Genomic DNA, 115,343 nt, shown 5'->3' on the forward strand with positions numbered 1-115,343 from the left:
CCGCACCGCGTACAGAGACATCTAAATTGGCAAGCTCATCACTGGCAAGCTCACTCGCCGAATAAACAGAGGCGCCTGATTCATTCACGATAACCGCTTTGGCTTTTAGCTCAGAATTGGCCGCCAAAATCTCTTTAATCATCGCATCTGTTTCGCGGCTCGCCGTACCGTTACCGATAGCTACTAAATCAACGTTGTAAGTGCTTAACAGCTCATCGATGACTTTTTTAGCTGCATCCATCTTATTATCGGGTGCAAATGGATAGACCGTTGCGACGACAGGCTTGTCTTCGTTATCCAACATGACATGACCTTGGGCATCAACGATGGACATTTTTACGCCATGACGAATACCAGGATCAACGCCTAAGATAACCTTACGACCAGCAGGTGCTGACATCAATAGGTGCTGTAAATTATTGGCAAACACATCAATCGCATCTGCTTCAGCGGTCAAACGTTTTTCAGTCAATAAACGATGCTCGATATGCGGACGCCATTTTTCTTTCCACAAGCTACTCGCCGCTTCTGCTAAAAACTCACGACGGGCAGCAGGTGCCTTGGCATCGATATCAAAATGAGCAATAATCTTTTCGATAAAAGGGGTGTCTTCGCCTTCAATTTTGAGACCCAAAACGTTTTCTTGGCGACCACGTAGCATCGCTAATAGGCGATGGTTCGGTAGACGAGCAAGACTTTCACTGTGCTCAAAATAGTCTTTAAACTTCTCGCCGACTTCTCGCTTATCATCACTGGCAACTGCCGAGACGATACTGGCCGTTTTGGCAAAACCACTGCGCAAGTTATCCAGCAGATCTAACGCCTGCGTCCATTCATCAACGATGATGGCCTGTACGCCAGCCAGCTGCTTGTCGATATCGCTAAAGTCGACCTCAATCTCATTACCGCTATCGTCAGAGATACTAGATGGCGCTTGATAGTCAGCCAATGCCTCTGTTGGGGTAATCTCTTGTGTTAAGACTGCTTGAGCAGCCACATCGAGACCGGCAGCGCGTGCTTTGGCCGCTGGTGAACGGCGACGCGGACGGTAAGGCAAGTAGATGTCTTCAAGCTCAAGTTTAGACGTCGCATTATCAATACGCGTCTGTAGCTCGTCGGTCAAATTGCCTTGCGTACTAAGCAGCTCAGTAATTTTAAGGCGACGCGTTGCCATGTCGCGCTCATAATTGAGCGACTTCTCTAAAGCTCGCAGCTGCGCATCGTCAAGATTCTGCGTTTTTTCTTTACGGTAACGCGCAATAAACGGAACGGTCGCGCCTTCATCATAAAGTTTGACAAACGCATTGACTTGAGCAGTCTTAATGCCAAGCGCGCGAGCAAGCTTGTCGTGAATATTCGCGTGTGTGGTTGCATCCAAAACCTGTGCATTTGTCGAGGTTTGAGATGGCGTTAAGGTATCAGTGCTACTCATAGACGTATCAATCGTTGATAAATGGTGTTTGGCATTATAGCAAAAGCTGCATGAATAAAAATCCTTTTTATCTTTTCCTTATTTATCTGTGATTTTATAGCTTAATTCGGTTGCTATCCTAAGTTCTGTAGCCTTGTTAAACAAACGCATACAGCATTTATGCCTACAGGTGATGCAATTGGCGGTGCAATCTTATACACTAAAGTACCAATAGCGCAAATATTGATACGCACTGACGAATTGAACAAAAGTTTTTTATTTATATGCAATTTCTATAATAAATGGCTCAACCATAAAATAACGACAGTGTTTTTGCTGATAATTTCTACTAATAATAATTTTTATAAGAGGATGCCTGTATGCCTGATAATAACAGCCCCGATACTTTGACTCAGCGTATCTTAGTGGTCGATGATGATGCCCGTCTGCGTTCTTTATTACAACGCTTCCTAGAAGATGATGGCTTCGTCGTTCGTACTGCCCATGATGGCAGTCAAATGGACAAGTTGATGCAACGTGAGCTTTTTTCTTTGGTGGTATTGGACTTGATGCTACCGGGTGAAGATGGCATTAGTATTTGTAAGCGTCTGCGTGAAGACAATGGCGATATTCCAATCATCATGCTAACTGCAAAAGGCGGTGATGCTGATCGTATCGCTGGTCTTGAAGCGGGTGCAGATGATTATCTACCTAAGCCCTTTAACCCAAAAGAGCTGCTTGCTCGTATCAAAGCGGTACTGCGTCGTCAAAATCGCGAGCTGCCGGGTGCGCCAAGTCATCAGCTTGAAGTGGTTGAGTTTGGACCTTGGACACTTGATTTATCGACTCGTACGCTCAAACGTGATGGCAATGTCGTTACCTTAACGACTGGTGAATTTTCAGTACTAAAAGCTTTGGTTCAGCATCCCCGTGAGCCGTTAACTCGCGATAAGCTGATGAATCTAGCCCGTGGTCGTGAATGGGGTGCGATGGAGCGTTCTATCGATGTACAAGTCTCACGTCTGCGCCGCCTCATTGAGGACAATCCTTCGCAAGCCCGCTATATTCAAACCGTTTGGGGCGTAGGCTACGTGTTCGTTCCTGACGAAGCCGAAGTTGAAACGGCAAAAAGTGAATAGTATTTACTTTATAATTGCTGCTTTATAACCACTTACGACGATGGTTTAGACAACAATGGCTTTGACCACATCTACTATGATTCAAAACATACCCTGCACTTTGGTGACAGGGTTTTTGGGCGCGGGTAAAACCACCGTCATCAACCAGCTACTCTCTAGCAAGCCTACCGATGAGCGCTGGGCGCTATTGATTAACGAGTTTGGGCGTATTGGCATTGATGGTGCGCTGCTAGCAAGTGCGCAAGACGAAAATGCTGATGCAGGTAACATTGCCATTCGTGAAGTCAGTGGTGGCTGTATTTGTTGTACCAGTCAACTGCCCCTACAAATTGCGATTACTCGCCTGCTTAGTGACCATCGTCCGCAGCGTCTTATTATCGAACCCACTGGATTGGCACATCCGCGCGAGTTGATACAACAATTGAGCGCGCCACATTGGCAGACAGCGCTCAATATGCAGGCCGTGATTACGGTGCTAAGCGGCGTGCAATGGCAACAACAAAAGTATCGCTCGCACGATGGTTTTCAAGCGCATGTCCGTGATGCTGATGTCTTAGTGATCAATCGCTATACGCAACTGGATGCAGATGAACTCAAGGCTTTACAAGAGTGGATAGCAATGCTCAATGCTGAGGTGGCTGTCATCTGGACAGAGTCTCTCTCTCGAACCGAAGATAATAGCTCAAATAATACAACTACTTTGAATACCCCCTCATCAACGCTGATAGCACAGCTGACCAAACCAAGCCATACCATCTCTCAGCAACGCGCTACCGATAAAACCAAGCCTAATCAGATTCGTACTTCTTTAAAGCCATTTACTAGCTTGATGTCTAACCGAGCTACAGAGAACGACCAAAGTCTTGAAGACATAGAGGCAGATACCGATCTACCCTACCGCTATCATGAGCAACAACAAGATGTGCTGCTAGGTGGCTGGTGCTTGCCTGCACATTATGTGTTTAATGCTGATGGTCTACAAGAATGGCTGTTAAGACTGCCTAACTGGCAACGTATTAAAGGCTTGGTTAACACCTCTGATGGTTGGTTAAAGATTAATTTTACGCCTGACAGTTTGACTATCACCACGGCGAGCGCCCAAATTGATAGCCGACTAGAGGTGATTTTGCAGTCAGTTATAGATAACGGTGTAGTGTCTAACAAAGCAGAAGTAGAGAATACACTACCGTCATTATCTTCACTAGATTGGCAGGCTTGCGACAATGAGCTGATGGCGCTGGTGATTGAAGACACGCCCTAGTTACCTATAAAAAGACTCCCTTTTAAAAATACTACGCTCAAAAAAAAGACCAACGCTACTAAGTAAAATAGTAGTGTTGGTCTTTTTTTAATTAACTTGTACTAATTAACGCAATTGACTGTCTTTACTGCCGCGACGATTAAACAGTTCAGCCGCTCTCGCCTCTTGCTCAAGCTCGGTTTGACAGCCGACGCAGTGCTGCACACCCGGCACGGCGATACGACGCACTTCTGGAATCGGGTTGCCACACTCATCACAAAATTCCGCACTCTTACCCGTTGGTTGCGCACGCCTCGCGCGCTCAAGCGCATCATTGACCGTCGCATCCATTTGTTCGTGCTCGGCACCATCTTTTGACCAGCCACCTGCCATAATCTTATCCTTTTTGTCTATTATTATTAATATCTTATAAGATAAAAGTCTTTAAGAACAGATAGATGGGGCTTTCTAATCCTAATTACAACCCGCCAGCGACTGTAAAAAACATATATGATGCTATGGTTTTTACAGTAATCTTTCTCTGCTAATCTTTTGGTTGTAAATCTACCACTTGTCCACGTATTCCAATACTGGCGTCACTCATCAAACAAACATAGCCCGCCATAATGTCGTCAGGTGTCTTAAGAGACATTGGGTTTTCACCCGGATAAGCGTGAGCGCGCATATTGGTACGAGTGCCACTAGGATTGATACAGTTAAAACGCAGATTCGTCGTATTTTGCGTCTCTTGAGTAAAGATATCACTCATCCCTTCGACGGCTTGCTTGGAGAGCGCATAAGCACCCCAAAATGCGCGAGGATGCGTACCGACCGTGCTAGAAGTAAAGACAATGGAGCCATGATTCGCATCTTTTAGCAGCGGTAACAACGCTTGGGTGAGCATAAAAGTCGCCGTAAAATTGACCTTCATTACTTGATCAAAAGTATCAATGTCATACATCTCAAGCGGCGTCAATTGTCCGAGCATACCAGCGTTGTGTAATATACCATCAAGCTGACCCACTTCTTTGTCGATAAGCCTTTCTAACTTCTGCATATCTGCATAGGTTGCACCTTCTAAATTCATCGGTAGCATGGCTGGCTGCTTGCCACCCAAGCTCTCAATTTCATCATAGACATATTCAAGTTTGCTACTCGTGCGACCCAATAGCAGCACCGTGGCACCATAACGGGCATAGGTTAGAGCCGCGACGCGTCCAATGCCATCGCCTGCACCTGTTACCAAGACAGTCTTACCATCTAAACAGTCAACAGATGGCACAAACTGACGGATATCGTCGTGCGTTAAAGGTTGCATAGCATTTCCCGTGGCTGCTTGATGGTTCTGCTCGGTCGCCGACTGCTTAATATTGTCGCTCATGGTATGACTCACTGCTTGTTATTTATTATTGAAGGTATTTAATTTCAAAATCATTTATTTTTAGAAGGACTTACTTAAAGGCAACTATTGCAGATGACATATTCATGAGTCATTTACTTATAGTTGATGTTCCTATCACGGCTCTACTGATGATTGGTTTGTTTATAGATATTCAAATTTACCTGAAGTAAGCAATAGCTTCTTCAACTGCTCAGGAGTGTCAGTAATATAGTCTGCGCCCCACTTCTTTAGGCTTTTTTGATCTTCAAGTGGAATATAGCCATAAGCGGCTAAAATCGTCGACATACCAGCGGCATTGCCAGCGTCAATATCACGTATATGATCGCCGACATAGAGAACACAGCCAGCAGCGCCGCGCGGTATACCGAGTTTCTCTAATGCCATATACATCGGCTCTGGATCAGGCTTGGAACGTGACACATCCTCAGGACAGACCAAGGCCGCACAGCGTTCATCTAACTGCATTTTTTGTAACAGTAGCTCTGCTAGATAGCGCGGCTTATTGGTGACAATACCCCAAGGTACGCCTTTTTTCTCAAGGGTGGTCAGCACTTCTTCTAATTCGCTAAACACACAGCTATCAATACAAATATCTGCGGCATAATCATCCAAAAACTGCTGACGAAAACCAAGTAAATCATCTTCGCTGACGCTGTCTTGTCCATTTTGATGCAGCATGAGCTTGACCATGGCTGACGCACCGGCAGAAACTTGCTCTCGAATAAGCGCTTCAGGCGGGGCTTGCCAATCGTTTTCGCGGCTCATTTTACCGATAATCCGTACGAAGTCAGCGGCAGTATCGATTAGCGTCCCATCAAGGTCAAATAAAACGGCTTTGACGAATTGGCTCATAAGGCATACTCTTTTAATTAGTGAGGTGTTTGGTGCGTTAACGATGGGACGATAAGCAATGACTTAAGCTATCAAGCCTTTGGCTTTTGTACGGCTATCATATAATTGACATCGACGTTTTGTGCCAGCCAGTAACGCTTGGTTATTGGGTTGTAATGTAGGCCAATGATATCTTGACGCGTAAACCCAGCCGTAACCGCCATCTTGTCCAGCTCAGCAGGCGTGATAAATTTGGCATAATCATGGGTGCCACGATCAAGCAAGCGCAATACATACTCGGCGCCAACGATAGCAAATAGATACGATTTGGGATTACGGTTGATCGTCGATAACACACACACACCGCCAGGCGCTAACAGCTCAAAACAAGCCTGCACAATCGAGCTTGGATCAGGCACATGCTCAAGCATTTCCATGCATGTCACCACATCGAACTGACCCGCATGGGTTTTTGCTAGCTGTTCTACTGGGATATGCTGATAGCGCAACGTCTTTTCTAAATTGCTTTGCTCGGCATGAAGCGTGGCCGCTTTTAGGTTTTCAGTCCCTAAGTCTATACCGGTCACATCAGCACCGCGACGTGCCATCGACTCAGACAATATACCGCCACCACAACCAACATCGAGCACTTTTTTGCCCGTCAGACCCATCTCAGCAGTCTTACTAGCGTTTGTACTATCATCGCTGTTTTGATAGCCGCGCTTAATATTTTCTTCTATCCAGTTCAGGCGGAGTGGATTGATTTCATGCAAAGTTGCAAACGCGCCAGTATTACTCCACCATTCGCTCGCCAGTTTATTGAATTTGTCGACTTCGCTAGGATCCACATTTATCGTGGTAGCCGTTGTACTATCAGCCACAGTATCATCTGTAACCGTATTATTAGTATCAGCATCATCGAAACGGCTGGTCGCTTGATCATTTACAGAAGGCGAAGATAAAGCTGCGCTCATAGCATTTTCCTTTAGAGTTATTATCGTATACAGTGCACGATTATATACTTAATATTAGCATGCGAGCGGCGGTTTTGTCGTGAGTACATCGTCACGGATTGTGAATGAGATTAGCAAATACTTGAACGTCATCATCACCGTGTGCTGTTTAATTTATAGTAACTGTTGCGTCAATGGCAGTTTCTATCTTTACCTAATTAAAGGTTTCACTTTTGAAACTCAGATAGTGATAAGTAAGATACCTTAAATAATAGCTCACAGGTTTACAACCGTTAGTTAAGAATCGGGTTCACAACCACACCTATTTTACGTTATTATAGTCGGTACTCTACTGTAGGTTGATTATACTCGACACTTTGTCATTTATACCTTCAAACCCATAGAAACTCCTAAAACTCTCAGTCTCTACCTCTCAAGGAAAAAGTATGAAACGTGTCATTACATTGACTGGTCTGGCTTTCGCCATTGGAATCGCCAGTATGGGCGCACAAGCAGCCGATTATGTCGCCGGAAAAGATTATCGCGTGCTAGACAATCCAGAAAAAATCACCGGTGATGCTATTATTGTGCGTGAATTCTTTTGGTATGGTTGCCCGCATTGTAACGCGCTTAATCCACATATGGAAAAATGGGCAAAAAACAAAGACAAAGATGTGGCATTCTTCAAAACGCCAGCAGCGCTTAACCCTGTTTGGGAAGCCAGTGCCCGTGGTTTTTATTCTGCTCAACTCCTAGGCTATGAAAGCAAAACCCATGATGCGTTATTTGATGCCATTCATAAAGATGGCAAAAAGCTGTTTGACCAAGCTTCATTAAGCAAATGGTATGCATCTCAAGGTGTTGATCAAAAGAAATTCAACAGCCTTTATAACTCATTTGCCGTTGGTACAAAAATTGGTCGCTCACAAGCAGGCGCCAAGCGTTATCAGCTATCGGGCGTACCAGCTGTTGTGGTACAAGGCAAGTACGTGGTAACGGGTGAAGACGCCAAAGTAGTTAAGGTTGTCGATTACTTAGTTGACAAAGTACGTGCTGAGAAAAAATAAACACAGGCATGTCTATGTTTATGACGTTAATTGTCTTTAATTAAACTGTATTAACGCCGCTAAAAAAGCCAATCACTCATGATTGGCTTTTTTATGTTTAGACTTCGATAAACTTTCTTTTTCGTCTATCTATTGGTATTTGTGCAGATAACCGTTGTAGCGCTATTAGTTGTTGTAGGACAACTATCCTTTTAAATCCGATAAAATTGTCACTTCGCGAATATAGCTGGCCAAATCTTCTTTAGACTCCATCATCAGCTCATCATCGTGCGTGTGCTTGGCGTATTCGATCCAAAGCAATAACTGATACAGACTGTTGCGCTCTGAAATTTTATACTGTTTGACAAACTGCTTTAGTGTGCCTTCATCATTGATATTTAGACGTTCGGACCAGCTTTCTATTTTAGAGACTTGTTCTTTTGGGAAAAAGGCATCGAATAAGGCTTTTACCAATTCATGGCGATTTTCTTCGCTGATCAATTTGCCTACTCGCTTGGTCTGTCTAATACGCGCAGTGGCACTGGTGATATCCGCAAGAGCCATCAACTCTGCCATAAAATAATCACTGGCTGGCAGGTTTTTCAGCTGTTTTTTCGACAAGCTGGCAAGTGGTATCGATAACTGTTGTAAGCGCTCATGGGATTTTTTGAGTTCTGTGCGCGAGACGCGCATATCATGTTCTGACCAGTCAATCATAAAAGCGTTCCAAAATAATGAATAATAAAAGTGCTAGGGCGTGTCCTCATTCTAAAAACGGCGATAAAAATAAGACAAATTGCAGTCAAACAAGAAAAATAGCGTAGATAATATCGAGATACTAACCAACTATTTGACGCTGTTTGGCAAAATTTAGCCATTTTTAGCCCATCAATTAAATTGAGGACATATTCTAATGTTTACCAATAACTACCAACGGTTTTTTTCACGATGTTTCGCCAACACTTTTATAGTGCTTGGCATCGCATCGGCAAGACGACGTTGTAAACTATTGGTGATAAATACTGAGCGGTGCTTGCCACCAGTGCAGCCAATTGCCACTGTCACGGTATGACGGTTATTGTGTAAAAAGTCAGGCAACCAACGGCTTAAAAACCTTTCGAGATCGTCGGTCATTTCAACCACTTCTGGATAATCTGCAAAAAATTTGCCGACCTCAGAGTCAAGACCAGTCAAGGCGCGCAGCTCAGATTTCCAGTGTGGGTTTGGCAAAATTCTAACATCAAATATAAAATCAGCATCAATTGGGCTGCCGTACTTAAAACCAAAAGACAGCAAATTAATGACAATTTGATTGTCAATACCGACATAGGCACGCAACGTGTCTTTGAGCTGATGGATATTAAGCATACTAGTATCAATTGTGATATCAGCGTGGCTGGCAATGGGCTCTAACAGCTCGACTTCTTTTTTGATCGCTGCTGGTAGATTGAAAGCGATATGCCTAGCATTATCACTGTCAACATCTTGTGACATCAATGGATGAACACGTCGCGTTGCATTAAAGCGTGCAACCAAGGTGCTTTCTTGCGCGGTCACATACACTACTTCAACAGCCTGCTTACCATAAGTCTGTTTTAGAATGTCATGGGTCGCAGCGAAATTAGATAAGTCAGCGCGCGGGGTACGAATATCGACACCAAGCGCGATGCGTTTGATACCACTATCGCTGACCAGCTTCTTAGCAGCGTCAGGCACCAATGACAACGGTAAATTATCGATAGAATAATAGCCTAAATCTTCTAGTATATTCAATACTGACGTTTTACCTGAGCCGGAACGCCCTGACACGACTAAAATACTCAGCCGCTCATCGTTCGTTACAGCCACCACTTCCCGTTCTGTTTGCTTACTGTTGTTTGCATCCATGATCCGTCATCCTAGTCCATTGCATCCAGCAAATTACTACGTCACAACGGCTAATGTACCGTCACTAATTGGTTGTCTAACAATCGTGCCCGCCCTAGCCAAGCAGCGACTAGAATCATTAAATGGCTACTTTTACCATTACCGTTTGCTTCACTACTATCAATAGTATCAATAGTCCCTAGCTGGTCAGTTTTTATTTCTAGATAGTCGATATTAAAGCCAGCATCGCTAATACGCTGATGCGTTTCTGCTAGTAATACGTCAAACCCTTGCATGCCCTGCTTATTACACGTTAACTGCTGTGCTAGTTTCTGTGCTAGGCGTTGCAGCTCCATATGAAGTACGGGAGCTGTTTTGCGCTCAGCGGCGCTCAAGTATTGATTGCGTGAAGACAGCGCCAAGCCGTCGGCAGCACGAACAATAGGTGCACCCACAATCTCAATGGGATAGCTCAAATCACGTACTAATTGTTTGATAATCGCTAATTGCTGGTAGTCTTTTTGTCCAAATACCGCCACATCAGGCTGCACGATATTGAATAATTTAGAGACGACGATACCAACACCATCAAAGTGACCAAGACGTGATTGACCACATAGTTGATTGGTAATGGCACCAGCAAGAACTGAAGTCGATGGTGGCAATACCGGGTACATCTCATCGACATTGGGTGCAAAAACATAATCTGCACCAACCGTTGCTAGCTTAGCGACATCTTCATCCAAGGTGCGTGGATAACTATCAAAGTCCTCTCCTTCTCCAAACTGGGTAGGATTGACAAAGATACTCACCACCACAATATCGGCATACTGCTTAGCAATGCTTACCAGCTCAAGATGACCTTCATGCAAATTGCCCATCGTTGGTACTAAAGCAATACGCTGAGCGTTATCTGGTTTATCATTTCTTTGACCACGATAAGGCTGTAGAGCGGCGCGCAACTCTGAAATCTGCTGATAAATGATTGGCATCGTTAAATATTCTTCTACTGATAATCGTAAAAACCAAAAGACTCGTTAAGACTGGCTAAAAAATTAGCTAAATTGGTGCTGCTCGGTTGGAAAACTGCCGTCGCGCACTGACTGCTGATAAAGGGCAAAGGCGCCTTCGATACTGTGCGTACTATTGCGCTCATCAGTTAGAAAGTCATGAACGAAGCGCGGTACTCGGCCATGAGCCATGCCCAGCATGTCATGCATGACCAAGACTTGACCATCCGTATCTGCGCCAGCGCCAATGCCGATCACTGGTACTGTAACCGCTTCCGTAACCGCTTTTGCAAGCTCAGCAGGTACGCATTCTAATACTAAAAGTGCGGCACCTGCGGCAACTACCGCTTTGGCATCAGCAAGCAACTTATCAGCTGCTGCGTCACCGCGACCTTGGATTTTATAACCGCCAAACACATTGACTGATTGCGGGGTCAAGCCAAGATGGACACAAGTGGGCGTACCTGCTTGCGCCAATGTAGTCACCAGTTCACAAAGCTCACTACCGCCTTCGATTTTAATCACATGCGCGCCAGCTTGCATCAATCGACGGCTGTTAGCGACCGCTTCTGGCAAGGTCACATAACTCATAAACGGCAAGTCGGACAATATCAGTGCGTATTTATTACTACGGGCAATATTGGCTGTATGATAAGCCATATCATCGACTGTTACGGGCAAGGTGGAATCATGGCCTTGTACCACCATACCCAAACTATCACCGATCAAAATGGTATCAATCTGCGCCTTGTCCATCATGCGTGCAAACATCGAGTCATAGCACGTTAAGCAAGTAAACTTGGTGCCGTCTTTTTTGAATTTATTTAAAGTAGATAACGTCGTCATATGACCCTCGATTAATCTTCAATGCCTTTAGTTATAAATACCTTTAACTATTATCGTGCCTATGATCCAAACTTTATCAGTCGCTTGATAATAATTTTAACCCTGTCCAATCTTTACTAGATGGATAATCATCTATCGATATACCATCAATGATGAGCGCTGAGGCTAACTCTCGCAGCGGTAACAAGACAAAATTACGCTCAAGCAGTCCAGCATGCGGTATGGTTAGCTGCGGCTCGGTAATTCGCGTGTCACCATATAACAAGATATCGACGTCCAGACTACGCTCACCCCAACGTCGTAAGCGTGCCCGCTTAGCCTGCTCTTCTAGCTGATGACAAAATGCGAGCAACTCAAAGGGGGGCAATATCGTCTTAAAACCAGCCACTGCATTAACGAAGTCAGGCTGATCTTGTGGCCCCATAGGCGCTGACGCATAAAATGAGGAAGCTCGAACCTCGCGTATTTGCTTATGCTCTCGCAACCCTGCAAGTGCTTGCTGCAAATGCTCTGTAGGTGAACCCAATTCATTGGTTAGATTGCTACCCAAGCCCACATAGCAGGTTACCCAATTAACATTATCCGCATCGTCAGCAATACTAGACATTATCAGTACTGGGCTGGCGACGGCGACGTTTCGATGGTACTGGGCCTTTATTGTCGCCCATTTTGTTGTCGCTCACTTGACTGGCAAACGATTTGCTATCAGCATTTTGACTGTTCTTAGTAGACCTAGCCTCTGCTGCTTTGGTTGGTTTTTTAGCTTTCGCAGATACAGTCGCTTTATTAGCTTCTGTCTTATTCCCTGCCGTCTTCGATGCTGCAGGTTCTACAGTTTTTTTAGCTTTACCGGTAGACTGAGCTGCTGGCTTAGGTGCTTTTTTGGTGTACTTCGATTCAGTTTTATCGGCGTTATTAGCAGCTACTTGCTTCTCGGTGCTGTCAGCAAGATTAGTATTGTCTACACTTGGCTGACGGCGACGGCGTTTATGCGGTATCGGCTCATTGTTCATAGTGACGAGCGCAGGCGTTCTTGCTACCGAACGGGTAGGATAGGCATTAGCAGCAGGTGACGTAACCTCTGGCTGTTTATCCTTAGGCTGCTGGGCGCTATTTGAGCGATCAGCGTTACTATCAGCCTTGCTATCAGCTTTTGCATTCTGATTGTGTCCATTTTTATCAGCCGATGCATTCTCAGTAGCTGACTTTTTCTGCACAGGCTCTGGACGTTGCTTAGGCTTATCAGCAGGTGATAGCTGCTTTTGTAATGGCGGCACGACGTTTGCGTGCTCGATGACAAACAATGGCGCAGGTTTAGAGTGATGGCGTTTATTTGCAGTTTGGCTGCTGGTATTATTAGCAAGAGACAACTGCTGTAGCTGAGCAAGCTCATTACTGTCTTGTTTTACCTGCTGCGAGTCATGATTTTTATCTTTATTACCACTAAACTGCTTGGCTGGAGTAGATTGGCTAGCAGCGCGGCGACGGCGTGAGGGGATATTTGACAAATCATTTACCACGGCTTTTTCATGACCATTTTTCTCAGTACTGTGATTTTCAGTGCTGCCATTGGCTTTGCTACGCTTAGTGTTGTTTTGATTAGACATCGATTCATCCACTATATTTGACTCTGGCTTTTGGCGATTACGTCCGCGCCCTCGCTGCCCTTTCTTATAGGCACCGCGACGAATATTTTCATCGAAATCATCAATCGCTTGCTCTTGCTCTTGTTCAGGCAAGGTTTGATACGTCTGCCACCAGTCGCCCATATCGTTGGTCGATTCGGATAGCGGATGCTCAGCATCACCGCACTGTTCGCGCAATAGTAAAAAGTCAAAGCCCGCACGGAAGCGTGGGTGCTCAGAGAGCTGGACGATTTGTTTACTACGCGGAGCCGCTAGTTTTGGCTGCAATATCCAAATATCACGGATAAACTGCTCTGCAAATTTAGGAATAGCGGTCTTGATGCGTTGACGATCGATGACTTTACCAGCCGCATGCATCTGCGCTTCAGCAAATGGCATGTTGCGCTTTTTGGCTTTTTCTAACTGATGCAGGTAATTTTCCCATAGTATGGCTGCGTAGAAAAATGCTGGGTTGATACTTTTGCCTGCCGCAATACGTTTATCCGTATTGATAGCCACTTGTTTTACTAAAGGACTAGGCTCAGATGGCGGATAAATAATTAAGCTATCAATCGCACCCGATTCAAACAATAACGGTAGCAATGGCACCAGATAGCCACCCGTAAACATTTTCTGCGTTTCATCATAGAGACGATGCGGTGATATTTGCTCAAGCAGCGCCCAATTACCATCATGAAATTGCTCAGACAATGCCTCATCAAACTCAAAACCGAGCTTGGCTTTAAAACGTAACGCCCGTAATAAGCGTACTGGATCTTCTTCAATACGAACCGGCGCATGACCTAACAGACGAATGATTCTATTATCAATGTCTTCAAGCGCACCGCAAAAATCATGAACCACACCTTTAAGTGGCTGATAATAAAGCGCATTGATCGAAAAATCACGACGAGAGAAATCTTGCTGGATATCGCCCCAAACATTATCACGCAGGATCATACCATCTTGATTGGTGGTGCCACTGCTGGTGGGCGGACCACGAAAGGTAGCGACCTCAATCAGCTCACGGCCTGAATATACGTGCGCCAACTGAAAGCGGCGACCGATAATACGGCAGCGCTTGCCAAAGACGTCTTTAATCTCATGCGGCTTGGCGTCAGTGACAGCATCAAAGTCTTTTGGACGCAGACCCAATAAGGTATCGCGCACGCCGCCACCGACGATATAGGCGTCAAACCCAGCTCGGGTCAAGGTGGCAATTACTTCAGTAATGGAATTGGGTAATTCAGATTTATTCAGTTCTAACTGCTTGGCGGCACGCTCGGCCATGCATCTACTCCTCGCCGGTATTCTTTAACCACCCCTGACGAACACAGCGTTTATCAGGCGGATGTACTCACTAGTTTAACAAATTTTGCGCGCGCTGGGTGCGTTATGACATGTACTTACGTGCTATTTTGTCAATATTAGGGTTAATTAATGCAAAACACGGCCATTAATCCTGCACACTTAAACGTCTTCGATTTTTCTCAACCGTTTTTGCACCGATACCTTTGACCTTTACTAACTCATCTACTGTCTTGAAACCACCGAACATTTCACGATATAAAATAATCGCTTGGGCTTTGCTACTACCAATACCATTTAGTGAAACCAGCTCGCCTTCGCTGGCACGATTGATATTCACGGTATATTGCTCACGCGCTTGAGTGTTGGCATTTTCTTGCGATAAGAGATAATCATAAGCCCTTTGAGGATTATCAAAACAGGGTGCAGCATTAGCATTATTAAGCATCAGAATAGCCAAAACATAACCTAAAATAGCAGTCTTGACTAAACTGGTAAACGAGACTTTAGAATGAGCGTTCATGACGATCGTTCATATCGTTTCGCCGCTTCCCATAATGCATCCATTTCTGTTATGTCGCTGTCTTCTAAACGCTTGCCAGCTGCCGCCAGTTGCGCTTCAATATAGCCAAAACGTGACTTAAATTTATGCACACAAGTAAGGGTCGCTGCTTCTGCATCAAGGTTTAATTTACGCGCGACATTGACTAAGGCAAACATACAATCGCCCAGCTCCTTTTCAACCTCTCTGATATTTGTTTTGACCTCAGTTTTAGACTTATCCGTCAGCTCATTTTTTAGCTCGGCAATCTCTTCATCCAGCTTATCCACTGCCCCTGCAATACCTTCCCAATCAAACCCTAGCTTTGATGCTTGCTTTTGTACATCTTGTGCTTGCATCAGCGCACTACCCGCTTTGGTATTGTCTAGACGACGTTTGGGTTTACCGCGTGCCTCACGCGCTTGCTGCTCTTCCATTTTAATCTCATCCCAACGAGCTTTTACCGCTGCGTCATCTTTGAGTGTTTCAGCTTCAAACACATGTGGGTGACGACGAATGAGCTTTTCTTGTAAAGTAGCGATAACATCGCTCATATCAAAGCGATCTTGCTCGGCATACATCTGACAATGGAAAACAACTTGCAGCAGCACATCACCAAGCTCGCCTTTGATATCCTCATCGTCATTACTTTGTACCGCTTCGCCTAGCTCATAAGCTTCTTCGATGGCATACGGAATCAAGCTATGATTGGTTTGCTTTTTGTCCCACGGACAGTCAACACGTAGCCGTACCATCAAAGCCAATAAATCGTCTAATTCACCACTGACAGTTGGCGTTCCTTGTACTGGTGCAGGCGCTGCTATTTTTTTGTCTTGATTGCTCATGAGGGATACTCTTACACTTTCGTTTGTTATTAGATATAGTCAGGTCAATATAAAAAAGAGACAGCGTGACTGGTATAAATTTTTCGTAGCCCCTGTCTGCGTAGGCACAGCAAGCAAGAAAAGTTTGTGCCAGTCACGCATCATAATGTCGTGTACCCATTTTATTTAGTATCGACTATAGAATTACGTTAAGTTCATAACGATTTTCTCGTTAGTGTAGCATTGAACGCTTATTAGCTTATAATTGTGTTGTCCATTTCATTACTTTATCACTGCTTTAGCATAAGGAATTTTATCATTATGTCTACGTCTGCGACCACTAGCTACCAGCCAGCGACTGAATTCAACCCTATTATTATTGATTCATTTAAGGCTTACGATATTCGCGGCGTGCTGGGGGTAAATCTAAATGAAGACATCGCTTACCGTATTGGTCGTGCCTTTGCACAGATTTTATCTCAGCGTTATCATGCTTCGGTTAAGGCTCATGACAATGATATGGCAACTCTAAAACCTGCCATCGTTATTGGTAGTGACATTCGCCATTCAAGCGAGCAATTAAAACAAGCGACCATCGCTGGTATTATAGATGCGGGTATCGACGTGATTGACTTGGGCATGAGCGGTACAGAAGAGGTGTATTTTGCCACCAGTCATTATCAGGCGTTGGGTGGTATCGAAGTCACTGCCAGTCATAACCCTATTAATTATAACGGCTTAAAATTAGTTAAAGAACACTCAAAACCGATTAGTGCTGATGATGGTCTGGCAGAGATTCAAGCATTGGCAGAGTCTGGGCAATTTACTACTAAAAACCGATCAGGAACGTTGCAGTTATTAATTGATAAAAGCGCCTATATCGATCATGTCATGACTTTTATTGATACCGATAAGCTCAAACCTCTTAAATTAGTGATTAACTCAGGCAATGGCAGTGCGGGACCCGTGGTTGATTTATTGATTGAAAAGCTTGCACAAGCTGGCGCGCCAATTGAAATAATCAAACTACACCATACACCGGATGGCAGCTTCCCTAATGGCATCCCCAATCCTATGATTGAAGCCAATAGAGTGGCAACCCAACACGCGGTTTTGGAAAATAAAGCTGACCTTGGTATTGCTTTTGATGGCGATTTTGACCGCTGTTTTATGTTCGATGAACATGGTGAATTTATCGATGGTAGCTATGTGGTAGGCATGCTTGCCCAAGCGTTTTTGAACAAATATCCAAATGAGTCAATCGTCTACGATCCACGTGTCATTTACAATACTGAAGCAGTGATTAAGGAACATGACGGTAAGGCTGTCATCAGTAAATCTGGACATTCATTTATTAAGCAAGTCATGCGTGATTCTGGCGCTGTTTATGGCGGCGAGATGTCTGCCCATCACTACTTCCGTGACTTTTTCTATTGCGACAGCGGTATGATTCCTTGGCTGCTCACCATTGAGCTATTATCTATCACCAGTAAGACGCTATCTGAGTTGGTCAGCGGCTACATCAAAGCATATCCAAGTTCAGGCGAGCTTAATTTTCGTCTCACTACTCATGATGCGCCAATAATTATTAGCGCTATTGAGGACAAATTTAGCAGCGAAAATCCAACCAAATCAATGCTTGATGGCTTAAGCCTTAACTTTGGCGAGTGGCGCTTTAATCTGCGTGCCTCCAATACTGAACCGCTTATCAGATTAAACATTGAAAGTCGTGGTGATAAAGAACTGCTAGCGATTAAAACTCAAGAAGTTCAACAGTGGCTAGCGGCACAAGGTGCTGTCCCAGCATAAATTAATACGATTTAGGGCGTGTCATCAATTAGCACATTAATACATTTAGTGGTCTTAAAATGGCTAAATTTAGCCAAACATCGTCAGCAATCTTGTCAATATGTTCATATTTGCGGCAATTTCTTCCTTGTTTGGCTGCAATTTTTCTCATTTTAAGCCTCACAATCTAAATGATGACACGCCCTAATACGCCCTACTTAAAATCAAAAAAAGCTCGCTAATAATAATTAGCGAGCTTTTTTAGCAATAGACAAACTTGAATAGAACTATTTAGAGCGACCAATACCCAAATAGTCGCCCACTAAACTATCTATCTGCGAGCGTGTCATTACATTTTGTGCATCAAATACTGGCATCGCCTGTTGATTAAGCTTGGCAATATCTAGTTGATCTTGTGGCGACCAACTAACGATAAAAACAGCCTGTGCGGCATTTAGCTGCTGATAAGGAGTATTAATCAATTGCAGTAATGGTTGCTGCTGATAAAGCGCGGCAAGTTCATCTTGTGCTTTATCGCTATACACCAAAGTACGAATATTATAAGACCATAGCAATGCTAGCAATGGATGTATGGCTGAGCCTGCAGTACGTCCAGAGCCTGATTTATAACTACCGCCCCAAATCATCACCGTTTTATTATCAATAAAGCCATCAAAATATTGCCAGAATTTACGGAATATCAGCTCTTTTTGGTCTTCGTTGATGTGCATGACTGACTGCAACAGCGGCATATCTAAACTATGACTCACGCTCGACTGCTGTAATTTAGCCAACTCGGTCGGCAATGTATTGCCTCCAAAGCCCCAGCCTGCTTGCAGATAGCTGCTGCCTACCCGCTCATCCAGCCCCATGATACGACTGACTTGCTTGATATCAACCTGCTGACTGTCAGCCAAGCGTGACATCTCATTCATAAAACTCACTCGCGTCGCGAGCATTGCCATGATACTGCTACGGGCAAACTCTATCGTCGCAATATCAGCGTAATGAGCGGCATGCGCATGCTGCATTAACGGCTTCAATACCTCTAAATGCTGGCTACTGTTGGCTGTTTTTTCACCGAGTAACCACAATGCAGGGTTCAACATCGAGCTATAAGCATCACCGTCTTGCAAGAATACAAACGGCACATAATATACCCACGCGCGCTGCAAATTCTGAGCGAGTACGGAGACAATACCTAGTTTCTCAATACTACTCATAATTACAGGCAGTGCTTGCTGATGACTGTGGTTGAATGCGGTAATCCAGCTGGCTTCTGCCCATACTGGCTTGATACTGTCTAAAAACAACCAATAAAGTGCCACAATGCTCTGAGTATCCGCTTCGTCATGACCTACTGATTCATAGCCTTTTATTAATGTATCAGCACTATCTGGCAACGCTTTACTGAGAATGATTTGCTGCTGCTCATACATTTGCCACAGCGCTTGCAAGTGATGCTCAAAGCTATATTGCTGCAACTGCTGCTCTAGCATCGCTACGTCTGCATATAAATGAACAGTCTGACCCAAGCTTGCCAGCACCACGGCACTGGTAATGGCCTCAATACTATGACCAACGAGCACGCAGACGGACGGTTTTTTACATTTATGACTCAGTTCATCTGACATAGAACGACCTTTCGATATGTTTATATTAATATCAGCATGCGAGTAACGTTAAGACCAACGCTTGATATGCTTTAACAGTTGATCAGTAGAGGTATCAAATTGACCGCTTACTTCTTGTTGCATGGCTTGATGTACAGATTCTGCCATCTGCTTGCCCATCTCAACGCCCCATTGATCAAACGGGTTAATATCCCAGATACTGGCCATCACATAGACCTTGTGTTCATAAAGCGCAACCAGCGCACCTAAACTATGCGGCGTTAGCTCGTCGATCAGTAGCGTGGTTGAAGGCTGATTGCCACGGTAGTATTTATATTTTGCCGCAGCAGACGCTACTTGCACCTCAGACTCTTGGAGCGCAGCATTACCAAAGGCCAGCACCCGACTTTGCGCCAAGCAATTGGCCAAGGACAGCTCATGCTGCTGCTGTAATGGCGCATTTTTCATCTGACCACTATAACGACGCACACAAGCAATAAAGTCACAAGACACCTGCTGCGTCCCTTGATGTAGCAGCTGATAAAAAGCATGCTGAGCATTGGAGCCAATTTCACCCCATAGAATCGGGCAAGTATCATAGTCAATATGATCGCCATGTTGGGTGACGGACTTGCCGTTACTCTCCATCTCAAGCTGGGTTAGATAACTCGGCAAATAGCTAAGCCGACCATCATACGGCAGTACGGTATGGGCATTCACCTGTAAAAAGGTACTGTTCCAAACGGCAAGCAGCCCTAATAATACTGGCAGGTTCTCTGAAAAATCAGCTTGCGCAAAGTGCTCATCCATACTATGCGCACCAGCTAATAATGCTTTAAAACCAGACATACCAATACGAATGGCAATGGCCAGTCCAATCGCTGACCATAAAGAGAATCGACCGCCGACCCATTCCCAAAGCTGTAGCTGATGCTCTGGATGAATACCCCACGCACTCATTTTTTCACTATTGGCCGATATGCCAATAAAGTGACGACGTAACACACTGTCTTCCGTACCAGCGCGCAGCTTGGCAGTGGTAAGCAGCCATGATAATGCCGTCTTAGCATTGGATAACGTATCAACCGTGCCAAAGGATTTGGACGAAATAATAAACAAGGTGGTCTCAGGATTAAGATGCTTGAGCAGATTATCAAGCTGAGTACCGTCCATGTTGGAGACGAAATGTACTTCAATCTCGGTATCGGCCCACTCATCCAGCGCGGTAGTCGCCATCAGCGGTCCAAGATCAGAGCCACCGACGCCAATATTAACGACATCAGTGATGGCTTGACCCGAAAATCCACGCCATGTACCGTTGCGGACACGTTCAGATAAGCGCGCTACTTGTGAAAGACTATGATGGACGTCAGCAACGACATTTTGATCACCAATTTTCAGCTCTGCCGTCTCGGGCAAACGTAGCGCCGTATGCAAGGCTGCTCGCTCTTCACTGGTATTCACCATCGCGCCTTGCATGAGTGCATCAATCCGTGTGGACAATTCACAACTATCTGCTAGCTGTAATAAACTTACCAGCACCTGCTCATCGATACATTGCTTGCTATAGTCCATATATAGCGCACCAGCTTGCATACTAAAGCGCTCAGCACGACTATCATCTTGCGCAAACAGCTGTGCAAGCGACCACGGCTGCTTAGCAAGCATCTGTAGTTGTTGCCAATATTCAGAACAGCGAGCACTGTGATAGGATATATTGTCTTTGATATCAACCATCAGCTATTCATCTTCTGCTAATTGCTGCTCGGAAAAGTAGATAAACGCCTGCATATACGAGCGCATATCGCCTGCATCATAGCTGTCACCTCGCATGGTCGTGACATTGACGCCATATTCGCTAATCAATGCATCAATGGCATCCGTCAGCTGAATCTCACCACCGACTGAGGCTTTAGTGTTAGCCAAATAGTCAAAAATCTTATTACTAAAGACATAACGACCTACGACTGCTAATTTAGAAGGTGCGTCGGCTAAGTTAGGCTTTTCTACAAACCCTGCGACTTTAAAGCTAGTATTAGTATCTGATTGCTCATCAATCTCAATAGCGTCGCTCAGCTTAGCAATACCATATTTATGCACATCTTCATCGGCAACATTATCGACCAATATCTGTGAGTGTGCATCGTTGGCAAAAGCATCAATCATAAAAGCTAAATTATCATTAGTCATATCGCCCGTAAACGGATCAAGCACAACGTCGGGCAATAATACGGCAAAATCATGCTCACCGATGATTGGTCGAGCTGCCAGTACTGCATGACCCAAACCTAATGCCTTGCCTTGGCGTATCATAGAGACTGTCACATCTTCTGGTAACCAGTTTAAGCTATCCGCCAGCGCGTCTTTACCTTTCGCTCTAAGCTGACTGTCCAGCTCAGCATTGGTATCGAAGTAATTCTCGATCGCACTTTTTTGTGCATGACCAACCAAGACAATATGCTTAATACCAGCAGCAATCGCCTCTTCGACGACATAATGAATAGCGGGACGATTGCCTAGTGGCAACAGCTCTTTTGGCACAGATTTAGACAATGGCAACATACGGGTACCAAAGCCTGCAACCGGAATAACAGCGTGGGTAATTTTTTTCATAATTTTTAAACTGTATTAAAAGAGGATTAAAAGAAAAGATGTTTTATAAAGTCTAAGTGATATTATATCCATTCGGATTCATGCTCTGCCAGCACCGCCAGTGACTAATATCTTGTTTTTCATAATATCGACCCATTATTTTTTAAGGCTATTATTTTTCGAACTAGGTATTCGTTTTTACTTGTAAATGCAACTATACTGGGAACGACAAGGCATTGCCAACGTAAATGCCCCAATCATGCCTATCTGCTCTTCCACTATCAATCTAAGCCAACCATCATATTATGAAATTTAATGCTTACATCCGACCGCTATTATCAGGCTATTATAAACATAATCGTCAGCCAAAACAGCGTTTAGCGTTAGTCATTGGTATGCTGCCATGGCAAGATTTGGTCGGTGACTGGGTATTGGAATCGTCGCATATTCAAATACAACGGCATTTTGATAAGCGCTACTTCGCTATGTGGTTAAAGCCCTTTATCAAGTACGTTAACCCTGTCATCTATATCTGGGGTTATAAAGCGCCTGATTATTTTATTGACTATATACGCGAGCAAGAGTTAGACATTTTCTTCTTAGAAGATGGTTTTATTCGTTCTGGCCCTGAGGATGCAAGTGACACGCCACCGCTGTCTATTGTAATGGATAGTCAAGCGCCCTACTTCGATACCACTCGCCCAAACGATCTGACAGATTTAATCGCTAATTTTGATTTTGATCAAGACGGTTATGATGAGACATTGGCACAGGAAATGCTGGATTACTATGTCTCACATCGCGTGAGTAAATACAATCATCAGCCTTATGTCGATATAGCACCAATATATGGCGTTAAGAATAAAAAACGCATTTTGGTATTAGGCCAAGTGCCACATGATGATTCATTGAAGTACGGTGGCGGTATTGGTATTACGCTACTCGACGTGGTTAATCGAGCTATTGCAGAAAATCCTAATGCCCAAGTTATCGTAAAACCACATCCAATGACACTAGATGATCCGTCTACCGTTAGTGCCCTCACTGAGTTAAATTGCCTTATCCTTACCCAGTCTATTCATTTAGTTGATGCCTTAGAGACAGTCGATCACGTATATACGATTACGTCACTGGGTGGATTTGAGGCATTACTTAGAGGCAAAAAGGTCACCGTATTAGGGCGACCTTTTTATAAAGAATTATGCACTGATGATATAAAATCAAACACACCGTTACTTTCTCAGCTATTTTATATCTGCTATTATGCCTACAATCTTAATTACCACTAAAATAGCCAAACACTCTTATCTAATTAATTCATACCAAAAGGTCATTCAATGAATTCCAAAAAAATTGCCATCATAGGGTTAGGTTACGTAGGTCTCCCACTAGCTTGTGCATTTGCAAAACAATATGATGTTATAGGCTTTGATATAAATAAAAAACGTATTAACGAGTTATCCAATAATATTGATAAAACTAGAGAAGTGACCAGCGAATACCTCAAAAACACTTCTCGTCTTACTTTTACTTCTGATACAAATGAATTAGCAGCAGCAAATGTCTTCATTATTACTGTTCCTACACCGATTGATGATAACAACTTACCTGACTTAACACCATTAATTAACGCTTCAGAAATGTTAAGTAAAATCATTAAGTCAGATGATATTATTATTTATGAATCAACGGTCTATCCAGGCGCTACAGAAGAGGTTTGTATTCCTGAATTAGAGAAATCTGGTTTACTGTTGAATGACGACTTTGGCGTAGGTTATTCTCCAGAGCGTATCAATCCCGGTGATAAACTGCGCACAGTAGAGAATATATTGAAGGTCACTTCAGGTTCAAACTCTTACTATACAGATATAGTAGATGAGCTATATAGCTCAGTCATTACTGCTGGTACATTCAAAGCTTCGTCTATCAAGGTCGCTGAAGCATCCAAGGTTATTGAAAACACTCAACGTGATGTCAACATTGCTTTGATAAATGAGTTGGCTCTTATCTTCAACGAGGTTGGCATTGATACTCATGAAGTCATAGAAGCAGCTGCAACTAAATGGAACTTTATCAAACTTATGCCTGGCTTAGTAGGTGGGCATTGTATTGGTGTAGATCCTTACTATTTAGCGCACAAAGCATCATCTTTAGGATTAAATCCTAACTTAATTTTGACTTCTCGTGCAATCAATAATTCTATGAGTAAGTTTGTTGCTGAACAAACCATCAAGAAGCTTATCTCGTATGGCAAAAACATCAAAGATGCCCGTATTTTACTTTTAGGGGTTACTTTTAAAGAAAACTGCCCTGACGTAAGAAATACTAAGGTAACGGATATTGGCATTGAACTTGAGAAATATGGGGTAAGAATGACTTATTCCGATCCTTGGGTTACTGAAGAAGACTGGAGTAGCCTAGATGTTGATTATGTCGATTATAACGACATTCAAGAGAATAGTTTTGACGCTGTTATTGTAGCAGTTAATCATTCAGAGTTTATCGGTGAAGACGACAAGATAAATAGTTTTTGTACCAAACCGAAAGTAATCATCGATGTTAAAGGTGCATTAGTGAACCCAGATTGGCGTTTATAGTTTATGAGTACACTTCTAAAAGAATTTGATCACCATGTTCAGGCTCAGCAATATGCCAGCGCGGACTCTCTAGTTGAGAGCCTTCTACAGACTGACTATATTGCTAGCTTGGAAAGAAAAGATGCACTTCAATTTCTATATAGAATAGGTTATGTCTACCCTGAATTAACTCTAGAACTAAGTAAGCAAAGAGATGATGTCCCTAGACCATTTAAAGATACTTTAAGAATAGCTTTAGGAGATATTCCTTCTCTACGCTCTTATAACCAAGCTGATACACTAGTCGCCATAAAAATCGCTCTCATGCGACATAAAGCGTTATGGGCAAAACTACTCGTTTACAGGTTTTACCGTCAGTATGCGCTACAGCCTATAAATTTAGTTAAAAGCAATAAACTTACTATTGGTAATAATCGCAAAAAAGTAAAAAAAAATAATAATGCTCAGAAAGTCAGTATTATAGTCACTACCTATAATTCTGCAGCTTTTATAGAAAACTGTATAGACTCTTTATTGAATCAGTCAATTAATAACATTGAAATTATTGTAGTAGATGACGCTAGTACTGATAATACTGTAGATATCCTCAAAAAGTATTTGACGATCAAAGTTATTAAACTTTCAGAAAACAATGGCACATACCATGCTAGAAATATTGGCATAGAGCAATCAACTGGATATTTTGTAACATTTCAAGACTCAGATGATTGGTCACATCCTGAGCGTTTAGAGTTACAACTTAAAGAGCTCCTAAATACATCTACTGCTATTGCTAGTTTCTCACACTTTTTTAGAGTTGATCAATCATCTGGCTTACCAATCTGTAGACAAAACTATCCATTGTTACGTCTTAATCTTTCCTCAATGATGGTGTCACGCTCTGTTCTAGACAAACTAGGAAGATTCGATTCATCAAAAAGGATTGAATCAGATAAAAAGCTATTTGAGCTTATAAAGTCGATTTACAGTAGCGATTCTATTATTTATATTAGGAAACCTCTTGCTGTTGGATTATATAGGGTAAATTCTTTGACTACAGCCCAAAAATCTGGATTTAATAAATATGGATTCTCTGATGTAAGACATTTAATATAATTGTATAGTCATATTAAATGTCTAAATTCGCATCAAGAAATATCGCAGTAACTTAAGCTATCATATGTAGTTCTAATTATACTGATTTTAGAAAGTATATTAAGCTGTCTTTTTGCCAAGGACTATGACCTCGGAGATTAAGATCATCATTTCGATATTTAATAATATTTAAATTACGAATCATATTTCCTTCTAAAGTATATATAATATTTATTTTTTCTAAAAAATAATATAACTGCGATGTAATATGAGATGTATCTTTTTCATTCATTAAAAAAAATACGTTCTGAGGTGGTTCTTTTCTAGACCAATAATAGAAAATATCTCTAAAATTTTCTATCCCAGCCTTTTTTAGTATAGGAACATTATGTTTATAAGGTGATGAAGGCAAGTCGACTTGAGCAATATCTGCGACTATTTTACTCTCTTTCATAAGTCCAGCAAGAGCCAGTACAAAATATCCTCCAGCTGACGCACCTTAACAAACTATATTTCTTTCTTCCACATATATTTTTTTCGATAAGTTATGTACAAATCTTTTGGCAAGTTCAATACTACCACTTAATTGCCACCAGCCTCCCAGTAAACTTCTATCTAAGTACAAAGTAGGATCATTAAATGTTATGAATGAACCATCGTCTAAATCTGTAAACCATTTAGATCTGTAGAAATAAGGAAGCTCGTTTCGCCCTTCTAATAGAGCATCTTGCCCCAAAACATATAACTTGCTAGATTTTCTTAAATATAGAAAAATATCTAAGCAAATATCATCTTGTTCAACTCTAAACCAGAGAGGTTTATCGAAATAAATAGGTATATCTTCTATATTGACTATTTCTCTGATATCTTTACCAAAATTTTGGTTAGTCGAAAACTTCCCTTCACTAAAACTACTCATAACTAAATCCAACATAGCAAAAGTTTATTTAAAATATTGTCCAGTTAACAATATAGATGCAACAACAATTGAAGATAACAATTCATTTCTACTGAAATAGATTGTTAGGCAATAAAATACAAATTACTACTATGTTTTCATTCATTTATTATATCGATGGTTTCAGATATCCAAAGATTTAAAGATCAAAAATATTTAATTCTCTAAATTCTCCAGCATTTTTAATAAACATAGTTTGCTTTGAATGATCATTTTTAAATTCATCGTATAAATTACTTGTATCCTCGATTTCAATATCTAGAGGTTTTAACCATCCAGCAGGGTGTGCAATACAAATCAATGGGATTTCTAACTGCTTAGCCTCTATAGCAAAAAATACATCGGCCATGCCCGTTTCCATATACTTACTCAAGGTCGGAGTTAATGTATCAGTATGGAAGGCTAGCGCTCCAGTACCTAATTGATGAACAATAACGTCTGTTAAGTTTTCATTTTTAAAATGATACACTTTACGGTTCTTGAAGTAGCTTTGAAAAGGTTTAGTAAAAATTACTCCATGAACACCCACGACTACCTTTCGATTGTATTTTTCAATTTTCCTTATATACTCATTAAAGTAAGAAGCAGGATAGATAATATCATCATCTATTAAAAAGCAATAACCCTTTATATCTTGAACAGAAAATGGATATATTTTGCCATTATCTCGAAGATCTCCTTCGGCATTTTCACCGAGTATTACCTCTAAATTATTATACTTGTTTAGTTCTACTGGTATTTCTTTATAATTGTTTAAATACAAGTAAAGCTTGTCAACGCTTTCAATGACCGAATCAATCGTAAGAAGCATCTTCTCTTTTCTCGCGGGAAAAGATGACATGCATACAGTTATCTTACTATCAGAGTTCCTTTGTATTTCTAAGTTATCATTTCTCTTAGTCTGATCATAATGTATTAACGATCTAATCAATTTTAAATTTGAGTTATTTTTTCCGTGTTCAAAAGTAGAAGATAGAGAGTTATGTGAGCCTAAAGAATAGTATAATATTTTAGAATCTACTTCTAAAGAGCTTGGACCTAACAGTCTTACACATCTATTTTTAAATTCAACATCCCCTCTTGATCGAAACTCTTTGAATAAACCAACCTTACTTATCAAAGCTTTGGAGAAAAGCATCGTAACAGGGCCATTAGAAAGTATTGAGTCGTGATTATCAATTTGAACATGCCCATCAATATCTATACGCAAATTAGTAACCATAGATATCTCTATATCATTATCTCTTAAATGGTTCAACTGGTATTCAAGACGTTGTGGGTGTGATACATCATCATCATCTTGAAAAGCAACGAAATCACTTTTAATACTGCCTATAGCTAAATTACGACATTTATATACTCCTCCATTTTCAGGCATTCTTAAATAGTTAATTCGTTTATCATTTTTCTCATCAATAAGCTGCTTTATATCGTTACCATTATCTGAACAATCATCCACTATAGTTAGCAATAATGTACTATGTGATTGTTGCAATATAGAATCTATTGATAAACTTAATAAAGAGATATCGGGATTAAAAGTGCTAGTAATGACATTAATTAAACCCATGGGTAAACTAAGGCTTACATTTTTATCTATATCTACCTTTAAAATACTATTATATATATTTTCAATAGAATTATTTCCTATATGGCTAATAGGTGATATCTCACTTCGTTCAAAACTATCGTTAACTATATCTGTCAACTTATTGTTATTGCCAGTCTGTGATAAGAAATAAGCCAATTGATACTGGTCTAATGATATTTTTTTATTTAATTCATATACCTTACTGACAAAATTTTCTATAGTTATAATGTTAGAGTGACATGATATTAATAGAGACACATACACTAAATCTTCGTAACAGTCTATTTTCTCTATTAGATCACAAATTATTTGGTCGTTTCCAATGGAACGTTTAATTATATAAGTATACCTTTGCATTACATCCAAAAATCTTTTCTTATATCTTATTTTATTAATATTAAAAAATCCTAATAAAACACTTTCTTCTAGTAATTTATTCTTAATAATTGTATAAATAAATTTAACTAAAACAAGCTCATAGGTTTCATCTTGACTTACTGCCCAATTGTAGAAATCATCATCTAAGAAAATAACGATAGCTTGTGGCTTTGAAATAACAGCTTCTAGAAAAGATTGAGTTTTATATATATCAGAAAAATTCACTTTGTTTGTTTCTATGATTCCTTTAAAATCTTTCCAGCCTAGAGTAGAAGAAAATTCTACAAAAAACTTTGAAACCTTACTTAGTTTGTCATTTATGAGATAGTATTCCAGAAAATCGCGAACTAATTTTTTCTCGACCTTTATACTTGAAGCATCTTCATAATAGAAGAGAATTTGCAGTACTTCTTTCAAAATAGGCTCGAAAACTAAAAAACTATCTAGATTATCTTTTATAATATTATAAGTTATATCATAAAGTCCTTTAAGATCAGAACTAATGAAATAACTCATCCTAATATTTTCATAATTATCTACAAAATCTTTTAATGAATCATCTTTTAATTCAGACCCTATTTTTTTTTCTATATTAAATTTTGACTTTACATGATCTATAATTATATTTGATTTTCTTATATCTTCTAACTTTTTAATATTTCTAAATTTTACTAGCTTTGAAGTTATTTTTTTGCTTATACGTAATGCTTTAGGCTGGACACTTTTACCATTATAAAATTCATTAATCTCAGATAGCATATCAATTGGTAAATTTCTTAATTTTTCTTTACTTTTTACGGAAGAAACTAGTACGCTGCCTACTCTATAAGATAGTTGTTGCCTTATACTATTATTTTTTTGTGTTAACAAATTATTTTCTTTTGATTTTTCTTTATTTTCTTCTATAGCAGTCTTTATTTCATCTTTCAATATGATATTTTCTTTTTCATAAGCTTCTTTTTTATCAGAAAAAATTTCTTTTTCTAAGAAAAGTAAATAGTAATCATTTAAAAGATCACTATTTACTGGTAAATATGTGTTATTTAAACGATCGAAGTAATCGTTAATAAAATTATAATTTTTCCGGTTTTTTTTGTTAAGAAGATAATTCATGTTAGTATGTAAGGAATGAAATTTTCTATATTCATTCTTTACATACTTACTTTCCTTTTCTATATTACATAATAGTATTAAATCATATCTCCTATACTCGGTAAGTGAGCTCGTAGAATTAGTCAATAAGACTTTATAACCATCCATACTTTTTTTATTTCTATCTTCTAAGTATTTTTTCAATATTAGTATATTTAAACTACTCGCTCCTTGGATTTCAAAATCAGTGTTAATACCATTTACTTTTCTTAATATATATGCAATTTCCGATAAGACTTGATATGAATATATTTCTAATTCTGATGCTAGTTCAGTCTTATTGTTTTCATTAATATAAGATATAAATTTTTCCATGTTAAACTCTCTAATATAACTATATAAAAAACACCCCATTGTAGGGGTGTCTTCTTAACATTTCAATATGGTTTTAGTAGTCACATTACAGAATTAATTCTGAATTACCAACCAGTAACTTCTTTTAGCTTTTCGCCAAGCTTAGATGGGTCACGTGTATACGCGATACCAGCATCTTCAAACGCTTTGAATTTTTCTTCAGCAGTACCTTGACCACCAGAGATAATAGCGCCAGCATGACCCATACGCTTGCCTTCTGGAGCGGTAACACCAGCGATATAGCCAACAACTGGCTTAGTCACATGATCTTTGATATAAGCAGCTGCTTCTTCTTCAGCAGTACCACCGATCTCACCGATTAGGATGATAGCTTCAGTTTGTGGATCAGCTTCGAACAATTTCAATGCGTCAATCTGGTTCATACCAGGGATAGGATCACCACCGATACCGATACAAGTTGACTGACCAAAACCAAGCTTAGTTGTCTGAGCTACGGCTTCATACGTTAGCGTACCAGAGCGTGAGATGATGCCCACTTTACCTGGCTGATGGATATGGCCTGGCATGATACCGATTTTGCACTGACCTGGAGTGATAACACCTGGGCAGTTAGGACCAACTAAACGTACGTCGCCCGCTTCTTCAAGATAGCGTTTGGCTTTTAGCATATCGATAGTCGGTACGCCTTCAGTGATCACAACGATCAATTTAACGCCAGCATCGATTGCTTCAACGATAGAATCTAGTACGAATGGTGCAGGTACATAGATAACAGAAGCGTCAGCTTGAGTCGCTTCCATGGCTTCTGCCATTGTATTAAATACTGGTAGGCCTAGATGCGTTTGACCGCCTTTACCCGGCGTTACGCCGCCGACGACTTTAGTACCGTATTCGATCGCTTGCTCAGAGTGGAACGTACCATTTTTACCAGTGAAACCTTGTACCAATACTTTGGTATCTTTATCGATTAATACACTCATTATTTATTCCTTGTATTCGGTTGTCTTGTAATAGCGACTCTTAGTACCATTTTATTCAATGTTAATGGTCAATTTTTATCTAAAAGCCACTATCACGCGTTGACTACTATGCTGTAGTATTTATTTCTAAACACCAATCATTAAAGACTTAAGCTTTAACAGCATCGACAATTTTTTGAGCGGCATCTGCTAGGCCTTGAGCTGTAGTCAATTTAAGACCAGACTCTTCTAGAATTTGTAAGCCTTTTTCAGCATTATTACCTTCTAGACGTACAACCACAGGTACTTGTACATCGACTTCTTTGACAGCAGCGATAATGGCTTCTGCAATCATGTCACAACGTACGATACCACCGAAGATGTTGATTAGAACACCTTCAACGCTGCTGTCTTCAAGAATGATCTTGAACGCTTCAACAACGCGATCTTTAGTTGCGCCGCCGCCAACGTCCAAGAAGTTAGCAGGCTTGCCGCCATACAATTTGATGATATCCATGGTCGCCATTGCAAGACCAGCACCGTTAACCATACAACCGATATTACCTTCTAGAGCAACATAGTTTAGGTCAAACTCAGCAGCTTTAAGCTCACGCTCGTTTTCTTGAGTTTTGTCTTGTAGTGCTGCAATTTTAGGCAGACGATATAGTGCATTTGAATCGATACCGATTTTGCCATCAACACAAACGATTTCGCCATTTTCACGAACCGCTAATGGGTTAATTTCCATGAGCGCAAAGTCGTTTTCAACAAATGCTTTATAAGCACCAGTCATCAATTTAACGAACTGGTTGATTTGCTTGCCTTCTAGACCCAGTTTGAACGCAACATCGCGCGCTTGGAAAGGCATTAGACCAACTAAAGGATCAACATGTACTTTAAAGATTTTTTCTGGCGTCTCGTTTGCTACTTCTTCGATATCAACACCACCTTCGGTTGATGCCATGAAAGTCACACGACGAGTCGCACGATCAACCACTGCGCCAAGATATAGCTCAGTTTGTACTGGATACATATCTTCTGCAACCAATACGAAGTTAACTGGTTGACCATCAGCGTCAGTTTGGAAAGTAACCAAATTGGTACCGATAAGCTCTTCAGTTACTTGCTTAGCTTCTTCACGAGTTTTAACCAGCTTTACGCCGCCCGCTTTACCGCGACCACCAGCATGTACTTGCGCTTTGATAACCGCAATGTCAGTTGGCGTTTTATCAAAAGCAGCAGCAGCTTCGTCGCCACTATAGGCGATGATGCCTTCTTGAATCGGCAAACCGTAGCTTTTTAATAGCTCTTTTGCTTGATACTCATGTAAATTCATTGATTGTATCCTTTATTTTTTACAATTAATAAAAAGTGAAATCAAGTGCGCCCATGCATATATTAATCATACGTCTGACGCACTCATGATCGTGGCTATCGCCAAAATAGCGATACCACAATCAGGTTGTAAATCGATAATAATTAAACGAGCAACTGCTTATTTCTTGCGTTTTTTGCGCTGGATAGCGTGGATAGCACGGCCATCTGCAGATAGTGCCGCTTCGTGCACCGCTTCTGACATCGTTGGATGCGCAAACGTCATCAGCTGCAAGTCTTCGATACTAGAGACAAATTCCATCGCAATCATACCTTGATGGACGATATCACCAGCACCAGCAGCGATAGCATGCATACCTAACAAGCGATCTGTCTTAGCATCAGCCACTACTTTGATAGAGCCTTCTGCTTCGCTTTGAGCCAATGCACGGCCGTTAGCTGCTAGATTGAACGAGCCTGTTTTAACTTCGTAGCCAGCTGCTTCAGCTTCTTGCTCAGTTAAGCCTACCCATGCAATTTCTGGGTGAGTATAAATGACATTGATGATGGTGTCATAGTTAACTTGAGCTTTTTCGCCATGAATACGTTCCACAGCCATCATGCCCTCTTCCATCGCTTTGTGCGCAAGCATAGGACCACGGACTAAATCGCCAATGGCATAAACGCCATCAAGATTGGTTTTGCACTGATCATTGACATCGATAAGACCACGTTCGGTCAATTGAATGCCACTGTCATCGCCAAGTAGTTTTTCAGAATAAGCACGGCGACCAACACAAACGATTAGTTTGTCAAAGCTTTCTTCAGATGACTCACCTTTGTTTTCGCTGGTGACAACCACTTGATCATCTTTAACTTCAGCATTGGTTACTTTGGTATCGACACGGATATCAAGGCCTTGCTTCTTCAGCATTTTGCCAGCTTCTTTCGAGATGTCTTTGTCAGCAGCTGCTAAGAAACTAGGAAGCGCTTCATAAACCACAACCTCGCTACCTAGACGACGCCATACTGAACCAAGCTCAAGACCAATAACACCAGCACCAATAACGCCTAAACGTTTAGGGACTGAGGTGAAATCCAGCGCGCCAGTAGAATCAACGATACGATCGCCGTCAGTTTTGGCAACTGGGATGTCGATAGGCACTGAACCTGCCGCCAGAATCACGTTCTTAGCGGTAATAGTGCTTTCCGCTTCGTCTTCTAAAGCGACAAATTTAACTTGTTTGTCAGCGCCTTTGCCATCAACTAACGTGCCCCAGCCTTGTAGCCAGTCAACGCCATTACCTTTCAATAATGCCGCAACACCGCCAGTTAATTGCTTAACGATGCCTTCTTTGCGTTCTATCATTTTTTCGATATCAATAGCGACATCGCCGGTGCTGATACCATGCTCATCAAGATCATGCTTGGTCGCTTCATAACGATGCGAGCTATCAAGCAGTGCTTTTGATGGGATACAACCAACGTTTAAGCAAGTACCGCCAAGTGCTGGCTCACCTTTATAAACACGTTTTTCGATACAAGCAACGCTCATACCAAGCTGTCCTGCACGGATAGCTGCTTCGTAACCACCAGGACCGCCGCCGATAACGACTAAATCATAACTGTCTTTCATAGTACGTTCCTATTTCTATTTTATTTATCATTTATGCTATTGTTTATTTTATTAAGAGATAAACGATGTTTCTCGCTGCTAGTTAATACACTATATCAACGCCACACATTTATTTACCAAAAAACGCTAATAAAATATAGCTGCTGACGTTGCTACTCGAAACGGTAGCATCATTAAAAAACTATTTATACCACGCTACCAAAGTTAAAAAGCTTGTATCAGCGGTTGCCAATACAAGCTTAGAAGCTTATAGGTCTAAGAGGAGCATGGTTGGATCTTCGACCAACTCTTTGAGAGTAACTAAGAACTGTACCGCTTCTTTACCATCGATCATACGATGGTCGTAAGATAGTGCAAGATACATCATTGGCAAGATTTTAACTTCACCATTAACTGCCATAGGGCGGTCATTGATGGCATGCATACCCAAGATAGCGGTTTGTGGCGGGTTCAAAATAGGCGTTGACATGAGTGAACCGAATACGCCACCGTTTGAGATAGTGAAAGTACCACCAGTCATGTCATCTAGACCAAGCTTGCCTTTTTGAGCCAAGCCACCAAGTTCACGGATACGGCTTTCGACATCTGCCATGCTCATGCGATCGGTATCACGTAATACAGGAACAACTAGACCACGGTCTGATGATACAGCTACACCGATATCATAAAAACCATGATAAACAATGTCGTCGCCATCCAGTGATGCATTCACTGCTGGGAAACGTTTTAGCGCTTCAGTCGCTGCTTTGACGAATAACGACATAAAGCCTAGACGAACGCCATGACGCTTTTCAAACTGATCTTTATATTTGGTACGCATGTCCATTAACGGTTTCATGTTAACTTCGTTGAACGTCGTTAGCATCGCAGTTTCTTGCGTCGCTGATAATAAACGCTCAGCAACACGCTTACGAAGGCGTGTCATTGGCACACGTTTTTCGGTGCGCTCACCAGCTGATTCAGCCACTGGGCGACCGCTATCAGACTTGATAGAGCTGTCTGCTTTTAATGTCGGGCTTGCCATATCAGTCTTGGTTACACGACCACCACGACCACTACCTTCGACGTCTTTAGGATCAACGCCGCTCTCTTTTGCCGCTTTACGGACTGCTGGGCTTTGATCTTTATGATCAGCTTCTTCTTTCTTATCTGTTACTTGTACTGGCTCGCCGCCATCTGCCGCTTGCTTCGCTTGTACTGGAGCAGCTGGCTGATCTGGATTTACGGAAGGAGCATCGCTATCGTTACTGTCGTCTGCACCAGCGCCACTTGCGCCCGCTTCAAACTCTGCAATTAACTCATCAGACAATACGGTATCATCAACTTGCTTAACGATTTTGGTTACCACACCATCATCAGGTGCCACAACTTCTAATACAACTTTGTCAGTTTCAATTTCGGCCAATAGGTCATCACGGTTTACTTGTTGGCCTTCAGTGACATGCCATTCAACGATTGTGCCATCGGCAACCGATTCTGGAAAAACGGGGGCTTTGATCTCAGCCATCGATATACTCCTTAGATTTGGATATTGCTATTTATTATTAAGTCGTGATAGGCAGTCAGTACCGATTTAAACTATTTACACCATACTGACTGTCATCGCCTGATTCATTTGTCTTATCTAGTCTGTTACTTTGACAACCTGCTACTTAGACAATTCGTCCACACTAATACCAAGACCGCCAGCGATTAATGCTTGTTGCTGTTGTACGTGTAATTTCGCAGAACCTGTCGCAGGGGCAGCACTAGGAGGACGTGCTACTGGCTCCATGACTTTTGCCTTGGTTGGATGCGGTACCACAATACGGAACATACTCGGTGCCAAGTAATACCAAGCGCCCTGATTAAGCGGTTCTTCTTGCGTCCAAACGATTTCTTTTAGGTTGCTGTATTTTTCAATTTCAGCAATCAACCGTTCTTCTGGCAATGGATAAAGTTGTTCGATACGGATGATGGCGACATGGTCAAGACCGAGCGCGCGGCGTTGTTCTAGCAAGTCATAATAAACCTTACCACCACATAGCACCATCCGAGTCACGTTGTCTGCGTTGTGCTCATCCATCTCTGGCAATACAGTCTCAAATTTACCATTGGCCAGCTCTTCGAGATTTGACGTAGCCAACTTATGACGCAATAGGCTTTTTGGTGACATGACGATCAATGGCTTACGAATCGGACGCACTGCTTGACGACGTAGGGCATGATAAATTTGCGCAGGCGTCGTTGGCGTAATGACCTGCATATTGTCTTCAGCACATAACTGTAAGAAGCGCTCAAGACGCGCCGATGAATGCTCAGGGCCTTGACCTTCGAAACCATGTGGTAACAACATAGTCAGACCGCATACACGCTGCCATTTGGTTTCGCCACTCGAGATGAACTGATCGATGACGACTTGCGCACCGTTGACGAAGTCACCAAACTGCGCTTCCCAAACGATCAATGCGTTTGGTACGGTCGTTGCATAACCATACTCAAAGGCCAATACTGCTTCTTCTGACAACAATGAGTTATAGGTGGCAAAACGCGCTTGTGTTTCACTCATATGAGCCAGTGGCACATACATACTGCCATCATCGATATTGTAAATTTCACTGTGACGGTGAGCGAAAGTACCGCGACCCACATCTTCACCAGTAATACGAACCAATACTTTATCGTTATCAACTAAAGATGCGTATGCCAATGTCTCAGCAGCACCCCAGTTAAGAGGCTCTTCGCCAGTTTGCATAGCCAAACGCTGATCAACGACTTTTTGAACTTGGCGCTGAAGCTTATAGCCTTCTGGCATTTCAGCCATACGACGTCCGTAACCTTTTAGGATGTCGATATCGACACTGGTATCCCAGTCATCAACCAAATCATGTCCTAGGTAAGGTTTCCAGTCTACAAATAGCTGCTCGTTAGGTTCTTGAACCAGTGAATTGGCAACATAGTCACCACGGTCTAAAGACTCACGGTACTCATCTTCGTATTGCTTTTCTTGTTCAGCATTCAAGATACCATCTGCGATAAGCTTCTGTGCATAAATAGTACGAGTCGTCGGCAGTTTCTTAATAACGGCATACATCAAAGGCTGAGTGGCAGAAGGTTCATCTGCTTCGTTGTGACCGTTACGACGATAGCAGAAAAGATCAATGATGATATCTTTATCAAATTGATGACGATAGTCTAATGCCAATTGTGCAGCAAACACGACCGATTCAGGATCATCACCATTCACGTGTAAAATAGGTGCATGTACCATTTTTGCCACGTCAGTACAGTATTCAGTTGAACGAACATCTTCTTGACGACTGGTCGTAAAACCAACTTGGTTATTGATCACAATATGTACCGTACCACCAGTGGTATAAGCACGAGTTTGTGACATTTGGAACGTTTCTTGAACCACGCCTTGACCAGCAAAAGCAGCATCACCATGGATGACGATTGGCAAGACTGAGTTACCGCCTTTATTGTCTAAAAGAGGTTGGTCATTACGACGAACCTGACGGGCACGTACTGACCCTTGCAATACTGGCGCAACGATTTCAAGGTGCGACGGGTTAAAAGCCAAAGCCAAATGCGCTTCGCCACCTGGCGTCATCACATTAGATGAAAAACCATTGTGATACTTAACGTCGCCTGAGCCTTTTTCTGGCTGAACTTTACCATCGAACTCGTCGAACAAATCAGCAGGTTTTTTACCTAAGATATTCACCAATAAGTTCAAGCGCCCACGATGCGCCATACCGATAACCATCTCTTTGGTGCCATAACCGCCAGCACGTTGGATGATTTCATTGATAGCAGGGATAAAGCTCTCGCCACCCTCTAGACCGAAACGCTTGACACCCGTATATTTACGCGCCAAATATTTCTCTAAGCCTTCGGCAGCGGTTAAGCGCTCAAGGATAGAGAGTCGTTTGTCTTTATCAAACTCAATGTAACCCAGATTGCTTTCGAGATATTTTTCCATCCAGCGCTTTTCTGTACTGGTGGTAACATGCATATATTCGATACCGATATAACGGCTATAAACACGTTCCATGATTTCAATAATTTCACGTAACGGTGCTTCATCCTTACCAATATTCAAATCATTGGTGGGATATATGGTGTCTAGATCGGCTTCTGAAAGATTGTGATACTCAAGCGTCAAATCTTCCACTTCAGCGCGTGGGTGCAGATCTAATGGATCGAGTTTTGCGCGGCGGTGACCACGGCGACGATAAGCAGAAATCAGCTGCTGTACGCCCATTTGCTTAGGGTCGGCACAGTCAGCTGCATTGCTGGTCGTTGTGGTTGCAGGAGTGCCCTTGTTCGCCGTTTGATTGCGAGCAAGTAACAAAAACTGGTCTTTAATAGCATTATGCTGAGCATCGTTTGGCGATTTGTATTGTTCGAAATACGCTTGCCAATCCGTATCAACACTAGTAGGGTCAGTCAGGTATTGCTCATAAAGCACTTCGATATAGTTGGCATTATCAGCGGCCAGTTCAGTATGTTCTACGTCTGCGGCTTCTTTAGTTATACTATTCATAATAATCGTCTATTTGATAGATAAATGAATGGAATCGTGCTTATTATTGTGTCGTTCGTTGTACATTTGATATTTTGACTTTTGAGCTTAAACAGTAATAAGATTTGCTATTGCTGATGATTAATAATTTCTGATGACTAATATTCTGACAACTAATATAAGGCATCGTTGTTCTTACTGTAATAAGTAGCGTTCATCATTATAGATAAAAAATATGTCAAGTAATAATGATGGCGCTACTACAATACTCAGCTCAAACAATAGCCATCTGATAAAATTATTTGTGAACGTCCAGTTTTCTTGTCTGACTCGTTTCACAACATTAATTTATATATACTGCTATCAGCTATAACCAATTTATTAATGATAATACCTTTTGCAAATACCCTATCGTTCAGCTAGCCTATAAATTGGCTGTTTTCGCTGAAATGTCTTCTTATGAAGGATATTTATTGTCATTTTTGGCAAACATACATTGCTGTATAGCTTAGCATGCATGCCTTGCACGACATAGTTTGTTTGCTCAATAGTAGGTATTTACATAATGAATATCTATTATAAACCTCTTACTCCGTGCATTTCTACTGCTAATTATATAGACAGTTCGTTTACATAACAGGACTTCTTACATACCACCAACGTATTGTTAATACTGGCTTACTTTTGACCAGCGATTTAACGCGTTTTAGCCAAATGCGCCTCTCCAAATAGTAAACAGAAATACCTCTTCTATCTCCTACCCATATGCAAATCTAGCTAATAAAAAACACCGCCTAATACTGAGACGGTGTTTCATTATGATATGTACATAAACTAGGCAGCGATTAACTCGTTTAACCTGCTTGGTCTATCAGCATGTTACGTAGATGACCGATTGCTTTGGTAGGGTTCAAACCTTTTGGACACACTGAAACGCAGTTCATGATACCGCGACAACGGAACAGGCTGAACGGATCATCCAAACGTGCCAAACGTGCTTGTGTATCACCATCACGGCTATCAGCGACGAAGCGATAAGCATGTAATAGTGCAGATGGACCTAAGAATTTATCAGGGTTCCACCAGAACGATGGGCAGCTGGTTGAGCAGCACGCACATAGAATACATTCGTACAGACCGTTTAGCTTTTCGCGTTGCTCAGGTGACTGCAAACGCTCTGTTGGCGGTGCTGGCTGATCGTTGATTAAATACGGGTGTACTTTTTCGTACTGCTCGTAGAATTGGTTCATATCGACGACCAAATCACGAACAACAGGTAAACCCGGCAACGGACGAACAGTAATTTTTTCGGGTAGCGTGTTCATGTTGATAAGACAGGCTAGACCATTTTTGCCATTGATGTTCATGCCATCAGAGCCACAAATGCCTTCACGGCAAGAGCGACGGAAGGTGATGGTTTCATCTTCCTTTTTCAGGCGTAATAACACGTCAAGCAACATACGATCTGAGTCTAACAACTCAACTGTATAGGTTTGCATACGTGGCGCTGCGTCCAGATCAGGATCGTAGCGGTAGATTTCGATGGTGCGAGTACCTCGGCTCATAATGCTAAACTCCACACGTAGGTGATGGCGGGCGTACAAAGGTTGCAACATATCAGCGCTAGATAGAGTATCTTTATCACAGCGCTGGCATGAGCATGTAGCTGGCGGTCACCTTTTTAATAAATTAATAAGGGATAAAACGGTAACGCTGTTCATATAGACCAGCGGCGCAGTCAAAAATTAATAGACGCGAACTTTTGGCTCGATATAATCAACGGTCAATGGCACTTTGCGTACTGGCTTATAAACGATTTTATTGCCTTCAGAATACCACAAGGTATGCTTCATCCAGTCATGATCGTTACGACCGTTTGGTGCATAGTCATCATCTTCTGGACGATCGTAGTCAGACACACTGTGTGCACCGCGACTTTCATGACGCATCGCTGCTGATATCATTGTTGCTTTAGCCACTTCATATAGATTAGCCACTTCGAAAGCTTCGATACGGGCCGTGTTAAAGACTTGTGATTTATCAGCCAAATGAATCTGGTCGATTTTGTCGCCTAGCGCTAAAATTTTCTCAACGCCTTCGTCCATCATCGCTTGCGTACGGAATACACTGGCATGTGTCTGCATGGTCGAACGAATTTCGTCCGCAACGTCTTGAGCGTTATAGCCTTCGGTCGATTGTTGCAGTTTGTCTAAACGCTTCACTGTAAAATCAAGGACGCGTGGATCAAGTGGTTTATAGTTGTGATCGGCATGATGGAATTCATCAACGATATGCTTACCAGCAGCACGGCCAAATACCAATAGATCAAGTAGTGAGTTTGTACCTAGACGGTTGGCACCGTGAACACTGACACAAGCACATTCACCGATAGCGTAAAGACCTTTAACGACAGTGCCTTTCGTGTATAGACCTTCTTCATCCGTACCCGCTTCTAGATCAGGCGTGATGACTTGACCATGAATCGTGGTTGGAATACCGCCCATCATATAATGAATGGTTGGGATAACTGGAATCGGCTCTTTGGTGATATCAACGTTGGCAAAGTTTTTACCAATCTCAAATACCGATGGCAAACGCTTCATGATGGTTTCAACACCTAGATGCGTCATATCCATAACGATATGATCCGCATTAGGGCCACAACCACGGCCTTCTTTGATTTCTTGATCCATAGAACGTGATACTAGATCACGTGGTGCCAAGTCTTTCACAGTTGGCGCATAACGCTCCATGAATGCTTCGCCATCTTTATTACGTAAGATAGCGCCTTCACCACGACAACCTTCGGTCAATAGCACGCCTGCACCATGAACGCCTGTTGGGTGGAACTGCCAGAATTCCATGTCTTGTAATGGAATACCTGCACGGACTGCCATGCCAATACCGTCACCAGTATTGATATAAGCGTTGGTAGATGCGGCAAAGATACGGCCTGCACCACCTGTCGCTAGGACAGTAATCGGTGACTGGAATACAGCTACAGTACCAGTCTCTTGCTCAAGCGCGATGACGCCGTTGATGTTACCGGCTTCGTCTTTGATCAAGTCAAGAGCGATCCACTCGATAAAGAACTCAGTACCTTGCTCTAGGTTTTTTTGATATAGCGTGTGCAATAGTGCGTGACCTGTACGGTCAGCAGCGGCGCAAGCACGTTGTACCGCTTTTTCGCCATAGTTTGACGTATGACCACCAAACGGACGCTGATAAATCGTGCCATCTTCGTTACGGTCAAACGGCATGCCCATGTGCTCAAGCTCATAGACGACTTTTGGCGCTTCACGGCACATGTACTCGATAGCGTCTTGATCACCTAACCAATCTGACCCTTTAACGGTGTCATAAAAGTGAAAGTGCCAGTTATCATTGCTCATGTTACCCAAACTTGCACCGATACCGCCTTGAGCAGCAACCGTGTGCGAACGCGTTGGGAATACTTTGGTCAGGACTGCAACCTTCATGCCCGCTTCTGCCAAGTGTAGTGAAGCACGCATACCTGAGCCACCACCACCAACGATAACTGCATCGTAGTTGAGGGTCTTAATATTACTAATGGTATTATCTTGTCTAGTTGCCATTACGGTTTTCCTAATGCCTGTTAATGCTTAGAAGTAAATAAAAAGGCTGTCTCAAAATCATCCTATTGCTGGACAAAACACTGTATTGTCTCGCCCCTACTTGAAATTATCAAAGTGGATGACGCAAACAACCTTTAGCCACCTAATTTGCATATCTATCTTTATATTGGGTTCGCTCACTGACTAAACCATAGCGCACCTATTATATAAGTGACTGACTAAGTCAGTAATATCCAACGCTATGATTGGCTATAGTTAAACGGCAACAACACCGAAACCAGTACCCCAAAAAATCATGATGCCCCAAAATAAAAACACTAAAATAGCAATAATCATCAATGACTGTAGCACTAAGCGTAGACCTGCTGCGCTTGAGCCTAGTTTGCCAGTGGTAATATAATCAGTGAACACGGTCCACATACCAACCCAAGCATGGCCAGCTAGTGCAAGTACCGCCACTAAGCTAAATAAACGCATAGGCAGACTGGTCATGAATGATGACCATTCAAGATAAGTAACGTCGCCGTGCGTCAAAAAGAAGCCCAGCAATACCACACTATAAACAGCTAAAACGACAGCGCTAATACGCTGGATAATCCAATCGCGTGAGCCTGAACCGGTCAGACCAGTCGCACTTTTGATTCCTGAATCATTTTTAATCATTAGAACATCACCCATACAAATGACGCGACAATTAGAATCGCTGCAATCACAAAACTAACCATAGACGCAGTGCGGCCAGATTTTAGTTCTTCATTCATGCCCATATCAGCAAATAAGTGCTTGATACCCATCACAAAGTGATAAGCAATCGCCGCAACGAATATCCATGCTAAAAAGCGCACAAGTACGTTGTCAAATACGGTCTCAAAACTCTCAGGCGACGCCAATGAGTTCTGTAGTAACCACAGCATGACAGGAATCAATAAAAATAGAATAATGCCAGAGATACGATGCAAGATTGAGGCGATCGCAATCGGTGAGCGATTAACGCTAATCACTTGGCTTAAAGGCAGATCAATAGGTCGGTTGCTTTTCACAGCGGGCATCCTTTTTGCGGTTATACTCCTGTATCTGCTAACAACCACTGCTTGATATAAATAGTATCAAGTTAGGTATTGAGCAACACACGAGACGAATAAAGTAAGGAAGAGCTAGCTGACTTCGTTTAGTTTGCGCTAAATATGAAGAAATGGTCGGATGGTAAATGGTGTAGCAGGACTCGTTAAATTGATAAGCTTTTTAATAGCGGCTTATCGACTAACCAACAAGTAAGCGCACTATTCGTTAGAGCGATTAACTATTCTATTTTTACTGATACTTTTCACATAGAAAAAGATCACTGTCTTCTCTACATCAATATGAACCATAAGCGGATTAATTAAAATAGGCTCATTACTTAAAAATAGGACAGTTAACAAGATCTATCAGACCATCACGTAAAGCTCTGGTCTAAACAGTCACCGTCTAGTCGTCACTAAATATAGATAGAGTCAGCTTTAAACGACACTATATCATGACCACTTATCAATTCGCACAAAGCGAGTGCCAGTTAAGTAACGCTAATTATAAAATGACTGGGCGACAATTACAAATTTATCCCTAAACTAATGAAATAAGAAGGCTTATTTAACAAACAAGCGAATTTGTGCAATACTAAATCCCCCCTGACGACTCAGCTCAGAGGATTAGATGACCCATTCCGTTCGCCTACTACTCATACGCAGTCTGTTTTTAGCATAGATAGCCAAAATACGCTTTGCTCTATTTTAGTAAATCGATGCAGATATTATGCGCATAATAGAGTTTGCCTTAACGCTCTAAAAGGGCAGTTTTTAAGCAAAATAACCAAGCAGACATATTTTGATACAAAATTTACAGTAGATAGACACTATGAAACCACACCAGTTGGTGCCTTTGCTGCTAAAAGTTTTTTCAAATCATAGAGAATTGCTGCTAATATAGCCTGCATATTAAATACGTTAAAAACATTTTGACCGTTTTACTAGTAATGGCGCGAGGCTGTGCGTCGGTATATTTTTATTCTAACAAGTTAAAACAATGGAGATTAAATTATGGCTGACAATCAAGCCACATTGACCGTAGATGGTAAGGACTACCAACTTCCTATTACTGAAGGTACTTTAGGACCGTCAGTAATCGAAGTTGCTGCTTTCCAACAAGCTGGCTACTGGACCTATGATCCAGGTTTCATGGCAACCGCTCCTGTCGAATCAAAAATCACCTTCATTGATGGCGGCAAAGGCGAGTTATTGCATCGCGGCTACCCTATCGATCAATTAGCAAACAACGCTGAATATTTAGAAGTGGCTTATGCGCTTGTTCATGGCGAATTGCCTAATGCCGAGCAAAAAGCAGATTTCTTTGAAAAGATCCGTAAGCACTCAGGCGTCCATGACCAATTGCGTAAGTTCTTTGAAGGCTTCCGTCGTGACGCGCATCCAATGGCTATTATGGTTGGTGTCGTTGGTGCTTTATCAGCCTTCTATCATGACAACCTAGACGTCAGTAACGAAGAGCATCGTGAAATCACGGCTATTCGTCTGATTGCTAAAATGCCAACGCTTGCTGCGATGAGTTACAAATACTCTCAGGGCGAACCGTTCATGTACCCGCGTAATGACTTTAACTACGCTGAAAACTTCTTATACATGATGTTTGCAACGCCTGCTGATGTAGATTATCAGAAAAACGATGTCATCACTCGTGCAATGGACAAAATCTTTACCTTGCATGCTGACCATGAGCAAAACGCTTCTACGTCAACGGTACGTTTAGCAGGCTCTACGGGTGCTAACCCTTATGCGTGTATCGCTGCTGGTATCGCAGCCCTTTGGGGACCATCACATGGCGGCGCGAACGAAGCCGTTCTTGAGATGCTAGATGAAATCGGTACTGTTGAAAACGTGCCTGAATTCATGGAAAAAGTAAAAAGCCGTGAAGTGAAGCTAATGGGCTTTGGTCACCGTGTCTACAAAAACTTCGATCCACGTGCGCAAGTAATGAAAGAGACTTGTGATGAGGTATTAGAAGCACTTGGTATCAATGATCCTAAGCTTGAATTGGCAATGGCGCTAGAAAAAATTGCACTAGAAGACCCGTTCTTCATCGAGCGCAACCTATATCCAAACGTTGATTTTTACTCTGGTATCATCTTGAAAGCTATCGGTATCCCAACGTCAATGTTTACCGTAATCTTTGCATTGGCTCGTACTTCTGGTTGGATCAGCCATTGGTTAGAGATGCACAGTGCACCATTCAAAATCGGTCGCCCACGTCAGTTATATACTGGTGAAACGCGCCGTGATTTTGTAAAGGTCGAAGATCGCAAGTAAGCTAAATAGTATTTGAGCAATAAAAAATCCCGCCATCGTGCGGGATTTTTATGCTTTTAGTTTTAGATAAATATATTAGCTCTATTATATATAATTGCTGATTCAAACGTGCGCAATATCGTCAGTTATTGGAATTCTTTTAGTGTCTGCTCATATTTAGCAATCTGTTCATCATACCCTTCGATGGTGTCATTAAACTTAGTCATCAATGTCTCAAACTCTTGTTGCTGATCAACCTTCATTTGTTGCATATCGATGACTTGCTGCGCTTCTATTTGCTCCCAGACTTGGTGTTGAATAATCAAGCGAGCCAGCGCTGGGCTTTTTGCACTGACCCTGCCAGCGATTTCTGCATGTTCGAATAACTGCGGTGTCAAAGTGGCTATATTAATCAGCGTATCAGAATCCTCTGCACTAAGCGGGGTAGTCACAGGCTGATATAACGCGTCCATCGCTTGCTGATAACTTTCTATCATTTGTGCTTCAGTCATCATCACAGGTTTACGCGGCTCAAGACTGATACGCTTAAGTACAGTCAAATCGCGCTCACCAACCTCAGTACTGGTGTTAATGTCAGCATCCGTGATATCGCCCTCGGTAGCGGCTGGTACTGATGCTTGTTCAGACGCATTACTGTTGCTCGCCTCTGTAGCTGGCAAACCGCTATTATCGGGTGTATTACTAGCAGTCACTTGATTACCAAGATTGCCATCATCATTAGCCGTAGTGTCAGTCGCTCCTTCGAGCAATAATGCATCGCCATCGGACGCATCAGCAGCTTGTAATGACTCATACTCTGCTTGTAGCCGACGCTGCAACCCTTGTGCTTGATCGACGTACAACGGCTGAAACTGTTTGATACGCGCAGCAGCTGAATCACTTTGCGGCATTGGTTGACTGTCTTCAGCACTCGTCTGTTCAGTGCTTTGACTGTCCTTTGGCTCAGGTTGCGTGTCTGCTTGCTGGCAACCACTCAATAGTAATATGCCGCTTAGCATTACTACAAGTGCCGTTGAGGGATAACGTAGAGAGCTGGTGCTTTTGTCTGAGAAGCTTTTATTCATGTCGCTATCATGAGCCTCATTATCCAGCGTTTCTGGCAAAAATTTAAACATCAGAGTACATATCCTTTGTTAATGCAAAATAATAAAAGTTAGAATTATCACAGCAATCCATTGCTGGTTTATGTCGTTTTTTTAGTCGTACTTTTTACCTGTCGCATTATTCACAGCATGTACGCTCAGAAATGGAATACAAGCTTCTAAATCTTGACAGTCTTTGCCAAGTTGCCGACGTACGAAATAGTCTTGCACCATGCGTGCCTGTTGTTCGATACCATATCTAAAAAAGGATTTACCTGTTTCTAGCACATAATCATAACGGCGATTGATAACCGCACCGCATACGACCTTTAATCCTTGTTGTAGCTGCCAAACGTGGGTTAGCTCGTGTATGAGCCAACTTTGCTTACCAATGGACGCATGGCTAAAATCTGCTATCCAATCTGCCGGATGGAAGTAAATATTACCATTAGGGCTGACCGCATAATTTTTGAGTACCCAGCGCGCGGTTTTAAGGTGAACGTCATCGAGCGTGATACTGTCACCAAATACTGAATGCGCCAATGCTATCTCACCAGCAGTCAGCCTTCGTGATTGTTTTTTTGAAAATCTTGCTTGTAAAAACTGCTTGAGAGTCTGCTGATACATGGTTAATGAGTTACCTTACGCTAGTGAATCATGCTAAACCATTAAATAGGGGTGCAAACATTGAAACCCAAGCATTGAAAAACAAGCATTGAAAAACAAGCATTGAAAAACAAGCATTGAAAAACAAGCATTGAAAAACAAATATCTAAGACATAAGCTGTACACTTAGCCGATTTTTCTTAACGTCAATCTACGTTAGCCTAGCCGCTCAACTATAATAGTTATGAAGAGCAATGATTAAGGGCTGTTTGTATAAATTAGCTTATTTTTACCACTGATGTCTAATACTGATTATCAAATAGCTTTGTTTTTCTACAAAAAAGAGCGACTGCCGAATATTTATTCTGTACAAAACAGCTTCACCAAGTCACTCTGTCATTGTAGTAAAGTCATAATTATCCGACCCTATAATAGAGAGTCCTATGCCGCCTAACTTTCATGCCGATACCCCACTCGCCCAGCGTATGCGCCCCACGACTCTTGATGCTATTATTGGTCAAGAACATTTATTAGCAGAGGGTGCGCCATTAAGACGCTTAGTGGAGCAAGGACATCTGCCGTCCATTATCTTGCATGGTGAAGCTGGCATTGGCAAAACCACCATTGCCATGCTGCTCGCTGATGCAGTTGGCAGGCCTTTTCATGCGCTATCTGCCTTGAATACTGGCGTTAAGCAATTGCGTGAAGTGCTAGATACCAAAGATTCTTTAAACTTTGAATCACCAGTGGTGTTCATCGACGAGATTCATCGTTTTAACAAAGCTCAGCAAGATGCACTATTGGGCGCTGTAGAGTCTGGTGATATTACCTTGATTGGTGCGACTACGGAAAATCCTTCCTTTAGTGTCAATAATGCCCTCTTATCTCGTTGCCAAGTATATCGCCTAGAGCCGCTGACACCAGAGCAAATCAGTGCGGTATTACAGCGAGCGCTGTCGGAAGACAACGTGCTAAAAGAACTGACTGTCGATTTACAAGCAAAAGACACTATCAGTCAATTGGCGCATGGTGATGCCAGAAAGGCGCTGAATGTATTAGAGCTTGCCATTCAAACGGCTGATGCTAAACAGTCGCCGGTTATCATTGATGACGAACTGGTTAGCCGAGTGGCGCAAACCGCTTTGGTGCGTTACGACAAAGATGGCGAGCAGCATTACGATATCGTATCAGCAATGATAAAATCTGTCCGTGGCTCCGATCCTGATGCGGCTTTGTATTGGATGGCGCGGATGCTGGTGGGCGGCGAGCCTGCTGACTTTATTGCGCGCCGTTTGGTCATCTTAGCCAGCGAAGATATCGGTAATGCCAACCCGAATGCCTTACTCCTTGCTGATGCAGCGTTGCGTAGTGTGCAGTCGATTGGTATGCCTGAGGCACGTCTAATTTTAGGGCAAGTGGTGGTTTATCTGGCGACCAGTGCCAAAAGTAACAGCACGTATAAAGCGATTAATGCTGCGATGGCATTGGCAGAAAATGATGCATCCCCTGTGCCGCTACATCTGCGCAATGGCGTTACTAAGCTGATGCGACATCAAGGTTATGGTCAGGACTATGTCTATCCTCATGACTACCCCAACCATTATTATCCGCAGTCATATTTGCCAGACAATTTAATTGGCACACGCTTTTATGAGTTTGCAGACAATCAACGAGAGCAGCACAGCAAGCAATTTATGGATTGGCTAAAAACCCAAGCAGCAAGTAACGACTAACCATGTATAACACGGCTCGGATCATTATGTAACGTGCACTTTAATGCATAAATGGTAGCGCTCATTGATAATACTTATGACGATTTTTGACATACTGAACGATATAGTGGGAAGATGACACAGCACGTTGCGATGAAAAGCGTTAAAATGACCTCATAATGAACTATACAAGCCATTAAGTGCGTCACTTTTTATTGAATGACATTACTGATAGCGCGCTTTGCTTGACCGTAACAGCGCTTTGTATCATCTGCTGCTACAATAGGTAGATAATGCTCTATATCCCAAATCACACCTATCTATAAATAATAAGACATTGAGATTTACTATGAGTTTAAATACGATTCCTGAGATTATCGAAGACATTCGTGCTGGTAAAATGGTCGTCTTGATGGATGATGAAGACCGCGAAAACGAAGGTGATATCATCATGGCAGCGACCCATGTGCGCCCTGAAGATATCAACTTTATGATTACCCATGCTCGCGGCTTAGTCTGCTTGACCATCTCACAAGCGCGTGCGCATCAGCTGTCTTTACCATTGATGTCTGAACGTAACGAAGCCAAATTTAGCACCAACTTTACCGTATCAATCGAAGCTGCTGAAGGCGTTACGACTGGTATCTCTGCTGCCGATCGCGCCCGTACGATTCAAGCAGCGGTTTCTGCTACTGCTAAAGCTGAAGATATTGTACAGCCTGGCCATATCTTTCCTATCATCGCGCAAGATGGTGGCGTATTGCATCGCGCAGGCCATACCGAAGCCGGTTGTGACTTATCACGCTTAGCCGGTCTTGAGCCAGCATCTGTGCTCGTCGAAATCATCAATGCTGATGGTACGATGGCACGTCGTGATGATCTTGAAATATTTGCCAAAGAGCATGATCTTAAAATTGGTACGATTGCTGATCTCATCAACTATCGTATCGCCAATGAACAAACAGTAGAAGAAGTAGAATCACATCCTTTTGAAACTGAACATGGTACGTTCACTTTGCATCGCTTCCGTGAATTTGGTGCTGATGAGACTCATTTAGCGTTAGTTAAAGGTGATGTCAGCGAAGGCGTCAGTACGGTACGTGTTCATGGCTTCCATCCATTACGTGATTTGTTTGCGGCTAAAAATGACATGACTGGCCGTAGTGGCTGGAGCGTACAAGCGGCATTAAAAGAAATTAGCGCCTCAGATCGCGGTGTATTGGTTTGGATTGGTAGTAACCAACCCGTTGATTTAGGGGATGCGTTAGATAAAGCTGCAGACAATGAATCGCAATCCACGCTCACGCAGCAGCCGTATCGTAGCGTTGGTGTGGGTGCGCAGATATTACGTCATTTAGGCGTTCGTGATATGCGCCTATTGTCATCACCGATGAAGTTTTATGCCCTTTCAGGCTTTGATCTGAACGTGGTTGATTTTGTGCATGCGCCGCAGCAAGACTAAAACCTGTTTGCGTTATTGAGTCGAAAAATCAAGCTTAAAAAAGGCACGCTAGCGTAATGTTAGCGTGCCTTTTTATATTTATTAGGTATTAATTTTTAAAATTTAGGCGTGTGTCCAACGTCTGTTTCTAATGCGAGCAGTCGTTCACGCTCCTCGATTGTCCAAGGTAACTTAGTTTTGCCATCACTCTCTAAGCGCACCACGACTGCTTCAGCCGTCGCAACGATAGCCAATTGCGCCGTACTATAGTAACGATACTCTATGGTTATACTCGTATTGCCCAAACGTTGACAACGAACGCCTAATAATAAAGTATCCGGATAGGTCACGGGACGCAAATACTGGCAACTGGATTGTGCTAATACGGTGACCATGCTGCCATCAAACATCCCTAACGTCTGCAAATACGCAATACGCGCTGACTCAGCATAACGGTAATAGACGACGTTGTTTAAGTGGTTAAACGCATCCATCTCGCCCCAGTGAATCGGCTGATGATGAATAACAGGATAATGCGCCAATTCGTCAGGACGACTATCGTTTAGTACCTCAGTGGCAAGACCGACTGTTCTATTTGGCTGATCCATGTTTTAACCTTATCTTTCAATATTGATATAGACGATTGTCTTAAATAATATTCATTTATTGACGTCATCTTTCATTAACGTTGCGGTTTGTCTAAAATTTGCGTGGTCAACAGTGGCGTTGGTTTTGGTGCATTGGCAATCAGTCTATCTAACCAATCGAGTACTTCTGGAATATCGCTTGGCGCTTTCATGGTTTCTAAGTTCTTGGCCAGATCGTTTGTACTTTCAGCAGCGCTCGTCGCACTTTTTTCTGCTTGCGCAGGTTGTTTGCTAGCAGTCATAGAAGACTGTGGCACTAAGGTTTTTAGTTGTTTACGAGCTTGCGTCAGATAGCTGACAAGCTGATCTTGTTCACGCATATTGCTAGCTTGGTTCGCTAAATTCAATGTCATGATAACTTCGTGAATGGTTAATTGGCGGCGTGTCAAAGCAAGGTTATTATTGCTTACTGCTCTACTTTGCTGAGTGCTTTCATTGCCATTATTATTGCTAGTGCCATTACTATTGCTGTTCGCGGCACGCTCATGACTGTGCAAAAAATCTTGAATATTTTGAATCGCTAGATTTTGGATTTGCCACGGGCTTGGTTGTGCACTTTGTGCTTGCAAGCGTTCGATATCTTTGAGCAAGCTTTGCTTAATGACCACGGTCAACGCTGGGGCAATCTCATTGCTGCTTTGTGCCAATTGCCAATGCAGACCACGTAGTAAGTCTATCGCTGCGCTATCGTTATTGTCGGCCAATAATCTATTGGCTGCCTGTATTTGAATACGCAATAAATCCAGCTGATTTTGAGCTTGGTTATTGGTCGCTACGCTCGGCTCTGGTAAGGTCTGCTGACTCATGGCAAATATGCGATCATCCATCTCATTTAGACGGCTGACCACCTGCTCGTTGCTTTGCAGACGCTCATTGACGCTATGTTGAAAACGTTGATGGCTAATATATAAGAATAATAATGCCGCGATAAGTAGCAAAATCACCAACCATTGTAGACGCAACAACAAGGTGTTTGCTTGCCGACGCTGCTGGATAGCAGAAGGTTCCTTAGATAATGATTCAGAATTTATTGACATAAGACAGTACCGTTATGGGTAGGGTTAAACCTATTTAAAGCGAACAAAAAAAGCGTATCACGCTTTAAGTGTTGTCTGGTTATTAAGAAATCGTTTTTTCTATAGGACTTTAGCGCTAATGGCTGCCAGAATGGTTTCCGGCGCCAAATCTTCCACACGCCAATAGCTCAATTGCTGTTCTGCGACCATGTTTGCCAAGCGTTCGCCCAATACGATATAAGTAAAGTCTGATAATTTAAGCGCTACGTTGTCGATCTTGCTTTGATTTGCAATTGCTTCTAAATTCGTCGCTTCTGAAGCCTTTATTACTGTTGCTTCAACAATACTTGCCCAATACTCAAAGGCAGTACCACTACTGATCACGACGACGGGCTTTATTCTGTCTGCTGATGCTATGGTTTTTGATGCGTTTTGTGCCTGAAAATCTTGTAGCCATTGCTCATATTGACTCTGCGCCTCGTCAGGCATGATGCGCTCATACCAAGCAATACTATCGATATGTACACCGCGCGCCTGCAAGGTATCGACCAGCAGACGACGTCCGCCAAGCCCGCGCCATATCAATAGTTTATCGCCCGCTTGTAGACTTTCAATCTCAGGCATCGCCAGCATACCTTCGTTATTGGCAATGGTAGGCTGAAGCACCTGATAACTTGCCACCGGTCGCTTAGCATCATTGAGGACAGCAGCAGTCGCCTCACCAACCGCAATCAAATGACTTGGCGTCTCTAACGCTGCCAATGCAGACTCTGCCAGCTCAGTAGTGTTGTTTTGTTTGTAACGCTCAACCTCAAGCGCTTGCCACATGGCTAACCCTGAGGCCGCAGCGGTCGGACTGACAATAACCAGTGCTTGATAGTCACCAGCCAGCCATTGCCGCATCATTTTTCTGTCTTCATCGGTCGCTGCACGTGCTTGCAATGCCAACATCGGCATCTCAATGACCGACAGCCCTGCCGTTTGTAGACACTGCGTCAGTGGCGCTGCTCGCTCTATCGGGCGCGTGTTGATGACTAGTTGCGGCAGCGCTGATGATTGCTCAGTTGAGTGAGGCGAATCCGTGAACTGTGATGTTGAACAAGGCATAAACCGACCATAAAACAATGCTTATGAAATTAAAGTGAGCGTAATCAGAGTCAGTATAAGTAATTACCACTCTATGATTGAGCTACTCACCATACAGAAATATTATTTTTAAATACTATCTACCCAGATATTATTTATTCGAACATTATTCAGGATGATAAATCGCTGATAAGATAGCACCAGCACCATCGGCAAGTAGGAGCTTGGCAACATCAATACCAAGTTGATTGGCCTGTATTTCTTGCTCTTCTTGCGTACCGACTAATGTGACACGCTTGTCCGCTTTTAGTAGTTCACTACCATCGGCCTGACCCACACGACCACGCAACCACAACACATTGCCATTATCATTGTTGCCATTATTACCATTGTCATCGTTGTTGGCAGCTGTTTCATCAGCCATTTGTAGAACGGCATAAGCCGCAATCGGCACTTGGCAACCACCTTCTAAATGACGGTTTAGCGCGCGCTCAGCGATAAGGCGAATACGAGCCTTATCATCATTGAGCGGTGCAAGCAATTTTATCACCTCGTCATCACCTTCACGGCATTCAATTGCCAGAGCGCCTTGTCCGACCGCAGGCAAGCAAGCATCAATATCAAGCTCGCCACGGATGCGATCGGTAAGTTCAATACGCTGTAAACCACTGGTCGCTAGAATAATCGCATCGTACTCGCCAGCATCCAGCTTACCCAAACGGGTACCAACGTTACCGCGCAAGGTTTTGATTTGTAGATCGGGGCGATAGGCTTTGATTTGACACTGACGACGCAAGCTTGACGTGCCGACCACCGCACCTTGTGGCAACTCATCAATACTATTATAAGTATTGGAAACAAAAGCATCCGTCGGTGAAGCGCGTTTGCAATAAACACCCAGCATCAAGCCTTCCGGCAACTGCATGGGCACGTCTTTTAATGAATGCACGGCGATATCTGCTTGGTTCTCATATAAGGCTTGCTCGAGCTCTTTGACAAACAAACCTTTACCGCCGATTTTGGCCAATGGCGTGTCCAAAATTTTGTCACCTTTAGTGACAATTTTTAGCAGATTAATGGTCAAGTCAGGATACATCTCTAGCAGGCGATCACGAATATGTTCAGCTTGCCATAGCGCCAACGGACTCTGGCGTGTGGCGATATTTAAAGTGGTCAAAGCAGGTTGCTGCGGATTGCTCATAAAGGGCCTCAATAAGTTCGATACGACAGTGCAATGTTCATGCGATGTCAATGCGAAACAGTCATGCAAATTTACCTTATAAAATGGCGATAAAGACCATTTACCATGACTGCCGACGCAAAAAAATACCCCTATTTAAGCATAAATAAGGGTTTGATGATATGGGATGATTATTTCGCTATGACAATGGTGTGTTACATACTCTGAATTTTTTCACGTAACGCTGGCAGGTGACGGCGGCTAACCGCTAGCGTCTCATCAATACCTTTAAACCGTATCTGATACTGTCCCGCATCTAAGGTCTCTAAAAAGTCCAAAAAGCTGAGATTAATAATAGCGTTACGGTGTACCCGAAAGAGGCGGTCTTCAAACTCCTGCTCTAACTCTTTTAGGGTCTCGTCAATGAGGACAATACCGTCTTTATGGCGAACTTTGACGTACTTTTGATCAGCCGTAAAGTAGTAAATGTCTTTGAGCTTAATCAGCTCAACACCGCGGTGGGTACGTGCCGCGATATGTTCACGGACGGGACGTGCCATTGGATCTTCGAGCTTACGAATCTCATTTAACTGCGCTGCGTTTAGATTTTTCGCTTTAGCAAGTGCCTCTAACAGTTCATCTTTATTGGCTGGTTTTAATAAATAACCGATCGCATTGGCTTTTAACGCAGCAATCGCATAATGATCGTAAGCAGTGACAAAAATAATCGCTGGCGGATGCTCAAGCTTAGCAAGCTCTTGCGCACAGCGAACCCCATCCATCTCAGGCATGCGAATATCTAATAAAATGATGTCCGGTTGTTGAGTTTTCACTGCCACGATGGCTTCTGCGCCTGTCGTTGCTTGCGCAACCACTTGATGACCTGACTCCTGCACAATCCTAACCAAACGCTCACGTGCTAACGGCTCATCATCACAAACTACAATCCGCATGGAAACTCCTTTCTTACGGCGTACCTAGTATATTTCTTTAATCGTATCAGTAACATAATAACATTTATCCTTAAGCTGTTATCGCCATCCTTTAAAACTAATAACGAAAATAATAATAGTATAAATGCTGCAATAAATATGCCACGGTCAGTTACTAAAGAGAATATAACCAGATAAAAATCATAGACTGACGTCTTGAAGAGGGTAATCTATGACAGTAACGATTTGCTTACTAGTGACGGTACTTTGAATATCGGCACTTTGGCCAAAGTAGGCGCGTAAACGTTCGGCCTGAATATAAAAATTCATGTGCTGACGCAAATCGTAGTGAACCATTAAGGTTTTTTTGGGCAGTTGCACACTGATGGTAATCGTCACGCGATGCTGTTGCCACGTTACTTCAATATCGATATAAATGGTTTCGGTGGTCATTTCAACCACATTGAGTAGCATTTTTTCAATCACGCTTTGGAGCATCAAAGCAGTGATGACCATGTCATACATGACATCCTCGTCAGGTAGCCGCCAATTGATAATGAGCTTGTCCGCCAAACGAATAGATTCAATGGCAAGATAATGCTCGCAAAGCGCGATTTCTTCTTCAAAACTAATCTCGCGAGCACCTTCAAAACTGGCACGAAATAACGCGGAAACGTGTTGCAATAAGGAGGCTGCTCGAGAGGGATTGGACTCAATAAGGGATACTAAAGTATTAATGGTATTAAAGAAGAAATGCGGGGCAAGGCGTGCTTTAATCACATCGTTTTGTGCAGTCAATTTATACTCAAACGATTTTTTGAGCGCACTAACCTCACGATAGCGACGTAAAAAATACAGTAGAAACACCAAGGTAAAGCCGCCGCCAATGATGGTATCAAACAGGACATTGATAATAAAAGCTTGCAGATCGTATTCGAGCCAGCCCACATTGATCATAATAAGCATGACTAATGTCATTGATATTGCAGAAGCTAGCATGAGTAGCGCAAGAATATAAATACTGACTTTGACGATGCTCATGCGTGTAAAGACAGGGCGTAAATAATCTACTAGGTATAATGATGGGATGATACTTACTGTGTTTTGTAAAAATCGGCTCATGAATTTAATCACAAATTCTGACCAAGTTGCCAAGTCATGACGATCAATCACCGTCACGAACAGCGACCAAAAAAAGATGTAAAGCAGCCACTGCCAAGGTCTCATGACGTCCATGAGCTTGGGAATAAAAAACTCTAAGCGCGCAGCTAGTAAGGCAACCTCATCATTTGCTATACTTGGGCTCTTATTCTCTTGATTTGTCTTAGACCGATATGAACGCCAATTCTTCACACCCTAGTAATCCTGATTCAAATAAAAATTCATCTGTCGCTGATTTTAGCACAGATGCTTCTATAACAAACGCTGCGGTACAAAACAGCCCGACCAGCAGTCAAGGTCAGCAGATGTGGGGCGGGCGCTTTAGTGAAGCAACCGATAGCTTCGTCGCTGCCTTTACTGCCTCCGTGGGCTTCGATCAACGCTTCGCGCGGCACGATATTCAAGGCTCGATTGCACACGCAACCATGCTAAAAGAATGTGACATCTTAAGTGCTGATGATGTTGCCACTATTATTGACGGTCTACAACAAGTGCTGAAAGAGATCGAAGCTGGTGAATTTAACTGGTCGATTGCGCTTGAAGACGTGCATATGAACGTTGAATCGCGCCTGACAGATATCGTCGGTGCAGTGGGCAAAAAGCTACACACTGGTCGTAGCCGTAATGATCAGGTCGCCACCGATATCCGTTTATGGCTGCGCGAAGAGACTGATAATATCATTGCCTTGTTAGTGCGCTTGCAAAGTGGCTTATTAGATTTGGCTGAGCAGCATACTGATACCATCATGCCTGGTTTCACCCATTTGCAAACCGCGCAGCCAGTCAGCTTTGGTCATCACGTGATGGCATGGTTTGAGATGTTATATCGCGATACTGAACGTCTAGTCGATGCGCGTCGCCGTATCAATCAGATGCCGCTTGGTAGTGCCGCGCTTGCTGGCACGACGTTCCCAATCGATCGTACGATTACCGCTGAACTGTTGGGCTTTGAAGGCATTTGCCAAAACTCGCTTGATGCTGTCTCAGATCGCGACTTCGCTATTGAATTCACATCAGCTGCTTCTATCTTGATGATGCACATGTCACGCATGAGCGAAGAGATTATCCTGTGGATGTCAGCGCAGTTTAACTTTGTGCAGATACCAGATCGCTTCTGTACCGGCTCATCTATCATGCCGCAAAAGAAAAACCCTGATGTGCCTGAATTGGTGCGCGGTAAAGCAGCACGCGTCTTTGGTCAACTCATGACCTTGCTCAGCCTGATGAAGAGCCAACCCCTCGCCTACAATAAAGACAACCAAGAAGACAAAGAGCCGCTCTTTGATTGCGTCGATACGTTGACAGGGTCGCTATTGGCATTCGCTGATATGCTACCGAACATCACCCCAAATAAAGAAAACATGCGCGCTGCTACCATGAAAGGCTATGCGACAGCGACTGATTTGGCAGACTATTTAGTGCGTAACGGTGTCGCTTTCCGTGATGCTCATGAAGTGGTTGGTCATGCCGTCGCTTTAGGTATCAAAGAAGGCGTTGATTTGAGTGATTTGTCTTTGGCACAGCTACAGCAGTTTAGCGATGCTATTGGTGACGATGTTTTTGACTTTTTAACACTAGAAGGCTCATTGGCAGCTCGTGATCATTTAGGTGGCACAGCGCCCAATCAAGTGAAGCAAGCCGTCGTTAATGGTCGCGCACGCTTAAAAGTATTTGCGTAAAACCTTTAATAAAACTAGCATCTATTAATAAAAACCCGCTCTCTAGGCGGGTTTTTTATTAACATCAGTAGATAAAGCAGCTGTTACCTTCTATACACCTGATAGGCTTGGCTAAATCTACTAAGACCGTTATCATAGGTGGATACTAATATTCGATTTAATAATACAATAAGGACTGCCTCATGACTGAGAGTTTTAATCCACAAGCCAATACGGTATTTTGCCGCAAATATCAGCAAGAATTACCAAAAATGCCACATCCACCTTTTCCTAATAAAAAAGGTCAAGAGCTGCAAGAAACGGTCTCTGACAAAGCATGGAAAGAATGGATTGAGCACCAAACCATGCTGATTAACGAAAATCATTTAAGCATGATGGATCCTAAGGCCAAGCAGTTTTTAACAGAGCAACGTGATAAATTTTTAGACAATGAAGATTATGAGCGCGCGCAAGGTTGGACGCCAGAAAGCTAATTATTTGTGATTTTCTGCTATAAAAAAACGCGCTATATAAATAATATAGCGCGTTTTTTATTTATAGATTATAGTCAGTTGAAAATAAAACTGTTATATAAATTTAAACGCGCTACTGTTATAAATTTTGCGCAGCCTCTGGGAACGCAGCACGCAAGTAAAATTCATCCCAGTAGCGCTATGTTCTTTTTAGAGTACATCGACTATAAAGCGTGTTGAATACCCTATCAATCCTCAGCCTTGTTTGCTGCGCCAGCATCGGTAACGGATGTTGCGCTTGCTTGGCGTGCAGCCATTCGATCGTTGGCTTCTTGCACCGCTTTTTCGACCTCAGCATAGTCTGAATGACGCACGTCCTGACCGCTGATATAATTAATAACCAGCTCTGCCACGTTCTGCGCATGATCACCGATACGCTCAAGCGCACGCAGTACCCACATGATATTCATGACTTTTGAGACGTAGCGCGAGTCCTCCATGATATAGGTCATCAAGGCGCGAATGGCCGACTGATACTCATCATTGACTACCTTATCATTACGCATGACTTCAAAGGCCTGCTCGGCGTTCGATTGGCTAAAAGCTTCCAGCGCATTATGTACCATCAGCCGAACTTGGTTGCTCAAATGCTGAACTTCCGCATACCCATACTCAGTCTTACCTTGCGCGATAATTTTGATTGTCATCTGGGCGATTTTCACCGCTTCATCACCGATGCGCTCTAAATCAACCACGCCTTTGCTGATGGCCATGACCAAACGCAAATCACTGGCAGCTGGCTGACGTTTGGCAACCAGTAATAAGATATGTTCGTCCAAATCGACTTCCATACGATTGATATCAAAATCCATATCAATCACTTCTTGTGCCAGCGCTTGGTTTTTATCGGTTAATGCATGGATTGCCTTGGCGACTTGATTGGCCGCGCTATCACCCATATGCAGAAACAGTCGAATCGCTTCATCAAGATCTTGGTCAAAACTTTTAGAGATATGCTTGTCATTTTGCATAGAACGTATTCCCTGAAATCTGGGTTTCGATGACACCGTGTGCCTATTAAAGGGCACATTGTTTGAGTGCTCAAAACCGATCTGCCGATATACCTCGGTCAATGTCAAAAACTTCGAATGATTGCTCACAATAAGTGCTCATCCTATTTGCTTGTTATCAGCGTCTTATTATCAGTGCTTGATGGTCAGTACATAACCATCAGCGTAATGACTGACATTATCACTCAATGAAAAGCGACTGACGGCTGACTCTAAGCGTCGCCCAACTTAATCATCAATGCGCTTAGCCATAACGACCCGTAATATAATCTTCCGTCGCTTTTTGCGCCGGTTTGGTAAATATCTGATCCGTCTCGCCCATCTCGATCATATCACCCAAATACATATAAACCGTATAGTCTGACACCCGTGCCGCTTGCTGCATGTTATGCGTCACAATAGCGATGGTGTAGTCATTTTTGAGATCTTCAATCAGCGCCTCAATAGCACCGGTAGAGATAGGATCAAGCGCGGAAGTTGGCTCATCGAGTAACAATACCTCTGGCTTGGTGGCGACACTACGCGCTATACATAAGCGTTGCTGCTGTCCACCGGACAATGACAGTCCAGAGGCTTTAAGTTTGTCTTTAACCTCAGGCCATAATGCTGATTTTTTCAGTGCCCATTCCACTCGATTGTCCAGCTCAGCTTTGCTTAATTTTTCATAAAGACGCACACCAAACGCCACATTGTCGTAAATCGACATTGGGAATGGTGTTGGTTTTTGAAAGACCATGCCGACTCGTGCGCGTAGCAAATTAACATCGACGTCTTTGTCTAAAATATTTGCACCGTCAATATTGATATTACCTTCTGCCCGCATGCCCGGATACAGATCATACATACGATTAAAGGTACGCAGCAGCGTTGATTTTCCGCAACCTGATGGGCCAATAAACGCGGTCACTTTTTTATCAGGGATATCAATATTGATATTTTTTAATGCTTGGAAATCATCGTAATAAAAATTCAGATCTCGAACTTCCAATTTTGCAGGTGGCATATTTTGTGGAATATCATGCAGTGTTTGCTTGTTAAAGCTTGAGGCATCTGGCTGAGCCATTTGTGCACTGGTCGATAAAGGGTTGGTTAATAGATTGTCTTCGGTGATATGAGACTTTTTAACCGCCGTTTTTTTAGGCGCTTTATTGATGACATCATTCATAATATTATCCAACCTAACTCAATGAAAAGTGATATAAATTTAAGTAAAAATCGACGAGGCCTGATTTTTTAGTAGCTGTTATTTGCTGTGACCACGGTTGCCAATAAACCGCGCCAAAATATTCAGTATCAATACAGACAAGGTAATCAGTAACGCCGCTGACCATGCCAAGGTATGCCAATTGTCATAAGGACTCATGGCAAACTGATAAATGGTGTTGGGCAAGTTGGCAATGGGCTTACCCATATCAGTACTAAAGTATTGATTATTCAGCGCAGTGAATAGTAATGGCGCAGTCTCACCAGTGATTCTGGCAAAGGCTAACAACACACCTGTGGTCAGTCCGGCTTTGGCAGCTTTGATCGTAACTTTGGTTACCAGTTGCCACTTTGGTGTGCCCAAGGCATAGGCCGCTTCACGGATGCTATTGGGCACTAAGTTGAGCATATTTTCTGTGGTGCGTACGACCACAGGAATAACGATTAATGCCAACGCCAATGCGCCTGCCCAACCAGAGAAGTTATTGCCTTTGACCATCAGCGCATAAATAAAGAGACCAATCACAATCGAGGGTGCTGATAGCAAAATATCGTTTAAAAAACGAGTTACCTTGCCTAGCATACTGCCTTGAGAAAATTCTGACAAATAAATACCGGTCATCAGCCCAATCGGTGCCCCGATAAACAATCCTGAAAACGCCAACATGATTGATCCGACAATGGCGTTGCGTAGGCCACCTGCGCTCATCGGTGGCGGGGTATCAGCCGTAAATACTGGCAACTGTACCAATCCTTGAAAACCTTCAACGAACAGGGTCAGTAAAATCCATAATAGCCAAAATAAGCCAAATGCCATCGCCGACAACGCAAAGCCCAATCCAAGCTTATTCAGACGACGACGCTTGTTATAAAGGCTTTTGTTATAACGTGCCTCAAAGCTTGTCTTCGTCGGTAATGCGGTAGTAGCTCTGATAGCTTGATTAGGCATAACATTCGTTTCCCATATCTTTTTAAATAGCCTTTTTAGATAGCCTTTTTAGACAACATCAATATCTGTCGTACTGATACAACGTCAGCTTAGCGATTGCCTGCTTTATGATCCATGCGCATGAGCATGAGCTTCGCTATGGACAGCACAATGAAAGTAATCACAAATAAGATTAAGCCTAAATGTAATAAAGATGCCAGATGCAGCTCACTAGACGCTTCGGCGAACTCATTGGCCAGCGCTGAGGTAATCGTAACCCCAGAGGTAAACAGGCTTGGACTGATATTAAAGGCATTACCAATCAAGAAAGTCACCGCCATGGTCTCGCCCAATGCGCGACCCAGTCCTAAAATAACACCACCAACCACACCAGCTTTGGTATACGGCAAAATAATCTTGAACATGACTTCCCAAGTCGTCGCGCCCATGCCATAGGCTGATTCTTTTAATAAGTCTGGCACGACGGAAAAAACATCGCGCATGGTGGCAGCGATAAAGGGAATAATCATGATGGCAAGCACCAAGGACGCTGTGAACATCCCCAGTCCCATCGGCGCGCCTGCAAACAGTTTACCGATGATCGGTAAAGGGCCGACGTGTTCAATAAACCATGGCTGGATGTGATCGCCAAAAAACGGCGCGAAGACGAACAAGCCCCACATACCATAAATGATAGAGGGGATACCAGCCAATAACTCAATGGCGATACCAAGCGGTTTTTTTAGAAAACTAGGACACATTTCGGTCAAAAATATGGCAATGCCAAAGCTCACTGGCACGGCTATCAAAATGGCGATAAACGAGGTTACTAAGGTGCCATAGATGGGTGCAAGTGCACCGTATTCATTGGCGACCGTGTCCCAGTTATTGCTGGTATAAAAACCTAGACCAAACTCTTGAATACTTGGCCAAGCCCCGACAATTAACGACACTAAAATACCACCTAGAGACATCAATACCAGTATGGCAAATGCTTTGGTGGAGTTGACGAATAAAGCATCGTAACGTTTTTGTTTAGCCAGTTGGGACCTTAAGTCTGTCATAAGTGTCTCAGCATTCAATAGGATAAGATTAAAAAATTAGCGTATTTATCAGGTTTTATCACAACAAACTCAGCAGATATGAGTATCAGAAGCTATAAATATCATTGGCTTTGCGCTTAAATTCGCTGTGATAAAACCTTTCAAACAACTACCGGAGAATAGTTGTTTGAAAGGGTAATTCGATCGTTATTAAATAATGACTATCGAATTACTGAGCAGGTTTATAGACAGGCTGTCCATCGCTACCTTTTACGTCGTTCCATTTTGCTTTGAACAAGGCCACTGCCGTGTCAGAGAATGGTACATAGTCTAGTGCCATGGCATCATCATCACCTTGGCTATAAGCCCAGTCAAAGAAGTTCAACACGCCAGCGACTTGCTGAGGATTCTCTGGTTGCTTATGGACTAAGATAAAGGTGGCAGCAGCGATAGGCCATGCTTGGTCAGTCTCAGAGTTGGTGATGACTTTATAAAAGCCTTCTTGTTGTGACCAGTCGATATCACCTGCCGCAGCAAAGGTCTCAGCTGATGGTTGCACGATGTTGCCAGCTGCATTTTTCAATGCCGTATGTGACATCTTGTTTTGCTTAGCGTATGCATACTCAACGTAGCCGATAGAGTTTTTCATACGGTTTACGTAGCTTGAAACCCCTTCGTTACCTTTACCGCCTGCACCAGTCGCAGAGGTCGGCCACTTGACTGTTTTATCAACACCAACCGTGTCTTTCCAATCTGGTGAGACTTTGGCCAGATAGTCCGTAAAGTTAAAAGTCGTACCTGAACCGTCTGAGCGGAATACCGTCGTGATTGCCGCGTCTGGCAAGGTCAAATCTGGGTTCATGGCTTTGATGGCTGGGTCATTCCATTTACTGATTTTACCCAAATAAATATCTGCTAAGGTCGTACCGTCTAACTTCAATGCACCAGGCTCAATGCCATCAATGTTGACGATTGGCACGACGCCACCGATAACTGTCGGAAACTGAATAAGGCCAGACTCTTCAAGCTCTTCAGGCGTCATCGGTGCATCAGAAGCACCAAAATCAACGGTTTTTGATTGAATTTGCTTGATACCACCAGATGAGCCAATAGATTGATAGTTGACTTGGCCACCAGTTGCACCATTGTAGTCATAAGACCATTTGGCATAGATAGGCTGCGGGAATGATGCACCTGCACCCGTGATATTCATGGCGATATTTTCAGCAGATTTAAAACCTGTGGTAGCAGAAGAGGCTGTTTGAGAGGTTGACTCAGCCGTTGTAACAGCGCTACTGCTAGTATCAGCAGTGGGCTCTGCCGTGTCGGTTGATTTATTACATGCCGTGAGCATTAATGTACAACTAACGGCTACTGCTAATAACGAATAACGCATGTAGGACTCCTGAAGTTTAACAACGATATGAAAAAGCATTGTTTGTGATATGCGTGCTATCTTGCCAAATCTTTATGACAGTTTGATGACAGTTGTCACAATCTTTCATTCACTTTACATAATATTCAGATAGCACTGCTATATTTTCAATAAATACAAACGATATCAATAATTTATAGATAACAACCTGATACAACCATACTCATAGAAACCATCAGACCCCATCTTAAGTTGTTATATGATTAGCCAAATACTATTAGCCGTTGGTGCAGAATTTTGTTAGTATGAATAAGATTCACAACACTGACAGACTCGGGGTGCGGTGTATTGAAGACTGGCTTTATTAAATTCGCTTTATTAAAGTAACCGCCTTTTAATACATTCGCTGAGAGATCACCCGCCGAACCTGATGCGGTTAGTACCGACGCAGGGAAGTCTTAAGCCTATGTTATACAAGTACAAAGGGCGTGCAGAAATGCCTTTTTATTATCGCCAACCTCTACCAGTATTTTTTGTGCTGGTGGATAGCGTTAATAATCAGTTCCGTCCCTCAATCAGCGAAAGATCACTGACTACGTTTAGGTTTGATAGCGCTAGCAGGTTTTTTTACGATTGAATTTGTCCGTATCATATATGCTTACCCCCGCAGATTCTGGCGGTGTTGCCTATACTATTAGACCAACACGCTAGGACAGCATATGACTATTTCAGACATTACCTCGAACACAAAAGCTGCTCAAACTCATATCCCAGCCAATGCTTCGCTCAACGCGACTGCCAGCAAAGCGGATAAAAAAGCAGATGCCCTAAAAACCCCTGCCCATCGCCATCAAACAGACGCGCGCTTTGAAGAAGATGCCCGCGACTTACACCGTATCTTGCCTGCCTCTCGTAAAATTTACATCGAAGGCTCAAGACCCGATATTCAAGTACCGATGCGCGAAATAACGCTTGATCCTACCCCTGTGCAAGGCGTTTCTGAGAACGAATGGGAACAGAACCCACCGTTTTATGTCTATGACACCTCAGGTGTTTATACTGACCCCAATGCCACCATTGACCTCACCAAAGGTCTGCCAAAACTACGTGAAGGCTGGATAAACGAGCGCGGAGATACCGAGCAGTTAACAGGTCTATCAAGTCAGTATGGACAAACGCGCGCGCGTGATATCAGCACTGCCAACTTACGATTTGCTCACATTGATAAACCGCGCCGTGCCAAAGATGTTGATGGTAAAACAGGCAACGTCACGCAAATGTACTACGCACGTCGCGGCATTATTACGCCTGAAATGGAATACATTGCCATTCGCGAAACCCAAAAGCAGCATGATTTGACGGACATACGCCAACATGATGGAGAGAGCTTTGGTGCTAATACGCCAACGGTTATCACGCCTGAGTTTGTGCGTAGTGAAGTGGCTGCTGGACGTGCCATCATTCCCAATAACATCAACCACCCTGAATCTGAACCCATGATTATCGGGCGCAATTTTTTGGTAAAAATCAACGCCAATATCGGTAACTCAGCACTCGGCTCCTCTATCGATGAAGAAGTCTCAAAAATGACGTGGGCAACACGTTGGGGCGCGGATAACATCATGGATTTGTCCACCGGCAATCATATTCACGAAACCCGCGAGTGGCTGATTCGTAACTCACCAGTGCCGATTGGTACCGTACCCATTTATCAAGCGCTAGAAAAAGTCGATGGCGTGGCCGAAGATTTAACGTGGGAGATATTCCGCGACACCTTAATTGAACAAGCAGAGCAAGGCGTTGATTATTTCACCATTCACGCAGGTGTGCTGCTGGATTATGTGCCAATGACTGCCGGACGCCTGACGGGCATTGTGTCACGCGGCGGCTCTATCATGGCGCAGTGGTGCATGGTGCACCAACAAGAGAGCTTTTTATACACGCACTTTGAAGACATCTGCGAGATTATGAAAGCCTACGATGTCGCCTTTAGTTTGGGTGATGGCCTACGTCCGGGTTGTTTACAAGATGCCAATGATGAAGCTCAGTTTAGCGAACTTAAAACCTTGGGTGAGCTGACCAAAGTGGCATGGGAGCATGATGTGCAGGTCATGGTTGAAGGACCAGGTCACGTCGCGATGAACCGTATCAAAGAAAATATGGATTTGCAGCTTGAGCTGTGTGCGGACGCGCCATTTTATACATTGGGGCCATTAACGACTGATATTGCACCGGGTTATGACCATATTACTAGTGCTATTGGAGCGGCGATGATTGGTTGGTTCGGCACTGCAATGCTTTGTTATGTCACGCCAAAAGAACACTTGGGTCTGCCTAATAAAAAGGATGTCAAAGACGGCATCATCACTTATAAAATTGCCGCCCATGCTGCTGATTTGGCCAAAGGTCATCCAGGTGCACAAGCACGTGACAATGCGTTATCTAAAGCGCGTTTTGAATTCCGCTGGGATGATCAGTTCAATCTAGCACTCGATCCAGATACGGCGCGTGAATATCACGACGAAACGCTGCCGAAAGACGCGCATAAGACAGCGCACTTTTGCTCGATGTGTGGGCCAAAATTCTGTTCGATGAAAATCACTCAGAATGTGCGAGATTATGCGGCAGGACTGGACAAAAATGCCGCCAGCCAAAAAGCAATGCTTTAAACAGTCGACTGAACGAATGCTAGTAATTTGGTTAAAAAGGTGAATATGGATCTCGTTGGACAATTTGGCGAAGCCATTGCTGAAAAAATTCGTTGAGGTAGGACGAAGATGACCAAGAAATGTCATTCTGACAGTCGTCAGTTGTATCAAGAGGTTTGATTTTAAGTACTGAAAAATAGATAAAATAAAAAGCTTGCCTCTAATTAGATTAGGGGCAAGCTTTTTTACGTTTAAGTATAAGAGAAATAGCTATTGCTTAAACTTTCGATGCCTCAAAGATATCTTCAATTGAGTTGTTAATGGTTTCAGAAAATTCCTCATCGCTTTGTTGCTTACTTAAACCTTCAGTAAAGGCACGTGAGAAGCTCGCAATCATACCTGGGTTTTGTTTTAGCTTAGCACAAGCATCGCTCCGGCTATAGCCACCCGATAAAGCCACCACTTTTAGCACTTTTGGATGATCAATCAGTTCTTGATAAAAACCCGCTTCCTCTGGCAAGGTCAATTTCAGCATGACTTGATGATCACCACTTAAACGATCCAGATTATGCAACAGACTGGTTTTAAGTATCAGCTCACAGTCATGTTTTTTAGTGCCATCAATATTTACTTCTGGCTCGACGATTGGCATCAGGCCTTTTGAGATGATTTGCTTGGCGACATCAAATTGCTGCTGCACGACTAGCTCGATACCGTCGACATTGGGCTCATAAATCACTGAACGCATCTTGGTACCAAATACTGGATAGTTTTTGGCTTTGTCCAATAACGCATCTAAATCAGGTATCGGGCGCATGACTTGCACGCCGCTCATTTGTTCAGCCAGACCTTTATCAACCTTAAGAAATGGCACGATATTTTTGTTTTCCCACAGGTAGTTAGCCGTCGACTTACCCTCAACCTCACGCTCCATAGTATCTTCGAATAAAATCGCCCCAAGCACGCGCTCATTATCAAAAGACTCACACGTGATGATACGGGCTCGCATCTCATGTACGAGATCGAACATGGCATCATCATTGTCATAATCGTCGCTGCTCACGCCATAATTTTCAAGTGCTTTTGGCGTACTGCCCCCACTTTGGTCAAGCGCCGCGATGAAGCCTGAACCATTTTTTATACGCTGTAATTGCTTCTGGTATTCCATTGAGTGTACATCCTATTGTTATTCATTGAGGTCAAGTGTCTCAAAGCAAATCGCTTTTTGTCAGCTTATATCAGTCTTGCTGTTTTTAAGCAACCTTATCATAGGATGCCCTGCGTGCCTATATCTGATAAGTTAACGATTTTATAAATCGCAACGACGTTGATGGATTTGGGCTAAATTATTAGGGTGTTTGCTAAGCTAAAAACAGTACTGCCACACAGCCAACTGCCAATAACAGCCCTATTATATTAATACGATTGAGCCGCTCTTTAAATACCCCAACGCCGATGATAGTTGCCACTGCGATGACACCCACATTCATACCAGTAAACACAATGCTTGGTGACTCAGACAATACTTGATGTGCCCGTACATAAGCGTAAATATTGCCCATATTCAGCGCACCCAGCAGTACTCCTGCCATGAGGGCATTGCCCTGCCAGCGTACCCGCGTGATCAGCAAATAAATAAACAGTAACAGCCCTGCCAGCCCGAAACTTATAAATAAGGTTAGCGGAAAGGCAGACCCTTGCTTGGCAACTTGCTTGAATAGAATATCAATAATGCCATAGCCTGCCCAGACGCCAAATAACCAAAGCGGCGTTTGGCGCGCCTGTTTGTCCATGCCGCCCTGCTGTGGACGATAAACCAAAGCACCGAGAGCTAAAAACCCTAATACCAAACCAAATATACGAGTACCCGTCAGCATCTCACCGAATAATAAAAAAGCAGCAACGATAGGAATGATGAGTGATAAACGTTGGGCAGCATCGGTTGCCACCATGCCGACCGCTGCAATCGCGCGCCCAAGAATGATAAATACGGCAGGCAGCAATACGCCAAGCGCTATGATAATCCCCCACGCGCTTCCTAACAGACTAAGTCCGCTGATGTCTGGCTTCAATAAAAACCAAGTGAGTAAGAACGCTACTGGGTAACCGGCGACGATAGTCTGACGGATATCGATATTTCGTTGACGTAATATTTTTAAAAGTACTGACACAGCGACACTACATAGTACCGCGATGGTTAAATACATCATGAACGTCTACCTTTTAAGCTGCAATTTTGTGTATTTATTATTCGTTTACTCAAACACGCCCTAAACGGAAGCGACTAGATTAGCCAAAAATGAGAACAGGCCCTAAGCCATATCTTCTGCTCAATAAAATCATAGAATGTAACAAAATATGTTTTATACAGCAATCTATTTATAATGCTTTTGCTAACAGGTAGTAAACGTAGGCAGCTATTGATTGTCAATTTACAATTAGCATGCAGGCGTGATTACGAAGTTTTGTTAAAATAGCGTAACTTCCTATTCACACAAATAAATGTTCAAGACAATGCTTGCCAGCGTTTGTCTTGGCGTATTGCTATTGATGTTCTACCCTTGCCTATGAATGCTCTATTTCGCTTTTTTGAAAACCGTCTACCCGCCTTTCCTGATACGCCTATGCCATTGCCCTCACCTCGTGACGGGCTGATGAAGTTTTTATGGGCGTGTACTAAAGGTTTGCGTGGCTGGCTACTCTTTTTTATGATTTTGTCGGCGGGTATCGGCATTTATGAAGCTATGCTGTTTGCTTGGATTGGTAATATCGTCGACTGGCTGGGTATCTATACGCCGCAGACGCTGTGGGCTGAAAAAGGTGATATGCTCCTTTTGATGCTAGCGGTCATGCTATTGAGTCCCTTTTGGATTGCCTTATCTTCGTTTATTCATTTTCAGTCGATTCAAGGCGTGTTTCCGATGCAAATGCGCTGGCGTTTTCATCAGCACATGCTCGGGCAGTCGATGCAGTTTTATCAAGATGAGTTCTCTGGTCGCGTTTCTGCTAAGGTGATGCAGACGGCTCTAGCCGTACGCGATACGGTGATGACGGTCACTGACATGTTCATGTACGTGATCGTGTATTTTATTACGACTGGTGTTATCTTATTTAACTTAGACAGCTTATTGCTCATCCCATTTGTTATCTGGTTTGTCCTAGTTGGCATTGCGTTGCGCTTCTTTATTCCCAAGCTTAAACGGACGGCTATCGTACAGGCTGATGCCCGTGCGTTGATGGTTGGCCGAATCACTGACGCTTATGCCAATATCATGACTGTCAAATTGTTCAGCCATTCACGCCGTGAGCTGGGTTATGCCAAGAACGCCATGGGTCAGTTCTTAGGGACGGTTCATGCACAAATGCGCTGGGTCAGCTATTTAGAGGTCTCAACCCATCTGATTAGTGTCATTTTAGTGAGTAGTACGGCTGGGATTGGCATTTATTTATGGCAGCAAGGCGATATCGGTGTTGGTGCTGTTGCCGCAGCCACAGCGATGGCCTTGCGACTCAATGGTTTGACGCAGTGGATTATGTGGCAAACAGCCAGCTTATTTGAAAGCATTGGTACCGCTCAGGATGGTATGCGTACACTATCTGCACCGCAGACTATCGTTGATACACCTAACGCTGCTACGCTAAAAGTGACTGATGGCCATATCGTCTTTGATCATGTTGACTTTAGTTATGAAAGTGAAAACGATGATATCGAAGGCGAGCGCATTGACGAGGTTAATACTGCCGGAACAGCCCTTACCCATTCACAAGTCAAACTACTTGATGGCTTCCATCTAGATATTAAACCGGGTGAAAAGATTGGTTTGGTGGGTCGCTCAGGTGCTGGTAAATCAACCTTAGTGAATTTATTATTGCGCTTTTTTGATGTGGATAAAGGTAAAATCTACATCGATGGGCAAGCGATTGACGAAGTTACTCAAGAGTCATTACGTCAACAAATCGGTATGGTCACGCAAGATACCTCGCTGCTCCATCGTACTGTCCGTGAAAACATTGCCTATGGTCGCCCTGATGCCAGCGATGAAGAAATCATCCTTGCCACTGAGCAAGCACAGGCTTGGGAATTTATCAAAGATTTATATGATGATAAAGGCAACACTGGTCTGGATACACAAGTGGGCGAGCGTGGGGTTAAACTATCTGGCGGCCAACGTCAGCGTATCGCCATCTCACGTGTCATGCTAAAAAATGCGCCGATTTTACTCTTAGATGAAGCGACCAGTGCGCTCGACTCTGAGATTGAATTTGCCATTACTGAAAGCTTGAATGATATCATGACGGGCAAAACAGTCATTGCCATTGCCCATCGTCTCTCTACGATTGCCGCACTCGATAGACTGGTGGTCATGGATAAAGGTCAGATTATCGAGCAAGGTAGCCACGATGAACTATTGGCATTAAATGGGGTGTATGCTGGCTTATGGCAGCGTCAAAGTGGCGGCTTCTTAGGCGAAAACAATTAATTATTGATGAATAATAAATCATAAGGCAGTGTTACTTTTATGGAAGCATTCACAAACAGTATCGATATCGGTGGTCAAAAGGCACGCTATTATGATTTAAGCTCATTGAATACATCGGCTAATAATAAAACCAAACGCCCTAAAGCGCACTTTTATGGTGGCAATGGTTTTACAGTAGGTAACTACAAGCCCCTGTTGACAGAGCTTTCTGCTGGTTTTGACATCAGCTCGCTCGCGATGCGCGGCTATTGGTATGACCAGCCAAAAGCCCGTGTATTGACGCGTGAGCAAGATGCCGATCTGCTTATTCATTTTTTAGAGCAGACTCAAGATGGTCCTGTTATAGGCATTGGACATTCACAAGGCGCTACCGCTACCGCTATGGCAGCGGCTAAACGCCCTGATCTATTCTCTGAGTTGTATTTGATTGAGCCGGTAACTTTTACCAAATCGCAAGCGCTGTTGTATAAGCTGATACCTCGTTCCGTTAAGCTTAAGCGTCAACCTTTTAAAAGCGCTTTAACCAAGCAAAAGGTTTGGACAAATATAGATGAGTTCTATAAAAACCTACGAGAAAAAAGCGCTTATCGACGCATCTCTGATGAGCACTTGTACCTATTTGCCGAACAAAGCTTAGTAAAACAAGACGATGGACGTTATGCTTTTATATTCACTCCCGAACAAGAGATAGCGAATTATTTTGGCATCCCTTATATCGACGGTGCATTAAAGAAGCTGGCGAAAACCAAGGTGCCTTACCAACTTATCATTGGCAAGCCGACTATTTTTATTAACGATAAAGTTCGTAATAATTGGCAAAAATTTGTGCCCGCTAACCAGCTTAATATCATGCCTGAGAACGGACATCTATTGCCTATAGAAGCACCGAAGCAATGCGCCACTTTTATCTTACAGAATTTTAATCGTTAAAATTTTAGCTTATGACTGATTTATTTGCCCCTAGTCCTGTAGATAACCTATTGCCTTATGAAGGGATACTCAATGATCTGGGCATCGTTGTTGAGAATAGCCATGAGCTTTACGACCTCTTATTAAGCGAACTGCCTTGGCATGCTGACATTGTCACTTTGTTTGGCAAGACCCATGTCACCACGCGTCAAATCGTTTGGATGGGTGGAAACAATAGTAGCTATCACTACTCTGGACATGCCCGCCAAAGTATCCCATGGTCAGAGACAGTATTTCATGTGAAACAGTATGTCGAACAACAACTAGCAAATATTGGAATTGTCGCTAACTTTAATTCTTGTCTGTTGAATTATTACCCCTCAGGTAGCGATGGCATGGGCTATCATGCAGATGACGAAAAAGAGTTAGGCTATCAGCCAATTATCGCGGCCCTATCGCTCGGTGCCACGCGAAAATTTGTCTTTAAGCATAAAAAAACCCAAGATAAAGTCGAGCTTTATCTTGAGTCTGGTCAGCTTATTGTCATGCATGGCGATACACAAGCCTACTGGAAGCACACCATCACCAAGACAAAATCAGTCGCTGATGGGCGCATTAGTCTTACGTTTCGGCAGATGCTGCCAGACTAGTCTGCCTTTAGAACAATCTTACCAAAGGTATCGCCTTTTTGTAGCTCACGATGTGCTGCCACGGCTTCAGATAACGGATACGTCTGCTGAATCTGTAATTTGAGCTTACCAGTGCCCACTTGTTCTAACACTCTTGCCATATCTTGCCCACTACGCTGCGCTTTATAACCGGCCACGTTTAAGCTTTTTTGACTACCAGCATCGACGAGCTTATCAACCCAGATCGTTGGTAGCACATTAACGCGGCCACCAGATTTGAGTACATCAAGCGCGCGTACCCCTGCATCCCCACCGACCAAGTCAAGTAGCACATCGGCTTGCAAGTCAGGAAATGCCTCCTCTTTAGTGTAGTCAATCCAGCTCGTCAGCTTGGATTTGTCTATTAACGCATCGAGCTTGGCGTACTTTTCTGGCGAGCAAATTACCGTTACTTTGATATTGTCTTGCGCCGCCTTATTCATGAGCAACTGGATCAACAAATGACCGACGCCGCCTGCTGGTGCATTTATGACGACATGCTCACCTTTTTTGATATCAGCAAACTCTACAAATTGTAGCGCCGTTTGTCCGATACAAGGCAGCGCACCTGCTTGCTCTAATGTGACTGACTCTGGCACTTTGGCAAGCAATTTGGCATCGACTGCCACATACTCAGCATAGCAGCCACCATTGAAAGTCAAGGCGGCGACTTTATCACCAACAGCAAACTGTTCGCTATTGCTACTGACTACCACTCCTGACATATCAAAGCCTAAAATCGCTGGCTGATCATGATCAAATTTATCTTTACGAATATTATCAGCGCCCCACCCTTTTCCTTGACGGGTTTTGTAATCAACGGGGTTAATGCCTGCGTAGGCTACTTTTACTAAGACTTGCTCATCCGCCAAAGTAGGAACAGCAACACCATCCTCATAACTCATAACGTCAGGTTCGCCAAACTCACGAATAAGTACCGCCTGTTGAGTGGTTGGTATTTGAGTATTAGACATGGTTCATCATCCTTGTGGGTTTCTATTATTTTATTTTTTAGTCAATTGTTTGCGTTTCAGTAGATGGTTTGCGTTATGGCAACATCAGTTCAGCACTGATGGGCAAATGATCGGATAGCGTTGACCACGGTTTTCCAGTGTGTACCCATGCATCCTTAATACTTAGATTACGTACATAAATACGGTCTAAGCTGAGGACGGGCAGCTTGGCTGGAAAGGTGGGCGACAGCTTGCCGTGACAATGCTTGAAAGCTTCGGTCATGCCGAGACTGGACGCCAACTTATCACAAGACAGTTTTTTCCAATCGTTAAAATCGCCTGCCAAAATAAGCGGTTGGTCAGGCGCAATCTCATTGCGCACATAGTTGGCAATGGCTTCATATTGCTTGAGACGATCGCGCTCAAACAAATTCAAGTGCGCACACAATACCACGACAGGTCGCTCCCAACCGATAGGCTGTACCTCACAGTGTAAGACGCCGCGTTGCTCAAGCTTATTGACGGTAATATTGACATTGTGTTTTGGATCTAACGGGAATCGGCTGAGCACAGCATTACCATGATGACCGTTTTCATATTCTGAGTTTTTGCCATAGCTATTTTGCAGCTGCAGATACTCACCAAACCACTCATGCTGTGATTGGTCAGGATATTCGTTGTATTGCATATTGCGCTTGAGGTTTTGACCTTGCACCTCTTGCAAACACAGCACATCGGACTCTATGACTTCAAGCGCATGGGCAATACCTTGCATTTTCACTTGACGATTCATAGGCGACATGCCTTTGTGAATGTTATAGCTGGTTAGAACAAAAGAGGTGGTAGTCATAGATTCAGTCATAAACTCAGTATTTGGATAGTAAAAGTTGATAGCACTGCATAAAAACTTATCATCAAAAACGAGTGGCCAATTAGTAATGTAGAAGTGCATCAATGTAAAAGGAGCATTGGCTCATACTGAACCAATGCTCTCATATTATACCTATATGCTATCAATGGCGAATTCGTCGATGAACATCATTGATAGCCAGTTTTTTTGAATCAGTAGCGAGTCACTAGAGCAATCGGTTGGTCTTCACCCATGATGTCTTGCGGCATAAACACAGCCTCGCCACCATTATGAATCACATGCTCAATGATTTCGCCAATCGCATCATCAGTGACGCCTTCTGCGGTAGCATCATTAGCAAGACTTAATGTTTGTGCTTTTTCATCAATTTTGGCAGATTGTATATAGCCACGGCGTACATAAAGGGTCTCGCCAGCACCTTGGAATGCGCTACGATATACTTCCTGCAAATCCGTCTGTAACATGTTGGCACCGCGGGCTTTATCAATCTCGCCCAAAGCAGCATGATGCAATGACGTACGATATCCTTCTACAGATTCTTGTACACTATCGACGATATGCTGTGCACTGCCATCTTCTAGATTGGTGGCGTTTGATACCGTGGCAATGATATTGTCTGGACGATCACAGACTTCTTTGTAGTAGCCGATGTTTTTCGCATCGCCAACGATGACAAGAGGCATTTTATGCTCGCCCCACAGCTCTTGTACGCTCTTATCGACTTGGTTAAAGTACTCTTTTAGATGGCTGCTCTCATTACTCGCAGAACGATCAGAGCCACCGTCACTTGTCGTATGCAGACCATTATTTTCGACAGGGAATGCGATGCTTTCCATATTGTTTTGTGCATCGTCATCTTTATCAAACTCTCTGATGACACGATCATTTGATGCTTCGATCAGGCGAGCCTTATCACGGGTCAGCACGACTGTATAGTAGTGAACGGCACTTGCCATATCACGAACTAGGTCACGAGTGGCAAAACTGTCTGAAATCACAACCCGCTCTGTGGTATCGATGGGCATACGGATCACTTGTACATCGTCAGTACTGGCAAATATGGCTAAGGTATCAAGATTATAATTGTGGTTTAACTCACTGGTCTTAGCGTGAATCTTATCTAAGATAGTTGTCGACGTACTCTTGTCGTATTCTTTAGTTAAGCGATCTTCTACGACTTTTAGCTGGTTTTTTAGAGCGATTGGATCTTGCTCATTGGCTGGATGCGCTCGATGTGTCTTAACAAAGATACTGACCGCTGGATTGGCTTTAGTTTCACGTAAACTTTTAAGAGTCGCTTTCATATACTGCTCCTTGTTTTATTATCATTTACTTTCAACGTTGTTAATTTTTCTATGAGTCATTTTTTCTATAAATCGTTTATCAATAGGGTTTGATATTTTTATTCCATTCCCTTGATGCTAACAGTCAAACCTCACTCGCTGTAGGGTCAATTTGCAAGCAAATGATAGTGCTTTGTAAGTAGGACAATCTATGTTGTTAGATAAAGGTAGGTTTATCTCATTTAAACATATTTAATATCGACCATCTCCTCGCTTTACTTTCCATATTGTCAGTGAGTAGGTTGCATTTTCATTAAATGAACCCATCTTTTATATAAGATAGGTATAAGACCGCAAAATAAAAAAGTAACTGACAGCCTTTTATACTCTGTGTGTGACATCATGCAAATCACTTATACCAAACCATATTCAACCAATAATAATTTATTCACTAATATCAGATATCGGATACCTTTATGACACCTATTTCTCCAGATTTACGCCTTGTCGATTTTGCCAATGTTTCACCAAGTGCATTACAAAGCCAAGTCATTAGCGCGATAGACGATGCCAATGCTTTTTTAGATGAAATGACAGCCCATACTGACAGCAACCACAGTCCTGCTGATGTCACTGCTGAGCAAGCTCTGAGCGATGTGATGAATTTTGATCATATCAATCTAGCATTAGATCGCAGTTGGGGTATTTTGTCGCATCTCAATAGCGTGATGAGCAATGATGAGATTCGTCATGTGCATCATGAGCTACTGCCTAAGCTGTCTGCTTACGGCACTCGTGTGGGGCAGCATCAGCCGCTATTTAGTCGTTATCAAGCTATCGTGAATGATAAAACATTTTTTGCAGCGCTTGAGCCTGCGCGCGCTCGTGCCATTGAGCTTGCGCTTAGAAGCTTTGAGATGTCAGGTGTGGCGTTACCTAGAGCTGAGCAAGAACAATTCGCCGCTATTCAAAGTGAACTCTCAACCTTATCAGCGACGTTCTCAGACAATATATTGGATGCTACCCAAGCCTACTTCTTACCACTTAAGCAAGAGCAACTAACAGGCTTGACCGAAAGTGGTTTGGCACTGTTGGCAGACGCGGGCGAACAGTATAAAGCCCGTGAGCTTGCCAGCGGCGCCCTCACGCAAGCAGATATCGATGCGTTGCCGACGCCTTACTATGTGGCAAGTTTAAATATCCCCGTTTACCTTGCGGTCATGACTCATGCTGACGACCGCAGTCTACGTGAGACGTTGTACCATGCTTACGTCACGCGTGCCTCAGAATTTGATGGTCATACAAATAAAAAAGGCGAGTCACTGAATAACGCCGATATCATGGGTCAGATCCTACAATTACGTGAGCAAAAAGCCACGCTATTAGGTTTTGACAATTATGCAGAAGTCTCACTATCGACTAAAATGGCAGATAACGTGGCAGAAGTAGAAACCTTTTTGCGCAATTTGGCCACGCAAGCCACTCTAGCTGCTAAGCAGGATTTAGCGCAACTGCAAAAATATGCGCAAGATTATGGCATTGATGATTTGCAGCCTTGGGACAGTGCTTATATCGCTGAAAAAGTAAAACAAAGTGAGTTTAGTCTTTCACAAGAAGAGATACGCCCATACTTCCCGTTACCAAAAGTGATTAACGGCTTATTTGCCATCGTAGAGCGCCTATACGGTATCAAAGTACAAGAGCAAAGTAGTGATAAGACAGATAGTGAGAGCACATCTGTATCGCGCTGGCACAACGAGGTAAGCTTCTATCAGTTGTTTGATGCTGACGATAACTTGCTTGGCGGCTTTTATTTTGATTTATTTGCTCGCAGCGGTAAGCGCGGCGGCGCTTGGATGAGTGGTTTTCAGTCGCGTTATACCTATGATGAGCAAGACCATCAGCAGCTACCGGTTTGCTTTATGCTCGGCAACTTCACGCCTGCCCTCGATGGCAAACCAAGCCTATTAACCCATGATGAAGTACTGACCTTGTTTCATGAGTTTGGTCATGGGCTACATCATCTTTTAACGCAAGTGACAGTCGGTGATGTCGCAGGTGTTAATGGTGTTGAGTGGGATGCAGTCGAGCTGCCCAGTCAATTTATGGAAAACTGGGCATGGGATGCTGAAGGTATTGCGCTGATTAGTAGTCATGTCGAGACTGGCGAGCCCTTGCCTAAAGACAAACTTGCAGCCTTACTGGCAGTAAAAAACTTCCAAAGTGGCATGCAAACCCTGCGTCAAATCGAGTTCTCACTGTTCGACTTATTGATTCATTCACACACGCCAGCACTTGATTATGATGGTATCTTGGCAACCTTAAATACGGTTCGTAACGACATAGCCATCATGCAAACGCCTGACTATAACCGCTTTGCCAATGGTTTTAGTCATATCTTTGCAGGTGGCTATGCGGCTGGCTATTACTCGTATAAATGGGCAGAGCTATTGTCTGCAGATGCTTTTAGTAGGTTTGAAGAAGAAGGTATTTTTAATCCAGTGACCGGTAAAGCTTTCCGTGAGAGTATCTTGTCGGTTGGTGGTAGCTTCCCTGCCAAGACTAACTTTGAAAACTTCCGTGGTCGCAGTGCCAGCATCGATGCCTTATTGCGCCACAGTGGCTTTAGCGATGTTAAAAACGTCGATGCCGCCAATGCCAAAAGCAATCGCGAGGTTATTTAGATGCGTTATCAATCGTCACGCCCAAAGCGCCGATTTTTGGCAGGCGTCCGCTGTCCCAAATGTCAGGCGATGGACGCGGTGGTACAGGTAAATATTACGACGCCTGTGCCTGATGAGTATATTGAATGTACTAAATGTAGCCATGCAGAACATCGACCTGACCCTGATGCCATCAGTGCCAAAAATCATGCGGAAGACCAACTCGCTCGTGATGCGATGGCGACAGGCACCAGTGGTACGGTAAAATTTAAAACTTAAGCAAACAAATAATACTGATACTGATGCTGATACTTAAAAGTTTTTTAAGTGCTTTATTATTTAACAGTACTTTAAGCCTATCTAGCAATAGATAGGCTTTTTATTTTGAGTTTGCTATAGTATGGCTACTTATATCTTTGACATAAATTGACCGTAGTATGAAAAATAAAAAAAAGCATCCTTTGTTGAGCAAACGTGAAAAAGCAAAAGCTGCTAAATCGCGCCGTAGAATCTGGATGGCGATTATATTGGCACTGCTATTCATTGTTATCGGCTATTTAGTTTGGGCACAATCTGTACCTGAGACTAGCAAAACTGGCAGCAGCTCACCATCAATCGCTGAGCAAAACGAGGCTGCACAGTCTGCTGCTATGCCAGCAGAAAATGTCCTCAGTGAAGTCAATAGTGATGACGCTATAATGAGTGAAGCGACTGCCCTTGATCAGAATGCGACCACCACTGATACAGCTGACAACTTAAATAGTCAAGTACCAAAACCTGCTACGATCTTAAGCGCTCCTTTACCAAAGACGGATAGTCTGGCCAAAGAAGAAATTGATCGCTTAGAAGATGAGCGTAAACGCTGGGCTGCCCAAGAAAAGCTGGCAGCTGAGCAATTAGCGATGAATAAAAAATTGACGGATATGAAGGAAGATCAAATTGCCTTGCTCGAACAACAAATCGCACAATTAGAAGCAGAAAGTACCGTACAAGCTAAGGTAGAATAAACATACTATTTTTTGAAGGGGCTGACAATGGCGAATCTACAATTGACGCATGCCCCTATTTTAAATAGCAGTGCCCAATTACTTATCTTACCAGTTAATACTGCTGGCATCCTGCTCGACCCTATCCTCGCACGAACCAAGACGCTATTCGCTGATAACTACCATCACTATCGTCGCGCGTGCCGTGACGGTAGTCTAAACGCTGGTAGCTGTTTACTCCACAAACGCACACGAGAACAGTCTGGCCTTGGCGTCAGCAGTAATGGTAATCAACCCAGTTATATTGCCAATCTTGTTATCTCAGATCACCCTTATCATCCGACGCGGTCGCGCTGGCTCACTGACGCTTTAACAGACTTGCACCATCAGCTTATTCCTCTTATTCGCCATCAAGGCATCCGCAGAATTGCCCTATTTGCCCGCCCGCTTATCGATAGTCATTTACACAGTACTGTAGGCAGTTCGCCTCCTGAATCGAACGTCGCAAACTCATTGCCATTAGACTGGCATCTCGATATCTTGCCTTTACTGACGCAGAAACTACAAGACCTTCCTAAGCTGCGTATTGATGTGCACGTACCCAAAAGTATCGAGATCTAAGAACAAATAGAACGTTTGTTGGTGCATAGCACAATCTTTAACATTCAAAAAACATGACACCGATAATGGCTTGAATGCTATGCTAAATGAGTGTTTACTGTTTGAGAAAGCACGGTTATTTATTATAAGGATAAGGATACCCTATGAAAATACTTAGAACCCCCGATTCATGCTTTGAAAACCTACCCGATTACGGTTTTTCGCCGCATTATATGATGGTCGATGATGGCGAAGGCGGTGAGCTGCGTGTACATTATCTCGATGAAGGTCCCAAGGATGCCGATCCGATTTTACTACTACATGGCGAGCCTTCATGGTGTTATCTATATCGTAAAGTAATACCGATACTGACAGCGGCTGGACATCGTGTCATCGCGCCAGATCTCCCTGGTTTTGGCCGCTCAGATAAACCTGCCGCCCGTACGGATTATACCTACCAGCGCCATGTCGACTGGATGCAATCCGTACTTGATCAGTTAGATTTAACAAATATCACATTATTTTGTCAAGACTGGGGTGGCCTAATTGGTCTACGTCTCGTGGCAGAAAATCCAGATAGATTTGCTCGAGTAGCAGCTGGCAATACCATGCTCCCCACAGGAGATCACGATCCAGGAGAAAGCTTCCGCAAGTGGCAGCAATTCTCACAAGATACTCCGAAGTTTCATGTCGGCAGCATTATTAATAGTGGCACTACGACCGAACTATCACAGGCAGTAATCGATGCTTATAATGCACCCTTCCCTGATGAATCCTATAAAGAAGGTGCAAGACAGTTCCCCATACTAGTACCGACCACACCGGACGATCCTGCTTCAACAAAAAACCGTGCCGCCTGGGGCGAGCTTGGCAAGTTTAATAAACCTTTCATTACCCTGTTTAGCGATTCTGACCCTGTCACTGGTGGTGGTGATCGAATCATGCAAAAACTTATCCCTGGAACTAAAGGTCAAAACCATAGCACTATTATTAACGGTGGTCATTTCTTACAAGAAGACCAAGGCGAAAAATTGGCTGAGCTACTGGCTCAGTTTATTGCTGACAACCCTATTAATAATGATTAAGAAAATTTAATATTTTCTTCGTTATCACATGCAGCTCAATTGTTACCGTTTAATGCTTTAAACCATGGCATGTATCTTCCTGTAGGCATTAAACGGTATATTTATATCCATATATTGATAAAAAAATGCGCTTAGCTTAGTATCCATTTTATAGGCAAATACTATAAAAACTTATTACATTCAAATTTAAATAAGGATAACAAGCTATGTCAAACAACAATGCAAAAAACGATGCTGCTGAAAATTCAAAAAAATCTACCAACAATAAAGCAGTGACTGGCGTAGAAGTGGTCAGAGAGGATACCGTGGTATTTGAGGACGGCGACTTTGAAGCGTACAACGCTGAGCATGACTACGAGGAAGCTAAAGACGATAGTACTGCTAAAAGTGATATGTCAGATAAAGCAAGTAAGAATAAAGATTCTGATAAAAATCAAAAATCTAATAAAGATGACAAATCTAATAGTGACGATAAAGACGCTCAGTCTGACAAAAACACCAAAGACAGCAAGTCTAATCAAAAAGACAAGACCAGCAAAAAAGATAATGCTGATCAAGAGGATAAATCTAGCATTACCATGGCAGGCATTTATCAGTGGGCGTCAAAGCTGAAAGACGACTTTAAATCTGATGCTAGTGGTATGACTCAGGATGTCTCTGAAAAAGCGACGGCTATGATGCTTGGCAAACTATTGGATGCGGTAGATCTTGAATTAGCGGCCTTTGATAAGAGCTTAGACGTTGCCAAAAATTTGGTCGCGACGGCTGAAGAAAGACGCAAAAAGATCGCTGCTAAAAAAGAAAAATATCAGGGTATGATCGACAAGTTAGATCAAGAATAGTTACTCTGGTTAATTAAACAATTATTCTAGAGTTTTATCAATCCAATGTTGAACGTTTGAAATGGGCGTTTGGCGTTGGATTTTTTATTGTCAGTGCTTAGGTATGATTTTATTAAAATGAAATGTCATTGAATAGATTGGAGGAAGACAGCAACATTCAACCTGATATAGTTGAATTCAAATAATTTCGATACAAGGAAACCGAGCGCAAGTTATATATTAGTATGCTTAGCGAGAATGACGATATAGCGGATTTATATGAATTTGACTATATAGTCAAAATACCCCAAAAACGCTACGATACTGCTGATATTAATTTTTCGTAGCCTCTGTCTGCACAGGCACAGCAAGCAAGCAAGCAAGCAAGAAAAATTGATCTCAGCAGTGCGTGATGTCTCGGTATTACTTTTCACTGACTATATAAATGTAAATACTTATTTAGCCATAAAAAAACCGCCTTGAGTGCTATTAACTAACAGCCCAAAGCGGTTTTTTATATCAAGCGAAGATATTTATTCAGCAGTTGGGGTTGAACCCTGCTCAACGCCTTTCATAGTCAACTTAATGCGACCACGGTTATCAACGTCTTGTACGAGTACCTTAACGGTTTGACCTTCTTTTAAATAATCTGATACATTCTCAACGCGCTCTTCTGCGATTTGTGAGATATGCACTAGACCATCAGTGTTTGGCAAGACGTTAACGAACGCACCGAAGTCAACGATACGAGCGACCGTACCTTCGTAAGTTTTGCCCACTTCAACTTCAGCAGTCAATGCTTCGATTTTACCGATAGCTGCTTTGGTTGCTGCTTTGTTTTCACCAAAGATACGAATCGTGCCACCATCATCGATATCGATAACTGCGCCAGTTTCTTCCGTTAGCTGACGAATCATCGCGCCGCCTTTACCGATGACGTCACGGATTTTGTCCGGATTGATTTCGATAACGGCATAGTTAGGGGCATGCGCATTGATTTCAGTACGGCTCTCAGGCAATACTTTATTCATCGCATCTAGGATATGGATACGACCAGCATGTGCTTGCTTAAGCGCTTGCTCCATGATGTCAGGGGTAATACCTTCGATTTTGATGTCCATCTGAAGCGCAGTAATACCGTCTTTAGAACCAGCAACTTTAAAGTCCATATCACCAAGATGATCTTCATCACCTAAGATGTCTGATAGTACAGCGAAACGCTCGCCTTCTTTAACCAGACCCATCGCGATACCAGCAACTGGGGCTTTAATTGGTACGCCTGCATCCATCAATGCCAAACTTGCACCACAAACAGACGCCATAGAAGATGAACCATTTGATTCAGTAATCTCTGACACCACACGGATGACATACGGGAAGCGTTCGCTATCTGGAAGCATTGCTTGTACACCGCGACGTGCTAAACGGCCATGACCGATTTCACGACGTTTTGGAATACCTTCACGACCCGTTTCACCGACTGAGAAATGCGGGAAGTTATAATGCAGCATGAAATGATCACGGATAGTGCCACCTAGTGAGTCAATCATGTTGACGTCACGGCTGTTGCCAAGAGTAGTTGTAACCAATGCTTGCGTCTCACCACGTGTGAACAATGCTGAACCATGCGTATATGGCAATACACCAACTTGCACATCAAGCGCACGAACGGTTTCAGGGTCACGACCATCAATACGCGGCTTACCTGATAAGATATTGTCACGCACCGTACGATACTTAAGATCGTTATAGATTTCTTTAAGCTCAGATACCGTATCAGCATAGGCTTCTGACTCAGCATCACCAGCAAGCGTATCAATAATTGATTGCTTAATTTCGTCAAGCTTAGTGTAGCGCGCTTGTTTATCAGTAATCGTATAAGCGTCAGCAACTTGCTCGCCAAACTGCTCTTTCATGCTGCTGGTAAGCGCTTGATCACGCTCAGGGGCGCTATACTGCTGCTTAGCAGTACCGATTTCTTCAGCCATTGATGCAATGTTATCAATAACGATTTGCTGCTGTTGATGACCGTAAAGTACTGCACCTAGCATCTGATCTTCTGAAAGCTCTGCTGCTTCTGATTCAACCATCAATACGGCAGACTTAGTACCAGCCACAACCAAATCAAGATCGCTCTCTTTGAGCTGCTCGATTGTTGGGTTCAGTACGTACTCACCATTGATGAAGCCAACACGGGCAGCTGCGACTGGACCATTGAATGGCGCGTCAGAGATAGCCAGTGCCGCTGAAGCACCAATTAATGCAGCGATATCTGCTGATTGAGTCTTATCTGACGATACAACCGTCGCAGTAATCTGAATTTCATTCACATAACCTTCAGGGAATAGTGGACGAATCGGACGGTCAATCAAGCGCGACGTTAATGTTTCAAACTCGCTCGCACGGCCTTCACGTTTGCCATAAGCACCTGGGATTTTACCCGCTGCGTACATTTTTTCTTGATAGTTGACGGTCAATGGAAAGAAGTTTTGGCCTTCTTTCGCATCAGGCTTAACAACGGCAGCCACTAGGACAGTAACACCACCCATGTGAACTAAAATAGAGTTGGCTTGACGAGCGATACGCCCTGTCTCGATAACAACCTGCTGGCTGCCATATTGGAATTCACGTTTAACAGTATTGAACATTGTCGGATTTGTCATATAATTTTCCTAATGTTGACTGACGAAAATAATATCAACGTCATAAGCGCGCTGATATTTGTCATTAAAATTCTTTGTCTCTAGCTCCTGAGGAACAAGTCTCTTATCTGCAAGTCCTATCGATGAGACTGATAGTGTCACCTGCCTATCTTATGCATTTGTCTACAGTAGACATCGTACTATTACATATTTTTAGTCGTTCAAATTCGTTTTTTCATCAATATAGTCAAAGCTTATGCCAAGCAGCAACCATACATATACGATGTTTTTTCTATCTTTGCTAAGGTACTACAACAGATAGTAGCAATGGCATAAAACTGACCAAGCATTATTTTACAGTGATTTCTAGCCATTGACCAATTAATTGCAAAACAGGGCTGTTGTTTATAGTCTTCCCTAGATATGACTCAAATCAGCATTGAGTCAACTCTTAGTTTTACAAAAAATTCTCAAACTATACCGTGAAAATATTTGAGATTAATCATCTATATTAACAAGCATAAAAAAACGGTGTGAAACTATTCCACACCGTTTTAGAAAAATCTATTTTATCGATAGCAACAAGCAAGTTCCAAGCGGTTTAGCAAAAAATTCAAAATAGCGCCACAGGATGGCATTTGTTATTTTAGCGACCGCTCGTACTATTGTCGTTAAATTAACGACGTAGACCCAACTGGCTAATAAGAGTGGTATAGCGACCAAGATCTTTACCTTTTAGGTAATCAAGCAATTTACGACGCGTGTTAACCATACGGATAAGACCACGACGGCTATGATTATCAGCTTTGTGTGCTTTAAAATGGTTCTGCAAATCGTTAATACGTGCACTTAGCAAAGCTACTTGAACTTCTGGAGAACCAGTGTCGTTTTCGCCGCGCTGGTATTGAGAAATGATTTGTTCGCGATCAGTATTAGTTAGCATAAATATCTCCGGCAATGCTAAAAGCTCCAAGATGCACTCAAATTTAAGCCATCTTAAAAGCTATAGAATAGTAAATAAAGTAACTTGTACGCCATTCAGGACAACCCTGCATTACTAGAGTTGACCTAGTGTACGACAAGCTCAATGTGTTATAAAAAACCACTTAAAAACAAGCCAGATATCAGCGGAATATTGCCTAACTCAATCATCTGCTTTAAACAGTAAGTTCAGCAACCTGCTTTATCTAAAATCTTAATTCAAATGTGACGGTTATTATACCAAAAAACTGCTGAACTAGCAGCAGTTTTTCATAATAGTTTCATGGCAAGATAAATTGCCAATATAATAATCTAAGGTACATTCACAGCCACTACAAACATAGCCATTACAAAATTCTAGCGTATTACTTTTTCACATCGCTCTCAGTAGCATTACCACCTAGCTCATCATCAGCAAGAGGGGCTGCCGTAGTGACTTCCGCTAAACTATCCGGAGTGTCATGTTCGCTAGGGTTGATGTCTTCTGCAAGCTTTTCAATCTCTTTTTCTTGCTCGTCCATATTATTCGGTGAATTACTCATATTAGCTCCTAAGTTATTATTTTCTGAACTATTTAGTTTTATAATTATTGATACCAAGCTAAAAAAATGTAATAGCGTCACCCAGCTATGAGTGACACTTTAAATACTCTACTTGTCTTTTTTAGCATTTTCTAAATTGTCCGCAATACGATCTGCCGCTGCTTCTGACTCTTCAGTATGGTTATTTTCGGTTTGGCTTTTAAGAGCTGCAGTTGCTGATTCAGAACGTTGTTGCTCAAGCTTGGTATCGTTTGGATTAGAGTTTGACATAATATTTTCCTCGATCATGGTTGGTTATAGTTATTGGTAGATTAATGTTATATGTTCATCGTTAATGCCTGATAAAGCCAGTTAAGACAAGGCTTTATCGATAGCATCAACGAAATTTTCGATATCATCTGGATTACGTGAAGTAATTAAGTTACCGTCAATTTGTACGGTTTTATCAACGAAATTTGCTCCCGCATTTTCCAAATCTGTTTGCAATGAGTGGTACGCCGTTAAGGTCTTACCTTTTGCGATACCCGTGTTAATAAGTACCCAAGGTGCATGACAAATAACCGCCAACGGTTTACTTGCTTCATTAATTGCATTGATTATACTGTGAGCTTCTTTATTGCCTCGAATGGTATCCGCATTTACAGTACCACCTGGCACTACTAGCGCGTCATAATCATCAACTTTAGCCTCACTTGCAAAGATGTCAGCGGTGAAAGTGTCACCTTTATTGACATCCTGATTCATCGCTTGAACTTTTTTGTCTTCGTTAGTAGTAATAAGCAATGTGTTATAACCTTTTTCTTTTAGTTGGTTATTAACATCTTCATACTCTGCTTGTTCAAAATTATTGTGTAGTAAGAAAGCGATCGTTTTCATAATATTCCTCGTCTTTATATTTGTGATTCTATTATTGATTTATCTGTTTTTTTTATTATGAGTACTTTTTGTTTTTATAGTACTTCTTTGTTGTTATTTAGTGTTGAGACTCCAGTAGCAAAAATTTCCTTGTTGAAACTATTCCCTAAGCGTTTTTTATTATTGTAAATTTTTCTTATTAGTGTATTTTTTATTTTTATAGTATCAATGATGTTGTCTAGCTTTCCCTAGCTGACTTATCTAATGTACAAAAAAAACAGGTTTCACCATAGGTGAAACCTGCAATAAAATGTGAGGATATGTGATTAGTGTAAACTGTTAGTAAGTATAAAGAGGATTAATTGGCTCATAGCCACATGAAGCATACGAACTATGAAAAGCTTAGCAAATATAACTCTACCGCTGGATTAATTTCTTAGGTTGTAGTCGGCCATTGAGACTAACAGCGCCCAATCCAATAAACTCCCCTTGCTCATCTAGCAAGCGTATATCTACCGCTATCTCGTGGAGCAATGTTTGTTCATCGTCACTACTGACGATATCGCTATCTAGTGGGGTGTCATTGCTTTCTGAAACAGAAGACTGATGGCTAATACTGGTTGAAATATAATCGCGCAAATTATCAGTAAGATGCTCAAAGACATTCAACCGCTGCCCCATATGGACACGGGTATACTGTTCAGCAGTCAATGTAAGCTCAGCCTCGATATTGACACATGCATCAATAGCAAGGAGCTGTGCCTGTCTATCATCTAACGATAGCGCCTCTAACGCTGATAAAGAAATCGATTCCACTATGCTAAACTTTCCGACCTGCGTACGGCGCAATGCGATTAAATGCCCTAATGTGCCCATTATCTTGGCAATATCCTCTGCCAATACGCGCACATAAGTACCTTTGGTACAAGTCACCGTCAATTGAATCTGCTCGTTATCAATGGCTTTTAAATCAATGGTCTTAATCACAATATCTCTTGGCGCTCGTTCTACTTCGATACCAGCACGGGCATACTCATAAAGCTTTTTACCGTCCTTTTTTAAGGCAGAATACATCGGTGGTATTTGCTGCTGAGCCCCTAAAAACTGTTGAGCAACCTTGTCCAATATTGATTGATCAAAAGTTGGAATAGACACCTGTCCAACGACTTGACCATCAGCATCACCAGTATCTGTCTGGCTACCAAGCAATATCGTCGCTTGATAGGATTTGTCAGCATCAAGTTGATAATGGCTAAACTTCGTGGCCTCACCCATACAAATAGGCAATAGACCAGTGGCCATGGGATCAAGCGTACCTGTATGACCAGCTTTTTTGCTGTCATGTGCAGGAGACTTAAACAAATACTTCACTTTTGAGACCACTTGCTGTGACGTCATACCTTGCGGCTTATCAACTAAGATAACGCCAGAGACTTTTTGTTTATCCGTTGTTTGTTGACTAGTCATTGTCATTAATCATCATTTTCTTTGCTGTCGACTTCATCTTCATTCTGCTCAGTTTTGATGACCGCTTGACTGATCAAGTCCATCATATAGTTGCCACGAGCCGTTACTTCATCATAGTGAAAGCGCAGACGTGGTGTCGTACGCGTTTTGAGACTATGGCTCAATTCGGTACGCAAAAAACCTGCCGCTTTATTCAGCACTTTGATGCTTTCTTCGTGGTTGGTTTTGGTCATCGCATCATTAAGCTCTGGCTCCATGATGGTGACATAAACGTCCGCATACCCTAAGTCTGGGCTGACTTTGACACTAGAGATAGTGACAAAACCAGTTAGACGCGGGTCATTGACTGCGTCACGAATAAGAACAGCAAGCTCACGCTGAATTTGATCGGATAAGCGCTGTAAACGTTGGTTCATATTATTACCTTAATTTGATATGGCTTATTTTTATGGATTAGCCCGTTTGCTTATTAATACATTTAAGGGCTGATATTTGTTAAAAAAGGCCTAGCAGGATGTACCTGCTAGGCCTAAGTACAGCTAGATATGAAGGAGATACTAATATGCTCAGCTGATTAAGCGTCTTGCATGATTAGAGACCTTACTATCGAGCGGTGACTTTAGATAGTACGTTCGAACTCTTGAATTTCAAAGACTTCGATCTTATCACCAGCTTCGACATCATAACCACGAACGGCTAGGCCACACTCCATCCCAGTACGTACTTCATTAACGTCTTCTTTATAGCGACGTAATGATTGCAGCTGACCAGTAAAGATAACTTGGTCATCACGCAGTACACGGATAGGCTTATTACGATAGATTGTACCTTCAACCACCATACAACCGGCAGCTGCACCGAACTTACTAGAACGGAACACTTCTCGAACATCAGCAACACCCAAGATTTTCTCACGATGTTCAGGCGCAAGCATTCCACTCATGGCTGCTTTTACATCATCAATCAAGCCATAGATAACACTGTAATAGCGAATATCCATGTTGGCTGCATCTGCTTTACGACGTGCGGTCGCGTCTGCACGAACGTTGAAGCCTAACAATACCGCTTCGCTAGATTCTGCAAGCGTTACATCAGACTCAGAGATAGGGCCAACACCTGAACTGATGACGCGAACTTTTACTTCGTCAGTTGACAGCTCATTTAGTGCCGATAATAATGCTTCGAGCGAACCACGGACATCAGTTTTCAATACAATGTTCAAGAATGACACATTGCCTTGTTCCATCTGATCGAACATGCTCTCTAAGCGCATGGCGTTCTGACGCTCAAGTTGACGTTCACGCTCGCGATTGGTTCTGAAATCAGCCACTTCACGGGCTTTTTTCTCATCTGTAACGACTAAGAATTCGCTACCAGCTGCAGGTGTTTCAGGTAATCCTAAAATCTCTACAGGGATGGAAGGACCCGCTGACTGAATACGCTGACCATGTTCATCAGTCATCGCACGAACTTTACCGTAATGCTCGCCCGCTAGAACCAAGTCGCCTTGTTTTAGTGTGCCTTTTTTGACTAGAACACTAACGACAGGACCACGACCTTTTTCAAGTCTTGACTCAATCACCACACCTTGCGCAGCACCATCTAACGGCGCTTCTAATTCCATTAGTTCTGCTTGGATGCTGATATATTCTAATAGCTCGTCAATACCTTCACCCGTTTTGGCTGAGATACGCGCCATTGGTGTGTCACCACCCCACTCTTCTGAGACGACTTCTTTGGCAGTCAACTCATTGAGTACACGATCAGGATCAGCGCCCGGCTTATCCATTTTGTTAATGGCAACGATAAGCGGCGTACCAGCAGCACGTGCATGGTCGATAGCTTCTTCCGTTTGCGGCATCATGCCATCATCAGCTGCGACAACCAGTACAACGATATCAGTCGCTTGCGCACCACGTGAACGCATAGCACTAAAGGCTGCGTGACCTGGGGTATCTAAGAAAGTAATCACACCGCGACCGGTTTTTACATGATAAGCACCGATATGCTGAGTGATACCACCTGCTTCGCCATTCGCTACTTTCGTTTCACGAATTTTATCTAGCAATGAAGTCTTACCATGGTCGACATGACCCATAATAGTTACGACTGGTGGACGTGTTTGCACGTTACTGCTGCGTTCATTGACTGCAGATTGTAGATCGTCTTCAACCTTAGTATCACTAACTGGTACTGGGTTATGACCCATTTCTTCAACAATCAAACTGGCTGTCGCTTGATCAATCGTATCTGACTCACGAGCCATCTCACCCATTTTCATGAGTAATTTAGTGACTTCACGGGCTTTAACTGCCATACGCTGGGCAAGATCTGCAACAGTAATTTGCTCACTGATCTCGACATCATAGACAATTTTTTCAACAGGTTTTTCAAACTTATGCTGTGACGCTTGCGTTGAACGTAAACCATTTTTACGGTTTTTGATCTCACGCTCATCTTGATTTTTACGACGACGACCACGAGCACCAGTGCTACTTGCACCGCGCTTGATTTCACGACGTTCTTTTTCAAATGATTCTTCTAATGCGTCACCGACTAGACCTTCAGCCAATGGCTCATCTTTGCGAACTTCAGCAGCAGGCTGATCCGTATATTTACCAGCCATTTTACGCATTTGCTCAAGTGTGCGCTTTTGCGCTTCTTCAGCTTGAACACGGCGTGTTTCTGTCTCAATTTCGCGTAGACGATTTTCTTCTTTTTCACGTACTTCACGAGCTTTACGCTCAGCTGCTGTTTCAACTTTAGGTTTTGTAGCAGCAACTTTTTTCTTCGGCTGTTCTTTAGGCTTAACTTCAATAGTAGTCTTGCCGCCCTTTTTCACAACAACTGAAGTAGAAATGTCGTCATTCTTATCGTCTGATTTTTTGCTAGAGCCTAAGCTGGCACGCATCGCAGCTAAGGTTGCTGCTTGACGCTCTTCAGATTTTTTCTTAGTAGCAGCACGCTCTTCAGCGTCCTTAGCAGCACGTTCTTGCGACTCAATCATCGCTTGCTCACGCGCAGCCAACTCTTCAGCCATTTTTTCTGGATCAGGCTTTTCGAATACTTTCTTTTTACGCACTTCCACATTGACACTCTTAGATTTACCTGAAGAGCCGGTCACACGCGCGGTGCTCGTTGTTTTAGACTTGAGACTAATACGACGCTTATCTTGCTGACCATGACTTTGCTTTAAATACGTCACCAACTTCTCTTGCTCAAGCTCGGTGACTAGGTCATCCTCTGCGCGAGCAGGCAGTCCAGCATCTACCAGTTGCTGTTTTACAGCACTTGCGGTTTTGCCTACCATATCTGCCAGTTCTTTGACGGTCTTATCTGCCATTTATTATCACCTACTGTCTATTATTTGCTATATGTTCAATTCAGTTGTTGGCTACAAATGATTGGGTTAAGGCTGGTGATTAGGTTGCATGTATTATGCGACTTTATACCAGCACTTTATTATCGATAGCATATCACTAAAAGACAGCGATATGCAGTTACCGCTTATTCATTGAACCAAGATTCCCGAGCTTTCATGATGAGTTTTCCTGCGGTTTCAGTATCTAATCCTTCGATATCTTCTAAATCGAAGACGGCTTGTTCTGCCAAGTCATCAACAGTAATGATGTCTTTTTGAGCCATTTTATAAGCCCAACTGACGGTCATTCCTTCAAGATCTTGTAACTCTTGACTTGGCTCTTTCATGTTTTGTTGTTTGACTAGCTCATCAGCGATGACGACTTCTTTAGCACGTTCTTGAATCATGTCAATCGCTTCGTCGTCTAAACCTTCGATGTCATAGAAAGTCTCAACTGGCACATAAGCCACTTCTTCAATACTGGTAAAGCCAATATCGACAAGCGCTTGAGCTAAATCTTTATCGACTTCTAAACGCTCATAAAACAATTCAATGAACGCTTTCGATTCGTTTTGTTGACGCTGCTGATACTCTTCTTCAAGCATCATATTAAGCTTATAGCCCGTTAGTTCAGACGCTAAACGGACGTTTTGACCTTGTGAGCCAATCGCACGCGCTAACTGATCGTTAGTGCTAAAAATGATATCAGCGGTCTGCATGTCTTCATCTAGGATGATACTACTAACATCTGCTGGCTCTAAAGAGCTAATAATGAATTGAGCCGGATCATCTGACCAAACCACCACATCAATACGCTCACCATCCAACTCTTGCTGAACCGCTTGAATACGCGTACCACGCATACCGATACAAGCGCCAACCGGATCAATGCGATGATCGTTGGTTTTGACGGCTATTTTAGCACGAGTACCTGGCAGACGAGCAACGTTACGAATTTCAATGATTTGTTCTGCAATCTCAGGCACTTCTTTTTGCATCAATGCCGAGAGCATTTCAGGATGAGTGCGCGACAATAATAACTGGGCACCACGATTTTCACGGTTTACATGATATAAAATGGCGTTGATACGAGATTTCGCTCGTAATTGCTCACGTGGTAGCATCTGATCACGTGATAAGTAGCCTTCGGCGTTATCACCCAAATCAATAATATAGCCATCGCGTGTTTGTTTTTTTACTTCGCCATACATCATTTCACCAACACGTGGTTCAAAAGCGTCTGCTACTAGCGCACGCTCAGCTTCACGTATTTTTTGAATGATAACTTGCTTGGCTTGCGTGGCAGCAATACGACCAAACTCAATGGATTCAATCTGTTCTTCTTTAATATCACCAATTGACCATTCTTCTTGATCAAGGTCGGTAATAGCAAGCTGACAGGCTGGCATTTCATGGTCTTCATCGGCAACCACTGTCCAATAACGGTATGTATCATAATCGCCAGTTGCACGATCAATTGATACCCGCACCTCTACTTCTGGCTGTTCGGTATAGACTTTTTTCTTGGTTGATACCACCAAAGCGTCTTCTATGGCTTCAAAGATATCTTCAGGATTTAAGCCCTTTTCATTACTGACAGTTTCTACTACCGTTAAGATTTCACGACTCATGCTATACCTGTCCTATCATTTTATAATTGACTTAAATTTTATAATTGGCATATTGACGTTGTGTTGTCATCGTCAGTCATGCCCTATTTAGGGGTCAAAATATTGATTAATACTGAATTGCGTTACCATTGAATATTAAAATTAGACATCTTCATAAATCAAGTTGGCTTTATCAATGTTACTCAAAGCAATCTCAAACTGTTCACCATCGGTAGACGTCAATTTTAAAGACGTTGCATCGATACTGTCTAAAGTACCTGTTGCTTTGCGGCGTTTTTTATCGCCTTCACCAATGGCTTGTATCAAGCGCAAGCTCACAGTCTGACCGACGTAATCATACATTTGGTCATCTGAAAAGAACGCCCGATCAAAACCAGGTGAGGAGACTTCTAAAATGAACTCACCAGCAATAGGATCATGCACCTCTAGGATGCCGCTTACCTGATGGTTAACCGCAGCACAGTTTTCGATACTTACCTGCTTATCCTGTGCTTTTTCTTCAGGTAAAGCTTCAATGTAAATACGCAATAACGAGCGATTGCCTTGTGGGGTAAACTCTACGCCCCACAGCGCCACATCACATGCAGCTACCGCAGGGGCAATAATAGTAGTTAGTTCTGCAACTTTAGTCGAAAGCTTCATAATTTATTTATATTTTCCTATTTACTTATCTGTCGTACTTAATGAACCACGTTATTTATTTATTACTTTTTTATTTGCGAGGCTCACAGCAATCGTTAGGTGTTTTATCTATTATATAATAGCACTAGCTCAGTATTATATTCGGTTGACATCTACTATATATAGGGACATTACCTAGGAACATCAAGCTCAGCTGATGAATGTGCTTATTATATATAAAGCAAAATGATCAATAAAAGAGTATGAAGTAAAAGGCAGCGTCGCTTGCGAATAGTCACGCAAGTGGCGGTAAGTAGATGAATAGTAAGTATCGTACTCTATGTGCATAGAGCTTAGCATAAGTAGGGCAGATACCGCGACAACCCTGACTCACAGATACAAAAAAACCCACAAACATAATGGTGGGCTAATCGGCACTGACAAATTTAGTGTACAAAACATCAGTATAAAAAGTGGTAGCGGGGGCTGGATTTGAACCAACGACCTTCGGGTTATGAGCCCGACGAGCTACCAGACTGCTCCACCCCGCATCAATCTAGAACGCATATTATAGGGAGGTTTCGTAGAAGTGTCAATACTTTTTTTAAATAAATTCTAAATTAAGTATTCTCTACTAAAAAATCCAACCTGACGCTATATGCTACGTCTATAAAACTTGGTGCGATTGGGGGGACTTGAACCCCCACAGCTTTCGCCACCACCCCCTCAAGATGGCGTGTCTACCATTCCACCACAATCGCATTTTGCTACTCTGTTCTCTAACGTTTAATCTACTGTAAATAATGCTTAAGGTCGGCATCAATAGATAAGGTCTTGCGAAAACAGAAAGGCATTGTAAATCTAACGTGCCAAAATAGCAAGCACTGCCTACTTAAAAGACACTTACTCAGGATTTTGCGTTAATGGGCGCGGCGTTTGCGGAGCTGAAACAGGAACATCTAAACGAAACTGATCTTCTGCCTGCTTACGTGCATGAACAGCCAGGGTCATACTGGTGATAAAAAATATGACTGTCAATACTGCAGTCGCACGTGTTAAAAAGTTGGCAGTTCCTGCGGCACCAAATACCGTACCTGACGAGCCAGCACCAAAAGAAGCCCCAGCATCTGCCCCTTTACCATGCTGTATCAAGATCAAGCCGATCATGGCAATCGCCACGATAATATGCAGGGCTAATATAAACGTAAACATGGTGGCCTCTTTTGCCGCGTAATGACGACAGATAACGGAAAATAAATCTTAAAGTTAATAGTGTTAGCAACTAACTTGTAATGCTGCCAAATCGATTATATAAATAAGGCGCATTGTACACGATTGCAAGGGCACTGTTAAACCTACTTTTGCCAACTGATAAAGACATTTTTTCGACAAGTTAGCGATTAAATAGCTGTTTCATCACCTGACCCTAACCAAGCGCGCGACTAAAAGCGTTGGCAATCATCAGAAAACTGTCTGCTTTTAATGAAGCACCGCCAACCAATGCACCATCTATCATGGGATCTGCCGCAAAACTATCGGCGTTATCAGCATTGACGCTACCACCATACAGTACAGTCATTGCTTCTAACGACTCAGCAAAGCCTGTGACGGTTTGCTTAATATGTCGATGCATGGCGCTAACCTCTGCCACTGTTGGTACTTTGCCCGTCCCAATCGCCCATACTGGCTCGTAGGCAATGATTAAGCGCTCAGATAATGAAGCAGCAAGCTCGGGCTGTTGCGCGAGTAAATCCTTTACAACAGATAATTGAGTATCAATGACCGCCAGTGTTTGCTTATCGTCATATTGTGCTTGGGTCTCACCAATACAAAATACTACGCCCAAATTTTGCGTCAACGCATGAGTCAGCTTTTGCAGCAAGCTTTCATGAGTCTCTTGATGGTATTGACGGCGCTCAGAGTGACCAAGTATCGTCCAAGTTGCGCCAGCATCAGCAACTTGCTGCGCAGAACAATCCCCCGTATACGCACCAGTGTTCGCGCTATGCGCACTAATATCTTGCGCGGCACACAGCACTGAGGTATCTTTTAAGCGGGCGCTGACAGCAGCTAAGTGAATACAACTGGGAGCCACCATTAACCTGCAGCTATTTTTGACCACTTGCTCTTCAGTATTAACTGCAGTTAATAAGTCATCTAGTAGCGCATTGACGTCGTGGTTCGTTGCTGGATTCTGCTTCCAATTGCCAATTACCCAAGCTTGCATACTCATCTACCTTGTCTCATGTATTCCTGCCAATTTGGCTTATATGCGCGCCAGTATAACAAATATTTCACAAGTGCTATAGTATAGTGCGACCTGCAGCAGAATGGCTTTTACGGTCATCCTGTTTTCATTATATTTTATTCAGTTGTGGCGCTCTGTAGATTAATGCCTCATGGTCTAAGTTAAGGGTGAGATATTTTAAATAGCGGCATACCTTATATATATAAGGTATGTTCTATATAGCTTTTAAAAAATATAACCGTTAAAACAATATCAATTCCACACGGTGTTATTAATACTAAAAAATGGCAACCGCTTGAAATTATTTATCTCAAACGGTTATAACAAGCGTTAGCGATAATTAATGATAAAAGGCTACTCATGGAAACCATCAATGCCTAGCAAGCGCGTTTTAGCAAAACATTCGATATCAAAGAGAGGTTATTATGTCTATTACAGCCAATAAATATGGTGGTTTAGCCCAGCAGCTGATTAGCGAAGGTGTCGTGAGCGAAGCGCATATGAAAACTGCGCAGACGGAGTCACAGCAGCAGCAGATCGGACTCGTGCCTTATTTGGTAGACAATAAATTGGCCAATGCTTATCAGCTAGCACAAATGCTGTCTCAAGCTTTTGGTGATCCACTCTTTGATCTTGACGCAATCAATTTGGATGTCATTCCAAAAGACTTAGTCGATGAAAAAATCGTGCGTAAGTTTAATGCCTTGCCTCTCTTTAAACGTGGGCAGCGCTTATTTGTCGCCTTAAGCGACCCAACCCGTATAGATGCCATTGATGCGATTGCCTTTAACTCTCGCCTCTCTATTGAAACCATCGTCGTCGAAGAAGATAAGCTAAAAAAACGCATTGAAAATCTTTATGCCGATACCATGCAAAGTTTTGATAGCTTTTCTAGCAGTGACTTACATGTAGATTTTGATGATGGTGAAGAAGAGGGTGAAACTGAGCTTAGCGACAGTGTTGATGAAGCCCCTGTCGTAAAATTTGTCAATAAAATGTTGGTCGATGCCATCCGTATGGGTGCCTCAGATTTACATTTTGAGCCGTATGAAAAAACCTTTCGTGTCCGCTTTCGTGTCGACGGTGTCATGCAAAAAATGGCCAACCCGCCCGTGCAACTTGCCAGCAAAATCGCAGCGCGGCTAAAAGTAATGTCACAGATGGATATCTCAGAGCGCCGCATACCGCAAGATGGACGCATCAAGCTTAAAATATCTAAAAATAAAGCCATCGATTTCCGGGTCAACTCATTACCGACCCTGTTTGGTGAAAAACTTGTGTTGCGTATTTTGGACCCGTCATCCGCTATGCTCGGCATCGAAGCCCTTGGCTATGAGCCTGACCAACAAGAAATGTTTTTGGAAGCTTTGCATAAACCGCAAGGTATGCTGCTGATTACCGGACCGACGGGTTCCGGTAAAACGGTATCGCTATATACCGGTATTAATATTCTAAACACGGGTGCAACGAATATCTCCACTGCTGAAGATCCAGTCGAGATTAACCTCGAAGGCATTAATCAGGTCAACGTGAACGCTAAGGTTGGTCTGACCTTTGCCAATGCTCTGAAGTCATTCTTACGTCAAGATCCTGATATCGTCATGGTGGGTGAGATTCGTGACCTTGAAACGGCAGAGATTGCGATTAAAGCTGCGCAAACGGGACACATGGTACTTTCGACTCTCCATACTAACTCAGCACCAGAGACGTTGACCCGTCTACGCAATATGGGTGTGGCTTCCTTTAACATTGCCACGTCAGTAAACTTGGTCATCGCCCAGCGCCTAGCAAGGCGCTTATGTAAAAACTGTAAAAAACCCATCAATGTCCCACGGCAAAGCTTGCTTGAGCTTGGCTTTAATGACACCGATTTAGACAACCCAGGCAATGTGATCTATGAACCGGTAGGCTGTAACGAATGTCGCGAAGGCTATAAAGGCCGCGTAGGTATCTATGAGGTGATGAAAGTCAGCCCTGATATTTCTCGGATTATCATGGAAGACGGCAACGCGATAGATATCAAAGATGCCGCTCTCAAAAATGGTTTTCGAGACTTGCGCCGTTCTGGTATTTTGAAGGTATTGCAAGGCGTGACCAGTATTCAAGAGATGATGCGTGTCACCTCTGAATAATCGTAAATGCTAAAAGTAGAAATAACGGTGGTAGAAATTTCAGTATCGATAGCTTTTAGATTTAATAGATTGGCTTTTATAAATAAGCAATAATATCCACTCAGATGTACTTAAAAATAAAACAGAGTTATACTGGTTTTTTACGTTAAAATAAAGTATGCCATCTTTGTGTAATAAGTCTGGCATCGTTGTACATCTTTGCAATATTTATATTAGACAAATTTTGAGGGTAGTATCATGGCAAAAGCAAAGACCGACATGCTGTTAGACTTTGTCTATGACGGGGTAAATCGACGCGGCCAAAAAGTAAAAGGTGAAACGACCAGTCGTAGCTTAGAGCTAGCAAAAGCTACTCTGCGCAAACAAGGCATAACCGTCAAAGGTATTAAGAAAAAACCGAAGCCGCTTTATACCTTTAAAAAACCCATCAAACCTATCGATATTGCTATCTTTGCCCGCCAATTGGCGACCATGATGAAAGCTGGCGTGCCATTGACCCAGTCCTTTGAGATTGTCGCGGACTCCCTTGATAATCCCAGTATGAAAGAGTTGGTTTTAAAAATAAAAGCCGATATCGAAGCTGGCGGGACTTTTGCCTCTGCCCTGCGCAAGCATCCTCGCTATTTTGACGATCTCTTTTGCTCGCTTGTCGATTCTGGTGAGCAATCAGGTGCGCTTGAGACCATGCTAGAACGGGTTGCCACCTATAAAGAAAAAAGTGAGCTACTAAAAGCAAAAATTAAAAAAGCGGTGAAATATCCTATCGCGGTCATCGTTGTCGCCGTTATCGTTACCATGATTTTGCTAATCAAAGTAGTCCCTGTATTCTCAGACTTATTCGAATCTTTTGGCGCAGAGTTGCCTGCTTTTACCCAAATGGTCGTTGGCATGTCAGAGTGGATGCAAGCGTGGTGGTTTGTTTTGATTATTCTCATTGGTGGGGCGATTATTGGTTTTTCAGAAGCCAAAAAACGCTCTAAAAAATTCCGAGACTTTTTAGACCGTGCAATCTTAAAAATACCAATATTTGGCAACATTGCTTATCAAGCCATTATCGCGCGTTTCGCTCGTACCCTATCTACTACCTTTGCGGCTGGTGTACCTCTTATTGATGCGCTAGATTCGACTGCTGGCGCCACTAATAACGTCGTTTTTTATAATGCCACGCAGCAAATTAAAAATGATGTATCTACTGGGCAACAATTACAATTCTCGATACGCTCTACCAATTTATTCCCAAGTATGGCCATTCAAATGGTCGGTATCGGTGAAGAGTCTGGTAGTCTAGAAGAAATGCTAGATAAAGTAGCGGTCTATTACGAAAACGAAGTCGACAATGCGGTTGATGGCTTGACCAGCTTAATGGAGCCTATGATTATGGCTGTGTTGGGGGTATTGGTCGGTGGCTTGGTGATTGCGATGTACTTGCCAATCTTCCAAATGGGTGCAGTAGTAGGTTAAAGATGACGGAAAGGACAGCTACTTAATGCAATTTATAGAATTACTACAAAGTGATATGACGGCAGCGTTGGTCGTATTTGGCCTGTTGGGCCTTTGTGTGGGCAGTTTTTTAAATGTGGCGATTCACCGTATGCCACTGATGATGATCTATAGCTGGCGTCAAGAATGCAGTGAATTTATGTCTCAGCAAGCAGACATGCCGCAAGAGCATACCGTACCGTTGACCGATATCGTCGCAGCGGACACCCCTATTACGTTGAGTCGACCAGCGTCACGCTGTCCTCACTGCGCGCACAAAATAAAGTGGTACGAAAACATACCCTTAGTAAGCTGGCTAGTGTTACGAGGGCGCTGCTCAGACTGTAAAGCCAATATTGGCCTGCGTTACCCTGTGGTTGAGCTAGTGACTGCATTGCTGTCAATATTGGTCATCTATCAGTTTGGGGTCAGTGCTGCTGGGTTATCAGCCTTAGTTTTAGTATGGACATTGGTTGCGTTAACCGGTATTGATTTTGATACCCAACTACTACCAGATCGCCTAACCTTTCCTTTAGCGGGCTTAGGGTTGGCCGTCAATTCGCAAAGCTGGTTTGTCTCGCCAACTCAGTCTATTTGGGGTTTATTGTTTGGATTTTTATCACTATGGATAGTGGTGAAGGTATTTTTCCTCATCACCAAAAAACACGGTATGGGACAGGGCGACTTTAAGCTACTAGCGGTATTGGGTGCTTGGCTTGGGCCTATGATGTTGCCATTGATTATTTTACTGTCTTCCCTACTCGGCTCAATCGTTGGGATTATCTTGATGAAGAAACAAGGTGAGAGCAAGCCGTTTGCCTTTGGCCCTTACATCGCTATCGCTGGTATTGTTGCTTTATTATATGGCTCAGATATCGTCAATTGGTATCTCGGCATGTATACTTACTAGATTGTCTTAGAAAGTGTTTTGATCGCTCCTCTTAACGTAAACATCAAATCTTAAAATAAGCATCAAAATACTGTCTCAACTTATAACCATCACTGTCATTATATCGAGCAGATAAGTCATTATTATGTCAAAACAAGCATCTTCACCTTATTCTTATGAGCCTCAGACCCCGCAGAAGAAAAGCAAAACCTTAGTCATTGGCTTAACCGGGGGCATCGGTAGTGGCAAGTCTGCTGCCAGTGATTGGTTCGCTGAACAAGGCATTGATATTATTGATGCGGATGTCATTGCTCATCAGGTCGTTGCTAAAGGCAGCTCAACCCTACGCAAAATCCAGAAGAAGTTTGGTAATTGGGTATTAAATGACAATGGTGAAATGGATCGTGCCGCCGTGCGCACTCATGTGTTTACCCACCCTGAGGCACTCATTGAGCTAGAGGCGATTACCCATCCAGCGATACGTGAAACCGCAAAATTACAGCTGGCCGCCAGTACCTCACCTTATGTGGTGTTGTCAGCGCCACTACTTATTGAAGCGGCGGAGGCGGGTCTGGCTAACTTGTGCCAGCGTATTTTAGTCATGGATGCCGCGGTAGATACTCAGCTAGCCCGTGCCAGCCAACGAGATGAACAAAGCGTACAAAAAATTAAAGCCATTATGGTCAATCAGCTAAGTCGTGAAGAGCGCAATCAGCACGCCGATGATGTCGTGCTTAATGATGGTAATCTGGTTGATCTCTACCTAAAATTAGAGCCGCTACATCAGAGCTATCTTACGCTTGCCCAGCAGCTAAAGTACGCTGCCGATTAACCTCATACAGCGCCATGCCCGTGGCAACACTTACATTTAGACTTTGTAAGTTGCCATGTTCATTGCCTGACATCGGAATATAAACCAGCTCATCACAGCTCTCTGTCGTCAGGCGGCGCATGCCCTCTCCTTCTGACCCCATAATCATCGCCGTCTTGCCCGTCAAATCTGCCTCATGTATCGGCTTCGCCTCTGCATTGAGTGCCGTACCGAATACAAAAACACCTGCGTTTTTAATTTGCGATAGTGTACGTGCCAAATTGGTGACGCTAATAATAGGCATCATTTCTGCCGCCCCTACCGATACCTTAGCAACCGTAGGCGTAAGGCTAGCCGCATGATGTTTCGGACAAACCACCGCATCAACACCCATCGCGACAGCAGTACGCAAGCACGCACCAAAGTTATGTGCATCAGTGATTTGATCCAAGACCAATAACAAGCACTGTTCGCGGCCGATAATAATATCAAGCAAGCCTTCATCAGCGAAACCTAACGGACGCGCATTCAGCACCACGCCTTGATGCTGCGGACTGCCACACAATTGCGTGAGCTTGTCTTTTTGTGTCGGTTGAATGCTGATGCCATTGTCTGCTGCCTGCGCCATAATCGCTCGGACATGACTGTCACTCTCGCGACCTTGCTGTACAAACAAGCTAAGGCCATCAAGAGGACGGTGTTCGAGTAACGCGTCAATAGCATGAATGCCATAGAAATAAATGGGTTTTGCCATAATAGGACTGCCGATTATAAAGTGGGTATCGCACACTGCGATAGAAAGGGGAAATATGACGATAATTGTAGCAACTAATCAAGGGCTTAAAAAATAATGTTACCAAAAAAAAGAAATAAACCTTATCGCAAGATTTATTTCTTTTTGAGGGCTTAGGCGTTATAAATTGTCTTTTAAAAACTTTAACTTGGGATAGTCTCAACCTTCTAAATGACAGATATACTGCACGATTTCCTCTGTGCGTAAGTTAAAACCACTATTGCCTTCAACGACGAATGATTGTCCCGCACGATAGTAGCTGAATTCTTCATCACCATTTATTTTGACTTCACACTCGCCGCTGATGATCTCAATACGTTCGGAAGTGTTAGTACTGAAGTGATAATGCTCAACCAAGTTGTCGCAAGGTAAGATCACACCTAATGTTTTATGCCGACCATCCTCAAACATAATGGTATGGCTTGAGCAACGACCATCATACGATATCGTGGCTTGGGCGTTGACTGTTACACTGGTAAATTGCGCCGCTGTCATAGTGGCTTCCTTATCAAATAATTATTGCCAAACTAAAAAATAAGTAACGAATTTAATTGCTTACTCTACCTAGGTTGTACTATTCATTTGCGATATGGTAACAACACGTCATGACGCACAATGATTAAAAATCTAGTGGTAAGAGTTTATCATTATGTGAGATTATGCTACCACATTATATCTATAAAGTTTGTTACAGCGGCAATGAAAATTTGATTTGATTTTTAGGTTAAAGAACGCTTGATGATTCATGTTTAGATTATCGGCTTGCGCCTATAAGATTGAAGCGTTGAGCGCTATTATTGCTGATGCGCTACTATACTGACACCCTGCTATTACAGTGACTCCTAATTAGGGTTATCCTCCCTATTATTGCCGTTACAAAGACCATCATTAAGATAGTAATCACTGATTTATCATAAGCTTAATGAATTTTTATGACAGTCTTTTTAGGTTAACTTGCAGGATTTAATGGCTTTAAAATTTGTATTTAATTGCATTTAACATCATACTATTTGCCAACCATATTTGTCTCACTAACATTATCAACTGAACGACTTCATTCCTTTATTTATCCTATTTTAGATATGGCCTCTTATGATTTCATGCGAGGTCAATTGTCTGTCATGAGAGGCGTTGATGCTTGTATCATTAACTTTACATCAGTTTGCGTTGATCGCTCAGCATGAGTTGAGTGTGGCTGAAGGCTTTAATGTCATCACTGGTGAAACGGGCGCTGGCAAGTCGCTATTACTGGATGCGCTATCTTTATGTGCAGGCGAACGTGCAGACAGTGCGATGGTCAGACATGGCGCGGCGCACGCTGATATTTACGCCCAGTTTGATGTAGAAAATAACAGCGTCGTCGCCGATTGGTTCGCCAAAAATGACCGACCATTAGAAGAACCAGAAGTATTGATTCGTCGTCAGCTCAGCAATACCGGACGCTCAAAAGCGTGGTTGAATGGCACGCCAGTCAGTTTGGCTGAACTGAAAAACCTCGGTACGTTACTGGTTAATATTCATAGCCAACATGCTCAGCAAGCGCTCCTTAAGCCGCAGTTTGTGGTGCAATGGCTTGATGAGATGGCACAAATCACGCCACTTGCTGTACAAACGACCAGCAGCTATCAAGCCTATCAGCAACTCAAACGCCGTGCGGATGAAATTGCGAGCCGTGAGGCTCAGCGCCAAGACCGTATGCAATTATTGCAGAGTCAATTAGCTGACATTGCGCCGTTATTGGCGGTTGATTATGCAGAAGTCGAAGCGGAGCACGAAGAGCTGTCTAATATCGAAGCCTTGATGATCGAGGCCAGTCATGGCTTGCATCTGCTTGACAATGACACGGATGAGCCAGATGTCATGACCTTGCTCGGACAGGCGATTAAGCTTTGTGATAACCAAATGAGCGTCAGTCAAACCTTTGAGCAAGCCTCTGAGCAACTGCATTTAGCGCAGCAGCAAATCACTGAGGTAACAGGCTTACTATCAGATTATGCTGAACAACAACTGCCCGACCCTGAGCGTTTGCAAACGCTAGATAGTCTTATCAGCTTAGGTCATCGTTTGTCGCGTAAACATAGCTTGCCAGCGAGTGACTTAATCGAGGAAGCCAAAGGTTGGGAGACGCAATTAGAGCAGCTAGAAAACGAGCCAAGCAGCGATGCCATGGCAGTGCAAATTGAACAGGCTTGGAAAGATTACCTTGCGCTAGCAACGCAGCTAAATAAAGAGCGCTCAAAAGCTGCGCCCACTGTCAGCAAGCAGCTGGTTAAACAGTTACAACCGCTAGCTTTGCCCAATGCGCGTTGCGAGTTTGTCTTTACCAAAAAGACCGAACCTAGCCAATATAATGCGCAAGGTTGCTATGATATTGACCTATTATTTAGCGCCAATGTCGGCATGCCGATGCAACCACTACATAAAATCGCTTCAGGCGGCGAGCTGTCACGAATGGCACTGGTGATGCAGGTATTACAAGCAACCAATGCTGACAATAATGCTGCCAAGCCCATGCTGGTATTTGATGAAGTCGATGTCGGTATCAGTGGCGGCACGGCGCAAGTGGTCGGTGAGCTGCTGCGCGCGCTTGGGCAGACGCAGCAGTTACTGGCCATTACTCACCAAGCACAAGTTGCGGCGCAAGCGCATCAGCATATCTTGGTACAAAAACACCATGACGAGCAAACCGAAAGCGAGCTATTAATACTGACCGATAGCGCGCAAATCGATGAGCTGGCACGCATGTCTGGTGGTGTGATCATCACTGACGTTACCCGCGACCACGCCCGCAGTTTATTAACGGACGTTAAGTAAAGAACCTTGTCGTTATTAGGGCGTGTCCTCATTTTAAAAATGAGGACACGCCCTAGCATCTCATAACCGCTAAATATTTGCTTTGGTTGATTTTCACCTCAGTATCGCCATATAGTGGTGTGTCATCTCTGTTATTTTACCTTTAATACTAGGTTGCATTTGTCTCTATGTCTAAAGCCAATTTGACCCATCATTTCTTAATCGCGGCACCAGAACTGTCAGACCCAAGGTTTGAGCAGGCGCTGATTTATATTTGCCGTCATGATAAACACGGTGCACTCGGTCTGATGGTTAATCGTCCATTAGAGCAGGCACGTGTGGGCAAACTGCTAGAAGATTTAGACATTGAAGTGACGGATGCACAAGTGATGGAAGATGTGGCATTAGAAGGCGGCCCGATGTATCCCGAGGTTGGATTTGTGCTGCATACGGGTCAACCAGAATGGGCATCGTCTTTTGCGATTTCAGAGAATGTCTGTATTACCACCAGTCAAGATATCCTCAAGCGTATCGCCGCCGGTCAAGGCGTTGGTCATTATCAGCTGTGCTTAGGTCATGCCAGTTGGGGTAAAAAACAGCTCGATCAAGAGCTTGCTAGTGGCGACTGGCTCGTCTGTCCTGCTGATCTGAATTTATTATTTGATACGCCATTTGAAGAACGTTGGCAAATCGCCGCTGATAAGATTGGCGTTAACTTTGACTACCTTAGTAGTGATATTGGTCATGCTTAATGATTGGTTATGATTGTTAAATTATCCGTTTAAATCAAAACCGCATTCAAATTAAAGCCGTTAAGCCAAATGAATCACGCCCAACAGAAACAGGAAGCGCGCATAATGATGGTAGAGTCTGATACTAGCACTGAAATCGAAACTGCTGACACTTCTGTGGTGGAACCAGTTATTAAGCCTCATCTTATTTTGGCGCTCGATTACGGGGTTAAAAAAATGGGGATGGCGCTAGGCAACACCATTACCGAGACTGCGCGTGCCTTTGATATTTTAGCCATGAATAATGGTCAACCGGACTGGGATAATCTGCTAGGTATTATCAAAGTCTGGGGTGTAACAAAAGTGGTGGTGGGGTTGCCGCTTAATATGGATGGTAGCAGCTCAATGCTGTCGAAGCGTGCGCATAAATTTGCCCGTCGTCTGGCGCATCGAGTCATGGAACAGCATCTACCGGTGGTAGTGTCACTCTGTGATGAGCGCCTGACCTCTGTCGCAGCACGAGAAATCGCGTGGGATAATGGTTGGATTAAGCATGAACGCGACCCAATCGATGACATCTCTGCCTGTATTCTGATGTCGACTTACTTTGCTGACCCGAGTAGCAGTATCGCCATCGACGCCATCAAAGCCGATTAAATCAGCGACAAGCCTGCTATTGAAACAGCGCCAATTTCTGACATATCGTCACTCTACACGGATAAATGCCTGATTATTATGACCACTGTCTCAGACCACTCTCTGCAAAAAAAATCGCAACATGGTTTTGCGCCGCTTGCCATCGCCCGTATCAAAGGCGCCCAGCGAGCGAATCAAATAGCGATTTATCTTATTTATGCCGCCATTCTCGCCTTTGTGGTCTTTGGCACCATTGCCAGTATCAAAGCCTTTCATGACAATCAGCTGCTTTATCAACTTTTCTATAACCTGCCCTATGCCTTGGTTGCCCTTACGATTCCTATTACTATTTATGATGCGCTGGTGATTTATCGTTATCGCTTAAACCAAGCGTCAATGATTGCCATGAGTATTGGCGTCTCGACCATTATATTGATTGGTGGATTATTATTCGCTGATACCGCCTGGTTAGGCTTATCTTGTTGGCTAGGTGTGGCGTTTTTATTTAAAGTGAGCTTTAAGCGCTTTTTTAATTTTTTAGAAGTAGAAAAAGACACTGAAATCGCTGAAGAAGCGTAAAACATGCTTATAAAAATATACTTATAAATGACGCAAAAAACTTTCACCTTATACTATCGACTTGAATGACTATTATGAACACTTCTACCACGCAAACGACGATCAATCATCATTTAGATACCCAAGGGCTGATCTGTCCTGAGCCAGTCATGATGCTGCATCGAACCATCCGCAAAGCCGATGCTGGAGAGGTGATTGAAATACTCGCTACCGACCCAGCTACCACTCGTGACATTCCTAATTTCTGCCGTCATTTGGGGCATGAGCTTGTCCAGCAAGAAACGCTGGCTGAAAATGTAGATCTAAGTATCGATCCCGATGAAATAACGGTCGCTGGCGATGAGGATGCGCCAATCAGCGCCACGCTTTATCGTTATTTGGTTAAGAAAAAGAACATTTGAACGCATTCAATTAGCTCTATATAGCATCAAGATATCTTTGCTTTGTACCAAACATACCATTCACAAATTAAAGGTAGATAACGTGTTACCAACCGAAAAACAGTATGTGCAGTGGCTCGAAAACACAGACGGAAACGACACTTTCCATAATGCCCGCTGGTTATCGGAAAGCAATCATCTACCGCCTGCGCGTATTGTATTGGTCGACGACAAAACGACCGCAGATGAGGCTTACCGCTTGGCTTGCGAAGGCACGTCGCTGCTGTGGCGTGGTGACTTTCATAATGCCAAGCAATTACTACAAGCCCTCGCTCGGCGCATCGAGCGTACCAATGAGCGCTCCGAGCAGCGCAAAATAAAGAAAGCGGCCAATAAATCTGCGGCTGAATCTAATACAGCAAACGCTAATAAAATTCCTAACCTATTTCATCAGCAGCGCCAAATCCAAGCTCAACGCTCGCGCATATTAAGCCGTTTGCTACTAGAGCTTGATGCCAATTATGTCAGCCAGCTACGCCGCGCCCCTGATGTCAGTGCGGCCTGCACAGCAGCTTTTGGCCAGTTGGATAAAACGATAGACGAATCATGCGTGCTATCATTTCGTGATTTGCAAGGGGCGCTTGGTGCAGCGCAGTGGCGCGAAAAAGGCGTCCCAATTGAAAGCCTAGGTCTATCGATATTCCCGCATTATGGTGTCTTTGCGCCAACACGGCATGAGTATGTACCGCTACTGCTTGATGCACCACTGCCAAAAATTCATGAGGTTGCTTATGATATCGGTACTGGCACTGGTTTACTCGCCGTTATCTTAGCGCAGCGTGGTGTTCCGCAAGTAATAGCAACGGATTTGAATCCACGTGCTTTGGCTTGTGCCAGTGAAAACTTTACACGCCTACAATTGGCTAACGTACAGTTGCAGCAAGCAGATTTGTATCCGACTGATGCGCCACTCGCCAATCTGATTGTCTGTAATCCGCCTTGGTTACCTGCTAAGCCAAGCTCGCCTTTAGAGTACGCTGTTTATGATGCCAATAGCGCGATGCTGCGTGGGTTTTTGCAAGACGCGAAAACTCATTTAGCTAAGCGAGGAGAAGTCTGGTTGATTCTGTCGGATTTGGCGGAACATCTACAGCTACGTACTCGTGATGAATTACTAGACTGGTTTGTAGATAGCGGTTTGAAAGTAAAATACCGTCTCGATACCACACCTAAGCATGGTCGCAGCCAAGACGATACGGATCCTCTATATGCAGCGCGTAGTGCAGAAATTACCTCATTATGGTGTTTAGAACCTGCCTAATATTTAATAATTGAGTATTATTTTATGAGCCGCGACCGTGCCGTGCAACAGCGCCATCCAAAAGCGCTGGCAGTAGACGACGAACCAACTTATATCACTGAGTTTCGTCAAGCCATGCTGGCGCGCGGTCTCGCCACGCGGACGCGTAATGCTTATGTGCGCGACTTGCGCTCTTGCGAGCTGACCAATCCTATCGCCCTGACCCGCTGGCAGCCTGATGACGTGCTGCACTGCTTATCAACGCTTACCCAGGATGGCAAAACCCCACGTACCCAAGCACGTATGCTCTCAAGCTTGCGTCAGTTTTATCTATGGATGATTGCCAGTAATCTACGCGAAGACAATCCTTGCGAGCGTATCAAAAGCCCAAAGCTGGGACGACCGTTACCCAAAGATTTGGCAGAGGGCGATGTTGATAATCTACTCGCTGCACCCGATACCAGCACCGCGCTAGGACTCCGTGATAAAGCCATGCTAGAAGTGCTCTATGCCTGCGGTCTACGGGTTAGCGAGTTGATTAATCTGTCACTAGAACAAGTCAATTTAAACTCTGGCTGGCTACAAATCACAGGGAAAGGCAATAAAACGCGACTGGTACCATTAGGTGAATATGCTACGGACGCGTTGGAAGATTATCTGGCGCATGCTCGTGGTGATTTGATTGCGCATTTGAAATCTGGCAATTGCCAAGCGGTTTTTTTGACTGCGCAAGGTGGCTACATGACGCGGCAGAACTTTTGGTATTTGCTTAAAAAGTACGCCAAAGTTGCTAGTATCGATAAAGAGTTATCACCGCATACGCTACGCCATGCCTTTGCTACCCATCTACTCAATCATGGCGCGGACTTACGTAGCGTGCAGCTATTGCTTGGGCATAGTGATTTGTCTACCACGCAGATTTATACCCATGTGGCGACGGCAAGATTGCAGAAGTTGCATGCGGAGCATCATCCGCGCGGTTAAAATTAAAACTGACTATTTATTGATGATTGTAAAAGGAATAAAACGTGTTGCAAGCTCAGCCATCTACTCTGCCTACCCTAACAAAAGGGCAAAATTCTGCCCTTAAAAACCTGACCATCATGGGTTACTTAGAAGGCACTTCTTTTTTATTATTGCTTGGTATCGCCATGCCACTAAAATATATGATGGGTATTCCTGAGGCAGTGAAATATATCGGTATGGCGCATGGGGCATTGTTTATCGCCTATATTTTGATACTGTTGATTGCAACCAGCAAAATAAAAATGCCGCTGTGGGCAATGCCTGCAGGTGTTCTCGGCTCATTTTTACCATTTGGGCCGTTTATATTTGATCATTTGCTTAAGAAGCGTTTGCGAGAGTAAGGTTGATATCATTATTTTGTAAAATTGGAATCATCAAATAATATTCCTAAGTCTTTAAGCCTAATCTCAACTGCTTTTTTTGACACGTTAAAATATCTAGAGAGTCCTACTAGTACGTTGTTTACCATAATTTTGTTGTATTCCTGCTTATCATTGTATAAAAATACTTTCCCCCTAGGTTTTAGACCTAATCTGGTATAAATCTCCAGAAAATGCTCTAAGAAAGACGTTTTAGGCATTAGAATACAAGATGCCAAATAGTTTGCTTGAAACTCTAACTTGCTAATAAATTCGCTTTTGTTTTCACCTTCTCCATTCAGGTCTTCAGTCAACAAGACATCTTTCATCAAATATCTACCATGATCTAACAGGATATGAGAAAGCTCATGCGCTAACGTAAATCCATCTCTATGTAAGTTGTCATCGCTCTGTTTATACAAATAAATTTCTTGTTGAATAAAATCTATTTTCCCAAGTAATTGGTGGTTGTGATCTGTTGCATCTTTAAGAATTGTTATATGAGACAAGGCATCAAGTAGGAGTATTTCATCTAAATTGACTAAACCGTCTGAATAATTAATTTCCATCAATAGGCTTCCGGCTAAATCTTCTAATCCTTCTTTAGGAATGAAAGCTACCTTTTGATTAGAGTTATTAAATGGTTGCCCCATCAAGAATTTTATATAGTCTTCTATTCCAAAGAACCATTGGTTTTGTGCGTACATCATATAAGATAGATTACTTGATTTCGGGAGTTCTCCTTTAACAAAAATACTTTCCATATCGTATTTACTATCAAAATCCTGATATCTATATTTACGATTTAGTATATGCGTCAGTTTTCTTTCACTGTTTAACTTTACGAGTCCTACACCTCTATTTTTTGCTTTATTGAAAGCTCCTTCAGCAAGATTAGAGCTAATCGCCATTATTGGACGTATTTTATAAGTCAGCTCGCCTTCTGAAATATCTCGAATATCATCTAGAAATTTTCCTAGTTGGTCTACACCTACCGCACCTTTATAGTCTTTACATTCGATTAGTAATAAATTGGACATGTTAGGAAGCCCGACGTCTTGATATACCTCTATGGCAATATCAAACTCAATATCTTTTTCTCTATATCTTGAGTAATACCTTTTCTTCCTGAATGTTTTGATATGAGCATTGGGATTTATTATAGTTTTATTATCTTTAATCTCTTTTAAAAATAGTTCATATATCACCTCCTCAAAATCATCGCCTTTTTTTGTAGTATTCATACTTATCCTTGAGACCTTTTATATTCATTCTATAGTAAACCAAATATAGCTCCAATAGACAGATAGACAACGGAAGGTAGCGATAGCAAAAGCATGTGTAGGCTAGGCTTTTAGCATACATATCAATTGTAGGGTGCGCCTCGCGCACCGATGGTAGATATTATCTTGATTAAGAGACGCAAGTTATACCCTACTCTTATACAAACCTCGCTATAATTTCATCAATCCATAGCTGCAAACCCGCCCTTTTCTCGTTACAATACGCGTATGATGTGCACGCTGCATAACTGAGCAATGCACCGCCTTTTACTTATCCATTATCTGAGAATCTCATGAGCCATAGACCCCCTGCTGACCTGTTGAAAAGTGCCCAACATTGGCGCGAAGACATTAACTTTCGCCAAGATGTACTGGGCAAGCCGTTTGATTTTTCGACCACGTGGGGTATTTTTTCACCGCAAAAGCTCGATGATGGTAGCTTGATGCTGCTTGATTATATTGACTTTGAAGCGGATGATGACTCAATCGATTTGGGCTGTGGCTATGGCGTGCTTGGCATGACGGCGGCGCGTGAATGTCCGAATGGTCTGCATACATTGATTGATAAAGACTTTATGGCGGTAGAATATGCGCGCCTAAATTGCGAGAAAAACGGTCTAAAAAATGTCGATGTACATTTATCAAACGGCTTCAATCACGTGGCAAAAGACAAAGACTTTAGCCTTGTGATGTCGAACTTGCCAGCCAAAGTGGGCAAAGAGCAGCATTATTTGTACTTCCTCGATGCATATGCCCGTATGCGTAAAGGTGGCCGCTTTTATGTGGTAACAATCAATGGTTTGCGCCAATTCGTGAAACGCTCATTTACCGAAGTGTTTGGCAATAGCGACAAAATCAAGCAAGGCAAAACCTATACGATTACGATGGCGACCAAAGACTAATACCAAACGCCAAAAATACGATTAGCTGTGTCAAAATCGCTTAGCCTACAATGCGTAGTACTTGTACTCTTTTTCCTTGCTACTCTAATTTTTGTGAATGATATAAATTTTTGAACATGACACAAATAAAAAGCCCGCTAAAATATATAGTTTTAGCGGGCTTCTTTGTAGCAGATTACACTTAACTACATCTGCCGTTTAAGCAAATATCCACCCAATATCGCACTGGCAATGATCGGTAGTAGCACCATCAACAGTGGCGAAAATCCAGTCGCCAATGAAACAAAGCCAACCAAGTCTTGCACATAACTAAACAGCAAGCCGAACAATAATGCCACCACGATACGCAAGCCCAAGCTATGCGTCCGCAGTGAGCCAAAGACAAATGAGCAGGCGACGATCACCAACGACAATATCGATAATGGTGATAGCAATTTTTGCCAAAATGCCAGCTCATGACTCAAAGAGCGTTGACCTTGTTGGCGCATAAACTGACGATGCTCGTACAACTGGGTCAATGACAGATCTTCGGCTTTGCGGGTGAGCAAATATACTGATTCAGGCGCAAAGGGCAAGCTTAAGGTATCTGACGGCGAGATCGCTTGGCTACTCTCAAAGCCTTGATTAATCATCAGCTTGGTCATGTTATTCAACGCCCACTCGTAACGATACTGCTCGCTCGGCTCGCTACTGACTGTATCCAAAGGTTCGCGACCAATATATTGCCCGCCCTCAGCGTGAACAGCCGTTTGTAGATTGCCATTATTGTCTAAATGCCAACGTTTGACCTCGCCGATATTGCCTTGCACATCGGCATAATCGATATACAAAATATCGCTACCATCCGGCTTGGTACGACCAGCTTTTGTATTCTCAAAACGTGGTTGCACTGTCCAATAACCGCGCACCGATGTGACCAACGAAGTGCTGTCTTCATCGTTGATCTCTTTTGCCAATTGATTAGAGTGCGGCAAAATAAACTGATTGATGAGCAAGGCGAGCAGTACAAAAATCAAAGCAGGCTGTAATACCCAGCCAACGATGCGATAAACGCTGACGCCAGCGGCGCGCATGACGACCAACTCGCTTTTATTGGCGAGTAAACCCAAGCCCACAACCGCACCGAGCAATGCACCCGTCGGGATAAACTGCTCTAAAAAATAAGGTGAGCGATAAAAGATATATTTAATCGCTTCACCCATTGTATAGCTATCATCTAACGAATCCAGCTCAGACAAATAAGAAAATACCAGTTGTAATGCCCACAGACCTATAACCGCTCCGACGATTGCTAGCAAAGCATTCAGTTTGACGTAACGGCTAAGGACTTTTAGATTGGCAGGTTTTTTGGCAAACTTAGCATTCACGTTTTGCGAGTCAGCATTGGGAGATTTAGAGAATAAAGCACTCATGAGGACTGCCCTCCTTGTGAGCCACTGCTTTGATGATCGGCAACTGTTAGAGACCCGTTCTCTGGTTTGCGAAAGCGCAATCGGTGCTGCACACGGCTACCCCAATTCATATAAAGTGCCAATACCATAAATCCTAGAATCAGCCAAGCATACGCCCAAACGCTCACACTGCCTTTGCTCACGGCGTTTTTGAGTGAAATGATACCCAGCGCACAGCTGACAAACAATAGAATCGAAGGAAATAGGCGTAACCAACGACCTTGGCGCGGACGTACTTGCGCCAGTGGTACAGCGAGCATCGGCGCGATAATCATCAGCCACGGCAAAGCAAAACGGTAGCCAAGCTCACCCTGTGCCGCACGCAGCGCATTTTCACCACCGAACTGGGCACTGCCAGTGGCCGCTTGCCATAACGGTCCGATTGCTTGGGTTTCGATATTGTCTTCGGTAATCACATCTTGTGAGGATTCCGTCAAGGTAATGCGATAGCGATCAAAGCCGACTTGGTTATACTTCAAGCTGCCCGCGCCGACCTCGTAACGACGCCCTTGGAATAAATCCAACTGGGTCACGCCCTTGTCACCTGTCTGTACTTGCTCGGCTCTTTTGGCCAAAGTAATGGTGTCTTTACTGATGTTTTTATCGCCCTTGCTTATCAGCGCTTGCGGTACATCTGGAATCGCTAATTGTTCTGCGGTTTCAGGATCAATCGTATTATCGACATTCATGGCAGCCGCTTTGGCGTTGCTACCTTTAGCTTTTGGCTCAGACTGAATAAGTATCACATCTTGTAGCTGTTTTTTGTCGTCGCTAAGGCTGCCAACATAAAGATGATAATTGCCACTACTGATAAACTCATTGGGGCGAATCAAATCAAAAGCACTGGTAAAGGCTTGCTGCTGCCAAATAGCCTCAGATGAGCGTACACCCCACGGCTTGCCGACGACTGATAATGCAGCCTCGCCAACGAATAAGGCCAGTATCAAAGGAGTCATCAGCCGAGCCAGCTTGCCGCGGGAAACACCACTGGCATTGATAACCGCCATTTCTTGATCGACATATAAGCGCCCAAACACCAGCATTAGAGCAATAAAAAAAGCCAAGGGCAAAATCAGCTCTAAAAAATACGGCAAGTTATAACCAATGATGGTAAATAATAAGCTGATATCTAGATTGCCTTCTGCGGCAATGCCAAAGTAACGTATCAGACGGCCACCAAGCATCATAACCACCAAAAACCCCAATACCAAAGCGGTGGTTGAGGCAACTTGTTGGGTCATGTAGCGGCGTAATATCACAATAGGTACTCTTTAACAGTGGATATGTGGACGGTGTATCGCGTGCTGACTGACAGAGGCAAGCGCAATAGTATGGTATGACCAGCGTAATGCTACTCAAATGCCTAAACAGACAAACACTTAAATAGATATCAACGTAACGG

The 115,343-nt window shown here is 43.0% G+C and carries 98 protein-coding genes, 2 tRNA genes and 1 riboswitch (1 of these 101 cut by a window edge); of the genes, 35 read left to right on the forward strand and 65 right to left on the reverse strand.

The genetic code is table 11. The annotated features are described in order from the left end of the window. Window positions 1-1,432: the 5' portion of a Tex family protein gene (locus IE130_RS06445; protein ID WP_189583420.1), read on the reverse strand. Its footprint begins 1,106 nt before the window's first position; the window shows 1,432 of its 2,538 coding nt (coding positions 1-1,432); its start codon is at window positions 1,430-1,432; its stop codon lies beyond the left edge, outside the window. 359 nt (window positions 1,433-1,791) lie between these two features. On the opposite strand from IE130_RS06445, the gene ompR reads away from it, so the two are divergent. Together ompR and IE130_RS06455 are read left to right on the forward strand one after the other, a co-directional pair. Beyond that, on the forward strand, window positions 1,792-2,550 hold the full coding sequence (ompR, locus tag IE130_RS06450) for an osmolarity response regulator transcription factor OmpR (protein ID WP_025651114.1): 759 nt from the start codon (window positions 1,792-1,794) through the stop codon (window positions 2,548-2,550). 55 nt (window positions 2,551-2,605) lie between these two features. Next, the gene (locus IE130_RS06455) at window positions 2,606-3,811 is read left to right on the forward strand and encodes a CobW family GTP-binding protein (RefSeq protein ID WP_189583423.1); all 1,206 of its coding nucleotides are present in this window, start codon (window positions 2,606-2,608) and stop codon (window positions 3,809-3,811) included. Between the two features lie 105 nt (window positions 3,812-3,916). On the opposite strand, the gene IE130_RS06460 is transcribed toward IE130_RS06455, so the two are convergent. The 4 genes from IE130_RS06460 to ubiG all read right to left on the reverse strand — a co-directional run bounded on the left by IE130_RS06460 (window position 3,917) and on the right by ubiG (window position 6,997). After that, window positions 3,917-4,183 (reverse strand): DksA/TraR family C4-type zinc finger protein, encoded by a 267-nt coding sequence (locus IE130_RS06460; RefSeq protein ID WP_189583427.1) that lies wholly within the window; start codon window positions 4,181-4,183, stop codon window positions 3,917-3,919. Between the two features lie 151 nt (window positions 4,184-4,334). After that, entirely contained in the window at window positions 4,335-5,108 is a 774-nt protein-coding gene (locus IE130_RS06465) for a YciK family oxidoreductase (RefSeq protein ID WP_189584113.1), read from the reverse strand. A 225-nt stretch (window positions 5,109-5,333) separates the two neighbouring features. Then, window positions 5,334-6,044, reverse strand: a complete 711-nt coding sequence (locus IE130_RS06470; protein WP_189583430.1) for an HAD family hydrolase — start codon at window positions 6,042-6,044, stop codon at window positions 5,334-5,336. Between the two features lie 71 nt (window positions 6,045-6,115). Next, entirely contained in the window at window positions 6,116-6,997 is an 882-nt protein-coding gene (gene ubiG / locus IE130_RS06475) for a bifunctional 2-polyprenyl-6-hydroxyphenol methylase/3-demethylubiquinol 3-O-methyltransferase UbiG (protein WP_189583433.1), read from the reverse strand. Window positions 6,998-7,422: 425 nt separating this feature from the next. On the opposite strand from ubiG, the gene IE130_RS06480 reads away from it, so the two are divergent. After that, a complete protein-coding gene (locus IE130_RS06480; protein WP_189583436.1) occupies window positions 7,423-8,043 on the forward strand; it encodes a thiol:disulfide interchange protein DsbA/DsbL in 621 nt (206 codons plus the stop codon). A gap of 183 nt (window positions 8,044-8,226) precedes the next feature. On the opposite strand, the gene yjgA is transcribed toward IE130_RS06480, so the two are convergent. The 8 genes from yjgA to mazG all read right to left on the reverse strand — a co-directional run bounded on the left by yjgA (window position 8,227) and on the right by mazG (window position 16,063). Continuing rightward, window positions 8,227-8,739: a ribosome biogenesis factor YjgA gene (gene yjgA, locus IE130_RS06485; RefSeq protein WP_010200860.1), complete on the reverse strand. Its 513-nt coding sequence runs from the start codon at window positions 8,737-8,739 to the stop codon at window positions 8,227-8,229. A gap of 210 nt (window positions 8,740-8,949) precedes the next feature. Further along, complete coding sequence (rapZ, locus tag IE130_RS06490) at window positions 8,950-9,909, reverse strand: RNase adapter RapZ (protein ID WP_189583439.1); 960 nt, start codon at window positions 9,907-9,909, stop codon at window positions 8,950-8,952. A 50-nt stretch (window positions 9,910-9,959) separates the two neighbouring features. Next, window positions 9,960-10,880, reverse strand: a complete 921-nt coding sequence (gene panC, locus IE130_RS06495; protein WP_189583442.1) for a pantoate--beta-alanine ligase — start codon at window positions 10,878-10,880, stop codon at window positions 9,960-9,962. A 63-nt stretch (window positions 10,881-10,943) separates the two neighbouring features. Further along, window positions 10,944-11,744, reverse strand: coding sequence for a 3-methyl-2-oxobutanoate hydroxymethyltransferase (panB, locus tag IE130_RS06500; RefSeq protein WP_189583444.1), 801 nt, complete (start codon window positions 11,742-11,744; stop codon window positions 10,944-10,946). A 76-nt stretch (window positions 11,745-11,820) separates the two neighbouring features. After that, the gene (gene folK / locus IE130_RS06505; protein ID WP_189583447.1) at window positions 11,821-12,351 is read right to left on the reverse strand and encodes a 2-amino-4-hydroxy-6-hydroxymethyldihydropteridine diphosphokinase; all 531 of its coding nucleotides are present in this window, start codon (window positions 12,349-12,351) and stop codon (window positions 11,821-11,823) included. Beyond that, window positions 12,344-14,659, reverse strand: a complete 2,316-nt coding sequence (gene pcnB, locus IE130_RS06510) for a polynucleotide adenylyltransferase PcnB (protein WP_189583451.1) — start codon at window positions 14,657-14,659, stop codon at window positions 12,344-12,346. The genes folK and pcnB overlap by 8 nt, the downstream gene beginning before the upstream one ends. Before the next feature lie 166 nt (window positions 14,660-14,825). After that, entirely contained in the window at window positions 14,826-15,200 is a 375-nt protein-coding gene (locus IE130_RS06515; RefSeq protein ID WP_189583454.1) for a ComEA family DNA-binding protein, read from the reverse strand. After that, window positions 15,197-16,063, reverse strand: a complete 867-nt coding sequence (mazG, locus tag IE130_RS06520) for a nucleoside triphosphate pyrophosphohydrolase (RefSeq protein WP_189583457.1) — start codon at window positions 16,061-16,063, stop codon at window positions 15,197-15,199. The genes IE130_RS06515 and mazG overlap by 4 nt, the downstream gene beginning before the upstream one ends. 300 nt (window positions 16,064-16,363) lie before the next feature. On the opposite strand from mazG, the gene IE130_RS06525 reads away from it, so the two are divergent. Then, window positions 16,364-17,851 carry a phosphohexomutase domain-containing protein gene (locus IE130_RS06525; RefSeq protein WP_227676154.1) on the forward strand — a complete coding sequence of 496 codons (1,488 nt, stop codon included), beginning with the start codon at window positions 16,364-16,366 and terminating at the stop codon, window positions 17,849-17,851. A gap of 266 nt (window positions 17,852-18,117) precedes the next feature. Here the strand turns inward: IE130_RS06525 and IE130_RS06530 are convergent, their stop codons facing one another. Genes IE130_RS06530 through IE130_RS06540 form a run of 3 tightly spaced genes read right to left on the reverse strand, consistent with a single transcriptional unit; the run spans window position 18,118 to window position 22,056 of the window. Then, complete coding sequence (locus tag IE130_RS06530) at window positions 18,118-19,464, reverse strand: UDP-glucose/GDP-mannose dehydrogenase family protein (RefSeq protein ID WP_189583459.1); 1,347 nt, start codon at window positions 19,462-19,464, stop codon at window positions 18,118-18,120. A gap of 48 nt (window positions 19,465-19,512) precedes the next feature. After that, window positions 19,513-21,180 carry a glucose-6-phosphate isomerase gene (gene pgi, locus IE130_RS06535; RefSeq protein WP_189583462.1) on the reverse strand — a complete coding sequence of 556 codons (1,668 nt, stop codon included), beginning with the start codon at window positions 21,178-21,180 and terminating at the stop codon, window positions 19,513-19,515. A gap of 3 nt (window positions 21,181-21,183) precedes the next feature. Further along, window positions 21,184-22,056 (reverse strand): UTP--glucose-1-phosphate uridylyltransferase, encoded by an 873-nt coding sequence (locus IE130_RS06540; protein ID WP_189583465.1) that lies wholly within the window; start codon window positions 22,054-22,056, stop codon window positions 21,184-21,186. A 284-nt stretch (window positions 22,057-22,340) separates the two neighbouring features. On the opposite strand from IE130_RS06540, the gene IE130_RS06545 reads away from it, so the two are divergent. From IE130_RS06545 to IE130_RS06555, 3 genes are read left to right on the forward strand one after another with little or no spacing between them, the layout of a single operon-like run. Beyond that, window positions 22,341-23,324: a capsular polysaccharide export protein, LipB/KpsS family gene (locus IE130_RS06545; protein WP_189583468.1), complete on the forward strand. Its 984-nt coding sequence runs from the start codon at window positions 22,341-22,343 to the stop codon at window positions 23,322-23,324. Between the two features lie 48 nt (window positions 23,325-23,372). Further along, the gene (locus IE130_RS06550; RefSeq protein WP_189583483.1) at window positions 23,373-24,632 is read left to right on the forward strand and encodes a nucleotide sugar dehydrogenase; all 1,260 of its coding nucleotides are present in this window, start codon (window positions 23,373-23,375) and stop codon (window positions 24,630-24,632) included. Between the two features lie 3 nt (window positions 24,633-24,635). Then, window positions 24,636-25,727, forward strand: a complete 1,092-nt coding sequence (locus tag IE130_RS06555; RefSeq protein ID WP_189583486.1) for a glycosyltransferase family 2 protein — start codon at window positions 24,636-24,638, stop codon at window positions 25,725-25,727. Between the two features lie 76 nt (window positions 25,728-25,803). Here IE130_RS06555 and IE130_RS06560 read toward each other — a convergent pair whose 3' ends face one another. The 12 genes from IE130_RS06560 to sdhC form a co-directional block, all read right to left on the reverse strand. Next, window positions 25,804-26,160, reverse strand: a complete 357-nt coding sequence (locus IE130_RS06560) for a hypothetical protein (RefSeq protein WP_189583489.1) — start codon at window positions 26,158-26,160, stop codon at window positions 25,804-25,806. 45 nt (window positions 26,161-26,205) lie between these two features. After that, a complete protein-coding gene (locus IE130_RS06565; RefSeq protein WP_189583492.1) occupies window positions 26,206-26,625 on the reverse strand; it encodes a hypothetical protein in 420 nt (139 codons plus the stop codon). 178 nt (window positions 26,626-26,803) lie between these two features. After that, window positions 26,804-30,100: a glycosyltransferase gene (locus IE130_RS06570; protein WP_189583495.1), complete on the reverse strand. Its 3,297-nt coding sequence runs from the start codon at window positions 30,098-30,100 to the stop codon at window positions 26,804-26,806. Between the two features lie 104 nt (window positions 30,101-30,204). After that, window positions 30,205-31,080, reverse strand: a complete 876-nt coding sequence (sucD, locus tag IE130_RS06575) for a succinate--CoA ligase subunit alpha (protein ID WP_110922029.1) — start codon at window positions 31,078-31,080, stop codon at window positions 30,205-30,207. Window positions 31,081-31,228: 148 nt separating this feature from the next. Beyond that, window positions 31,229-32,395, reverse strand: coding sequence for an ADP-forming succinate--CoA ligase subunit beta (gene sucC, locus IE130_RS06580; protein WP_110922030.1), 1,167 nt, complete (start codon window positions 32,393-32,395; stop codon window positions 31,229-31,231). 159 nt (window positions 32,396-32,554) lie between these two features. After that, a complete protein-coding gene (lpdA, locus tag IE130_RS06585; RefSeq protein ID WP_189583498.1) occupies window positions 32,555-34,009 on the reverse strand; it encodes a dihydrolipoyl dehydrogenase in 1,455 nt (484 codons plus the stop codon). Between the two features lie 247 nt (window positions 34,010-34,256). Next, window positions 34,257-35,516, reverse strand: a complete 1,260-nt coding sequence (gene odhB, locus IE130_RS06590) for a 2-oxoglutarate dehydrogenase complex dihydrolipoyllysine-residue succinyltransferase (RefSeq protein ID WP_189583501.1) — start codon at window positions 35,514-35,516, stop codon at window positions 34,257-34,259. Between the two features lie 141 nt (window positions 35,517-35,657). Further along, a complete protein-coding gene (locus IE130_RS06595; RefSeq protein ID WP_189583504.1) occupies window positions 35,658-38,537 on the reverse strand; it encodes a 2-oxoglutarate dehydrogenase E1 component in 2,880 nt (959 codons plus the stop codon). Between the two features lie 833 nt (window positions 38,538-39,370). Next, entirely contained in the window at window positions 39,371-40,081 is a 711-nt protein-coding gene (locus tag IE130_RS06600; RefSeq protein ID WP_010200796.1) for a succinate dehydrogenase iron-sulfur subunit, read from the reverse strand. A 180-nt stretch (window positions 40,082-40,261) separates the two neighbouring features. Next, window positions 40,262-42,112 carry a succinate dehydrogenase flavoprotein subunit gene (gene sdhA, locus IE130_RS06605; RefSeq protein WP_189583538.1) on the reverse strand — a complete coding sequence of 617 codons (1,851 nt, stop codon included), beginning with the start codon at window positions 42,110-42,112 and terminating at the stop codon, window positions 40,262-40,264. A gap of 255 nt (window positions 42,113-42,367) precedes the next feature. Further along, window positions 42,368-42,754 (reverse strand): succinate dehydrogenase, hydrophobic membrane anchor protein, encoded by a 387-nt coding sequence (gene sdhD / locus IE130_RS06610; protein WP_227500963.1) that lies wholly within the window; start codon window positions 42,752-42,754, stop codon window positions 42,368-42,370. 20 nt (window positions 42,755-42,774) lie between these two features. Beyond that, on the reverse strand, window positions 42,775-43,161 hold the full coding sequence (sdhC, locus tag IE130_RS06615) for a succinate dehydrogenase, cytochrome b556 subunit (RefSeq protein ID WP_010200793.1): 387 nt from the start codon (window positions 43,159-43,161) through the stop codon (window positions 42,775-42,777). Window positions 43,162-44,187: 1,026 nt separating this feature from the next. Between sdhC and gltA the strand changes: the two genes are divergently transcribed. Beyond that, window positions 44,188-45,468, forward strand: coding sequence for a citrate synthase (gene gltA / locus IE130_RS06620; protein ID WP_189583541.1), 1,281 nt, complete (start codon window positions 44,188-44,190; stop codon window positions 45,466-45,468). A gap of 125 nt (window positions 45,469-45,593) precedes the next feature. On the opposite strand, the gene IE130_RS06625 is transcribed toward gltA, so the two are convergent. Further along, the gene (locus IE130_RS06625) at window positions 45,594-46,583 is read right to left on the reverse strand and encodes a hypothetical protein (RefSeq protein WP_189583543.1); all 990 of its coding nucleotides are present in this window, start codon (window positions 46,581-46,583) and stop codon (window positions 45,594-45,596) included. Window positions 46,584-46,664: 81 nt separating this feature from the next. After that, a complete protein-coding gene (locus IE130_RS06630; protein ID WP_189583545.1) occupies window positions 46,665-47,177 on the reverse strand; it encodes a type IV secretion protein Rhs in 513 nt (170 codons plus the stop codon). A gap of 422 nt (window positions 47,178-47,599) precedes the next feature. Here IE130_RS06630 and IE130_RS06635 point away from each other — a divergent pair, with 422 nt between their 5' ends. Further along, on the forward strand, window positions 47,600-48,889 hold the full coding sequence (locus IE130_RS06635; RefSeq protein WP_189583548.1) for a replication-associated recombination protein A: 1,290 nt from the start codon (window positions 47,600-47,602) through the stop codon (window positions 48,887-48,889). 328 nt (window positions 48,890-49,217) lie between these two features. Then, window positions 49,218-50,330, forward strand: a complete 1,113-nt coding sequence (gene ribBA / locus IE130_RS06640) for a bifunctional 3,4-dihydroxy-2-butanone-4-phosphate synthase/GTP cyclohydrolase II (RefSeq protein WP_189583552.1) — start codon at window positions 49,218-49,220, stop codon at window positions 50,328-50,330. Between the two features lie 95 nt (window positions 50,331-50,425). On the opposite strand, the gene IE130_RS06645 is transcribed toward ribBA, so the two are convergent. The 6 genes from IE130_RS06645 to IE130_RS06670 all read right to left on the reverse strand — a co-directional run bounded on the left by IE130_RS06645 (window position 50,426) and on the right by IE130_RS06670 (window position 56,523). Beyond that, a complete protein-coding gene (locus IE130_RS06645) occupies window positions 50,426-50,917 on the reverse strand; it encodes an acyl-CoA thioesterase (RefSeq protein ID WP_189583554.1) in 492 nt (163 codons plus the stop codon). Window positions 50,918-50,991: 74 nt separating this feature from the next. After that, a complete protein-coding gene (locus IE130_RS06650; RefSeq protein WP_189583557.1) occupies window positions 50,992-51,993 on the reverse strand; it encodes a hypothetical protein in 1,002 nt (333 codons plus the stop codon). A gap of 99 nt (window positions 51,994-52,092) precedes the next feature. Then, the gene (locus IE130_RS06655; RefSeq protein ID WP_189583559.1) at window positions 52,093-53,079 is read right to left on the reverse strand and encodes a uroporphyrinogen-III synthase; all 987 of its coding nucleotides are present in this window, start codon (window positions 53,077-53,079) and stop codon (window positions 52,093-52,095) included. Window positions 53,080-53,224: 145 nt separating this feature from the next. Continuing rightward, window positions 53,225-54,259, reverse strand: coding sequence for a hydroxymethylbilane synthase (hemC, locus tag IE130_RS06660; RefSeq protein WP_189583563.1), 1,035 nt, complete (start codon window positions 54,257-54,259; stop codon window positions 53,225-53,227). A gap of 194 nt (window positions 54,260-54,453) precedes the next feature. Continuing rightward, window positions 54,454-55,191, reverse strand: coding sequence for a LytR/AlgR family response regulator transcription factor (locus IE130_RS06665; protein WP_189583566.1), 738 nt, complete (start codon window positions 55,189-55,191; stop codon window positions 54,454-54,456). Window positions 55,192-55,371: 180 nt separating this feature from the next. Continuing rightward, window positions 55,372-56,523 (reverse strand): histidine kinase, encoded by a 1,152-nt coding sequence (locus IE130_RS06670; RefSeq protein WP_189583569.1) that lies wholly within the window; start codon window positions 56,521-56,523, stop codon window positions 55,372-55,374. Window positions 56,524-56,636: 113 nt separating this feature from the next. On the opposite strand from IE130_RS06670, the gene argH reads away from it, so the two are divergent. Together argH and IE130_RS06680 are read left to right on the forward strand one after the other, a co-directional pair. Beyond that, window positions 56,637-58,010: an argininosuccinate lyase gene (argH, locus tag IE130_RS06675; RefSeq protein WP_189584119.1), complete on the forward strand. Its 1,374-nt coding sequence runs from the start codon at window positions 56,637-56,639 to the stop codon at window positions 58,008-58,010. A gap of 182 nt (window positions 58,011-58,192) precedes the next feature. Continuing rightward, window positions 58,193-58,483: an oxidative damage protection protein gene (locus IE130_RS06680; RefSeq protein ID WP_010200774.1), complete on the forward strand. Its 291-nt coding sequence runs from the start codon at window positions 58,193-58,195 to the stop codon at window positions 58,481-58,483. Between the two features lie 227 nt (window positions 58,484-58,710). Here IE130_RS06680 and phoU read toward each other — a convergent pair whose 3' ends face one another. The 5 genes from phoU to pstS all read right to left on the reverse strand — a co-directional run bounded on the left by phoU (window position 58,711) and on the right by pstS (window position 64,102). Next, a complete protein-coding gene (phoU, locus tag IE130_RS06685; RefSeq protein WP_189583572.1) occupies window positions 58,711-59,493 on the reverse strand; it encodes a phosphate signaling complex protein PhoU in 783 nt (260 codons plus the stop codon). Between the two features lie 283 nt (window positions 59,494-59,776). Next, window positions 59,777-60,697 (reverse strand): phosphate ABC transporter ATP-binding protein PstB, encoded by a 921-nt coding sequence (gene pstB / locus IE130_RS06690; RefSeq protein WP_189583575.1) that lies wholly within the window; start codon window positions 60,695-60,697, stop codon window positions 59,777-59,779. Between the two features lie 78 nt (window positions 60,698-60,775). After that, window positions 60,776-61,684 carry a phosphate ABC transporter permease PstA gene (gene pstA / locus IE130_RS06695; RefSeq protein ID WP_189583578.1) on the reverse strand — a complete coding sequence of 303 codons (909 nt, stop codon included), beginning with the start codon at window positions 61,682-61,684 and terminating at the stop codon, window positions 60,776-60,778. Between the two features lie 89 nt (window positions 61,685-61,773). Continuing rightward, window positions 61,774-62,727 (reverse strand): phosphate ABC transporter permease subunit PstC, encoded by a 954-nt coding sequence (gene pstC / locus IE130_RS06700; RefSeq protein ID WP_189583581.1) that lies wholly within the window; start codon window positions 62,725-62,727, stop codon window positions 61,774-61,776. A 208-nt stretch (window positions 62,728-62,935) separates the two neighbouring features. Next, window positions 62,936-64,102, reverse strand: a complete 1,167-nt coding sequence (gene pstS, locus IE130_RS06705; protein ID WP_189583584.1) for a phosphate ABC transporter substrate-binding protein PstS — start codon at window positions 64,100-64,102, stop codon at window positions 62,936-62,938. 303 nt (window positions 64,103-64,405) lie between these two features. Next, window positions 64,406-64,552: riboswitch (TPP riboswitch) on the forward strand. A 248-nt stretch (window positions 64,553-64,800) separates the two neighbouring features. Here pstS and thiC point away from each other — a divergent pair. Then, complete coding sequence (gene thiC, locus IE130_RS06710) at window positions 64,801-66,750, forward strand: phosphomethylpyrimidine synthase ThiC (RefSeq protein WP_227676155.1); 1,950 nt, start codon at window positions 64,801-64,803, stop codon at window positions 66,748-66,750. Between the two features lie 256 nt (window positions 66,751-67,006). Here thiC and IE130_RS06715 read toward each other — a convergent pair whose 3' ends face one another. After that, a complete protein-coding gene (locus IE130_RS06715; protein WP_189583587.1) occupies window positions 67,007-67,897 on the reverse strand; it encodes a fructose bisphosphate aldolase in 891 nt (296 codons plus the stop codon). Window positions 67,898-68,090: 193 nt separating this feature from the next. Continuing rightward, on the reverse strand, window positions 68,091-68,939 hold the full coding sequence (locus tag IE130_RS06720; protein WP_189583590.1) for a DMT family transporter: 849 nt from the start codon (window positions 68,937-68,939) through the stop codon (window positions 68,091-68,093). A gap of 357 nt (window positions 68,940-69,296) precedes the next feature. Between IE130_RS06720 and IE130_RS06725 the strand changes: the two genes are divergently transcribed. The 3 genes from IE130_RS06725 to IE130_RS06735 are packed head-to-tail and all read left to right on the forward strand — an operon-like array spanning window position 69,297 to window position 72,769. Beyond that, on the forward strand, window positions 69,297-71,210 hold the full coding sequence (locus IE130_RS06725) for an ABC transporter ATP-binding protein (protein WP_189584125.1): 1,914 nt from the start codon (window positions 69,297-69,299) through the stop codon (window positions 71,208-71,210). A gap of 39 nt (window positions 71,211-71,249) precedes the next feature. Beyond that, window positions 71,250-72,140, forward strand: a complete 891-nt coding sequence (locus tag IE130_RS06730; RefSeq protein WP_189583593.1) for an alpha/beta fold hydrolase — start codon at window positions 71,250-71,252, stop codon at window positions 72,138-72,140. 11 nt (window positions 72,141-72,151) lie between these two features. After that, window positions 72,152-72,769 (forward strand): alpha-ketoglutarate-dependent dioxygenase AlkB family protein, encoded by a 618-nt coding sequence (locus IE130_RS06735; protein ID WP_189583595.1) that lies wholly within the window; start codon window positions 72,152-72,154, stop codon window positions 72,767-72,769. On the opposite strand, the gene IE130_RS06740 is transcribed toward IE130_RS06735, so the two are convergent. The 3 genes from IE130_RS06740 to IE130_RS06750 form a co-directional block, all read right to left on the reverse strand. Beyond that, window positions 72,766-73,761, reverse strand: coding sequence for an NADP-dependent oxidoreductase (locus IE130_RS06740; protein WP_189583598.1), 996 nt, complete (start codon window positions 73,759-73,761; stop codon window positions 72,766-72,768). The two genes, IE130_RS06735 and IE130_RS06740, sit on opposite strands and share 4 nt — an antisense overlap. 73 nt (window positions 73,762-73,834) lie before the next feature. Continuing rightward, window positions 73,835-74,590 (reverse strand): endonuclease/exonuclease/phosphatase family protein, encoded by a 756-nt coding sequence (locus IE130_RS06745; RefSeq protein ID WP_189583601.1) that lies wholly within the window; start codon window positions 74,588-74,590, stop codon window positions 73,835-73,837. A 212-nt stretch (window positions 74,591-74,802) separates the two neighbouring features. Continuing rightward, window positions 74,803-75,915 carry an AOC03_06830 family ribosome hibernation factor gene (locus IE130_RS06750; protein ID WP_189583604.1) on the reverse strand — a complete coding sequence of 371 codons (1,113 nt, stop codon included), beginning with the start codon at window positions 75,913-75,915 and terminating at the stop codon, window positions 74,803-74,805. A gap of 455 nt (window positions 75,916-76,370) precedes the next feature. On the opposite strand from IE130_RS06750, the gene IE130_RS06755 reads away from it, so the two are divergent. From IE130_RS06755 to IE130_RS06780, 6 genes are all read left to right on the forward strand, one after another. Further along, the gene (locus IE130_RS06755; RefSeq protein WP_189583607.1) at window positions 76,371-78,578 is read left to right on the forward strand and encodes a M3 family metallopeptidase; all 2,208 of its coding nucleotides are present in this window, start codon (window positions 76,371-76,373) and stop codon (window positions 78,576-78,578) included. Next, a complete protein-coding gene (locus IE130_RS06760; RefSeq protein ID WP_010200725.1) occupies window positions 78,579-78,836 on the forward strand; it encodes a YheV family putative metal-binding protein in 258 nt (85 codons plus the stop codon). A gap of 158 nt (window positions 78,837-78,994) precedes the next feature. After that, the gene (locus tag IE130_RS06765; protein WP_189583610.1) at window positions 78,995-79,564 is read left to right on the forward strand and encodes a hypothetical protein; all 570 of its coding nucleotides are present in this window, start codon (window positions 78,995-78,997) and stop codon (window positions 79,562-79,564) included. Window positions 79,565-79,591: 27 nt separating this feature from the next. Next, window positions 79,592-80,164 (forward strand): hypothetical protein, encoded by a 573-nt coding sequence (locus IE130_RS06770; RefSeq protein WP_189583613.1) that lies wholly within the window; start codon window positions 79,592-79,594, stop codon window positions 80,162-80,164. 143 nt (window positions 80,165-80,307) lie between these two features. After that, on the forward strand, window positions 80,308-81,228 hold the full coding sequence (locus IE130_RS06775; protein ID WP_189583616.1) for a haloalkane dehalogenase: 921 nt from the start codon (window positions 80,308-80,310) through the stop codon (window positions 81,226-81,228). 206 nt (window positions 81,229-81,434) lie between these two features. Beyond that, on the forward strand, window positions 81,435-82,070 hold the full coding sequence (locus IE130_RS06780) for a hypothetical protein (protein ID WP_189583619.1): 636 nt from the start codon (window positions 81,435-81,437) through the stop codon (window positions 82,068-82,070). Window positions 82,071-82,582: 512 nt separating this feature from the next. Here the strand turns inward: IE130_RS06780 and pnp are convergent. The 14 genes from pnp to tpiA all read right to left on the reverse strand — a co-directional run bounded on the left by pnp (window position 82,583) and on the right by tpiA (window position 96,376). After that, window positions 82,583-84,697, reverse strand: coding sequence for a polyribonucleotide nucleotidyltransferase (pnp, locus tag IE130_RS06785; protein ID WP_189584127.1), 2,115 nt, complete (start codon window positions 84,695-84,697; stop codon window positions 82,583-82,585). 670 nt (window positions 84,698-85,367) lie between these two features. Next, the gene (gene rpsO / locus IE130_RS06790) at window positions 85,368-85,634 is read right to left on the reverse strand and encodes a 30S ribosomal protein S15 (protein ID WP_010197757.1); all 267 of its coding nucleotides are present in this window, start codon (window positions 85,632-85,634) and stop codon (window positions 85,368-85,370) included. 403 nt (window positions 85,635-86,037) lie between these two features. Beyond that, the gene (locus IE130_RS06795; RefSeq protein WP_189583622.1) at window positions 86,038-86,214 is read right to left on the reverse strand and encodes a hypothetical protein; all 177 of its coding nucleotides are present in this window, start codon (window positions 86,212-86,214) and stop codon (window positions 86,038-86,040) included. Between the two features lie 108 nt (window positions 86,215-86,322). After that, window positions 86,323-86,484, reverse strand: coding sequence for a hypothetical protein (locus IE130_RS06800; RefSeq protein ID WP_189583625.1), 162 nt, complete (start codon window positions 86,482-86,484; stop codon window positions 86,323-86,325). Between the two features lie 81 nt (window positions 86,485-86,565). Further along, window positions 86,566-87,090, reverse strand: coding sequence for a type 1 glutamine amidotransferase domain-containing protein (locus IE130_RS06805; protein WP_189583628.1), 525 nt, complete (start codon window positions 87,088-87,090; stop codon window positions 86,566-86,568). Between the two features lie 396 nt (window positions 87,091-87,486). Then, window positions 87,487-88,542, reverse strand: coding sequence for a tRNA pseudouridine(55) synthase TruB (gene truB, locus IE130_RS06810; protein WP_189583631.1), 1,056 nt, complete (start codon window positions 88,540-88,542; stop codon window positions 87,487-87,489). Then, window positions 88,542-88,952, reverse strand: coding sequence for a ribosome-binding factor A (locus IE130_RS06815; RefSeq protein WP_010197749.1), 411 nt, complete (start codon window positions 88,950-88,952; stop codon window positions 88,542-88,544). Before IE130_RS06815 ends, truB begins: the two co-directional genes overlap by 1 nt. A 203-nt stretch (window positions 88,953-89,155) precedes the next feature. Further along, complete coding sequence (infB, locus tag IE130_RS06820) at window positions 89,156-91,879, reverse strand: translation initiation factor IF-2 (RefSeq protein WP_010197746.1); 2,724 nt, start codon at window positions 91,877-91,879, stop codon at window positions 89,156-89,158. Window positions 91,880-92,043: 164 nt separating this feature from the next. After that, the gene (gene nusA / locus IE130_RS06825) at window positions 92,044-93,528 is read right to left on the reverse strand and encodes a transcription termination factor NusA (RefSeq protein ID WP_010197744.1); all 1,485 of its coding nucleotides are present in this window, start codon (window positions 93,526-93,528) and stop codon (window positions 92,044-92,046) included. 141 nt (window positions 93,529-93,669) lie between these two features. After that, the gene (rimP, locus tag IE130_RS06830) at window positions 93,670-94,170 is read right to left on the reverse strand and encodes a ribosome maturation factor RimP (RefSeq protein WP_010197742.1); all 501 of its coding nucleotides are present in this window, start codon (window positions 94,168-94,170) and stop codon (window positions 93,670-93,672) included. A gap of 453 nt (window positions 94,171-94,623) precedes the next feature. After that, a tRNA-Met gene (locus IE130_RS06835) sits at window positions 94,624-94,700 on the reverse strand. Between the two features lie 126 nt (window positions 94,701-94,826). Further along, window positions 94,827-94,910: transfer RNA gene (locus IE130_RS06840), tRNA-Leu, on the reverse strand. Between the two features lie 142 nt (window positions 94,911-95,052). After that, on the reverse strand, window positions 95,053-95,361 hold the full coding sequence (gene secG, locus IE130_RS06845) for a preprotein translocase subunit SecG (protein ID WP_010197739.1): 309 nt from the start codon (window positions 95,359-95,361) through the stop codon (window positions 95,053-95,055). Between the two features lie 214 nt (window positions 95,362-95,575). Beyond that, a complete protein-coding gene (gene tpiA / locus IE130_RS06850) occupies window positions 95,576-96,376 on the reverse strand; it encodes a triose-phosphate isomerase (RefSeq protein ID WP_189583634.1) in 801 nt (266 codons plus the stop codon). Between the two features lie 446 nt (window positions 96,377-96,822). On the opposite strand from tpiA, the gene pilB reads away from it, so the two are divergent. The 4 genes from pilB (at window position 96,823) to coaE (ending at window position 101,729) form a co-directional block, all read left to right on the forward strand. Then, the gene (gene pilB, locus IE130_RS06855; protein ID WP_189583637.1) at window positions 96,823-98,529 is read left to right on the forward strand and encodes a type IV-A pilus assembly ATPase PilB; all 1,707 of its coding nucleotides are present in this window, start codon (window positions 96,823-96,825) and stop codon (window positions 98,527-98,529) included. A 237-nt stretch (window positions 98,530-98,766) separates the two neighbouring features. After that, on the forward strand, window positions 98,767-99,990 hold the full coding sequence (locus tag IE130_RS06860) for a type II secretion system F family protein (protein ID WP_189583640.1): 1,224 nt from the start codon (window positions 98,767-98,769) through the stop codon (window positions 99,988-99,990). Between the two features lie 25 nt (window positions 99,991-100,015). Then, entirely contained in the window at window positions 100,016-100,918 is a 903-nt protein-coding gene (locus tag IE130_RS06865; RefSeq protein WP_189583642.1) for a prepilin peptidase, read from the forward strand. Window positions 100,919-101,042: 124 nt separating this feature from the next. Beyond that, window positions 101,043-101,729, forward strand: coding sequence for a dephospho-CoA kinase (gene coaE, locus IE130_RS06870; RefSeq protein WP_189583645.1), 687 nt, complete (start codon window positions 101,043-101,045; stop codon window positions 101,727-101,729). Here coaE and rlmB read toward each other — a convergent pair. Together rlmB and ppnP are read right to left on the reverse strand one after the other, a co-directional pair. Continuing rightward, window positions 101,692-102,462, reverse strand: a complete 771-nt coding sequence (gene rlmB / locus IE130_RS06875; RefSeq protein WP_010197727.1) for a 23S rRNA (guanosine(2251)-2'-O)-methyltransferase RlmB — start codon at window positions 102,460-102,462, stop codon at window positions 101,692-101,694. The two genes, coaE and rlmB, sit on opposite strands and share 38 nt — an antisense overlap. Window positions 102,463-102,660: 198 nt before the next feature. Then, window positions 102,661-102,996 (reverse strand): pyrimidine/purine nucleoside phosphorylase, encoded by a 336-nt coding sequence (gene ppnP / locus IE130_RS06880; RefSeq protein WP_010197725.1) that lies wholly within the window; start codon window positions 102,994-102,996, stop codon window positions 102,661-102,663. Window positions 102,997-103,635: 639 nt separating this feature from the next. Between ppnP and recN the strand changes: the two genes are divergently transcribed. The 8 genes from recN to IE130_RS06920 all read left to right on the forward strand — a co-directional run bounded on the left by recN (window position 103,636) and on the right by IE130_RS06920 (window position 110,287). Continuing rightward, window positions 103,636-105,315 carry a DNA repair protein RecN gene (recN, locus tag IE130_RS06885; RefSeq protein ID WP_189583648.1) on the forward strand — a complete coding sequence of 560 codons (1,680 nt, stop codon included), beginning with the start codon at window positions 103,636-103,638 and terminating at the stop codon, window positions 105,313-105,315. Between the two features lie 167 nt (window positions 105,316-105,482). After that, on the forward strand, window positions 105,483-106,046 hold the full coding sequence (locus IE130_RS06890) for a YqgE/AlgH family protein (protein ID WP_010197721.1): 564 nt from the start codon (window positions 105,483-105,485) through the stop codon (window positions 106,044-106,046). A gap of 105 nt (window positions 106,047-106,151) precedes the next feature. Further along, window positions 106,152-106,682: a Holliday junction resolvase RuvX gene (gene ruvX, locus IE130_RS06895; RefSeq protein WP_373299638.1), complete on the forward strand. Its 531-nt coding sequence runs from the start codon at window positions 106,152-106,154 to the stop codon at window positions 106,680-106,682. A gap of 78 nt (window positions 106,683-106,760) precedes the next feature. Further along, complete coding sequence (locus IE130_RS06900; RefSeq protein ID WP_189583652.1) at window positions 106,761-107,240, forward strand: hypothetical protein; 480 nt, start codon at window positions 106,761-106,763, stop codon at window positions 107,238-107,240. Window positions 107,241-107,314: 74 nt separating this feature from the next. Continuing rightward, entirely contained in the window at window positions 107,315-107,641 is a 327-nt protein-coding gene (gene tusA, locus IE130_RS06905; RefSeq protein ID WP_010197717.1) for a sulfurtransferase TusA, read from the forward strand. A gap of 82 nt (window positions 107,642-107,723) precedes the next feature. Beyond that, entirely contained in the window at window positions 107,724-108,941 is a 1,218-nt protein-coding gene (locus tag IE130_RS06910; RefSeq protein ID WP_189583655.1) for a methyltransferase, read from the forward strand. Window positions 108,942-108,965: 24 nt separating this feature from the next. Then, window positions 108,966-109,904: a site-specific tyrosine recombinase XerD gene (gene xerD, locus IE130_RS06915; protein ID WP_189583658.1), complete on the forward strand. Its 939-nt coding sequence runs from the start codon at window positions 108,966-108,968 to the stop codon at window positions 109,902-109,904. Between the two features lie 44 nt (window positions 109,905-109,948). Then, a complete protein-coding gene (locus tag IE130_RS06920; RefSeq protein WP_189583661.1) occupies window positions 109,949-110,287 on the forward strand; it encodes a DUF3817 domain-containing protein in 339 nt (112 codons plus the stop codon). Between the two features lie 11 nt (window positions 110,288-110,298). Here the strand turns inward: IE130_RS06920 and IE130_RS06925 are convergent, their stop codons facing one another. Then, a complete protein-coding gene (locus IE130_RS06925) occupies window positions 110,299-111,549 on the reverse strand; it encodes an ImmA/IrrE family metallo-endopeptidase (protein ID WP_189583673.1) in 1,251 nt (416 codons plus the stop codon). Window positions 111,550-111,881: 332 nt separating this feature from the next. On the opposite strand from IE130_RS06925, the gene IE130_RS06930 reads away from it, so the two are divergent. Beyond that, window positions 111,882-112,490, forward strand: a complete 609-nt coding sequence (locus tag IE130_RS06930; RefSeq protein ID WP_189583676.1) for a class I SAM-dependent methyltransferase — start codon at window positions 111,882-111,884, stop codon at window positions 112,488-112,490. Window positions 112,491-112,675: 185 nt separating this feature from the next. Here IE130_RS06930 and lptG read toward each other — a convergent pair whose 3' ends face one another. Continuing rightward, window positions 112,676-113,902 (reverse strand): LPS export ABC transporter permease LptG, encoded by a 1,227-nt coding sequence (lptG, locus tag IE130_RS06935; RefSeq protein ID WP_189583679.1) that lies wholly within the window; start codon window positions 113,900-113,902, stop codon window positions 112,676-112,678. After that, complete coding sequence (locus IE130_RS06940; protein ID WP_189583682.1) at window positions 113,899-115,182, reverse strand: LPS export ABC transporter permease LptF; 1,284 nt, start codon at window positions 115,180-115,182, stop codon at window positions 113,899-113,901. Before IE130_RS06940 ends, lptG begins: the two co-directional genes overlap by 4 nt. Window positions 115,183-115,343: the final 161 nt, after the last annotated feature.

It is taken from the genome of Psychrobacter glaciei, assembly GCF_014652895.1.
In the GTDB taxonomy this organism is placed as follows: Bacteria; Pseudomonadota; Gammaproteobacteria; order Pseudomonadales; family Moraxellaceae; genus Psychrobacter; species Psychrobacter glaciei.

What these genes read in the sequence shown, in the direction of transcription:
- ompR (WP_025651114.1), top strand. Translation starts at nt 1,792, where the DNA reads ATGCCTGATAATAACAGCCCCGATACTTTGACTCAGCGTATCTTAGTG.
- IE130_RS06455 (WP_189583423.1), top strand. Translation starts at nt 2,606, where the DNA reads ATGGCTTTGACCACATCTACTATGATTCAAAACATACCCTGCACTTTG.
- IE130_RS06460 (WP_189583427.1), bottom strand. Translation starts at nt 4,183, where the DNA reads ATGGCAGGTGGCTGGTCAAAAGATGGTGCCGAGCACGAACAAATGGAT.
- IE130_RS06465 (WP_189584113.1), bottom strand. Translation starts at nt 5,108, where the DNA reads ATGCAACCTTTAACGCACGACGATATCCGTCAGTTTGTGCCATCTGTT.
- IE130_RS06470 (WP_189583430.1), bottom strand. Translation starts at nt 6,044, where the DNA reads ATGAGCCAATTCGTCAAAGCCGTTTTATTTGACCTTGATGGGACGCTA.
- ubiG (WP_189583433.1), bottom strand. Translation starts at nt 6,997, where the DNA reads ATGAGCGCAGCTTTATCTTCGCCTTCTGTAAATGATCAAGCGACCAGC.
- IE130_RS06480 (WP_189583436.1), top strand. Translation starts at nt 7,423, where the DNA reads ATGAAACGTGTCATTACATTGACTGGTCTGGCTTTCGCCATTGGAATC.
- yjgA (WP_010200860.1), bottom strand. Translation starts at nt 8,739, where the DNA reads ATGATTGACTGGTCAGAACATGATATGCGCGTCTCGCGCACAGAACTC.
- rapZ (WP_189583439.1), bottom strand. Translation starts at nt 9,909, where the DNA reads ATGGATGCAAACAACAGTAAGCAAACAGAACGGGAAGTGGTGGCTGTA.
- panC (WP_189583442.1), bottom strand. Translation starts at nt 10,880, where the DNA reads ATGCCAATCATTTATCAGCAGATTTCAGAGTTGCGCGCCGCTCTACAG.
- panB (WP_189583444.1), bottom strand. Translation starts at nt 11,744, where the DNA reads ATGACGACGTTATCTACTTTAAATAAATTCAAAAAAGACGGCACCAAG.
- folK (WP_189583447.1), bottom strand. Translation starts at nt 12,351, where the DNA reads ATGTCTAGTATTGCTGACGATGCGGATAATGTTAATTGGGTAACCTGC.
- pcnB (WP_189583451.1), bottom strand. Translation starts at nt 14,659, where the DNA reads ATGGCCGAGCGTGCCGCCAAGCAGTTAGAACTGAATAAATCTGAATTA.
- IE130_RS06515 (WP_189583454.1), bottom strand. Translation starts at nt 15,200, where the DNA reads ATGAACGCTCATTCTAAAGTCTCGTTTACCAGTTTAGTCAAGACTGCT.
- mazG (WP_189583457.1), bottom strand. Translation starts at nt 16,063, where the DNA reads ATGAGCAATCAAGACAAAAAAATAGCAGCGCCTGCACCAGTACAAGGA.
- IE130_RS06525 (WP_227676154.1), top strand. Translation starts at nt 16,364, where the DNA reads ATGTCTACGTCTGCGACCACTAGCTACCAGCCAGCGACTGAATTCAAC.
- IE130_RS06530 (WP_189583459.1), bottom strand. Translation starts at nt 19,464, where the DNA reads ATGTCAGATGAACTGAGTCATAAATGTAAAAAACCGTCCGTCTGCGTG.
- pgi (WP_189583462.1), bottom strand. Translation starts at nt 21,180, where the DNA reads ATGGTTGATATCAAAGACAATATATCCTATCACAGTGCTCGCTGTTCT.
- IE130_RS06540 (WP_189583465.1), bottom strand. Translation starts at nt 22,056, where the DNA reads ATGAAAAAAATTACCCACGCTGTTATTCCGGTTGCAGGCTTTGGTACC.
- IE130_RS06545 (WP_189583468.1), top strand. Translation starts at nt 22,341, where the DNA reads ATGAAATTTAATGCTTACATCCGACCGCTATTATCAGGCTATTATAAA.
- IE130_RS06550 (WP_189583483.1), top strand. Translation starts at nt 23,373, where the DNA reads ATGAATTCCAAAAAAATTGCCATCATAGGGTTAGGTTACGTAGGTCTC.
- IE130_RS06555 (WP_189583486.1), top strand. Translation starts at nt 24,636, where the DNA reads ATGAGTACACTTCTAAAAGAATTTGATCACCATGTTCAGGCTCAGCAA.
- IE130_RS06560 (WP_189583489.1), bottom strand. Translation starts at nt 26,160, where the DNA reads ATGAAAGAGAGTAAAATAGTCGCAGATATTGCTCAAGTCGACTTGCCT.
- IE130_RS06565 (WP_189583492.1), bottom strand. Translation starts at nt 26,625, where the DNA reads ATGAGTAGTTTTAGTGAAGGGAAGTTTTCGACTAACCAAAATTTTGGT.
- IE130_RS06570 (WP_189583495.1), bottom strand. Translation starts at nt 30,100, where the DNA reads ATGGAAAAATTTATATCTTATATTAATGAAAACAATAAGACTGAACTA.
- sucD (WP_110922029.1), bottom strand. Translation starts at nt 31,080, where the DNA reads ATGAGTGTATTAATCGATAAAGATACCAAAGTATTGGTACAAGGTTTC.
- sucC (WP_110922030.1), bottom strand. Translation starts at nt 32,395, where the DNA reads ATGAATTTACATGAGTATCAAGCAAAAGAGCTATTAAAAAGCTACGGT.
- lpdA (WP_189583498.1), bottom strand. Translation starts at nt 34,009, where the DNA reads ATGAAAGACAGTTATGATTTAGTCGTTATCGGCGGCGGTCCTGGTGGT.
- odhB (WP_189583501.1), bottom strand. Translation starts at nt 35,516, where the DNA reads ATGGCTGAGATCAAAGCCCCCGTTTTTCCAGAATCGGTTGCCGATGGC.
- IE130_RS06595 (WP_189583504.1), bottom strand. Translation starts at nt 38,537, where the DNA reads ATGAATAGTATAACTAAAGAAGCCGCAGACGTAGAACATACTGAACTG.
- IE130_RS06600 (WP_010200796.1), bottom strand. Translation starts at nt 40,081, where the DNA reads ATGAGCCGAGGTACTCGCACCATCGAAATCTACCGCTACGATCCTGAT.
- sdhA (WP_189583538.1), bottom strand. Translation starts at nt 42,112, where the DNA reads ATGGCAACTAGACAAGATAATACCATTAGTAATATTAAGACCCTCAAC.
- sdhC (WP_010200793.1), bottom strand. Translation starts at nt 43,161, where the DNA reads ATGCCCGCTGTGAAAAGCAACCGACCTATTGATCTGCCTTTAAGCCAA.
- gltA (WP_189583541.1), top strand. Translation starts at nt 44,188, where the DNA reads ATGGCTGACAATCAAGCCACATTGACCGTAGATGGTAAGGACTACCAA.
- IE130_RS06625 (WP_189583543.1), bottom strand. Translation starts at nt 46,583, where the DNA reads ATGTTTAAATTTTTGCCAGAAACGCTGGATAATGAGGCTCATGATAGC.
- IE130_RS06630 (WP_189583545.1), bottom strand. Translation starts at nt 47,177, where the DNA reads ATGTATCAGCAGACTCTCAAGCAGTTTTTACAAGCAAGATTTTCAAAA.
- IE130_RS06635 (WP_189583548.1), top strand. Translation starts at nt 47,600, where the DNA reads ATGCCGCCTAACTTTCATGCCGATACCCCACTCGCCCAGCGTATGCGC.
- ribBA (WP_189583552.1), top strand. Translation starts at nt 49,218, where the DNA reads ATGAGTTTAAATACGATTCCTGAGATTATCGAAGACATTCGTGCTGGT.
- IE130_RS06645 (WP_189583554.1), bottom strand. Translation starts at nt 50,917, where the DNA reads ATGGATCAGCCAAATAGAACAGTCGGTCTTGCCACTGAGGTACTAAAC.
- IE130_RS06650 (WP_189583557.1), bottom strand. Translation starts at nt 51,993, where the DNA reads ATGTCAATAAATTCTGAATCATTATCTAAGGAACCTTCTGCTATCCAG.
- IE130_RS06655 (WP_189583559.1), bottom strand. Translation starts at nt 53,079, where the DNA reads ATGCCTTGTTCAACATCACAGTTCACGGATTCGCCTCACTCAACTGAG.
- hemC (WP_189583563.1), bottom strand. Translation starts at nt 54,259, where the DNA reads ATGAGCAATCCGCAGCAACCTGCTTTGACCACTTTAAATATCGCCACA.
- IE130_RS06665 (WP_189583566.1), bottom strand. Translation starts at nt 55,191, where the DNA reads ATGCGGATTGTAGTTTGTGATGATGAGCCGTTAGCACGTGAGCGTTTG.
- argH (WP_189584119.1), top strand. Translation starts at nt 56,637, where the DNA reads ATGTGGGGCGGGCGCTTTAGTGAAGCAACCGATAGCTTCGTCGCTGCC.
- IE130_RS06680 (WP_010200774.1), top strand. Translation starts at nt 58,193, where the DNA reads ATGACTGAGAGTTTTAATCCACAAGCCAATACGGTATTTTGCCGCAAA.
- phoU (WP_189583572.1), bottom strand. Translation starts at nt 59,493, where the DNA reads ATGCAAAATGACAAGCATATCTCTAAAAGTTTTGACCAAGATCTTGAT.
- pstB (WP_189583575.1), bottom strand. Translation starts at nt 60,697, where the DNA reads ATGAATGATGTCATCAATAAAGCGCCTAAAAAAACGGCGGTTAAAAAG.
- pstA (WP_189583578.1), bottom strand. Translation starts at nt 61,684, where the DNA reads ATGCCTAATCAAGCTATCAGAGCTACTACCGCATTACCGACGAAGACA.
- pstC (WP_189583581.1), bottom strand. Translation starts at nt 62,727, where the DNA reads ATGACAGACTTAAGGTCCCAACTGGCTAAACAAAAACGTTACGATGCT.
- pstS (WP_189583584.1), bottom strand. Translation starts at nt 64,102, where the DNA reads ATGCGTTATTCGTTATTAGCAGTAGCCGTTAGTTGTACATTAATGCTC.
- thiC (WP_227676155.1), top strand. Translation starts at nt 64,801, where the DNA reads ATGACTATTTCAGACATTACCTCGAACACAAAAGCTGCTCAAACTCAT.
- IE130_RS06715 (WP_189583587.1), bottom strand. Translation starts at nt 67,897, where the DNA reads ATGGAATACCAGAAGCAATTACAGCGTATAAAAAATGGTTCAGGCTTC.
- IE130_RS06720 (WP_189583590.1), bottom strand. Translation starts at nt 68,939, where the DNA reads ATGATGTATTTAACCATCGCGGTACTATGTAGTGTCGCTGTGTCAGTA.
- IE130_RS06725 (WP_189584125.1), top strand. Translation starts at nt 69,297, where the DNA reads ATGAATGCTCTATTTCGCTTTTTTGAAAACCGTCTACCCGCCTTTCCT.
- IE130_RS06730 (WP_189583593.1), top strand. Translation starts at nt 71,250, where the DNA reads ATGGAAGCATTCACAAACAGTATCGATATCGGTGGTCAAAAGGCACGC.
- IE130_RS06735 (WP_189583595.1), top strand. Translation starts at nt 72,152, where the DNA reads ATGACTGATTTATTTGCCCCTAGTCCTGTAGATAACCTATTGCCTTAT.
- IE130_RS06740 (WP_189583598.1), bottom strand. Translation starts at nt 73,761, where the DNA reads ATGTCTAATACTCAAATACCAACCACTCAACAGGCGGTACTTATTCGT.
- IE130_RS06745 (WP_189583601.1), bottom strand. Translation starts at nt 74,590, where the DNA reads ATGACTACCACCTCTTTTGTTCTAACCAGCTATAACATTCACAAAGGC.
- IE130_RS06750 (WP_189583604.1), bottom strand. Translation starts at nt 75,915, where the DNA reads ATGAAAGCGACTCTTAAAAGTTTACGTGAAACTAAAGCCAATCCAGCG.
- IE130_RS06755 (WP_189583607.1), top strand. Translation starts at nt 76,371, where the DNA reads ATGACACCTATTTCTCCAGATTTACGCCTTGTCGATTTTGCCAATGTT.
- IE130_RS06760 (WP_010200725.1), top strand. Translation starts at nt 78,579, where the DNA reads ATGCGTTATCAATCGTCACGCCCAAAGCGCCGATTTTTGGCAGGCGTC.
- IE130_RS06765 (WP_189583610.1), top strand. Translation starts at nt 78,995, where the DNA reads ATGAAAAATAAAAAAAAGCATCCTTTGTTGAGCAAACGTGAAAAAGCA.
- IE130_RS06770 (WP_189583613.1), top strand. Translation starts at nt 79,592, where the DNA reads ATGGCGAATCTACAATTGACGCATGCCCCTATTTTAAATAGCAGTGCC.
- IE130_RS06775 (WP_189583616.1), top strand. Translation starts at nt 80,308, where the DNA reads ATGAAAATACTTAGAACCCCCGATTCATGCTTTGAAAACCTACCCGAT.
- IE130_RS06780 (WP_189583619.1), top strand. Translation starts at nt 81,435, where the DNA reads ATGTCAAACAACAATGCAAAAAACGATGCTGCTGAAAATTCAAAAAAA.
- pnp (WP_189584127.1), bottom strand. Translation starts at nt 84,697, where the DNA reads ATGTTCAATACTGTTAAACGTGAATTCCAATATGGCAGCCAGCAGGTT.
- rpsO (WP_010197757.1), bottom strand. Translation starts at nt 85,634, where the DNA reads ATGCTAACTAATACTGATCGCGAACAAATCATTTCTCAATACCAGCGC.
- IE130_RS06795 (WP_189583622.1), bottom strand. Translation starts at nt 86,214, where the DNA reads ATGAGTAATTCACCGAATAATATGGACGAGCAAGAAAAAGAGATTGAA.
- IE130_RS06800 (WP_189583625.1), bottom strand. Translation starts at nt 86,484, where the DNA reads ATGTCAAACTCTAATCCAAACGATACCAAGCTTGAGCAACAACGTTCT.
- IE130_RS06805 (WP_189583628.1), bottom strand. Translation starts at nt 87,090, where the DNA reads ATGAAAACGATCGCTTTCTTACTACACAATAATTTTGAACAAGCAGAG.
- truB (WP_189583631.1), bottom strand. Translation starts at nt 88,542, where the DNA reads ATGACAATGACTAGTCAACAAACAACGGATAAACAAAAAGTCTCTGGC.
- IE130_RS06815 (WP_010197749.1), bottom strand. Translation starts at nt 88,952, where the DNA reads ATGAACCAACGTTTACAGCGCTTATCCGATCAAATTCAGCGTGAGCTT.
- infB (WP_010197746.1), bottom strand. Translation starts at nt 91,879, where the DNA reads ATGGCAGATAAGACCGTCAAAGAACTGGCAGATATGGTAGGCAAAACC.
- nusA (WP_010197744.1), bottom strand. Translation starts at nt 93,528, where the DNA reads ATGAGTCGTGAAATCTTAACGGTAGTAGAAACTGTCAGTAATGAAAAG.
- rimP (WP_010197742.1), bottom strand. Translation starts at nt 94,170, where the DNA reads ATGAAGCTTTCGACTAAAGTTGCAGAACTAACTACTATTATTGCCCCT.
- secG (WP_010197739.1), bottom strand. Translation starts at nt 95,361, where the DNA reads ATGTTTACGTTTATATTAGCCCTGCATATTATCGTGGCGATTGCCATG.
- tpiA (WP_189583634.1), bottom strand. Translation starts at nt 96,376, where the DNA reads ATGCAAGCTTGGGTAATTGGCAATTGGAAGCAGAATCCAGCAACGAAC.
- pilB (WP_189583637.1), top strand. Translation starts at nt 96,823, where the DNA reads ATGTCTATTACAGCCAATAAATATGGTGGTTTAGCCCAGCAGCTGATT.
- IE130_RS06860 (WP_189583640.1), top strand. Translation starts at nt 98,767, where the DNA reads ATGGCAAAAGCAAAGACCGACATGCTGTTAGACTTTGTCTATGACGGG.
- IE130_RS06865 (WP_189583642.1), top strand. Translation starts at nt 100,016, where the DNA reads ATGCAATTTATAGAATTACTACAAAGTGATATGACGGCAGCGTTGGTC.
- coaE (WP_189583645.1), top strand. Translation starts at nt 101,043, where the DNA reads ATGTCAAAACAAGCATCTTCACCTTATTCTTATGAGCCTCAGACCCCG.
- rlmB (WP_010197727.1), bottom strand. Translation starts at nt 102,462, where the DNA reads ATGGCAAAACCCATTTATTTCTATGGCATTCATGCTATTGACGCGTTA.
- ppnP (WP_010197725.1), bottom strand. Translation starts at nt 102,996, where the DNA reads ATGACAGCGGCGCAATTTACCAGTGTAACAGTCAACGCCCAAGCCACG.
- recN (WP_189583648.1), top strand. Translation starts at nt 103,636, where the DNA reads ATGCTTGTATCATTAACTTTACATCAGTTTGCGTTGATCGCTCAGCAT.
- IE130_RS06890 (WP_010197721.1), top strand. Translation starts at nt 105,483, where the DNA reads ATGTCTAAAGCCAATTTGACCCATCATTTCTTAATCGCGGCACCAGAA.
- ruvX (WP_373299638.1), top strand. Translation starts at nt 106,152, where the DNA reads ATGATGGTAGAGTCTGATACTAGCACTGAAATCGAAACTGCTGACACT.
- IE130_RS06900 (WP_189583652.1), top strand. Translation starts at nt 106,761, where the DNA reads ATGACCACTGTCTCAGACCACTCTCTGCAAAAAAAATCGCAACATGGT.
- tusA (WP_010197717.1), top strand. Translation starts at nt 107,315, where the DNA reads ATGAACACTTCTACCACGCAAACGACGATCAATCATCATTTAGATACC.
- xerD (WP_189583658.1), top strand. Translation starts at nt 108,966, where the DNA reads ATGAGCCGCGACCGTGCCGTGCAACAGCGCCATCCAAAAGCGCTGGCA.
- IE130_RS06925 (WP_189583673.1), bottom strand. Translation starts at nt 111,549, where the DNA reads ATGAATACTACAAAAAAAGGCGATGATTTTGAGGAGGTGATATATGAA.
- IE130_RS06930 (WP_189583676.1), top strand. Translation starts at nt 111,882, where the DNA reads ATGAGCCATAGACCCCCTGCTGACCTGTTGAAAAGTGCCCAACATTGG.
- lptG (WP_189583679.1), bottom strand. Translation starts at nt 113,902, where the DNA reads ATGAGTGCTTTATTCTCTAAATCTCCCAATGCTGACTCGCAAAACGTG.
- IE130_RS06940 (WP_189583682.1), bottom strand. Translation starts at nt 115,182, where the DNA reads ATGACCCAACAAGTTGCCTCAACCACCGCTTTGGTATTGGGGTTTTTG.